Source organism: Gilliamella sp. B2969, assembly GCF_026536195.1.
Taxonomy (GTDB): domain Bacteria; phylum Pseudomonadota; class Gammaproteobacteria; order Enterobacterales; family Orbaceae; genus Gilliamella.
Window position 1 is genome coordinate 173,014 of the sequence record NZ_JAFNOP010000003.1, and the last position, 89,958, is coordinate 262,971.

Annotated in this window: 79 protein-coding genes and 5 tRNA genes (1 of these 84 only partly in view); 48 read left to right on the plus strand and 36 right to left on the minus strand. The window is 34.3% G+C overall.

Annotated elements, in window-relative coordinates:
- The 5 genes from J3U66_RS03785 to J3U66_RS03805 form a co-directional block, all read right to left on the minus strand.
- On the minus strand, positions 1–1,771 hold the 5' portion of the coding sequence (locus tag J3U66_RS03785; RefSeq protein WP_267348033.1) for an autotransporter outer membrane beta-barrel domain-containing protein. The gene continues 2,996 nt to the left of window position 1, outside the view; 1,771 of the gene's 4,767 nt are visible here — the first part of the coding sequence; the start codon lies at positions 1,769–1,771; the stop codon falls past the left edge of the window.
- 596 nt (positions 1,772–2,367) lie between these two features.
- On the minus strand, positions 2,368–4,116 hold the full coding sequence (locus J3U66_RS03790) for an acetyl/propionyl/methylcrotonyl-CoA carboxylase subunit alpha (protein WP_267348035.1): 1,749 nt from the start codon (positions 4,114–4,116) through the stop codon (positions 2,368–2,370).
- Positions 4,109–5,707 (minus strand): urea amidolyase family protein, encoded by a 1,599-nt coding sequence (locus J3U66_RS03795; RefSeq protein WP_267348036.1) that lies wholly within the window; start codon positions 5,705–5,707, stop codon positions 4,109–4,111. The genes J3U66_RS03790 and J3U66_RS03795 overlap by 8 nt, the downstream gene beginning before the upstream one ends.
- A 78-nt stretch (positions 5,708–5,785) precedes the next feature.
- Entirely contained in the window at positions 5,786–6,562 is a 777-nt protein-coding gene (locus tag J3U66_RS03800) for a LamB/YcsF family protein (RefSeq protein ID WP_416379718.1), read from the minus strand.
- Positions 6,563–6,577: 15 nt separating this feature from the next.
- Entirely contained in the window at positions 6,578–7,813 is a 1,236-nt protein-coding gene (locus J3U66_RS03805) for an NRAMP family divalent metal transporter (protein WP_267348039.1), read from the minus strand.
- A gap of 744 nt (positions 7,814–8,557) precedes the next feature.
- Between J3U66_RS03805 and J3U66_RS03810 the strand changes: the two genes are divergently transcribed.
- From J3U66_RS03810 to J3U66_RS03830, 5 genes are all read left to right on the plus strand, one after another.
- Positions 8,558–9,229, plus strand: coding sequence for a JAB domain-containing protein (locus J3U66_RS03810; protein WP_267333195.1), 672 nt, complete (start codon positions 8,558–8,560; stop codon positions 9,227–9,229).
- Between the two features lie 396 nt (positions 9,230–9,625).
- The gene (locus J3U66_RS03815; RefSeq protein WP_267348040.1) at positions 9,626–10,777 is read left to right on the plus strand and encodes a hypothetical protein; all 1,152 of its coding nucleotides are present in this window, start codon (positions 9,626–9,628) and stop codon (positions 10,775–10,777) included.
- Complete coding sequence (locus J3U66_RS03820) at positions 10,777–12,147, plus strand: DUF6384 family protein (RefSeq protein ID WP_267348041.1); 1,371 nt, start codon at positions 10,777–10,779, stop codon at positions 12,145–12,147. The genes J3U66_RS03815 and J3U66_RS03820 overlap by 1 nt, the downstream gene beginning before the upstream one ends.
- Before the next feature lie 3 nt (positions 12,148–12,150).
- Positions 12,151–13,581 carry a hypothetical protein gene (locus J3U66_RS03825; RefSeq protein ID WP_267333198.1) on the plus strand — a complete coding sequence of 477 codons (1,431 nt, stop codon included), beginning with the start codon at positions 12,151–12,153 and terminating at the stop codon, positions 13,579–13,581.
- A gap of 318 nt (positions 13,582–13,899) precedes the next feature.
- A complete protein-coding gene (locus tag J3U66_RS03830; RefSeq protein ID WP_267348043.1) occupies positions 13,900–14,412 on the plus strand; it encodes a DUF2867 domain-containing protein in 513 nt (170 codons plus the stop codon).
- Positions 14,413–14,649: 237 nt separating this feature from the next.
- On the opposite strand, the gene J3U66_RS03835 is transcribed toward J3U66_RS03830, so the two are convergent.
- The 4 genes from J3U66_RS03835 to J3U66_RS03850 form a co-directional block, all read right to left on the minus strand.
- Positions 14,650–14,725: transfer RNA gene (locus J3U66_RS03835), tRNA-Gly, on the minus strand.
- Positions 14,726–14,796: 71 nt separating this feature from the next.
- Positions 14,797–15,054: a DUF1145 domain-containing protein gene (locus J3U66_RS03840; protein WP_267333200.1), complete on the minus strand. Its 258-nt coding sequence runs from the start codon at positions 15,052–15,054 to the stop codon at positions 14,797–14,799.
- On the minus strand, positions 15,054–15,617 hold the full coding sequence (gene rsmD / locus J3U66_RS03845) for a 16S rRNA (guanine(966)-N(2))-methyltransferase RsmD (protein ID WP_267333201.1): 564 nt from the start codon (positions 15,615–15,617) through the stop codon (positions 15,054–15,056). The genes J3U66_RS03840 and rsmD overlap by 1 nt, the downstream gene beginning before the upstream one ends.
- A 14-nt stretch (positions 15,618–15,631) precedes the next feature.
- The gene (locus tag J3U66_RS03850; protein ID WP_416379648.1) at positions 15,632–18,163 is read right to left on the minus strand and encodes a PBP1A family penicillin-binding protein; all 2,532 of its coding nucleotides are present in this window, start codon (positions 18,161–18,163) and stop codon (positions 15,632–15,634) included.
- Positions 18,164–18,425: 262 nt separating this feature from the next.
- On the opposite strand from J3U66_RS03850, the gene J3U66_RS03855 reads away from it, so the two are divergent.
- The gene (locus J3U66_RS03855; RefSeq protein WP_267348045.1) at positions 18,426–18,833 is read left to right on the plus strand and encodes a protein YgfX; all 408 of its coding nucleotides are present in this window, start codon (positions 18,426–18,428) and stop codon (positions 18,831–18,833) included.
- Positions 18,834–18,866: 33 nt separating this feature from the next.
- On the opposite strand, the gene tusA is transcribed toward J3U66_RS03855, so the two are convergent.
- The 6 genes from tusA to J3U66_RS03885 all read right to left on the minus strand — a co-directional run bounded on the left by tusA (position 18,867) and on the right by J3U66_RS03885 (position 23,154).
- The gene (gene tusA / locus J3U66_RS03860; protein WP_267348046.1) at positions 18,867–19,103 is read right to left on the minus strand and encodes a sulfurtransferase TusA; all 237 of its coding nucleotides are present in this window, start codon (positions 19,101–19,103) and stop codon (positions 18,867–18,869) included.
- Between the two features lie 17 nt (positions 19,104–19,120).
- Positions 19,121–19,927: a Cof-type HAD-IIB family hydrolase gene (locus J3U66_RS03865; RefSeq protein ID WP_267348048.1), complete on the minus strand. Its 807-nt coding sequence runs from the start codon at positions 19,925–19,927 to the stop codon at positions 19,121–19,123.
- Positions 19,928–20,054: 127 nt separating this feature from the next.
- Entirely contained in the window at positions 20,055–21,383 is a 1,329-nt protein-coding gene (locus J3U66_RS03870) for a secretin N-terminal domain-containing protein (RefSeq protein WP_267348050.1), read from the minus strand.
- Positions 21,376–21,744: a hypothetical protein gene (locus tag J3U66_RS03875; protein ID WP_267333206.1), complete on the minus strand. Its 369-nt coding sequence runs from the start codon at positions 21,742–21,744 to the stop codon at positions 21,376–21,378. The genes J3U66_RS03870 and J3U66_RS03875 overlap by 8 nt, the downstream gene beginning before the upstream one ends.
- A complete protein-coding gene (locus J3U66_RS03880) occupies positions 21,741–22,214 on the minus strand; it encodes a hypothetical protein (protein WP_267348051.1) in 474 nt (157 codons plus the stop codon). Before J3U66_RS03880 ends, J3U66_RS03875 begins: the two co-directional genes overlap by 4 nt.
- Positions 22,207–23,154: a PilN domain-containing protein gene (locus tag J3U66_RS03885; protein WP_267333208.1), complete on the minus strand. Its 948-nt coding sequence runs from the start codon at positions 23,152–23,154 to the stop codon at positions 22,207–22,209. The genes J3U66_RS03880 and J3U66_RS03885 overlap by 8 nt, the downstream gene beginning before the upstream one ends.
- A 201-nt stretch (positions 23,155–23,355) precedes the next feature.
- On the opposite strand from J3U66_RS03885, the gene J3U66_RS03890 reads away from it, so the two are divergent.
- The 3 genes from J3U66_RS03890 (at position 23,356) to J3U66_RS03900 (ending at position 23,638) form a co-directional block, all read left to right on the plus strand.
- Positions 23,356–23,431: transfer RNA gene (locus J3U66_RS03890), tRNA-Val, on the plus strand.
- A 35-nt stretch (positions 23,432–23,466) separates the two neighbouring features.
- Positions 23,467–23,542: transfer RNA gene (locus J3U66_RS03895), tRNA-Val, on the plus strand.
- A gap of 20 nt (positions 23,543–23,562) precedes the next feature.
- Positions 23,563–23,638 (plus strand) — tRNA-Lys (locus J3U66_RS03900).
- A gap of 216 nt (positions 23,639–23,854) precedes the next feature.
- Here J3U66_RS03900 and J3U66_RS03905 read toward each other — a convergent pair.
- The 3 genes from J3U66_RS03905 to J3U66_RS03915 form a co-directional block, all read right to left on the minus strand.
- The gene (locus tag J3U66_RS03905; RefSeq protein ID WP_267333209.1) at positions 23,855–24,481 is read right to left on the minus strand and encodes a LysE/ArgO family amino acid transporter; all 627 of its coding nucleotides are present in this window, start codon (positions 24,479–24,481) and stop codon (positions 23,855–23,857) included.
- A gap of 85 nt (positions 24,482–24,566) precedes the next feature.
- The gene (locus J3U66_RS03910) at positions 24,567–25,922 is read right to left on the minus strand and encodes an APC family permease (protein WP_267348052.1); all 1,356 of its coding nucleotides are present in this window, start codon (positions 25,920–25,922) and stop codon (positions 24,567–24,569) included.
- A 111-nt stretch (positions 25,923–26,033) separates the two neighbouring features.
- Positions 26,034–26,453 (minus strand): OsmC family protein, encoded by a 420-nt coding sequence (locus J3U66_RS03915; protein WP_065633299.1) that lies wholly within the window; start codon positions 26,451–26,453, stop codon positions 26,034–26,036.
- Positions 26,454–26,759: 306 nt separating this feature from the next.
- Here J3U66_RS03915 and J3U66_RS03920 point away from each other — a divergent pair, with 306 nt between their 5' ends.
- Positions 26,760–27,572, plus strand: a complete 813-nt coding sequence (locus J3U66_RS03920; RefSeq protein WP_267348054.1) for a sulfite exporter TauE/SafE family protein — start codon at positions 26,760–26,762, stop codon at positions 27,570–27,572.
- A 117-nt stretch (positions 27,573–27,689) separates the two neighbouring features.
- On the opposite strand, the gene mltB is transcribed toward J3U66_RS03920, so the two are convergent.
- Positions 27,690–28,769: a lytic murein transglycosylase B gene (gene mltB / locus J3U66_RS03925; protein WP_267333212.1), complete on the minus strand. Its 1,080-nt coding sequence runs from the start codon at positions 28,767–28,769 to the stop codon at positions 27,690–27,692.
- A gap of 56 nt (positions 28,770–28,825) precedes the next feature.
- Positions 28,826–29,815, minus strand: coding sequence for a 2-hydroxyacid dehydrogenase (locus J3U66_RS03930; RefSeq protein ID WP_267333258.1), 990 nt, complete (start codon positions 29,813–29,815; stop codon positions 28,826–28,828).
- Positions 29,816–30,081: 266 nt separating this feature from the next.
- Here J3U66_RS03930 and J3U66_RS03935 point away from each other — a divergent pair, with 266 nt between their 5' ends.
- Together J3U66_RS03935 and J3U66_RS03940 are read left to right on the plus strand one after the other, a co-directional pair.
- On the plus strand, positions 30,082–31,344 hold the full coding sequence (locus J3U66_RS03935) for an AmpG family muropeptide MFS transporter (RefSeq protein WP_267348056.1): 1,263 nt from the start codon (positions 30,082–30,084) through the stop codon (positions 31,342–31,344).
- 8 nt (positions 31,345–31,352) lie between these two features.
- Positions 31,353–32,018, plus strand: coding sequence for an NAD(P)H-dependent oxidoreductase (locus tag J3U66_RS03940; protein ID WP_267333214.1), 666 nt, complete (start codon positions 31,353–31,355; stop codon positions 32,016–32,018).
- A gap of 67 nt (positions 32,019–32,085) precedes the next feature.
- Here J3U66_RS03940 and J3U66_RS03945 read toward each other — a convergent pair whose 3' ends face one another.
- Positions 32,086–32,271: a hypothetical protein gene (locus J3U66_RS03945; RefSeq protein ID WP_065633294.1), complete on the minus strand. Its 186-nt coding sequence runs from the start codon at positions 32,269–32,271 to the stop codon at positions 32,086–32,088.
- Between the two features lie 320 nt (positions 32,272–32,591).
- Here J3U66_RS03945 and trxB point away from each other — a divergent pair, with 320 nt between their 5' ends.
- The 12 genes from trxB (at position 32,592) to J3U66_RS04005 (ending at position 44,214) form a co-directional block, all read left to right on the plus strand.
- Positions 32,592–33,545, plus strand: a complete 954-nt coding sequence (gene trxB, locus J3U66_RS03950; protein ID WP_267333215.1) for a thioredoxin-disulfide reductase — start codon at positions 32,592–32,594, stop codon at positions 33,543–33,545.
- Positions 33,546–33,557: 12 nt separating this feature from the next.
- Positions 33,558–35,276 carry a heme ABC transporter permease/ATP-binding protein CydD gene (gene cydD / locus J3U66_RS03955; protein ID WP_267333216.1) on the plus strand — a complete coding sequence of 573 codons (1,719 nt, stop codon included), beginning with the start codon at positions 33,558–33,560 and terminating at the stop codon, positions 35,274–35,276.
- Complete coding sequence (cydC, locus tag J3U66_RS03960; RefSeq protein WP_267348058.1) at positions 35,270–36,901, plus strand: heme ABC transporter ATP-binding protein/permease CydC; 1,632 nt, start codon at positions 35,270–35,272, stop codon at positions 36,899–36,901. The genes cydD and cydC overlap by 7 nt, the downstream gene beginning before the upstream one ends.
- Positions 36,902–37,079: 178 nt before the next feature.
- Positions 37,080–37,397 (plus strand): ribosome silencing factor, encoded by a 318-nt coding sequence (gene rsfS / locus J3U66_RS03965; protein ID WP_065634195.1) that lies wholly within the window; start codon positions 37,080–37,082, stop codon positions 37,395–37,397.
- A 4-nt stretch (positions 37,398–37,401) separates the two neighbouring features.
- On the plus strand, positions 37,402–37,872 hold the full coding sequence (rlmH, locus tag J3U66_RS03970; protein WP_267333218.1) for a 23S rRNA (pseudouridine(1915)-N(3))-methyltransferase RlmH: 471 nt from the start codon (positions 37,402–37,404) through the stop codon (positions 37,870–37,872).
- A gap of 19 nt (positions 37,873–37,891) precedes the next feature.
- Positions 37,892–38,356, plus strand: coding sequence for an rRNA maturation RNase YbeY (gene ybeY / locus J3U66_RS03975; RefSeq protein WP_267348059.1), 465 nt, complete (start codon positions 37,892–37,894; stop codon positions 38,354–38,356).
- A 73-nt stretch (positions 38,357–38,429) separates the two neighbouring features.
- Positions 38,430–39,302 (plus strand): CNNM family magnesium/cobalt transport protein CorC, encoded by an 873-nt coding sequence (corC, locus tag J3U66_RS03980; RefSeq protein WP_267333220.1) that lies wholly within the window; start codon positions 38,430–38,432, stop codon positions 39,300–39,302.
- Positions 39,295–40,836 (plus strand): apolipoprotein N-acyltransferase, encoded by a 1,542-nt coding sequence (gene lnt / locus J3U66_RS03985; protein WP_267343742.1) that lies wholly within the window; start codon positions 39,295–39,297, stop codon positions 40,834–40,836. The genes corC and lnt overlap by 8 nt, the downstream gene beginning before the upstream one ends.
- Before the next feature lie 229 nt (positions 40,837–41,065).
- Positions 41,066–41,974: a glutamate/aspartate ABC transporter substrate-binding protein gene (locus J3U66_RS03990; RefSeq protein WP_267333222.1), complete on the plus strand. Its 909-nt coding sequence runs from the start codon at positions 41,066–41,068 to the stop codon at positions 41,972–41,974.
- Between the two features lie 80 nt (positions 41,975–42,054).
- A complete protein-coding gene (locus tag J3U66_RS03995) occupies positions 42,055–42,789 on the plus strand; it encodes an amino acid ABC transporter permease (protein ID WP_065799040.1) in 735 nt (244 codons plus the stop codon).
- 1 nt (position 42,790) lies between these two features.
- Positions 42,791–43,492 (plus strand): ABC transporter permease subunit, encoded by a 702-nt coding sequence (locus tag J3U66_RS04000; protein WP_065634202.1) that lies wholly within the window; start codon positions 42,791–42,793, stop codon positions 43,490–43,492.
- Positions 43,489–44,214 carry an amino acid ABC transporter ATP-binding protein gene (locus J3U66_RS04005; RefSeq protein ID WP_065634203.1) on the plus strand — a complete coding sequence of 242 codons (726 nt, stop codon included), beginning with the start codon at positions 43,489–43,491 and terminating at the stop codon, positions 44,212–44,214. Before J3U66_RS04000 ends, J3U66_RS04005 begins: the two co-directional genes overlap by 4 nt.
- A 439-nt stretch (positions 44,215–44,653) precedes the next feature.
- On the opposite strand, the gene recD is transcribed toward J3U66_RS04005, so the two are convergent.
- Both recD and J3U66_RS04015 read right to left on the minus strand, forming a co-directional pair.
- The gene (gene recD / locus J3U66_RS04010; RefSeq protein ID WP_267348061.1) at positions 44,654–46,510 is read right to left on the minus strand and encodes an exodeoxyribonuclease V subunit alpha; all 1,857 of its coding nucleotides are present in this window, start codon (positions 46,508–46,510) and stop codon (positions 44,654–44,656) included.
- Positions 46,511–46,536: 26 nt separating this feature from the next.
- Positions 46,537–48,138, minus strand: coding sequence for a mucoidy inhibitor MuiA family protein (locus tag J3U66_RS04015; protein ID WP_267348062.1), 1,602 nt, complete (start codon positions 48,136–48,138; stop codon positions 46,537–46,539).
- Between the two features lie 241 nt (positions 48,139–48,379).
- Between J3U66_RS04015 and nadR the strand changes: the two genes are divergently transcribed.
- A complete protein-coding gene (nadR, locus tag J3U66_RS04020; protein ID WP_267333225.1) occupies positions 48,380–49,615 on the plus strand; it encodes a multifunctional transcriptional regulator/nicotinamide-nucleotide adenylyltransferase/ribosylnicotinamide kinase NadR in 1,236 nt (411 codons plus the stop codon).
- 2 nt (positions 49,616–49,617) lie between these two features.
- The gene (pnuC, locus tag J3U66_RS04025) at positions 49,618–50,307 is read left to right on the plus strand and encodes a nicotinamide riboside transporter PnuC (RefSeq protein WP_267333226.1); all 690 of its coding nucleotides are present in this window, start codon (positions 49,618–49,620) and stop codon (positions 50,305–50,307) included.
- A 233-nt stretch (positions 50,308–50,540) separates the two neighbouring features.
- Here the strand turns inward: pnuC and J3U66_RS04030 are convergent, their stop codons facing one another.
- Genes J3U66_RS04030 through J3U66_RS04055 form a run of 6 tightly spaced genes read right to left on the minus strand, consistent with a single transcriptional unit; the run spans position 50,541 to position 54,064 of the window.
- On the minus strand, positions 50,541–51,170 hold the full coding sequence (locus J3U66_RS04030) for a protein-L-isoaspartate(D-aspartate) O-methyltransferase (RefSeq protein ID WP_267333227.1): 630 nt from the start codon (positions 51,168–51,170) through the stop codon (positions 50,541–50,543).
- A 4-nt stretch (positions 51,171–51,174) separates the two neighbouring features.
- Positions 51,175–52,197, minus strand: a complete 1,023-nt coding sequence (gene truD, locus J3U66_RS04035) for a tRNA pseudouridine(13) synthase TruD (RefSeq protein WP_267343739.1) — start codon at positions 52,195–52,197, stop codon at positions 51,175–51,177.
- 23 nt (positions 52,198–52,220) lie between these two features.
- The gene (ispF, locus tag J3U66_RS04040) at positions 52,221–52,706 is read right to left on the minus strand and encodes a 2-C-methyl-D-erythritol 2,4-cyclodiphosphate synthase (RefSeq protein ID WP_267333229.1); all 486 of its coding nucleotides are present in this window, start codon (positions 52,704–52,706) and stop codon (positions 52,221–52,223) included.
- 8 nt (positions 52,707–52,714) lie between these two features.
- A complete protein-coding gene (gene ispD / locus J3U66_RS04045) occupies positions 52,715–53,416 on the minus strand; it encodes a 2-C-methyl-D-erythritol 4-phosphate cytidylyltransferase (RefSeq protein WP_267348063.1) in 702 nt (233 codons plus the stop codon).
- A gap of 11 nt (positions 53,417–53,427) precedes the next feature.
- On the minus strand, positions 53,428–53,724 hold the full coding sequence (ftsB, locus tag J3U66_RS04050) for a cell division protein FtsB (RefSeq protein ID WP_065632994.1): 297 nt from the start codon (positions 53,722–53,724) through the stop codon (positions 53,428–53,430).
- A gap of 22 nt (positions 53,725–53,746) precedes the next feature.
- Complete coding sequence (locus tag J3U66_RS04055) at positions 53,747–54,064, minus strand: TusE/DsrC/DsvC family sulfur relay protein (RefSeq protein ID WP_267333231.1); 318 nt, start codon at positions 54,062–54,064, stop codon at positions 53,747–53,749.
- Positions 54,065–54,255: 191 nt separating this feature from the next.
- On the opposite strand from J3U66_RS04055, the gene J3U66_RS04060 reads away from it, so the two are divergent.
- The 22 genes from J3U66_RS04060 to J3U66_RS04175 all read left to right on the plus strand — a co-directional run bounded on the left by J3U66_RS04060 (position 54,256) and on the right by J3U66_RS04175 (position 82,320).
- Positions 54,256–54,343, plus strand: a tRNA-Ser gene (locus tag J3U66_RS04060).
- 432 nt (positions 54,344–54,775) lie between these two features.
- A complete protein-coding gene (locus J3U66_RS04065) occupies positions 54,776–55,369 on the plus strand; it encodes a glutathione S-transferase family protein (protein ID WP_267333232.1) in 594 nt (197 codons plus the stop codon).
- Positions 55,370–56,748: 1,379 nt separating this feature from the next.
- Positions 56,749–57,603, plus strand: coding sequence for a methylated-DNA--[protein]-cysteine S-methyltransferase (locus tag J3U66_RS12815; protein ID WP_416379715.1), 855 nt, complete (start codon positions 56,749–56,751; stop codon positions 57,601–57,603).
- Positions 57,604–58,101: 498 nt separating this feature from the next.
- Positions 58,102–59,313, plus strand: a complete 1,212-nt coding sequence (locus J3U66_RS04085; protein ID WP_267348065.1) for an MFS transporter — start codon at positions 58,102–58,104, stop codon at positions 59,311–59,313.
- A gap of 159 nt (positions 59,314–59,472) precedes the next feature.
- Positions 59,473–60,108: a hypothetical protein gene (locus J3U66_RS04090; RefSeq protein ID WP_267348067.1), complete on the plus strand. Its 636-nt coding sequence runs from the start codon at positions 59,473–59,475 to the stop codon at positions 60,106–60,108.
- A gap of 107 nt (positions 60,109–60,215) precedes the next feature.
- Positions 60,216–60,413 carry a hypothetical protein gene (locus J3U66_RS04095; protein WP_267348068.1) on the plus strand — a complete coding sequence of 66 codons (198 nt, stop codon included), beginning with the start codon at positions 60,216–60,218 and terminating at the stop codon, positions 60,411–60,413.
- A 364-nt stretch (positions 60,414–60,777) separates the two neighbouring features.
- Positions 60,778–61,278, plus strand: coding sequence for a type VI secretion system contractile sheath small subunit (tssB, locus tag J3U66_RS04100; RefSeq protein WP_065632986.1), 501 nt, complete (start codon positions 60,778–60,780; stop codon positions 61,276–61,278).
- A 77-nt stretch (positions 61,279–61,355) separates the two neighbouring features.
- Positions 61,356–62,888, plus strand: coding sequence for a type VI secretion system contractile sheath large subunit (gene tssC, locus J3U66_RS04105; protein ID WP_065632985.1), 1,533 nt, complete (start codon positions 61,356–61,358; stop codon positions 62,886–62,888).
- A gap of 35 nt (positions 62,889–62,923) precedes the next feature.
- Positions 62,924–64,276 (plus strand): type VI secretion system baseplate subunit TssK, encoded by a 1,353-nt coding sequence (gene tssK, locus J3U66_RS04110; protein ID WP_267348069.1) that lies wholly within the window; start codon positions 62,924–62,926, stop codon positions 64,274–64,276.
- 9 nt (positions 64,277–64,285) lie between these two features.
- Positions 64,286–64,951 (plus strand): type VI secretion system protein TssL, short form, encoded by a 666-nt coding sequence (tssL, locus tag J3U66_RS04115; RefSeq protein WP_065632983.1) that lies wholly within the window; start codon positions 64,286–64,288, stop codon positions 64,949–64,951.
- Positions 64,952–64,962: 11 nt separating this feature from the next.
- A complete protein-coding gene (locus J3U66_RS04120) occupies positions 64,963–66,720 on the plus strand; it encodes an OmpA family protein (RefSeq protein WP_267348071.1) in 1,758 nt (585 codons plus the stop codon).
- 35 nt (positions 66,721–66,755) lie between these two features.
- Positions 66,756–67,244: an Hcp family type VI secretion system effector gene (locus J3U66_RS04125; RefSeq protein ID WP_065632981.1), complete on the plus strand. Its 489-nt coding sequence runs from the start codon at positions 66,756–66,758 to the stop codon at positions 67,242–67,244.
- A gap of 75 nt (positions 67,245–67,319) precedes the next feature.
- Positions 67,320–70,076, plus strand: a complete 2,757-nt coding sequence (gene tssH / locus J3U66_RS04130; RefSeq protein WP_267348073.1) for a type VI secretion system ATPase TssH — start codon at positions 67,320–67,322, stop codon at positions 70,074–70,076.
- Between the two features lie 314 nt (positions 70,077–70,390).
- Positions 70,391–70,657, plus strand: coding sequence for a PAAR domain-containing protein (locus J3U66_RS04135; protein WP_065632979.1), 267 nt, complete (start codon positions 70,391–70,393; stop codon positions 70,655–70,657).
- A gap of 4 nt (positions 70,658–70,661) precedes the next feature.
- The gene (locus tag J3U66_RS04140) at positions 70,662–71,807 is read left to right on the plus strand and encodes a hypothetical protein (protein ID WP_267333239.1); all 1,146 of its coding nucleotides are present in this window, start codon (positions 70,662–70,664) and stop codon (positions 71,805–71,807) included.
- Positions 71,797–75,126, plus strand: coding sequence for an ImcF-related family protein (locus J3U66_RS04145; protein WP_267333240.1), 3,330 nt, complete (start codon positions 71,797–71,799; stop codon positions 75,124–75,126). Before J3U66_RS04140 ends, J3U66_RS04145 begins: the two co-directional genes overlap by 11 nt.
- A gap of 28 nt (positions 75,127–75,154) precedes the next feature.
- Entirely contained in the window at positions 75,155–76,765 is a 1,611-nt protein-coding gene (gene tssA / locus J3U66_RS04150; RefSeq protein ID WP_267333241.1) for a type VI secretion system protein TssA, read from the plus strand.
- A gap of 54 nt (positions 76,766–76,819) precedes the next feature.
- Complete coding sequence (tssF, locus tag J3U66_RS04155; protein ID WP_267333242.1) at positions 76,820–78,583, plus strand: type VI secretion system baseplate subunit TssF; 1,764 nt, start codon at positions 76,820–76,822, stop codon at positions 78,581–78,583.
- Complete coding sequence (gene tssG, locus J3U66_RS04160; RefSeq protein WP_267348075.1) at positions 78,547–79,587, plus strand: type VI secretion system baseplate subunit TssG; 1,041 nt, start codon at positions 78,547–78,549, stop codon at positions 79,585–79,587. Before tssF ends, tssG begins: the two co-directional genes overlap by 37 nt.
- Positions 79,588–79,603: 16 nt before the next feature.
- Positions 79,604–80,122, plus strand: coding sequence for a type VI secretion system lipoprotein TssJ (gene tssJ / locus J3U66_RS04165; RefSeq protein ID WP_267333244.1), 519 nt, complete (start codon positions 79,604–79,606; stop codon positions 80,120–80,122).
- Positions 80,119–80,553 (plus strand): type VI secretion system baseplate subunit TssE, encoded by a 435-nt coding sequence (tssE, locus tag J3U66_RS04170; RefSeq protein ID WP_267348077.1) that lies wholly within the window; start codon positions 80,119–80,121, stop codon positions 80,551–80,553. Before tssJ ends, tssE begins: the two co-directional genes overlap by 4 nt.
- Before the next feature lie 1,125 nt (positions 80,554–81,678).
- Positions 81,679–82,320 (plus strand): cysteine hydrolase, encoded by a 642-nt coding sequence (locus J3U66_RS04175; RefSeq protein ID WP_267344932.1) that lies wholly within the window; start codon positions 81,679–81,681, stop codon positions 82,318–82,320.
- Between the two features lie 584 nt (positions 82,321–82,904).
- Here J3U66_RS04175 and J3U66_RS04180 read toward each other — a convergent pair.
- From J3U66_RS04180 to J3U66_RS04210, 7 genes are all read right to left on the minus strand, one after another.
- On the minus strand, positions 82,905–83,750 hold the full coding sequence (locus J3U66_RS04180) for a hypothetical protein (RefSeq protein ID WP_267344933.1): 846 nt from the start codon (positions 83,748–83,750) through the stop codon (positions 82,905–82,907).
- Between the two features lie 80 nt (positions 83,751–83,830).
- Positions 83,831–85,210, minus strand: a complete 1,380-nt coding sequence (locus J3U66_RS04185) for a sialate O-acetylesterase (RefSeq protein ID WP_267348079.1) — start codon at positions 85,208–85,210, stop codon at positions 83,831–83,833.
- Between the two features lie 215 nt (positions 85,211–85,425).
- A complete protein-coding gene (locus J3U66_RS04190; protein WP_267348081.1) occupies positions 85,426–85,743 on the minus strand; it encodes a hypothetical protein in 318 nt (105 codons plus the stop codon).
- 697 nt (positions 85,744–86,440) lie between these two features.
- Positions 86,441–87,277 (minus strand): hypothetical protein, encoded by an 837-nt coding sequence (locus J3U66_RS04195; RefSeq protein ID WP_267344935.1) that lies wholly within the window; start codon positions 87,275–87,277, stop codon positions 86,441–86,443.
- Positions 87,278–87,840: 563 nt separating this feature from the next.
- Positions 87,841–88,188, minus strand: a complete 348-nt coding sequence (locus J3U66_RS04200; RefSeq protein WP_267348083.1) for a hypothetical protein — start codon at positions 88,186–88,188, stop codon at positions 87,841–87,843.
- 22 nt (positions 88,189–88,210) lie between these two features.
- On the minus strand, positions 88,211–88,651 hold the full coding sequence (locus J3U66_RS04205) for a lysozyme (RefSeq protein ID WP_267348085.1): 441 nt from the start codon (positions 88,649–88,651) through the stop codon (positions 88,211–88,213).
- A 201-nt stretch (positions 88,652–88,852) separates the two neighbouring features.
- Positions 88,853–89,161, minus strand: a complete 309-nt coding sequence (locus J3U66_RS04210) for a phage holin family protein (protein WP_267333252.1) — start codon at positions 89,159–89,161, stop codon at positions 88,853–88,855.
- Positions 89,162–89,958 lie beyond the last annotated feature (797 nt).

Genomic DNA, 89,958 nt, shown 5'->3' on the forward strand with positions numbered 1-89,958 from the left:
CTTCATTAGTATTAGATGACACAGTACCGGATAAACCGATATTGGTTGTTCCTTTACCATTATTATTGAGATTAATACCCTTTCCGTTACCAGTAATAGTACCATTATATTGATTTATCGTAAGAGAATTGGCTGTATTACCATTAGTGATTGAAACACCATCATTTTGATAACTCAAAATATAACTGCTCAAATCTATCTGAGTAGAACCTCGACCATTATTTATGACATTTATACCGTTATTGTGACCACGGATATATCCTATAGACTGTGTAAGATTGATATTTGTAGCACTTTCTTCTTGATTGATAGCCTTAATGCCATCTTCTTGTTGACCAGTAACATCACCCGATATGTTCATAATAATAGAACTGTTACCTTTGTTGACAAAATTTAGCCCATTATTATGTCCCTTAATTGAACCTGATGTTTGATCTAATTTTAAAAGATCCGATCCCGTTTCATTTATCGCAATAATGCCATCTTTCTGTTGTCCTTGCACATCATTTCTGGTTGTAATGGTTGTTGCTCCTTTACCTTTATTCAATAAATTTAAACCATTAACATTTCCCCAAATACTTCCTCCACCCTGTGTTATGGATAATTTAGTTGAGTCTAGATTTAAATTTTGAACCACAATCCCATCTTGTTGTTCACCAATTATTTTACCAGAAAGGTTAAAAGTACTTTCTCCTCTACCCTTATTAATAACGGTAATCCCATTATTATGACCGGTAATTTCACTTTGTTCGAACTGAGTGATAAATACATCTGATCCTGTTTCAGCTGTTTCAGAGTAAATTGCATCACTATTACTTCCTATTACTTTTCCCTTTGTCAAAATACTGGTTTTCTCTGACCCAGAATTATAAACAGAAATACCATAAGTATTACCAGAAATTATACTTTTTTCTTCTAATTGGTTTATGGTAATTATTTTGCTTTGATTACTATTTTTAACAAAAATACCTTCGCCATTGACCCCTTTTACCGAACCTGAAACCAGAATTTCGGTATTACCTATACCTTGATTATCGACATTTATACCACGATTACCACCCGTAATAACCCCTTCAGGTTTAGCATTATTTATTGAAATGTCGGTTGCCTGATTACCATTAATCACCGATATCCCATCTTCTTGGTTACCATTAACAGCACCTGAAGTATTAACATTCGTTGTACTTTTCCCATTATTAACAACTAAAATCCCTGTTTTTCCACCTGTAATACTGCCATTGGTTAATTGTGTGATAATAATATCTGTCGAGTTTTCAGCATTTTCAGCCACAATTCCATAATCTGTACCGCCCAGTATGGTTCCAGCAGTATTTATTGATAAAATATTTGTACCTTGATGTATTAAGTTTAGGCCGCTAGTGCTTCCTGTAATTTTACCTGCTGTTTGTCCAAAGATTAAACTGTCTGTATCAGTCGCAGAAGTATATTCATATCCATTGCCACTATTATTTGTAACATCGCTATTTTGGCTCAAATGGATTGAACGCCCACGCGTGCTAATGCTTGAAAAGCTCTGAATATAATTAGCAGTATCAGTGTTAAATAAAGTTGAAGAATGAGTGGTAGAACAAGACTGATTAATTTGATCATTCTTACTACAGTTCGCATAACTAGGCGAAATCATAGCCGCAGTTATACCCGTTGTAATGATATTAATCAAAAATGTTTTACGTTTAGATTGTGCCTTCCTTAAGCTGTCAATATCATGTTGACGCGATGTGTTCCAAATTAACTTAGATACTTTGTTCATATTTCCTCTCACAAAAGCAATTATTGGCTTTCATCCAATTTTTTATAGAAAAACATGAAAAACTTAATTAATTGGTTATTTTTATAGTGTTGCACTTAAATTTTAAAAACTGGTTTATTTATTAACTAAGTAATTTGAATAACACAATAATTCTCTAAAACTAGAATGACTTGTTGAATAAATAACGCTAAAAACTATTTTTAAAAATTTAAGATGGAAAAAAGAAAAGCTTTTGGTAACTCGATACTTGTTACATTCAATTGTATACATACCGAATTATCAATTCATATTTCACCACATGGAGAATAAAACAGCAATCAAATTATAAAAATTTACATAATATTGAGTAAAATCAATTTTAAGACAAAATAATCAAAATCAAGTATATTAATGATTAATATTGGCTTTTAATATTTTGATATATTTGATTCAAATTTACCTATTACAGTAATCATCAAATCAATACAGTTAGAAATGATTTTAAAATTACATATAAACATATTGGCAAGTATTTCACATTAATATACTCACCAATATATGTTATGTGTTAATAAAATTATTAATTTGGAGAAGCTTATTAATAACTTCACCTTGGTTTAACTTATTTCAGCAATTTTAGTCCCTGCATTAATGTATTCACCTTCTTTAAGTTTATGTGTTAAAACGCCCGACCGATGTGCTGTGATAGGAACCTCCATTTTCATAGCTTCCATAACTGCTATCACTTCACCTTGATTGACATTTTGATGATCATCAATCAACCATTTAAATAAACTTCCCGATACAGGTGACTCAACACTAAAAGTGGAATTGGGCTCTAGTGTCGAAGAGGGTTCTGCCAAAGAAAGTTTAGTTGATGTTGATAATCCAGCAAAAAGATTTGTAGGCAAACCAAGTTTGCAGCGTTTACCATCTATTTCAATAAAAGTATGAGTGATACTTGGTTCTAAATGTGGTATTTGTCTTTTGGCAGGTTGTAACATTGTAGAGAATTCGGTTTCAATCCAACGAGTATGTACTTTGAAATCTGTTGTAAAATCAGGACTTTCAAGCATTTCTCGATGAAATGGTAGAACGGATGCAACGCCATCAATGACAAACTCAGCTAATGCTCTTTTAGCCCTAGCAATTGCTTGTTCTCGATTTTCACCGACAATAATTAATTTAGCCATCAAGGAATCAAATGTTGCAGGGATAGTCGATCCTGTTTTTACTCCACTATCTAAGCGTACACCGGGTCCAGACGGGGCATCAAATCGAGTAATCGTCCCTGCAGCAGGTAAAAAACCATTAGCCACATCCTCTGCATTGATACGAAATTCAATAGCATGGGCACGAGGAATCGGCATTTGCTCAATGCTAAGTGGTAAACCTTGTGCAATGCGTAGTTGTTCAATGACCAGATCAATGCCGGTTGTTTCTTCGGTAACAGGATGCTCAACCTGTAGGCGAGTATTAACCTCAAGAAAAGATAATTTGCCATCTTGGCTTAATAAAAACTCAACTGTACCCACACCAACATAGTTTGCCTTAGCACAAATATCAATTGAAGCTTTTATTATTTGTTGCTCTAACTGTTTACTAATAAAAGGCGCTGGCGATTCTTCAATTAACTTTTGGTTGCGGCGTTGTAATGAACAATCCCGAGTCCCTACCACCACAATATTACCCAAGCTATCAGCAATAATTTGCGCTTCAACATGACGTGGATTATGTAAAAATTGTTCTAAAAAACACTCGCCCCGCCCAAATGCGGCGGCTGCTTCACGCACAGCAGAATGATAAAGTTCTTCAACTTCATCCATTTGCCACGCAACTTTTAAACCTCGGCCACCGCCACCAAAAGCTGCTTTTATCGCAATCGGCAGGCCATGCATATGTGCAAACTTAACCACTTCTTTGGCGTTTTTAACGGGCTCTTTAGTACCCATCACCAAAGGTGCCCCAACTTCAATAGCAAGTTTTCTGGCTTTGACTTTATCACCTAATATTTCGATAGTTTCTGGATTCGGCCCAATCCAAATTAAACCCGCATCTTGTACTGCTTTAGCAAATTCTACTCGTTCAGACAAAAAACCATAACCTGGATGAACCATAGTTGCACCAGATTTTTTTGCGATGGTAATAATTTTATCAATATCTAAGTAAGTTTCGCTTGGTTTATTACCAAATAAACCATATGCCTCATCAGCCATTTGGGTATGAAGCGACTCAAGATCGTCATCAGCATATATCGCAACCGACAAAAATCCGATATCACGACAAGCACGTATTATACGCACAGCAATTTCGCCACGGTTAGCGATCAATACTTTATGCACTATTTTTTTATTATGTTCAGACATGATCAACATGACTCCCTTCGAATTCTTTAAACATCCCAATAGGATTAAATTTTATTTTAGCGTTGACAGGAATTTGACCTGCTAAATCTAAATGATAGTTACAAACAGCACCAATGACTGGATAACCGCCCGTTAAAGGGTGATCATTTAAAAACAGCACGGGTTGTCCATTTGCTGGAATCTGTATAGCGCCAATAACGGTTCCTTCACTAGGTAGTTCTTGATGCTTTTCACGTGCTAATGGTGTATCGCCTAATAAGCGCAGTCCTATCCGATTAGAAGCTGGTGTAACTTGCCATAATTGTGAAGTAAGTAGCGATATTGCTTGCTTTGTAAACCAATCCGTACGCGGTCCTAGTACAATATCTAACTCAACCACATCATTAGAAGACGGATAATGTAAAGCCGGTGTTTGAGTTAAAGAAACAGGATTTAATTTTTGCTGATGTTTAATTGCTAACGTATCACCAACTTTAAGCGGTGCAGGCCCGACTTGTGCAAGAGTATCAAAAGAACAACTAGTTAAAATCGGTAATACTTCAAACCCACCTCTCACCGCAAAATAACTTCGTACACCACTTTTAACGTGGCCTAAATAAATCGTATCACCATGCTCTAACTGAATAGGTTGATACATTGAGGCTTGATATCTTTCACCTGTTGAGGTTGATATCGTGATATCACAGACCGCACCTGTTACCGCAACTAGCATAGGGCTATTTATTTGAGCACTAAACCCACCTTGAGTAATTTCTAATGCGGCCTCATTAATTGGATTGCCTAAAACACGATTAGCACTATGTAGCGCCGTTTTATCCATTGCTCCTGATTCTGAAATACCTAAAGCTGCTTGCCCCATTCGACCATTGTCTTGCAAAAGCGTTTGTAAACCGGTCGATAATATTTTGATATCGGATGTTGGTTCAATAACACTATTTTGCCTTTTAGTCATAGGTAAATGATATTGTACTGCCGTTTTACTCGCATCTACAAAATTAACACGAGTGCCCGGCTTAAATAGAGCTGGTTGCTCACGATAAATATCCCATACAGCGACGTCTGTGATACCTATTAATTGCCAACCACCGGGACTTGCTTGTGGATAAATACTACTAAACTCGCCAGCTAAAGCAACAGAACCTGCTGGAATACGAACCCGAGGTGACTGTCGACGTGGTACATCCAGTTGAGCTGTTTTCGATACCATATAAGCAAAGCCTGGAGCAAATCCACAAAACGCAACTTGGTATTCATTACTGGTATGACGCGTAATAACTTCATCAACCGTTATACCCAAATATTGAGCAACTTGATCTAAATCTTCACCATTATAACGAACAGGAATGGTTATTTGTTCACCTGATTTTATTACATCCGATGTTATATCGAGTTTTACAATGTGGTTAGCAAGAGTATTCGCATCAATTGTTATTGGATTATAACGAATCAAAATGGTGCGCGCTGCGGGAATAATCTCTTTTATATTTCCTTGTGCTAACAAGCTTTGCAGCGAATTCGTCAGAGCCATTGTTTGCTCAAGGGAAGCGAGCTCAACAATCAGTGCATCAATATTAACAGGTAAAAAACGCATTAAACACCTCGGTAAATGGCAAATACTTCAAGACTAAATAGAGATATTTTGTCTAAATGTACAACGTTGTGGGCAAGTTTACACATCTTTCACCTTTGCAAATGAGGTTATTGTAATGCCATTTTGTTGTAATCTTTCTTTCACTTTTTGCGCCATAGCTAAAGCCCCAGAACTGTCACCATGCACACAAATTGAGCCAGCATCAATACGAACAAATTGACCATCAATCGAGGTAACACCGCCTTCATTGACCAATTGTAACATTCGCTGAGCAACTAAATCAGGATCATGCAATACTGCACCTTCTTGTTTTCGAGAAACTAATGTCCCATCAGCATGATAAGCACGATCAGCAAAAGCTTCAGCTACAACATTTAAGCCTTTATCTTTTGCCCAATTAATTAACTGCGAACCTGCAAGTGCTACCAATGTCAATGCTGGGTCAATAAGACAAATTGCTTCAATAACTGCCATTGCTTGACGTTTATCATGTGCAATAGTGTTATATAACGCACCGTGAGGTTTAACATAACTCACTTTACTACCAATTGACGTTGCTAACCCTTTTAAAGCGCCAATCTGGTAAATGACATCGGCAATTAATTCTTCGGTCGCAATGTCCATATTTCGACGACCAAAACCCACTAAGTCTGGATAACCAACATGCGCACCAATGGCCACATTATTTAATTTGGCAGCGTTTAATGTTTTTAAGATTCCCTCAGGGGAACCAGCATGAAAACCACAGGCAATATTTGCACTACTTACGATTTTTAGAATTGCTTCGTCATTACCCATTTTCCATTGACCAAAACTTTCGCCAAGGTCACTATTTAAATCAATCAATTTGTCGATGATCATATTGCCCTTCTATTTTAAATAATTGAAGATAGTCGCTACTGACATGGCTCCCATATACCAAGTAATAGCACAGACTACGACACCGGACCATAATAACCATCGAGGAAAATGATAACCAGACATCAGATCAGATCGTCGCCATCCAATATAAACAAAAATAGTTAAGCCCAGTGGTAATACTAAACCATTAAAGCCTCCAGCAAAGACTAACAATGACACTGGGGCTGTTCCCATAATTAAATAAACAGCAAGCGAAGTAACAATAAATATAATGGTGGCAATTTTTCGTTGTCTTTCTGTAATATTACGTTTGAACGGCGTTATAAATGTCATAGAAGTATAAGCAGCGCCAATAATACTTGTTATTGCAGCTGCCCATAAAATTAAGCCGAAAATGCGTAGTCCTAATTCCCCTAACGCCGCTTGAAACGCCTGTGATGCAGGGTTAGCCGCATAACTTGAAATATCAATAGTCACACCACTTGCAACAACACCTAAAATAGCTAAAAACAAAATATAACGCATTAAGCCAACGACCATTATGCCTTTAGTTGCTGCACCTGAAACATAGTCAATATGTTCAACACCCACCATTCCTTTGTCTAGTAATCGATGAGCACCAGCATAAGAAATATAACCACCCACCGTACCTCCTACAATTGTGGTAATCGAAGCAAAATCAATGCTACTAGGGAAAACCGTTTCTTTTAACGCTTCACCTACTGGTGGATGTGAAGCAAACACCACAAATAATGTCAGAATAATCATTAATAAACCAAAACCGATCATTAAGCGATCAATAAAGTGACTGGCTTGTCGGGATGAAAATATATAAACTGACATTAACGCACTGGTTGCCCCTCCCCATTTAGGATCGAGTCCAACCAATGCGTTTAAACCTAATCCAGCTCCAGCAATATTACCAATATTAAAAACTAATCCACCAAATATAATAAGCATAGCTAAAACATAGCCACTAAAAGGAATAGTTGCATTAGCAATATCTGAAGAGTTCATTTTAGTTAAAGCAACGACGCGCCAAATATTTTGTTGCACCACAAAATCGATAATAATAGAAGCTAAAATACCAAAAGCAAAAGCGGTACCTAAAGTAACAGTAAAAGTGGCTGTTTGAGTAATAAATCCCGGACCTATTGCCGAAGTGGCCATTAGAAAAATGGCACTTATTAACGAAGAGCGCCGCTTTTTTACAAAAGCAACTGTACTACTGCTATGATTTTCCATATGCATATTTCCTCTAAACTTATTTCTATAATTATTGACTTAATTATATTCAATATTATTACAAGCAATTACTATGCCAGTAGTTCTTAACATCTTTATAAAAGTGGATAAATATAATTACTGTTTTTAAAGTAAAAAACTAATAAAAAATAATTATAATGTTTTAGTAACGGATAATAATTGAGTTATAGTGTTCAAAAAGATGACTAGTTTTGCACCAAAATGAGAAAAAATCATGCCATCAAATGGTGCAAACAACGTAAAGTAACCTTACTAAAAATAACATTTTATGTAAAGATGTTTAAGGTAATATAGATATTTAAGTATAAAAAGTAACATAAATTTGTCTATTTTATATCAATATGGCAACACAAACACGATGCCATTTGTCGATCTTTACTCGATCGTACGATATAAAAAAGTGCCTATTTTACCTCATTCTATTGTTTGAAGCGGTTTAAAAAGTCGATTTACGCGAACATGTCTATAATTTGGCATTGAACAATCAATGATCTCGTGAGCATTAATCATGTCTAAATGTAAAGTTTTTCTCAACACGTTCAAATATTTTTACTGTCGAAAAGCACATTCAATGTCGTTTACTTATCCCGTTTATTATTATCCTAAAATCACTACGAAATAAGCAATAAATCTTGATAAATAAGGGACGCAAAAGCCATTGCTTACAATACCATCTGATTTATGTTATATTTCGTACATTTTTTATCTAAATACGAATTGCGAATGGATATTAAGCTGGGCAAAAATGATAAACGTTATATTGAAGGAACTGATGATGTTTATAACATCATGAAAAACGTATTACTACGTGATAACAAAATAGATCAAGAAAAAGAACATTTCTGGATTATCGGTTTAAACGCTGCTGGCTATATTGTACATATTGAACTTATCGCTTTAGGCGCCTACAAATCAGTCAATATCGAAACAATGAATGTATTTCGAGTGGCTGTAATGAAAAATGCATCACGTGTGATTGCGGTACACAATCACCCTTCAGGACGCTTAGCCCCCTCTGTGTGTAATAAAGATATGACCGATCGCCTAATTCAAGTTGGACGAATTCTTAACATCGAACTGGTTGATCACCTAATTATTTCAACCAAAACTTATGTTAGTTTCAAAGCTATTGGATTAATGGACGAACTGGAAAAAAGCTTGAAATATGTCCCTGCTTATCAAATTATGGAACAAATCCGCAAAGAAGAAAAAGCCATAGCAAAAGAGAAACTAGCATGTGAAAAACATAAAACAAAATCAGAAAAAGTTAGACGGGAAAAATTAGAGATCATCATGGTTACAACCTTATTAGAAAAAGGCATGGATAAGCAAGCTATCGCCAAAATAATGGGAATTACACTTAAACAAATAGAAAAATTATTAAATAAAAAATAATAAACATCATTTACAATCTATCTTTTTGACGTTTACACACAGATTAAATAACATAACTAAAAAATTAAAAACAATTTATCTAAGTCAGGTAAATAAGCTAGCTAATATAGATGAATTTAATAATTCATCATCAAAAAATTCGCAGTAACCATGATTTATGCCATCAAATCAGTTTTAACTATAACTTTATCTATAACATTATTTATCTCCCCCAAGTTTATAAAAACTATTATATTGTCAATCATTAAAACATCAGCTAAATTTTGGTGAAAAATCTATCATCTCAACCCATGCAACGCTAAACAGATAATTCAATGGTGATCATAAAGTTATTACGTTATAATTCGGGCTAGATTTGATATATATTTGATTAAAAATACTTTTAAGGATAGGGATATGTCTAATGATATCGTGTCTTATGTAGATAGAGCAATACAATTACTTAATAAAATCGGTATAACAATTAAACCTCAAGCCGATGTACCTATTTTAAAATTATTAGACAATGTAGCTGAAGTTGATAAAAATCGTATTCTTGCTATTGCGCGAACATTGCAACAACAAAGTGCATTTAATGAAGTGGTAAGGAAGCAAATAGATGCCATGGACGTTTCACAACGTTACACTAAAATTGTTAATCACTTTGATAGTATCCGCACTGATATGGAAAAGATGCTGGATTGGTTGGATGATGGCAAATTAGATCTACTTGAAAGAATCAAAATGGGATGGATGAGCTTTAAACGCGGGTCAATTCCCGATCGCTTTGATCTAATAAGAAAAACTTATTTGGAAGTATCAAAAGAAACCGGCAACCAAGTAGAACGAGAACATGTTATTTTAAATGCTTACCAAGATTTTCGTTTTGGTCTAAAACAAACACAAATTATTGCCGAAGAAGTTTTAGTCACTGCAACTTCACGCCTAAATGAATGTAAAGAAAAATTATCTAACGCTATGGCGGAAGTTGATAACTATCAATCAGATAATCACCTTGAGCTAGCACGATTAGAACTCGTTAGAGACGAAGCGTTACGCAATGTGCAACAGGAAGACAGGCGTTACCAAATTATTTTAGATATTACCAATAACTTAACCGTCTCATATAACGCAGCCGAAGCAGTATATGCTCGATTACAACAAACTAACTCGGTCAAAGAACGTGTTTATCAACAAAGTGTTAGTTTTTTTTCAACCAATGAAATTGTATTCACCGCATTAAGTGCATCAATCACTTCATTAACTGGCTTAAGTGAAAGTACTAAAACTCTAGAATCAATGAAAGATGGTATCAATAAGGGTATTGAAAGTATTGCCAAACAAAGTGGTAAACAGTTAAAAGAAGGTTTAAAAGCAGGCTATGGCTCAACAATCAAGGCCGAGTCATTACGATCGTTGATTGAATCTATTGTTAATTATCAAGAATCAAGCCATCAGTTAATTAATGAACTTAGAAATGAATCGATTAATAATGCTAAAGAGATTGATCGCATTGTTGAAGATGGTAAACAGCGTTTTAATAATATCATCTTAAGGGTTAATGCTTAATGCGAGAAGTCAAGCTTAGTGATCAACTAGGGGCAATGGCAATTATTGATGAGCTTTACCAAAATCAACAATTATTGCTCGAGCACCTAGATCGTGAAACATTACACAACAATTTAAAACAAAGTATCGAGGATTACTATCAAACGCAAAACCTAGCAATTGATGATAAAACCATTGAAAAAGGGATTAATCTTTGGTTTGATAAGCGATTACGATTCAATGCACCCAAGCGATCATGGTTGCAACGTTTTCTTGTTGCTTGTTACCTCAAACGCACTCGCTTATTTACCATTGTAGGTATAATCATCCTCTTATTAATATTAATTATTTCCTCTCGTTTAGTTCAAACAGAAAAACTAAAAAATAATATTTTTATTACCTATAATCATATTTTAGCTTCACAACAATCATTAAATGATCTAAATAATCAGTTTGATGAACTTAATAAATATCAGATTATTTTTGCACAAACGCCTGCTAAACATTTAAAAGATTCGATTGCTAACTTGCTCAATAAACAAATCGGACTATCTATTGATAAACCTGAAATTGAAAAATCTTTTTTCTTCCAAAAAGAGGAAGATACATTAGAAAAATTACAACAAACTAATGACCAAATCAGTCAGAAATTATCCGAAATTTCAACACAGATAACACAGTTAACTATACTACTTGAACAAGACAAAAAATTAGCAAAATTAATTCATAACAAAGCGTTTATAAAAGCAACTAAACAATATCCCGTTCTACAAATCGCAGCTGATAAGGTTATTGACGCGCTTAATCAGGGGCAAAAAGACATCGATATCAATCATATCGAAACATTATACAACTCAGTTGATCGAGCAGAGGCTTTAAAAATTAAAATTGATGCTGACAATAAACAACTGCAAGCGCTAAACGTACCGATCAAAGATATGGCACCGGTTACTACACTACAAAATGAAATAAAAGCAAATTTAACAAATCTTAATTTTGAACATGTAGAGTTATATCACCAAATGATGAGTTACTTCATTAAACTAGCACAAACACCATTGACTCTGACAATTATCGATAATCCAGATTCCAAATCAGGCATTGAGCGTACTCATAAAAATACCAATGGTAAGTCTTGGTATTTAATTGTCAAACCTATGACACCAACTGGCAAAAATATACCAATATGGGTACAAAGTATCGAAACTGGTGATATACAATTAGCCAGTATTTTTGGTCAACAAGTTACTCAACAAGCATTTAACAGCGTTAAAGCAGATAAATCAGCAGATGGACATATTGATAATAACAAGCTTTGTGATAAACCAGTAGGCCGATTATCTTTTAATTGTCCAACTAGCGTTAAATCGGGCAGAATTTTGGAGTGGTAAAACATGTTGGGGAAAGCAGTAAAAAACCGAATTGAAGAAAAAACACAAGGTGCAAAATCATCATTAGATGATGCTTATAAAAAGCTTCATGATGCACAACAAAAAATCTTAAGTTTACAGAATAATAAAGTAAAGTTGTATCAACAAATAGCCCGTATTTTCTTATTAGAATCACCCAAGACAACCAACAAACAAATACAAGTATTGGTTGATGAACTACAAGAGGTATTTTGTCATTTAAACAAACGCACAGACGAATTAGAACAAATCAGTGTTAATTATCAACAAAAAGTAAATAGCTTACAGGAACAAGTTGATGAAAAAATGGCAAAAAAGATTTTTCAGTTGGAAAATAATCCTGATTATGTATCGCTTTTTACTATTTTCAAAAAAACGGAAGAAAGTTTAAATAAAGAAAGTAAAAACTATCAGTTATCACTCGAAGAGTTTACTCAAAAAATTGAAGAATACAAACAAAACCGCTGTTACAACTACCTAATTGAAAGAAATTTTGGAAAAGATAGCTATAAAGGTTTTTGGATCTTTCGTCATTTGGATGCATGGGTAGCGAGATTTATTAACTTTACGGAAAATCTTAAGAATCAAAAAACGCTTGAAGCATTAATCAAAGAGTCTGAGCAACGTTATGAAACAATAAAGACAGCTCATCGGCTAGCATCAGAAAAAAAAGAAAAAATAGAACATGATATCGAAGAAAGCTTAGGCTTACCTCAATTGAGAAATGATCTTAACCAAACTAACTTAATTTTGGAAAACTACAAAAAACAAAAATCGCTAACAGATAAAACCTTAAATGATAGTCTATCCGGACATAGTAAACAATTTAACGAAATATCCAGCAAGCTAGCTAAGTTATTACAGCAACAATCAATAAACGAGGTGGTACAATTAACTTTGCAAAGCAATAGTTTAGAAGATGATAAACTAATACAACAAATTCCGATTTTAGATAGAAAAATACAACAAGTAGAGCAAAGTTTACCCACACTAAAACACACTGTTGAAGCACTAGAATATACTTATATGCGTTTTGAACAAACGCTATCTATTTTTATACAAAATAACATCCCTAGTTCTTATTATGAATATAATATCTCATCATCTAAACTTGATGAGTTACTTAACAATCTACTAAACAAAGATATTTTTCCTGAAACAATAGTCCATGTACTTATTTCATGTCGAACCCAAGCTAATAGTAATAAAACCATTAATTGGTCTTCATCCAAAAGCACCAGCATGTTCTCTACAACAAGTTCATCAAAACAAACTTCATGGAATTCTTCATCGAGGTCATCATCTACTAGCAGCAATAGTTCTTCAGGCGCTTCCAGTTCATCTTCCGGCGGTAGTGGGTTTTCATCTAGTTCATCAACAGGTGGTGGCGGTTTTAAAACAACAGATAGTTTTTAATCTTTTTAACCGGAATTCACGCTATGTGGAAAAATATTATTATCTCTTTTTGCATAAGCGCTATTCCATTTTTAACATGATGCCAAACGTGACTAAAAGGTTTAGTATTATGCTGGAGCTTTCGTCAATAATGCATCATGGTGATAATTTTCCATTCATACCTTTTAAATTATCAATTTGATCTATAGTATAAGTTGAAAAAAACTAAACAATATAGAAGATGAACCATTTCATTTATCTAATTTATAGAGTGTCATCTTTTAATTCCCATTTTATTGGTATTATTTCCATACAATATTAACAATATTAATTTCATTAATGAAAAAAAAGCAAAAAGCTACGATTAAAATACTCAAAGGCTTATTAAATAACATAGCATTAATAGACGAAAAATGTGATTATTTAAGTTATCAGTGCCTGAATGTTTGTAAAAATGTTACTGCTTACGAAGTTTATAAAATGATGACGTCCTACCAGCCAAAATGGTTGGGCAGACTATTTAGAATTAGGGATTTTTTAGGGAAAAGAGTTGGAATCAGATCTATAAATGGATTTGATACTCTGGAAGAAGGGGAACCTGATATAGGCAGTAAAGTTCATTTTTTCACAATTATCGAGAAAAAAAGAGATACACTAATATTAGTTGTAAGGGATTTTCATCTCGATGTTTGTGTATCTATTCGTATTATTGAAACTAATGATTTTAAGAAAGAATTGTTTATCATTACTTCAGTTAAGAATCATAATTTTTGGGGAAAACTGTATATGTTACCCGTTTCTATTATCCACCCCTATATTGTTAATAAATTGCTCAAAAATTTAAATTCTTAAAAAAGATACTAAACATGTAGAGGATTATAAGCGCTAAAAATGCAAGCTTCTTATTGGATAGGTAAACCAGTAATAAGTATGTTAACTTAAGTTACACTATAAAATGTGTGCGATTGATCATGATGGTGCTCATTAAAGCCATACCAACACTGTAGCTTCAGGACCTATACTAGGTATAATGATAAATGATACTGTTGATATTTATGAGTTTGTACATTTTAGTACTACATTATGAATTGGAGCGGGAAACGAGGTTCGAACTCGCGACCTCAACCTTGGCAAGGTTGCGCTCTACCAACTGAGCTATTCCCGCATATTTGGAGACTTCTAAAGAAGTGGTGAGCATTATACAAAAATTTTTGTATCTGACAACCACTTTTTTCTCTATTTTTTTTGTTTCCAGCTAAGTGATTCAAAAACACCAAAAATAAAAAGACGAAGTGCTTTATATTTGTCCTGCTCTTTTTCTTGGTTTGTCATCGTTGATTGTAACATCCATGCTTGTAAACCATGGGTTATAGCAAAAGCGATTAATCCAACATAGGCTACAATGTTTGCCGGTCTTGGATAAGGGTAGATAAGATTAAATAAAAAAAACAACCAAATTAAGGAATATAAAACTTTACCAATAAATATAAACATTAAACGTCTTCTCGTATAAAAAGGTAGCTGTGCACCTGCCCTGCGGTTTTTTCGCGATGTAAATACCAATTACATGGAATATCATTCATGACATTATAATTTATTTCAGTTTCAATGTAGATATAAGCAGAAGGTTTAAACCAACCATTCTCTTCAAGCTGGCTAATGGTTTTTGCCACTAAAGCTTGATGAAAAGGCGGATCGATAAATACTATATCAAATTGTTTATAAGCTGAACGATTAAGCCACTGTAAAGTATCAGTATGACAAACATCAATAGCTGTGCTTGCTAAAAGTTGTGTATTTTTGATTAATAGTTGAGCGGTTTGTTTATCTTTCTCAAGTAAAGTAACACTCTGCGCACCACGCGATGCAGCTTCAAAACCTAATGATCCGCTTCCCGAAAAACAATCTAAACACTCGCTGCTATGTATAACTGGCATTAACCAGTTATACAATGTTTCTTTTACTCTATCAGTGGTTGGGCGCAAGCCTTGTTTATTTAGAACTGGCAATTTACGCCCACGCCATTTGCCACCAATAATTCTTATCGAACCATTCATTTAAAATCCTTAAGTTAGAATAGCTCTGAAGTATTACCTTGTGAATCAGTCACACTGGTACCGACTTCTTGTGTCGCATATGTTGTAGGTTCAGTTCCCTTAATAAAATACTCTGACATGGTTTTCGCACCAGGGTTAGGGAGTAATCCTGTTTTCTGATCGATCGTGACAGAGATAACATTTTCAGGTTGTACATCTTCCTGTACTGGCACATCTTTTAATGCTACTTTCATATAATCAACCCACACCGGATTTGCTGTCACAGCGCCCGCTTCGGCTCGGAAAGTGCGTCCTAATTCCCTGCGATGATCATCAAATCCCATCCAAACAGTTGTAACAATATTCCCACCAAATCCTGAGAACCAAACATCTTTGGACTGATTGGTCGTACCTGTTTTTCCTCCCACATCTTTTCGACCTAGAGCTTTAACACGCCAAGCCGTACCTTGCCAATCTGAGCCGCCAAAGACGATAGAGCGTAGGCCATCTTTCATAATAAATGCAATACCACTATTTATAGTATGAGGCGCATATTTAGGTGTATTATCATTTGTTTTATTAGCATCATTAATGTCTGGTAATATCAATTTATCATCAGATTTAAGATTGGCTTGTTCGGGCTCTTCATTACCTGACTCATTAGCGACATCTTCAACATTATTAAGGGATAGATGTTTTGAGTCATTAGAGACTTCATCATCCTGACAATTGTGACAAGCAATTAAAGGTTGATGCTGATATATCACGCTGTCACCATTATTTTCTTCAATTTTTTCAATTAAATAAGGTGAAATCAAATAACCACCATTAACAATAACCGAATAAGCTCTTGCCACTTGTAACGGCGTAAATGATGCTGATCCAAGTGCTAAAGATTCATTATGTGAAATGTTTTCTTTCGGAAAACCAAAACGCTCCAAATAACTTGCTGCGTAATCAATACCAATGGCCCTTAATGCTCTAACCATCATCACGTTTTTAGACATTCCTAAACCAATTCTTAAACGAAGTGGTCCTGCGTAATTTGGAGGGGAATTCTTAGGTTGCCATATTTGACTACCGCTGGTACGCACAATAGGTGCATCATTAAGCAAGGTAGCCATAGTCAAACCTTGTTCTAACGTGGCTGTATAAATAAAGGGTTTGATGTTTGAACCTAATTGACGTAGCGCTTGTGTTGCCCGATTAAATTTACTTAAATTATAATCATAACCACCGACAATTGCTTTTATAGCACCATTATCAGAATCTAAAGAGACTAGTGCCGCATTTACCGCAGGAATTTGTGCTAAATCCCAATTGTCACCTGATTTTTTCACCCAAATTAATTGACCTGGTTTTAGTGTATCCGATACTTTTTTGGGAAACGCACCTTGCTGGTTATCACTAATAAATGGACGAGCCCACTTCATACCAGCAAATAATATTTTAATATCACTTTTATCGGATAAAACAACTTTGGCTTCGGTGTCGGAAGATTGCATAACAACCCCTGGACACATTTGGTTGTAACAAATATATTTATCTAACGCTTGCTGAATTTGTTCTGCATTCAATGGGGGTTCGTTACTTTTCCACAATATTTTTTCAGCACCACGATAACCATGTCTTATATCGTAATCAATAATATTTTTTTGGACAGCCTCAGTTGCGGCTATTTGGTCTGTTTTGGAAATAGTTGTATAGACTTTATAACCGTCAGTATAAGCATTTTCACCAAATTTATCATACATAAATTGTCGTGCCATTTCAGCAACATAAGGGGCTGAAAATTCTATCTGTGGTGAATGATAACTCACGCTTAATGGTTTTTTTATCGCTTCATCAAATTGAGCTTGGGTAATATAGGATTGATCAAGCATACGACTTAAAACCCAATTACGCCTTGTCAAAGCGCGATCAGGATGAGATATTGGATTAAAAGCCGAAGGTGCATTAGGTAAACCGGCCAATAATGCAGCTTCATCGATAGTTAACTGATCAGGGGTTTTACCAAAAAAGGTATAGGCAGCAGCAGCAACGCCGTATGCGCGGGAACCAAAGTTAATCATATTAAGATAGAGCGCCATGATCTCTTCTTTTGATAACTCTTTTTCCATACGAATCGCTAAAATCATCTCTTTTACTTTACGTGAGATACTTTTTTCTGGCGTTAAAAAAAAGTTTTTTGCCACTTGTTGAGTGATAGTACTACCACCTTGTGAAAAGCCTTTCTGTTTCACGCCAATATACATTGCTCTGACAATACCAATAGGATCGATACCAAAATGTTCATTAAAACGCGCATCTTCGGTGGCAATCACGGCATTAACCACAATGGGCGGAATTTCATCATACTTCAATGGAGTGCGTCGACGTTCACCAAAAATAGCGATCAATTCACCATCTTTACTTAATACTTGCATTGGTGTTTGTAAGCGCACATCTTTCAATGTCGCTACATCGGGTAAATCCTTTGAATAATAGGCATATCCAGCGATCCCAATAATTAAACCACAAAGAAAGCAGCCGATTAAAAGTTTTAGAATAAATTTCAACACTCTAATTAATATCACAAATTATTCCTAATTTAATTTTTAAATAAAATATGGGCAACAAATGCTATATTTGTTACCCTAAAATGTTTTAATTCATATAGTTGTGAATAAATATATCATTAATTTAGTCATCCAGCGCTTTTGGTAATTACACATCTATATGATAAAAATAACATAATTCTGGATATTATCTCCCATATTAAGCTTAATTTTAAGCAATTTTTAACAATACCATGTAATAATCCTGTTTTATCAAGATCGAGGCATTAATATGTGGAGCACAAAACTGACGAATTCTTATCAACAAATTGCTATTTTTTCAATTTTTTATTTGATGTTAGTCATATTGTGTTTATTCCAATTTGCTCATACCACATTAAATAGTTATACCTTTATTGTGACATTAATCTTGGTTATCGAATGGTTTCGAGCGCTACGCTATTGCAAAACAATAAAAGGAGAATTTGCTTTATTTCACCATATCAACCAGATATATTGGCATAAGCAACGTTGGTATTTATTACGCAAACCTTTATTGCTTCGCTATATGATAATTCTTAATTTACAATCACGTCATAATGGTAAACGATGTACATTATTATTGATGACAGATCATCTAATACCTAACGATTGGCGAACGCTACGTTATTATTTGTTTCAAATTGAATTGATTGATTAATATGAATCGTATTCATTAAATTGTTAACAAATATTAATGCGATTTTCTTATCCAATATTGATAAGGTTCCGATTCTATTTGAGATGCTAATAGCTCATGATCCATATGCCTACAAAAACTTGGCACATCACGCGTTGTGGCAAAATCATCAGCTACAATATGAAGAACTTGACCTATCTCAAGTTCTCTAATCGTTTTTCGAATTAACATAATAGGCTCAGGACATCGTAATCCTAACGTATTAAGCTCTTTATCAAAATTAAGATCCATAAAATTATTCAGATTTTTTAAAGAAATAAATGACTCAAATAATGAGGAACAGCGTCATCAACATTTGATCCAATGACTTCTAAGTTAGGTAATCGTTGCTTTAAATCAGCACTAGCATTTTCCATGATACAACCTTTACCTGCCAAAGATAACATCTCAACATCATTCATGCCATCACCAAAAGCGATACTATCTTTTAATTCGAGTCCCAACTTTTCAACGACTTTTTTAAGTGCACTACCTTTTGATACATTTTCCGCCATAACTTCAAGGCAATTCAATGACGAAAATGTGATACTTACTTTATCGCCATATTTTGCATCAAGTCTTTCTTTGATTTTTACTAAGTGTGGGTGGAGTTCATCGCCACTTGTTGTGTAGTAGATCTTAGCAATATCATCAGTTGCAAAATCAAGTGGATTAAAAAACTGATAAGTAAAATCAGTATCACGAAAAAAGCTAAGAGAATAAGTATCTTCTTTATTGATAAGCCAATTATCCCCTCGATAAACATGGGTATAAACTAGTGGATCATCAATACATTCTTTAGCGAGTTCGCTGGCTAAACTTGGTTTAATGCTTTGACTAAAAACTAAATTACCTGCACTGTCATGTACCCGAGCACCATTAGATGTAATCATAAAAGCATCAATTTCCATATTTTCACGCATTTGCGCGACATCTATGTGATGACGCCCAGTTGCAAAAACAAAATGAATATCTTTTTGACGTAAAGCTTGAAGCACTTTTTTTGTATAAGGTGACAAGCTATGCTCAGGCGTTAATAAAGTACCATCCAGATCAGAAGCAACAACACGAAACATAATATTCTCTATAGTAATAATAAGTTGTAATTATGATGAATAAAAACCTTATAATTTGAATATAATAAATTATAAGAAAAGTAAACCATCAAAAATAAGACCTTGTATAATACAACGCTGTTGGCATTTACTCAACTAATTGTGGGGTTATAAAAATAACTAATTCTCTTTTTTGTTGTTTTTTACCTTTATATTTAAATAAGTTACCGACCAAAGGAATTTCACTAACACCGGGCACATCACGTTTAGTTTTATCATTTAACTGTTGAAAAATCCCCCCTAGTACAACAGTCTCACCACTTTTCACCATAACTTGTGTTTTAATTTCTTGCGTATCAATCGCTAATGCTTCCCCACCATCACGGCGTTTAATAGAACGACCAGTAGTGTTTTGTGTAATATACAAGTCCAAAATCATTTTTTTATCATCAAGTATTTTAGGTGTGACTTCTAAACCTAAAACAGCTTGTTTAAATTCTATTGTCGTTGCACCATTATTACCACTTGATACTTCGTAAGGCACATCTGTTCCTTGTTTAATAGACGCCGTATTTTGATTGGCAGTTAATAAATTAGGGCTAGCAATAATTTCAAGTTGATTTTCCGATTCTAATGCTGACAGTTCTAAATTAAGTAAACTCCCAGAACGTTTTGCTAAGTTAAATCCTAACGTTGAAGTTGAATTAATCACACCAAGCCCAACATCAAACTTATCTAGTAATTGTGAGGATCCCCCCGCATATCCCCATTTAATACCAAGTTCATCCATACTTTCATCACTCATTGTGACAATATGTGCTGATATGTGGACTTGTGGCATAGGTTTATCAATAACTTCAACCAGTTTTTTAATCAGATCCAATTGCTTTGAAATGTCGGTGATGACTAATGAGTTTGTCCGTTTATCCATCACAACACTACCTCGTTCCGATAATAAGCCCTGCTGCTTAATGGCATCGATTAACGTAGTCAAATCGGCATGGTTAACGGCAATAGAAAGTGCTTTTAGTGCTTGTGTTTGCTCTTGTTGCTTCATCTCAGCTTGCCGTTTTTGTCTTAACTGTTCAGGATCGTCAGCTTTGGAAATGAATAAAATATTCTCCTCTATTTTTGCCTGTAAATTTGCTGATCGAAGAGTGATATCTAAAGCTTTTTGCCATTCCACATCACGTAATTTAATAGTTTGCTTCACAGACAAATCATCAGCCATAACTAAATTTAATGCTTTACAGTCAGCCAAAGCCTGTAAAATGATAGCAATATCAGTTTGATAAAAATTAATTGAAACCTTGTTTGAGATGCTCAAATCAGATGATCGATCAGCCGTGATTTGATTGGCATCAATCTTGGTAGTCACGACTATCATTATCAACAGACCCAAACCGACAACCTTTAATTTTAATTTCACTTCATTTAAAATTTGATGAAAAAAACACATCATTTGTGTACTATTCATTTAATTGCATCATCCATTGCACTGTGTCATGACAATAGTTCGTAAGATTTGCCTGCCATATCATTTGATTATTTTGCAAAGATTGGATAAACCAAGGAAATAACACATGTGGCACAATATCATCGGTGATTGATAACCACTGATTTTCAGAATAAAGCCAAATTTGATGATAAGAATTATTCACCTGAGCTACTATCCCTTTAAATTGCCAGACTTTGATCTGCTTTAGTAAACTCTCTTGTTGTTCACTACACGTCACTTGTTGAGAAGGTAAAAAAGGATCACGATTTACTTCATTATCAGCGCGAGAAAAAGCACTAATCAATAATAAACATTGGGCTATAAAAAAGTTGATTTTCACTCGTTCTCCTTTTTGAACAATAACGTAAAAATAATTTGAAGATACGTTTCTTGATTGGTGATAGTTAAACTTTCAAAATCCAAATAAAAATATTCATTATTGAGTTCGGATAGAAAACGAATAAAATGACTAAAATTACCTTTAAGTCCAACTTCCCACCTAACACCCGTATCCGTTTGATGATATTTAAACATGTTTAATACCAATTGATTTTTCTCGATAAAATATGCGAGTTGATTTTGATTAATCACTCTCAATGCATGTTGTTTTCCTGCCTGATAACGCGCAATTTTTAGTTTCGATAATGCAATTTGCTGCAACTGTTCTTGGTATAACGCACGCTGTTTTATTGACTCATTTTGTATATCCTCAATTAAAACTAAATAGCCTATTAAAAACGCAATAATAGGAAATAAAATGCAAATTAAATATTGTTGCCAAAATGGTCTATAAAAAAAATCATTATTCATGTAGCTTTAAATCCATATCAAACAATAAACTTTGATTATCATTACTGATCGTTTTAACGTGTCCTTGTTCAATAAGGTCTTGCTGTAATAAATTTAAATTAAAGTCTGTAATATCTTTATAGTTGAAGCTATGTCCTAATAAACTCACTTTATTGGGGGTATAAGTAAACGAGGTCAACCAAATATTTTGTGGTAAAAGCTGTGAAATCAATAATAATGTCCATTTGATTTGCTGTTGACTCGGTGAAGGATCGGGCTTATATGTTGAAAGCTGATGAGCTAAGTTTTGTTTAATTATTTGTTGCTTAGAACATTGTGTTAAATAATAATTTAATTCGCTGCTAACTTGCAGCCACCAATAACAAAATAGGCAACTCAAAATTCCAATTAAACTTAATGTAGTCATTGCTAAATAAAGTTTTTGTGATTTATGTTTTGACTGTCTCCAAGGTAAAAAATTGAATTTATACTGTTTAAAAACACAACCGATAAAACTCAACCGACAATGATGTTTTTTAAATAGCTCAACCCATTGATTCACATATTTACGATCACAAATCGCAACCATTAATTGTTTTTGTGATTTAGCCAAATAAACAAAATCAAAAAACGCGTGACTGGCTGGCATTTCAAACAGTTTATAGATAGAGGCTTCAACATATAGAAGTATTTCATTTAAATTTAATTTAACTTGGGGAAGTTCAAGTTTAGTGGATTGAATATAATCTTCATGCAAATTTAATTCAAAAGAAGCAAGTGTAGGTAACTTTTCTTGTAATGCACTGAGCAATAGGTCAATATCAACAAAATTCTGATAAGGATATTCCATTAAATCTTCAGACAATGAAGCTGTTAATCGATCCCGGTTGTTTATTACTTTATATCGTATGATTGATGGCTCAACAAACATAACCACTCGATATTTATTTATAATCTTCATCAATTAGCAGCTCATGTAATTTAATTTTCATGACTCAATCATAAGCATCATTGCCAAAATAAAAATCGCAAATATGTGTTTTTGTGAAGTATCATCCAAAAAATGTTTAAATTTAAACCGAACAAGGCTATTTTTGCAGAAATATAAAAAAAAAGGTTGACTGAAATAAGACGTGCCTTATAATGCACATCCACACGGTAAGGGTGATTAGCTCAGTTGGGAGAGCACCTCCCTTACAAGGAGGGGGTCACTGGTTCGAACCCGGTATCACCCACCAATCTTTACCGTGACGTTTTAGAAATAAAACATTTGGGGTGATTAGCTCAGTTGGGAGAGCACCTCCCTTACAAGGAGGGGGTCACTGGTTCGAACCCGGTATCACCCACCACTTTTAGCAGTTTTCTATATGGGTTGTTAGCTCAGTCGGTAGAGCAGCGGACTTTTAATCCGTTTGTCGAGCGTTCGAATCGCTCACGACCCACCATCTTTTTTCATTGCGATTCAAGTTTATTTTAATAACTATAGAGTGACCATGAATACACTCGCATTCGACAAATCTGTTTGGAATCAATTTTTCAACACTACGTGCTAATCTTGAAAGATTAAATGCACGACTTAGCAAATTTATTTTAAATAATTCAAATAAATGTTATCAACAAATAAACGATGAATTATCAATCATCAATCGAATTTGGTTGGTCTAATTTGCAAAAAACACGTACGTAACTAATCGATAAGCAATATAAAACATCACAGCACCGACAATACAGTCCAAAATTACCCACATTCTTTTTTGTTTAAATAAAGGGGTAAGTAATCTTGCCCCATAGCCAATGCTGAAAAACCAGATAAAAGAAACACAAACAGCACCAATCAAAAAAGCCAATTTTTGTTGACTGTTTAACGTGCCCGCAATACCGCCAACAATGACAACGGTATCCAAGTATACATGTGGATTAAGTAAAGTGACGGCCAAGGTTGCCATTACAACTTTTACCCGGCTAGTATTATCGGTACTTTGCGATTCTATTTGCATGCTACTCGTACCATTAATCGCACTTTTAAATGCACCAAAACCATACCAAATAAGAAAAAGCGCACCCAATATTGCCAATATATTGGTAATTAACGGATTACGACTAATAAACGTACCAAGACCTAAGATACCAATAGACATTAAGGCAAAATCACAGACAAAACAAATGGCTGATACATAAAAGATATGGTTTTTTAATAATCCTTGTTTTAAAACAAACAAATTTTGAGCGCCAATAGCAATAATTAAGCTGGCTGAAATTAACGCACCGTTTACTATTTCTGAAAGCATGGTTATAACACTTAATTAAAAATGAAGGTATTATTATATAATCATGTGCTACAATCAAGTTGTTATATCCGTTAAAGAAAATCGATTAACTGTCTTGGTTATTTTGTTCTAACCAAAGCGGTTGATTGCGATTTTTATTCAAGTAGAGCATGACAGTGCCAATAGCTAACCAAACTGCGCCAACAATTTTTGCATCGTTATCAATATGCATTAATACCGGTAATAATACTACAATACCAGCAATAGGCACTAAGATATCAAAAACCCAAGAAAGCCATCCTTTAGAAGCTTTTTTGAATTTGAAATAACCAATTACTGCAACATGTAACATTATAAAGGCAGTTAATGCACCGACATCAACAAATGAGACTAAAGTAGGCAGCCCCTTATCATTATTTGCCGCAATAACAACTAAAACTAAATTAAAGATCGCCGCAAATAAAATTGCAACAGTTGGCACACCACTTTTTTGACCAACTTTGGCTAAAAATGAAGGTAAACGTTTATCTCGTCCCATACTATATAATAAACGACTTGCCGCAGCCTGCCCAACCATTGCCGCAAATGATGCACCGATCGCTTTCATTAAACTTAACGACCATCCTAGCCATACATTAATTTCGTGATTAACAATGTCATAATAAGCTTTACCTTTTAGTTCAGGATGACTATTTAAATAATCTGCACTATATGGATTAAGTAAAGCACCAACATAAATTTGTACTACAAATAAAGCACCCGCTAAAACTAGACAGCAGATAATCGCTCTACTCACTATGTTACGTTGGCCACTATTTTCTTCAGAAAAAGTAGCAATTGCATCAAACCCTAAATAAGATAAAACTGCGATAGACACTGCATTAAATAATTTGCCCCAAGTAAATAGCTCACCACCAATAAGAGGGTATAACCAATTGCGGCTAATATCACTATTTACGATAATCCAAATACCCACCAATAACACAGCAAATAGGATAATAATTTCAAGAATTAAGATAATTAATGTGATTTTTGCTGATTTTTTAACCCCAATTAAATTTAATGTTGTGGTAATCACGACGGCTAAACAAGTCCAGATCCATACAGGCACTTCGGGAATCAATGCATTGAGTGATATACCACTAAATAGATAAGCAACAGCAGGAATAAACATATAATCAAGTAGCAATAACCAGCCAACTAAAAAACCAGCATTGGGATGAATACCAACAGAACAATAGGCATAAACTGCGCCGGCATGTGGTAAAGCACGAGCCATTCTAGCATAAGAATATGCGGTAAAAGCCATAACGAAAGTAGCGACAATATACACTAAAGCAATGGCACCATCACTGATCGCGTATAACACACCAAATAATCCTACTGGTGCTGCTGGACCAATAAAAAGCAATCCCAAAATCACTAAATCTCGGAATCGCATATTTTTCTTTAATTGCTGCATAATCATACTCTTATTACATTTCATTCAACAAAATAGAATGTTATACGATTAATGCAAAACAGACTAAGATCAGCTAGTTATTAGATTATAATTATAAGTTATATAAAATAGTTAACGTTGCTCTCTAATCTCATAGGTATAAGACATTTTGGCTGTTTTACCTAACATAATTGAAGCACTGCAATATTTTTCTGACGCAAGCTTTACCGCTTTTTCAACGCTTTCATTGTCAATATTTACACCGGTAATCACAATATGGAAATTAATTGAGGTGTAAACCTTGGGTGAAGATTCTGCCTGCGTTTTATCAATATCAATCCAAAGATCACGCACATCTTTTTTATTATTTTTTAAGATAGCGATAATATCATAAGCCATACAGCCAGCAGCACCGTGCAGTAAAAGTTCCATTGGACGAGCGCCACGATTACGACCTCCGTGCTCAATGCCACCATCCATGACCAATGAGTGGCCACTTGCGGTTTCACCTAAAAAACCAAAATCATCAATCCACTTTAAACGATCTTTCATTATTTCACTCCTTTCAATATAAAATTGTCATAATATTTTGTGACTTCTTTTGAATTACTCAATAACATAAGCTTTTTTGATCATTATGTCATCTTTTAGCGTATTAGATTGTGATTAAACTCATTGCTAATATTTGATTATTTACTCTTTGATAGATTGCTACCATTCAAATATGTCAGGTAAAATAACCAGCCAATGAGAAAAATAATCGACACTGTTGTTAAAATAATTAACCCAGTGATCAATTTATCTAATTAACAAATGGAAAAGTGATTAGTTTTACGTTAATCACTATAAGGACTTAAAATGCTTGTTGAATTTGTTATTTTCATCTGTATTGGTGCAATTGCCGGTTTGCTGGCTGGCATGTTTGGTATTGGCGGTGGTGCATTAATCGTTCCAGCTTTGATTTTTACACTTGACCATTTCAATTTTGGTAACAATTGGATCAACCATATTGCAGTTGCTTCATCATTAGCAACAATCATTGGTACGAGTTTATCATCGAGTTGGTTGCAAAATAAAAACCATAATATTCAATGGTCTGTGTTAAAGAAAATGGTATTGGGTTGCATTGTCGGTACAATAATTGGATCGTATATGACCCCTTATATTCCCGGTGTCTATCTTAGGTGGATCTTTATAGCTTTTCTGTTCTACATTGGCGGAAAATTTATTTTTAAGACCAGTAAAGTTAATCACAATCAAACCACTCAAACAATGAGTACAGGGAATAGTGTTTTTGTGCTTGTTGGTGCATTTATTGGTGTTTTTGCGGCATTAGTCGGCGTAGGTGGTGGTGTATTAGTGGTACCATTCTTGAAAAAATGTGGTATCGATATGCGTAAAGCCATTGGCACATCAGCGGCATTTACTCTGCCAGTTGCAATAGGTGGAACTATTGGGTATATCATTGCTGGCTGGAACATTCCAGAGCTTCCTCAATACAGTCTTGGATTTGTGTATCTACCAGCTGTATTTTCAATTATGCTAGCCAGTATACCCATGGCTAAAGTTGGTGTTCAAATAGCACAAAAATTATCAATTAATAAATTAATCAAGTATTTCGGCATTTTTTTATTACTGTTAGCATTAAAATTATTGGTATCTTCTCTGTAATGAAAATATAGCACTTATTAATAGTAACGAATAACGAGGATGGATAAAGATAAGATTAATTCCTTCTTAAAAATAAGGTCGCTAAAGCGACCTTTTTAATAAATTATCTATTTAACGCTATCTTGCCTCTTTAACAGCTAATCCTAATTGCCATACTGCCATCGCATAATGGGTACTGTGATTATAACGTGTTATGGCATAAAAGTTAGGTAAACCATACCAAAATTGATAACGATCCCCCATATCCAAGCGTAGTAAACTTGCTTCTTTGTAACCCTCTAAAGAACTTTGTGGTTTCAAACCAGCATTAGCTAAGGTTTCAATCGAATATTTAGTACTAAACCCAGTATCAAGTGATAAAGGCGCTTGACCATTCGCCATAACTGCCACTTTTTTGTCACGTTTCCAGCCATGAGCTTTAAAATAGTTAGCCACACTACCAATCGCATCGACAGGATTCCAAAGATCGGTATGTCCGTCACGATCAAAATCTACAGCATAATTTCGGAAAGCTGATGGCATAAATTGACCATATCCCATCGCGCCTGCAAACGATCCTTTCAAGTCAAAGGGATCGACACCTTCATCACGACACATTAACAAGAAATCTTCCAGCTCTTCAGAAAAATATTGTGCGCGTCTTGGATAATAAAAGGCGAGTGTAGATAAAGCGTCAATAATAGTTGTTTTACCCATTACTCGCCCCCAACCAGTCTCAACACCAATAATCCCAACAATAATTTCGGGTGGCACACCATATTCTTGGTAAGCGCGTTTCAAATCGGGTTCATACTTATTCCAAAAATCAACACCTTTAGGTATATTGCTATCAGTGATGAATTTATTTTTATACCGAATCCAGGCGCCATTTGGTATCGTTGATACACCTGTTTTTGGTGCTTGTTTATCCATCAAGTTAATCACCCAATCAAGTTTATTTGTTTGAGCAAGTACATTTCGCAATTGTTGGCGATCAAAACGATATTTATTGACCATTCGGTCGATAAATTTTTCTTTAGTAATTTCTAACGGACCGCTATTGGTTAGCGGTTGATTATGTTTTTGTTCTAGGTAAACACCGCCTTTAACATTCGCATGTCCTCGATGTTCTTGCATCGGTGTGGGTGAAGATTGCTTGTTACTTGTGCAAGCAGCAAGCAATAAAAGCATAGAAGCTACGATAACAATACGTTGCATAATTCATCCATATTTTGTTATTTAAAACAATAAGCAATATCCCAAAATTATTGGCGTTACTCAACAATATTAGGATTTGCTTTTCCTTCTGATATCTGTTGTATGTTATTTAAAGTTGTGTCAGATATATTTAATAATGCTTCTTGAGTTAAAAAAGCTTGATGCCCTGTAAAAATCACATTATGGCATGATGATAAACGTCGAAATACGTCATCTAAAATGACATCATTAGATTTATCTTCAAAAAAGAGATCTCGTTCGTTTTCGTAAACATCCATACCTAGCGCACCGATTTTGGTCTGCTTTAACGCTTCGATTGCAGCAGTAGCATCCAATAAGCCACCACGGCTGGTGTTGATAATCATTACGCCGTTTTTCATTTTGTTAAATGAATCTTTATTTAATAAATGATAATTTTCCGGTGACATTGGACAATGCAACGTGATGACATCTGATTTTGCATAAAGTTCGTCTAATTGAACATACTGAGCACCTAATTCGACAACGATATCATTTGGATAGGGATCATAAGCAAGAATATTCATGCCAAACCCTTTTAAGATGCGGATAACTGCTTGACCAATTTTACCTGTACCTATCACCCCTGCGGTGCGGTTGTGCATGTTAAAACCAGTTAAACCTTCCAGTGAAAAATTAGCATCACGGGTACGCTGATAAGCTTTATGAGTTCGACGATTGAGTGTCATCATTAACGCAACAGCATGCTCAGCAACTGCTTCAGGTGAATAAGCCGGTACTCGCACGACGGTAATACCCAATTTTTTAGCTTCAGCTAAATCCACATTATCAAACCCAGCACAGCGTAATGCGAGTATTTTAATACCATAATGGGCTAATTTTTGTAAAACTTGCTTATCAACTTCATCATTAACAAATACACATACGGCATCATAACCTTGGGCTGTAACTGCTGTTTTATGACTAAGTTTATGTTCATAGTATTCAATCTCAAAGCCATATTTTTTATTAGCAATCTCTAAATGTTCTTTATCATAATGTTTACTACTAAAAACCGCTATTTTGATTTTACCTTTCATACTAATTAACCTCTTTCAAATTTATGCAATGAATATCGTGATTATTTGTTTTGAATGTTTTTACTTTAAGTCTGTCCAAAAAGAGTTTAACTACCTAGATTAAGATTGTTATTAAAATAAGTCAAAACGAGTTAAAATTTTTACGTTTAGTCAATCTAGTCAGAGTAAAACGCTTTTTATTGGCTTTAACAATTATTTGTTATTAATGTGCTATGATAACACTTTGCAAAAAAACTAACCATTAATGTTAAATAATGAATAATACGCAAAACACCATCTTTAAAACCATTTTTACAACTAAAATGCTCATCTGTATTTTTACAGGTTTTGCATCTGGTTTGCCATTTTATTTATTACTACAACTTTTACCTGCGTGGTTAGAAAGCGAAGGAATAAATATTAAAACAATTGGTGCATTTTCTTTAACGCAAATGCCTTATATTTTTAAATTTGTTTGGGCCCCCTTTATGGATAATACCTCATTATTCCATTTAGGCAGACGCCGAGGATGGATGCTAATATCGCAAATCATATTAGTTTTATCCATTAGTTTATTAGGTTTTTTATCGCCTTCACTCAATATTTGGCTCATTGCCACACTTTGTTTTATTATCGCGCTATTCTCGGCGACGCAAGACATTGCTTTAGATGCATTTAGAAGAGAGCTTTTACTTGATAATGAACTGGGTCTAGGAAATAGTATTCACACCAATGCCTATCGGGTTGCAGGACTCGTACCTGGATCACTATCGCTTATATTGTCTAGTTATTTAGCTTGGCATAGTGTTTTTATTATTACTGCGCTATTTATGATTCCAGCTATCATTATGACGTTATGGGTCAAAGAACCACTTAACCAACCAGTCAAAAATCATAATCTTGAAGCGATCATCATAAAACCATTTAGTGAGTTCATCACTCGTCAAGGTGTTAAAAATGCAATCATTATTTTAGCCTTCATATTTCTTTATAAATTGGGCGATAGTATGGCAACCTCTTTAGCTACACCTTTTTATTTACAAATGGGTTATAGTCGATTAGATATTGGTTGGATTGCTAAAAATGCATCTTTATGGCCGAGTGTTTTTGGTGCATTAATTGGTGGAATATTGATGATCAAAATTGGGATTAATCGAGCGCTTTGGGCTTTTGGCTTTGTACAGGTTATTTCTATTTTAGGCTTTGCTTGGTTATCGATTGAAGGGCCATTTATAACCATTACCGGTTATCAACAAATTATGTTAGCCATTGTTATAGGATTTGAAGCATTAGGGGTGGGATTAGGTTCTGCCGCATTTGTCGCGTTTATCGCGAAAACTACTAATCCACTTTATACAGCAACACAGTTTGCTTTATTTACAAGTATCGCATCAATTCCCAGAACATTGATAAATGCAACGACTGGCGTGATGGTCGAACATCTAGGTTGGACAACCTTTTTTACTTTATGTACGATTTTAGCCTTACCAGGTATGCTATTATTAATTAAAGTTGCACCATGGAATACACAACATTAGGAGAGAAAATGGATCAATTAAATCAGGCCTTTGAATTTAGACATGCATGTAAAAAATTCGACATCAATAAAAAAATCAATGATATCGATATGGAATATATTCTAGAAGCAGCACGTCAATCTCCATCATCATTTGGCATGGAGCCTTGGCATTTTGTTGTGGTGAGCAATGATAAAATTAAAAAGCAATTACGTGCAATTTGTTATGATCAAGAACAAGTAACTAGCTGCTCGCATTACGTTGTTGCCCTTTATCGTAAGGCTAATAATTTTACATTACAAAGTGATTATTTACGTCGAACCATTGCTCGAACCTTACCGAATCCAGAGGATAAAACCGCTATCGACATTGCATGTCAATCTTTTATCAATTTTTGTAAACATGGACTCGCTGACGGTTTAACCCTCAATCACTGGTCAGAAATGCAAATCTATATAGCAAGCGCAAATATGATGACGGCTGCTGCTTTCAAAGGCATCGATTCCTGTGCAATAGGTGGGTTTGAGAGTGATAAAGTCATCAAAATTTTTGAAAATACAATTCCTCAATTCAGCGGCCAAGTATTTGGTGTTGGACTTTGTATCGCCTTTGGATATCGGGCTGATGAACCTAGTTCACCACATATTCGCTGGCCACTTACCGATATGACAACTTATTTACCTAATGACAAATAAGGCAGTAATTGCCTTCACTCGTCACTCGGCGAGATGAAGGGTAAGCCAACTAACATCACACTACCCTTTATTTCACTAAATTATATAGCGCTTCTGCATCAGAAGAAGCGCAATCTATTATAAACTCAATGCCTGATAAAATATTACCAAGTTGAGGATCATTAACCTGTTGTTGCACCGAATTTAACATTTGTTGTGCCCAACTAATTTTTGAAAGCACTGACTCGACTTTTTCTATAGTAGTATTATTCATCTTATATCCTTTTAGTTTATACGGGTAATCTAAACAGATAACCGGAATAAAGTTATAAAAAATTTAAAAGATTAATTTTAATGACTTAAAAAAAGAAATTAAACAAAATATAGTTTTAAAAATAAGAAAATAGTTTAAAAAAAATGAAAATATAAAGATAAACTTTGAAAATTACAACAATAAAAAATTATTGCGATAACCTATTACTGCAATAATCATTTTTTTTCATGACATGGATTGATAATGTTAAACTTATCAGTTATAAATTGCACAGCTTTGGTTGCTAATAGCCAGAATATTTAAATAATAAGGATAGTAATATGAAAACTAAACATGCTCGTTTATTAATACTTGGTTCTGGCCCTGCCGGTTACACGGCAGCCGTTTATGCTGCAAGAGCAAATTTATCACCAGTATTGATTACTGGCACACAAGAAGGTGGACAACTAACAACCACTACCGAAATTGAAAATTGGCCAGCTGGGGCACCCGAACTAACCGGTCCTGAATTAATGGTCAAAATGAAAGAACATGCAGAAAGATTTAATACAGAAATTATTATCGACCAAATTGATCGTGTTGATTTTAGCAAGAAACCTTACAAACTTTACGGTAGTGAAACTGAATATAGCTGTGATGCATTAATTGTTGCTACCGGAGCATCAGCACAATACTTAGGATTACCATCAGAACAAGCTTTCAAAAGTAAAGGCGTTTCGGCTTGCGCCACTTGTGATGGATTCTTCTATCGAAATCAAAAAGTTGCAGTCGTAGGGGGTGGTAACACTGCTGTAGAAGAAACACTTTATCTTGCCAATATTGCGAGTGAGGTACACTTAATACACCGACGCGATAGTTTTCGAGCAGAAAAAATATTAATGGATCGACTAAATGAAAAAGTAAAAGAAGGTAAAGTAATATTGCATACTCATCAAGTCGTGGATGAAATACTGGGTGACAATATGGGGGTAACAGGTGTTAGGATGCGTAGCACACAAGATAGCAATCTCACCGAGCAACTTTCTGTGATGGGCGTATTTATCGCTATTGGTCACAAACCCAATACCGCAATATTCGAAGGACAGCTTGAACTTAATGGTGGTTATATCAAAGTACAATCGGGCACTCAAGGTAATGCAACGCAAACGAGTGTTGAAGGTATTTTTGCCGCAGGTGATGTGATGGATCATGTTTATCGACAAGCGATTACTTCCGCGGGAACAGGTTGTATGGCGGCGTTAGATGCCGAGCATTATTTGGATAATTTAAAATAAAAATAAAATTTCATGTCTTTAGATAAACAACGTCAAACCTATCTACTTAGTTGGTTAAAACAGCACGCAAAACTACATAAAGCTGATTTGCGTGCTTCACTATTAACTGGCCTTTTACTCACTATTTTGATCATTGTTCAAGCAGCGCTATTGGCTATTATTTTGCAAAAATTAATTATTGAACAACGTAATTTAAATAAAGTACTGCCCTATTTTTTAGCGCTCGTCATTACCTTTCTAGCGCGTGCTGCATTGATTTATTTTCGTGAAAAAATCAACTTTTCATTGGCTACAAAAATTCGCAAAAACATTCGACACCAGCTTATCAATCAACTTGAATTACTAGGCCCGGCTTATTTGAATCAGAGCACTACAGGTGCTTGGAGCACTTTACTCATTGAACAAGTTGACAAGCTGCACGATTTTTTTGCTCGTTATCTGCCTCAAATGCGGCTAGCGAGTATGGTTCCTATATTAATTTTCTTTGCTATTTTACCGTTCAACTGGGCTGCGGCAGGTATATTACTATGTACAGCCCCACTTATTCCTATCTTCATGATTTTAGTTGGAATGGGGGCTGCCGATATTAATCGTCGCCATTTTAAAGCACTCGCTTACCTTAGTGGGCATTTTTTAGATCGCCTAAAAGGATTAGCAACCATTCGGTTATTCAATCAAGGTGATAAACAAGCCAAACAAATAACCCAAGCATCTGAAGATTTTCGCATCAAAACCATGCAAGTATTAAAAGTAGCATTCTTATCCTCTGCGGTATTAGAATTTTTCACTTCAATATCAATTGCAATTGTTGCAGTCTATTTTGGTTTTTCTTATCTAGGTGAATTTAATTTTGGTTCATACAATAGCACAGTGACGTTATTTGCAGGCTTTTTTGCGCTTATCTTAGCGCCTGAATATTTTCAACCACTACGCGATCTTGGCACATATTATCATGCCAAAGCAGAAGCGATTGCAGCGGCCGATAATATCGAAACATTTTTAAGCCAACAGCAACCAAAACAAGCAAGTCATAACTTACAAACCAATATTGAATTTAAGCAAACATTACAGACGATTAAAGCAACTAATTTAATCGTCATGTCTAGCGAAGGCTTGCCTATTGTAGGGCCTTTAACTTTCACGCTAAAGGCACCGTTCAATCTAGCTTTGATAGGAACCAGTGGTGAAGGCAAAACGTCATTAATGAATGTATTATTGGGCTTTTTACCCTACCAAGGATCGCTAACCATTAATGATATTGAATTTAGCCAAATAGAGATCAAAACATGGCAACAACAAATTAGTTGGATTGGTCAAAATCCTTACTTAATTAATGGCACTGTGCGCGAAAACATTTTACTGGGTAAACAAAATGCATCAGACCAAGAACTCGAAACCGTCATAAAAAAAGCGCAATTACTAGATGTTATAGCCAAATTGCCCTCTGGTATAGATACACAAGTAGGGGAAGATGCAGTGAGACTATCAGTTGGGCAAGCCCAACGTATAGCGTTAGCTAGAGCAATGTTAAAACCGTGTCAATTATTGATTCTTGACGAACCCACAGCCAGCTTAGATAAGCAAACGGTACAGCAAATTGATCAACAACATATTGCGATCAACACGATTACCATTACTCACCAAAATGAAGATATGCAACAGTATGATCAAATATGGCAATTGTCACAGGGAAAACTACAGAGTATTAACGGCAAGGAGCATGCATGTTAGCCATTTTACGCCCCTATATTGCACTGTATAAACACTATTTTTGGCAAATTATTTTGGGATTATCACTGTCTATACTGACGTTATTTGCCAGTGTTTTTTTATTATCTTTATCCGGTTGGTTTTTAGCCTCAACAGCGGTAGTGGGTGTTGCAGGTTTGTATACGTTTAATTATATGTTACCGGCGGCAGGTGTACGTGCGGCAGCAATTACACGAACAGCTTCACGCTATATGCAACGCTTAGTGGATCATAACACGACCTTTAAAATTTTAGCGTATTTAAGAACGTTAGCCTTTAAAAAAATATTGCCGCTAAGTGCTAATCAATTAGCGCATTATCAAAAAGCTGACTTACTTAATCGTTTTATTGTTGATATTGATGCACTAGATCATCTTTATTTAAAATTATTTTCACCAATTGTAACGGCATTAGTCATGATTGTGCTGCTATTTATTGGATTAAGTACCATTAATCTACCCATTGCATTAATCATTTGTATTATACTTACGGTGACCCTACTTGCTGTGCCCATTATTTTTTATTATGCTGGTAAGCAATTGGGTGAACAGCTAGCTCAGCAACAAAGTGAGTATCGATCGCTGTTAATCAATTATTTACAAGGGCAAGCTGAGCTCATTTTATTTAACGCACAGTGCCGTTACCGAGTTAAACTAGATGAACTTGAATCTAACTGGCTTTACAATCAACAACGCCAATCAACCTTAGTGGCATTATCAACCGCTCTGGTTATACTAATTGCAGGCTTTTTAACATTACTGGTGCTTTGGCTTATAACCCAATATACCTTATCACCGCTTGTTGCATTATTTGTATTTGTTTGCCTTGCCAGTAACGAAATTTTAATGCCAATTCCAGGGGCATTTATCTTTTTAGGTCAAGTCATTGCCTCGGCAAAACGTACAACAAATATTTTCAACCAAACACCCGATATACAGTTTGTTGAACATGGCAAAACAATTGATTTAAATTCAGCAAAATTACAATTTGATAACATAAATTTTTGTTATCCAAATCAACCTTTTGCGATATTAACCCATTTTTCATTAACGGTTGAAGCTGGTGCACATATAGCATTAGTGGGTAAAACCGGTTGCGGCAAATCAACATTACTAAGTTTAGTCACGCGTAGCTGGCAACCCAATTCTGGTACTATTTTTATTAATAACACGCCTATCGAACAACTCGATGAGCCAACTTTGCGCAAAGTTATTGCCGTTGTACCCCAAGTTATCACTATTTTTAGTGATAGCCTTCGTCAAAATCTACTCATTGGTAATAACCAAGCATCAGATAAGCAATTAATAGAGGTATTACATCAAGTCGAATTGGACAAACTACTTGCAGCCGAACAAGGATTAGATTTACCGCTTGGACAAGGTGGACGAACATTATCGGGAGGCGAAATTCGACGAATAGGTATCGCAAGAGCTTTACTCCACAACTCGCCTTTGATCTTGATGGATGAACCAACTGAAAGTCTCGATCAACAAACTGAACAGCAGATAATTCAATTAATTAAACAGACATGTGCTGGAAAAACGTTACTTATGGTTACTCATCGTTTAACCAATAATCCATTATTTGATCGGGTTATTACACTTTAAGTTATAATTACATTTCCCTACTCCCCAATGATCACAACGTTTATTGGGGATAGCTAGTGATTGTTAAGTGAGTAAACGGCTAAATTAATTTTGCTACCAAAAGTTCGGCGTATTATCACCACCATTCTATTTAAAAAATATGCTATAATGACGCTTTATATTTAACAGTAGAGAGATTATTTTGCAACAATCGTTACAAGATTTTATTATTGATAAAATTGATGATCTAAAAGGCAAAGACATTGTTACCCTAGATGTGCGAGGCAAATCAAGTATTACAGATTATATGATTATCTGTACTGGTACGTCTAATCGTCACGTTGCCTCAATAGCTGGACATTTACTCGATGAAGCAAAAAAACAAGGATATTTGGTCTTAGGTAGTGAAGGTCAAAATGATGCAGATTGGGTAGTGGTTGATATGGATTCAGTTATCGTACATATTATGCAGGAACAAAGCCGACAACTATACGAACTGGAAAAACTGTGGAGTTAATCTAGTGAAGATTCAACTTATTGCTGTTGGCAACAAAATGCCTCATTGGGTTACAACAGCTTTTGATGATTATTGTTCCCGCTTTCCTAAAGATATGCCTTTAGAACTAATTGAAATTCCTGCCGGTAAGCGCACCAAAAATGCGGATATTGTCCGCATTTTAGATAAAGAGGGTGAAATGATGTTAAATGCTTGCGGTAAAGGTAATCGCATTGTCACACTCGATATTCCTGGTAAAGCATATACAACACACAATTTAGCTCAACAATTAGAGCGCTGGAAAACCGATGGTCGCGATGTGAGCTTACTGATTGGTGGTCCTGAAGGTCTTTCTCCTGCATGTAAAATTGCAGCTGAACAGAGTTGGTCACTTTCTCCACTTACTTTGCCCCATCCACTGGTACGGGTAATTGTTGCCGAAAGTTTATATCGCGCTTGGAGCTTGACCACCAATCACCCTTATCATCGTGAATAATCGTCATTAGGAAAATAAAATGAGCGAAATTATTTTAGATTTGCAAATCGCAAGTGAAGAAACTGACAACCTACCAAGCGAAACACAAATAATGCAGTGGTTAGATGTGATTTTACCACAATTTATGGATCAAGCAGAAATTACCATCCGCATTGTTGACCAAGCTGAAAGCCAACAGCTAAACAATACTTATCGCCATAAAGATAAACCGACTAATGTATTATCTTTTCCATTTGAATCACCGATTGAAATTGATGTGCCACTATTAGGCGATTTAATCATATGTAAGCAGGTGGTAGAAGCTGAAGCGCAAGAGCAACATAAATCACTAACTTCACACTGGGCACATATGATCGTTCATGGTTGCTTACACCTATTAGGTTATGATCATATCCTTGACGAAGAAGCCGAAGAAATGGAAAATATTGAAATAGACATTATGCGGCAATTAGGCTTTGATAATCCTTATCAACCAATTGACTAATGTAAGCATTTAGTTAATATAACTATCTACCACAACCAATTAATTAATAAATCAAAACAAAGGAAGAGAGCAAATGAGTGATGATAATCACCGGAGAACCAAAAAAGGGTTTACACTATGGTTAAGTCAGTTATTTAATTCAGAACCAAAAGATAAAGAAGAACTGATCGAAGTTATCCGCGAAGCAGAAGAAAACGAACTCATCGATCCTGATACGCTTGATATGATTGAAGGTGTGATGGATATTGCAGAACAACGCGTTCGTGACATTATGATTCCCCGCTCTCAAATAATCACAATCAAAGACAATTACACGCTTGATCAATGTTTAGATATCATTTCTGAACATGGGCATTCCCGTTATCCTGTGATCAGTGAAGATAGAGATCACATCGAAGGTGTGCTACTTGCCAAAGATTTACTGATTTTTATTCGCCAAGGTGTTGCTGATTTTGATTTAAAAAAAATCCTACGACCAACGGTCATTGTGCCCGAAAGTAAACGTGTTGACCATATGTTGAAAGAGTTTCGTATGCAGCGTTACCATATGGCAATGGCCATTGATGAATTTGGTGGTATATCAGGACTGGTTACTATCGAAGATATTCTAGAGCTGATTGTTGGTGATATCGAAGATGAATACGATGAAGTCGAAGATCGTAATATTCGTCGTTTATCTCAATCCGTTTATACCGTCCGAGCGCTTACACCTGTTGAGGACTTCAATGAAATTTTTGCTACTTCATTTAGTGATGATGAAATGGATACCATTGGTGGACTGGTTATGCAACACTTCGGTCGTTTACCGTTACGCGGCGAAAGTATCTTGATTGATGGCTATCAATTTAAAGTGACGATAGTCGATCGCCGGCGTATCATTCAATTACATGTAACAATTCCTGAAGGTGCAACTATACCTAATTTAGAGCTACCAGAAAATGCTTAAACACCTTTTCCTAAGTTTAATTTTGGGGGGCATAGCTGTTTTTAGTTATGCGCCTTTTCATATTTGGCCGTTAGCTTTTATCTCATTTATTGGTCTATTATGGTTGATTGCTGATAAATCCAAGAAACAGGCCTTATTGATAGGATTAACTTGGGGAATAGGTTATTTTGTTGGTGGTGTGCATTGGATTTATATCAGTATCAAACAATATGGTGAATTACCCACCGCAATGGCTATTGTCATATTGGGACTATTAATTGCCTATTTATCGCTTTATCCAATGCTCTTTGCACTGTTATTAAGAACGCTGGATCGCTATGCTCCTGCCTTTTCTTTTAAACAACTTGTTATTACTGCACCTGTAATTTGGCAATTTAGCGAATTTCTACGTGGCTATATTTTAACAGGATTTGCTTGGCTAGAGCTTGGATATAGCCAACTAGATAGCCCTTTGCGTGCATATTTTCCTATTATTGGTATAGAAGGGGTTAACTTAATTACTAGTATTATCTGTGGATTAATACTTTATATTTTACACCAATTGCGCTCCAAGGTTCATAAAAAGCACGTGCTTGGTGCGATAATTGCACTAATAGCGATCTTTATTGCACCAATTTCACTCAAAGATATTAATTGGACAACTGTAGATCAGAATCGTATAGCCAACTTTTCGTTAATCCAAGGCAATATTCCACAATCATTACGTTGGAATAGTGAACAATTGGAAAGCACGTTAAAAACTTATTATCAACTCACACAACAATCATTAGGCAAAGATAAAATCATTATCTGGTCAGAAGCGAGCATTACTGACTTCGAGATAAATCAACAACCATTTTTATATTATTTAGATAACCAAGCGAGAGCTAAAGGTTCCGAAATAGCGGTGGGTATTATTGATTACCGTTTAAAAAACGCTGAAGACCAAGCTAACGGTGATATTTACAATACGCTCTTAGTGTTAGGAGGTAAAGAAGCTTATCAGTATCCAACAACCAATCGTTATCAAAAACATCATTTAGTCCCTTTTGGTGAATTTATTCCGTTAGAATCTGTACTTGAACCGATTGCCGCATTGCTAGACATTCCTATGTCATCAATGAAACAAGGCGATAAAAAGCAACCCCAATTAACAATGCAAGGATTTAAATTTACAACGGCAATCTGCTACGAAGTGATTTTATCTAATTACATATGGCATAACTTTCAACAGGATACTGATTTTTTACTGACTGTATCAAATGATGCTTGGTTTGGTGATAGTATTGGGCCAAAACAACATCTACAAATGGCACAAGCAAGAGCATTAGAGTTTGGCAGACCCTTAATCCGTAGTACCAATAATGGCATAACTGCAATTATTGATAAAAAAGGCTATATTATTCAGCAAATACCTGCATTTACTGAAGGTGTGTTAAATGCAACATTATCCCCAACCACTGGTTTAACCCCTTATGCAAGATGGGGAAATCTACCTTATTATGTTCTTATCCTATTCATGTGTATTATCACTTTTATAAAAAAACGTTCATAATTTAAGATACTGGCATAATTATTGCTTAAATTAAATTGAGTTCCAACTAAAACCTGAGGCTTCATTAATTGCTAAAAATGCAAAATATCAATTAATGTATCTAGCTCCAATAATCTATAAATAAACAGTAAAAAGTACTTTTATGCTAAAAAATAAGTTATAATATACGCCCTTTGTAAAAATATTAAATAAATTTAATATGATACAAAATAAACAGTAGGAGATGACTATGAACAAAAAAACAAAATTAACCAAATTAGTTTTATCATTTGCAATGTTAGGTCTAATGGCTGGAACTGCAGTTGCAGAAGAACTCAGTGGTACATTAGCTAAAATCAAAGAAAGTGGTGTGATTGTTGTTGGTCATCGCGAATCGTCAATTCCGTTTTCCTACTACGGTGATAATCAAGAAGTTATTGGTTATTCGCAAGATTATTCTAATTTAATTGTCGATGCAGTTAAAAAAGAACTTAATTTACCAAATCTTAAAGTAAAATATTTACCAGTTACGTCTAAAACACGTATTCAACTACTAAATAACTACACTTATGATTTTGAATGCGGTTCGACAACGAATAATCTTGAACGTCAAAAAACTGTCGATTTTTCAGATAGTATTTTTATTGTTGGTACGCGCTTTTTAGTAAAAGCGGACAGTAATATTAAAAGTATTGAAGATCTTAAAGGCAAAAATGTGGTTACCACTGCCGGCACTACGTCTGAAATTCGTTTAAATCAAATCAATGCTAAAGAAAACCTAGGTATTCGTATTATTACTCCTAAAGATCATGGTGATGCATTTAATGCGCTTGAAACAGGACGTGCTGAAGCATTTTTAATGGATGATGCGTTACTTGCTGGGGAACGTTCGCGTGCAATAAAACCAAATGATTGGAAAATTGTTGGCGAGCCATTATCTTATGAATCTTATGGCTGTATGTTAAGAAAAGGTGATGTTCAATTTAAACAATTAATGGACAAAACTATTTCTGACGCACAAAAATCAGGAAAAGCACTTGAATCTTACAACAAATGGTTCACTCAACCTGTTCCACCAAAAGGCGCCAACATGGCACTTGAAATTTCACCAAAAATGGTTGAGCTGTTTGCAAATCCTAATGATAAAGCATTAGATTAATACTATTCTTATCTTTCTAATCCATGTACTAAATGTATTAACATTTAGTACATAACCTAAATTAGTGAATTAAATATATTATGAGTTTTAATTGGACACTATTTTTTGAACCCACCCCTTATGGTGATGGGATTTACTTAAACTGGCTATTAGATGGCATCTTTGTGACAGTGTCGTTAGCTGTGACCGCTTGGATCATTGCCTTTGTGTTAGGATCTTTGGTCGGGATATGCCGAACACTTGACAATAAGTTTCTTAATAACTTTGCGGCAAGTTATATTCAGCTGTTTCGTAATATTCCATTACTTGTACAGATGTTTTTATGGTATATGTTATTTCCAGAAATTTTAACAGGTAGCTTAAAAACATGGTTTATATCTGGCTTATCGCCAAATGTCAGCTCTTTTATCACAGCAGCAATTGCTTTAGGATTATTTACTTCAGCACGTATCGCAGAACAAGTAAGAACAGGTATTCAGACTTTACCTAAAGGTCAACGTTATGCGGCTATCGCACTTGGATTAACGAATCGTCAAGCATACATATACATTCTATTACCTAATGCTTATAGACGTATAATTCCACCATTAACCTCAGAAATGACGAATATCATTAAAAATTCATCTGTGGCGTCAACTATTGGGCTAATCGATCTCATTGGTCAAATTGATCGCATTAATGAATCGACTAATAGTATTGTGGAGATACTTTGTGGCGTCACTATTGCATTTATGTTAATCAATTATGCAGTACTGACTATTATGCGAATTGTTGAAAAACATACGCGCTTACCTAACATGAATCATGGAGGATAAAATGCAGTTATTCGATTGGATTGCTAATATACCTTCATTAGTATCAGACAACTATCATCTTTTATTAAGTGGTTTATGGTTGACCACAAGAATTACACTCAATGCGGTCGTTTTTGGCATTGTTTGGGGAACAGTGCTTGCATTAATGCGTTTATCAAATAACAAAATACTTAACATATTTGCTAAATGCTATGTGAATTTATTTCGTTCCATCCCACTACTTTTAGTACTGTTATGGTTCTATTTAGCGCTTCCGCAAGTTATTAAATATGTATTTAACTTACCACCTTATGCCGATGTTCGCGTTGTATCAGCAATGATTGCCTTTGCTTTATTTGAAGCAGCTTACTATTCTGAAATTATTCGCGCAGGTATTAACGCTGTCGCTAAAGGCCAATATCACGCTGCTTACGCACTCGGTATGACCAAAGCGCAAGCGATGCGATTAATCATTTTACCGCAAGCATTTAGATCAATGGTACCGCTATTACTCACTCAAGGTATTATCTTATTCCAAGATACATCTTTAGTTTATGTCATGAGCTTGATTGATTTATTTGGCGCAAGTGTGACACAAATCGGCAACGTGCAAGGTGGCACGGTAAAATATTCTATGATTATTTTTGCAGCAGCAAGTTATTTTATAATTTGTTTTACTGCTTCACGTTTAGTTAATTATTTCAAAAAAGGGATAAATCGATGATCTCCTTAGAAAATGTATCAAAATGGTATGGACAATTTCAAGTATTAAAGAACTGCTCAACAAAAGTGGGAAAAGGCGAAGTAGTCGTTGTTTGTGGCCCATCTGGCTCAGGAAAATCAACACTAATTAAAACTGTAAATGGTTTAGAACCTGTACAAAAGGGTAAAATTATTATAGATGGCACAGAAATCACGGATAAATCGACCAACCTAGCTAAACTTCGATCTAAAGTAGGCATGGTGTTTCAGCATTTTGAATTATTTCCCCATTTAACAATATTAAAAAACTTAACCCTTGCTCAAATCAAAGTATTGGGAAGAGCAGATGAAGAGGCGCGTGAAAAAGCTTTAAATCTATTAGAACGTGTAGGTTTACTGGCGCATGCAGATAAATACCCTGCTCAGCTTTCTGGTGGACAACAGCAACGAGTAGCAATTGCCCGTGCACTTTGTATGGATCCTATTGTTATGTTATTTGATGAACCAACATCTGCACTCGATCCTGAAATGGTTAATGAAGTGTTGGACGTTATGGTAGAGTTAGCTTATGAAGGTATGACTATGATGGTAGTGACGCATGAAATGGGCTTTGCTCGTAAAGTTGCACATCGTGTTATCTTTATGGATGCAGGTGAGATCATCGAAGACACATCAAAAGAGCAATTCTTTACTAATCCACAATCAGATCGTGCTAAAGACTTTTTAGCAAAGATTATTCATTAATTATCATCATAAAAATAAACAGCACTTGGTTAATATAGCAAGTGCTGTTTACCTAGATTACTGCTTATCATCTACATAAAAAAAATTATGTAGATAAATCATTCCTCATTATACATTAACAACGTTTATTTTTATCTAGTTAGTTTGACAAAAAACCTTCACTAAAATTGATGAGTTATCTTTGCAAGTCAAATATTGCCAGTAATGAGATATATCTAAATAGCTTAACAATAAATAAGGATTGATTTAAGAAAATAATAAACTATGCACCATCAATTTGGTATTTTAAAAATGCATAACAAATTATTCCAGAAGCTATGTCTAGACTACCTAAATTATCCTACCCGCTAATTATATTTACGAACTTAAACAGCTTAGCGCTATTATTGACTAAAACAATTAGCAAACTTTTTAGACTAAAAACGTTACCATCACTATGTTATGGGCAAGTATTTTCTATTTGTTGAGCTAACCCACTTTCACGATGTATTTGACTTTTGACGGAAAGCGCTAAAATTTGAGTATCGGCATAAATCGATACAGTTTTTTTAGCTCGCGTAATTGCAGTATAAAGTAAAGAGCGATTGAGTAATGGTGAATAATCAGTTGGCAATATAATATTTACATCATCAAATTCTGAACCCTGTGATTTATGAATAGTCATTGCATAAGCCGTTTCATGCTCAGGTAACCTGAAGGGTGAAAACCCTTTGATAGAACCATCAGCAAAAGGAAAATAAACACGTAATTTACTACTATCATGCTCAGCAGGTAGGGCTATGCCAATATCACCATTATATAACCCTAATGCGGCACTATTACGTAAAATCATAATAGGACGGCCGATATACCATGCTTCTTTATTTTTTATGTGAATTAACTTATGGTTAGCTAATAGAGATTCAATTTGTGAGTTTAAGCCGCTAACACCGAACATTCCTGATCGCAAAGCACAAAGCAGGCGATAGTTGGCAAACTTAGCTAAAATGGACATAATATCATTATCACCACTAGACTTGATTGCCTTTAAATAATCTGAATAATGTTTAACACTTTCATTTAAAATAGACTGATAGGTCTGTTTTGATGTTAAATTATAGAAATGAATGTCATTAAATTCAGCATTCCTGAGCAGTGCTTTTACCTTGCTAACACTGCCCTCTTTTACCGCATTAGCCAATACACCAATACCTGAGGTTTGATCAAATCGGTAACTTTTTTGTAATAAGCATATACTATCGGTAATTGTTGCAACTTTCTGCTCACTCGGCACAACATAACCGGTTAATTGCGTTAGCTCCTTGGCGCGTGAAGGGCTATAGCCTTTACCAATAAAAGCGCAAAGATCACCAAATACCGCGCCAGCCTCAACCGATGAAAGTTGGTCTTTGTCTCCTAATAGAATTAAACGTGCCGCAACGGGTAATGCATCAATCACTCGCGACATCATATTAAGATCAACCATTGATGCTTCATCAATCACCAATACATCAACGTGAAGAGGATTTTGTTTATTATAATGAAATGAACGATTATCTGCTTTAGCGCCCAATAAACGATGTAAAGTAATGGCTTCTGCCTTAATATTAATTTTTTGATTAACAGGCAATTGTGCTATGGCTTGGCTAAGTGATTCTGTTAACCTTGATGCAGCTTTCCCCGTTGGAGCAGTTGCAACAATGCGAGAATTAGGATTGGTTAACAAAATGCCAGCTAATATTTTAGCCACTGTTGTGGTTTTACCGGTACCAGGTCCACCCGAAATAATAGCCACTTTACGCGTTAACGCCACTGCCACAGCGATTTTTTGCCAATCAATGGACGCCGATCGTTGAGTAAATAATTGATCTAAAATCGTAATTAAATCAGCCTGTGATGCTAATTGTTGTTCAGATGAGGGTTGATTAAAATAAGATGCAACTTGCTTTTCATCTAGGTACATACGTTGAAAATAGAGTCTATTATCAATAAATACAAGCGGTGAAAGCAACGTGCCGTCGCTGATTATCTGATTATTTTGTGCTTGCAAAATAGTGGTTAACCAATCTTGCAAAGTGGGGGAAGCTAAATCACGCCAAAGCTGCGGATCATAGTTTTGCTCGTTTATTTGGGAAATATCCAAACAAACATGCCCCGCTCTTACCTCAAAACTGAGCAATAAAACCAAAAAAGCCAAACGTTTAACGACAATATCATCAGTTAGCTGTGATTTTTTTGATAAAAACAGCGCTAAATGAATATCAAGTAAATTAATTTGACTATTTTGTTTAAACTGATTTAACCACTGTGTTAGCATACGTTATTCGTTTTATCTGATCGTGTTTATAACCCTGAAATTTCACTCACTTTATCCTTTGGATAAGTTAGCTTAAAGCTCAAATTAAGATTTTTAGTTTCTTTAGGGTTTAATTTTAATTGCCAAGACAATAAACCACTTTCTTTATCATAAATTGCGTCGTCATATTTTGCATCTTCAAGCTTGACTATTTTATTTAAAATTACAGGCAATTGATCGTAAATAACAATATCTATTGGTAACGATTTATTATTTTTAACATCAATGGTGTAAGCATATTTTTGCGATATATCATCACCAAAGAAGGAAGGCTTTGATGTTTCATTTAAATTTCGATCGCGTGAAATAAAAATATTTTTATCATGTCCAAGGGACAGATCCAGTGTATCTTTCACGCCTTTGGTTGTAATAAAACTTTCACCTAGATAATCGCCATTAAAAAATACTGTCGATTTTCCAGGTAAAAGATTCAATTTATCCCAATCAGAAATTTGCGCTTCTAAATATACATTGCTACTTAATTTTGGCGAAGCAATATAATGATATTGAGCCAGAACTTCTTTATTTTGTAAAGTAAGTATATTACCGTAACTGTTAGATTTTATCGTATAAGGTAATTTTACATTAAAATGAGTATTAATACCCAAATTGTCAATCAACACATTATCTGAAGCGCTTTCAAAAGCCAGACGATCTAAGGTTTTTACAGCAGTGGTACTAATATCATTATATCTTTTTTCACTGCTAGCTAAAAAAGGGCCATTTTTTTCAGAAAATACATCAATTTGCCAAGGCATTAACTTAGGTGCAGTTATGCCTTCTTTAGGGTTTGATGTAGATAAACTAAAATCGACATTTTGCCAATCTAAACCACTATTTTGATAAATATCCGCTTTATAAGTTAATTGCAAGTTAGAATTAATATCGGCAACACGAATATCATATACAGGAGACCAACCAGCATCATTAATGACATAAGATAATGTCACTGGTAAAGTGATTGCTTTATCTGAGTAGACTTTTACATTAATGACATTTGTTAAACCATTGGTTGACTCATTTTTAAGGTTATCGATTTTTTCTTGAATATCGGCGATTTGTGTATTTGTCTGAGCAAGTTCTTTTTGTAATTTATTTTGTTCATTGAGAAAGGTTACCAAATTGGTTTTAACAAAATCTAACACATTTTTCATGTTGTTAAGATCATCATGATCACTTTTAACTAATTGATCAAGTCGATTATTTTTTAGTAGTGCAATTTGCTGGTCAACTGCACTTAATTCAATTGCTGTTCTATCATGGGTATTTTGTAATTGTTGTAATTTGTCTAATAAAGATTTCATTTCTGCACTATCTTCATTATTATCGGGATCTTGATTATTAACGCCGATTGACAATATTTTAATATTTGCATCATTACTAAACCCAACATTAATGGAATGAGGATTAACACTATTAGCAATGTTGGTTAGTAAAATCTCATTTTCACCTTTTATTAAAGTTACATTTGACTGACCTTGTAATTCAGCACCTTGTAAAAAAACTGTCACTTTATTCAACGAAACATTATTGGCAAAAACATTGCTTGAAGCTAACGCAATAAAAAAAGTAAGCTTGTATATGTTCATTTTTTCTCCTTTTATTCAATATTTTTATCTTCTAAACAAGAGAATAAAGCCGGTTAACCATACCAACAAAATTGTCTAATGAATGAATTTGACTAACTAGTATTTACTATTTTTGATTGAATTTCTATCAAATTAAAATCAATTCATTAAATCAAGAAAAATTTTTGTTTAATATATTGAACATTTAATTATAATATTGTAAATTTTGTTTCAGATAAAAAACAAAAGATAAGGGGGCGATATGAATGGTTTTAGTTATTTAAAAACAGCCATAAAACGCAAAAATTTATCGTTACAAACAGTTGCTGATGCCTGCCAAATGACCAAAGGTTATTTGAGCCAACTAATTAATGATAAAATCAAAAATCCTAGTGCTCAAAAGTTACAATCACTCCATCACTATTTGCAAATTGATCCCAATTGTAAACATAAAAAAGTAGGCGTTATTTTTGGCAAGTTTTATCCACTACATACTGGCCATATTTATCTTATTCAACGAGCTATTAGCCAAGTTGACGAACTTTATGTGATTCTTTGTTCCGATACGATGCGAGATATGGCGCTATTTAAACAAAGTGCAATGTCACGCCAACCAACAATTAACGATCGGATTCGTTGGTTATTACAAACGTTTAAATATCAAAAAAATATCCATATTGAGCTTTTAGAAGAAGATGGTATTCCTTCATATCCAAATGGTTGGAATGAGTGGAGTGATCGCGTTAAAAAGTTATTTAAGGAAAAAGGCATTAATCCTAGTTGTGTCTATTCCAGTGAACCACAAGATGTAGCGATGTATAAAGATTTATTCGATTTAGATACCGTACTTATTGATCCTACACGCCGATTTATGCAAGTAAGTGGCACTCAAATTCGCCAAGCCCCTTTAAAAAATTGGCAATATATTCCAACTGAAGTTAGACCGTTTTTTGTACGAACTATTGCTATTCTTGGTGGTGAATCAAGTGGTAAATCGACATTAGTCAATAAGTTAGCCAATATGTTTAATACCACTAGCGCTTGGGAATATGGTCGTGATTATGTATTTTCTCAACTTGGTGGGGATGAACGAGCATTGCAATATGCAGATTACGATAAAATTGCTTTAGGACATGCACAATATATCGATTTTGCAATCAAACATGCCAATAAAGTGTCGTTCATTGATACTGATTTTATTACCACACAAGCATTTTGCAAAAAATATGAAGGTAAAGAGCATCCATTTTTACAAGCCATGATCAACAACTATCGATTTGATCTGGTCATTTTGTTAGGTAATAACACCCCTTGGGTTGCTGATGGATTACGTAGTTTAGGCAGCCCAAAACAGCGAAAGGACTTTCAGCAACTACTTATCTCATTATTAGAAAAAAACCATATTAGTTATGTTCAAATCGATTCACCTGACTATGATGAACGATATTTACGCTGTATTGAACTAGTCAATCAACTTATTAACGATGAAGAGTCTTAATCATGAATAAATTAGCCAATTTTATTATCACTATAGGACGTAATCGATTTTATCCTTACTTCTGTGTACTTTGTGTCACCTTAGCTTTTTTATATACAGATCCATTTAATAATTTCAATTTACGTTATGCCGTGTCGTATGCTGGTGCATTTTGTGGATTGTTATGTGTAATCTTATTAGCTAAACGCAAAAACTTAGGGAATGTGCTAGGAATGCTAGCTGTAGTCGCTGAGTGTTGCGCTAACTTTCTTGGTGGCAATATTGGTGCAGGCTTGCCTACTTTTTACTATTTTGGCTCACATGTTTATGGATTAATCACTTGGCAAAAAAACCTGGATAGTCATCAACATGTCAAAGTTCGATCACTTAGTGAGCAAGCTTTTTTATATACCCTTATTTTTCTGATTATAGCTGTCTTTTTTAATGTCTATTTAACTAATGCTATTGGCGTAGATAATACAATATATCAACTGATTACAAACTGTTTTATTTTTGGATTAGGTGTGGTTGCTCAACTTTTACTGATGATGAGATATTCATTCAATTGGTATTTGTGGGTGATTTTGAATGTCTTGGTTATTGGTTTAAATATTTATACCAATAATATTATCATTGCAACTCAATACCTGATTTATTTGTTCAATGCTATTTATGGAATTTGTGAATGGAAACATTCTGAACAAAAACAGTAAATTGTTACGCTTGAGTCAGGTATAGAAGTTCAATTTCACGTTTTAGAATAAAAGGATACTAAAGGAAAGTAAAACGCCCAAATAAGAATCTATAAAATATAGATTATATAGTTAGTATAAAACGTAATACGTAACAATTACCAAACTCACTTGAGATCGCCACAAATAAGAAAGGCCTAGAATACAATCCAAATGTATTAAATAAAAGCCATCAATCAATTTGATGGCTTTGGTTATTCAATATCACCTTTTACTAACGGAACAAACTTAACATCACCAACATTATTGACAATAAAATTATCACCGTTTCGTTCAATAACCTGCAAAATTTGTTTATGTTCATTACCTACCGGTATAACCAATCGACCTTTATCGGCTAATTGTTCGAGTAATTTACTAGGCACTTCAGATGCAGCAGCCGTAACAATAATACCATCAAAAGGACCTCGTTCAGGCCAACCTAACCAGCCATTTCCATGACGCGTTGAAATATTGTGAAGATCTAACTGTTTTAAACGCCGTTTAGTATTCCATTGCAAACTTTTAATCCTTTCTACAGAACAAACATGATCGACTAACTTAGCTAATATCGCCGTTTGATAACCCGAGCCTGTTCCAATTTCAAGTACTTTTGAATGGGGTTCTAGTTTCAATAATTCTGTCATTTTGGCGACAATGTAAGGTTGTGAAATAGTTTGCCCACTACCAATAGGTAAAGACCGATTATCATAAGCCTGATGAGAAAGTGCCTCATCAACAAAATGCTCCCTAGGAATAGCAGCAAACGCTGTTAAGACACGCTCATCTTTGATTCCTTGCTGACGCAACAATTTAATTAAAGATTGCATTTTTAAACTTTGCATGTATTTACTCACTTCCTATTATCAATTCACGTATCACGCTTGTTGCATAACAACCTGATGGTAAATAGAATTTCAAATTAACATTATTATCATCTAACCATTGCCAACTCAATTGTGATGGATAAACGACTATCGAACGTCTTGCTGTTTCAACGCGCTCTTTGGCAAATAATGAGTTAAAATTAGACCAACTTTGTAGACAAGATTGCTCAAATTCAAAAGCGACAGATGTTGTCCCTAATGGCGAATCACCAACCATAGGTGCTGTTATATTGATTTCACCTTGATGTACACGTTGTTGTAAAGAGGGTAACTCTTCAGCTTGGGCAACAAACCAACTGCCACGACCAGCAAGCTGTAATATATCACCATCAAGCACTGTTTGATGCAAATTCTGTGCAATTCGTTGGCTGACAATATTATTAAAAATTGCACTTCGAGCAGCGGAAAGATAAAAGCTACGCTTTTTACGATCAGTAACAGATATTTCACCATTGGCCCATTTTATTGCTTGAACAACATTATTTTGCTCACGACCAAAACGTTGTTCACCAAAATAATTTGGTACACCAAATTGTATAATCAAAGCTAATTTTGATTCAATTTCGGATTTATTGCTTAATGATGTTAGGTTGATATTAAAATAGTTGCCTTTTAATGCACCTATTTTTAATTTCTTATTATGGCGAGTTACTTTTAGTATTTTACATCCATCTAAATTAAAATTCGAAAAATCAGGCGTAGCTTGACCTGGCATATGTAAACTAAACCACTGTTGAGTGACAGCTTGACGATCTTTTAACCCTGCATAACTCACAAATTTAGCCGAAATACCGACATATTTTGCCAACTGCTCGGCAACAAAAATGGTATTACAATCACGTTTTTGTAAAAAAACAAAAACATGTTCACCATCGTTGGTCAACTCAAAACCAAGATCTTCTGTAACAACAAAATCTTCAAATTTTTGTTTATACTGGCCAATTGTGGTGGGTTTTCCATAAAAATAATTTAGTTCAGCTAACACAGATACTACCTATTTTTTTCAATTTAATTGTCTTTAACTATTTTAGTTAATAACACTACTGCTTCACAAGCAATGCCTTCTTTACGCCCAGTAAAGCCCAATTGTTCAGTGGTTGTTGCTTTAACACTAATTTGATCAAAATGAACATTCAGATCTTCGGCAATATTAATCCGCATTTGATCAATATGGGGGCGCATTTTTGGTTCCTGTGCAATTATTGTGGTATCTAAATTAACCAGTTGATACCCTTTAGCTTGTATTGTGCTATAAACTTTTTTTAATAATATGCGACTGTCTATACCTAAGTATTGCGGATCGTTATCAGGAAAAAACTTTCCAATATCACCTAACGCTAATGCACCGATTAAAGCATCGGTAATAGCATGTAATACCACATCGCCATCGGAATGCGCTATCAGACCATATTGATAAGGAATTTTCACGCCGGCGAGAGTAATTGGTCCATCACCACCAAATTTATGAACATCAAATCCATGCCCTATTCTCATACTGGTACCTACTTTAAAGTTGAATGAGTTAAATAAAAAGTAGCTAATGCTAAATCCTCAGGTTGAGTAATTTTTATATTGTCTCGGCGACATTCAACTAATATAGGATGCCCTCCACAATACTCAATAGCAGAAGCTTCATCGGTGATAGTTATATGATTATTCAACGCATTAAGTAAACATGATTTGAGTACTTTAGCTGTAAATAATTGAGGGGTTGCAGCTGCCCATAAATGCGTTCTATCTTCTGAACGTTCAATTATTTTATCATTGTCTTGATAGGCACGCTTTATCGTATCACTGACGCGAGTGGCTAAAATGCCGCCTTGCTGTGAATTTAACACAATATCAATTAAACGCGTAATATCGTCATAATGAACACAAGGCCTAGCTGCATCGTGCACTAAAGCCCAATCATCATCTTGCAACAAATGTAAACCAGCTAATACAGATTCGGCACGAGTTTTACCACCTATCGTAACGTTTATTTTATCATGCGCAGCAATAGCTAGTGTGTTAAACATCACATCTTCAGGGCTAATAACAACGATAATTTGTGCTATTTTAGGATGTGATAATAACTTATTTAAGGTATGCTCGATAACCGTCATTGAGCCAATTTTTAAATATTGTTTTGGTAATTGGCTACGCATTCGACAACCTATTCCTGCCGCTGGAACAATAGCCGTAATATTACAATTCCTATTCACTGCATTATGCCTTAACGATGTTGTGTTTTTGAATCAACAATAATTCGATAAAAATATTCATTGGGCTTGACCATACCTAAATGACTACGCGCTCGCTCTTCTATCGCTTCCGAACCACGCTGCAAATCATTAATTTCAGCAAACATCTGTTCATTACGGTCTTTCAATTGCGCATTTTGTTCATGAAGATCTGCTAATATTTGAACATTATCTTGATAATCATAAACATTATTTTTGCCATACCACAGTGAGTATTGCAAATAGCTAAGTACAGCTAATAAAATTAATGGGACTTTCCATCTAATCATGAGTTTTATCTATTCACTAAATTTAGATACATTTAACTGGTTTCGGTAAACCTGCAAGTTTAGTTGCCTGTTTTGCCGGGCCATCAGGAAATAACTTATACAAATAGCGACTATTACCTTTTTCTGTGCCAAATTTTTTTTCCATAGCTTTAACTAATGCTCGAATAGCTGGTGAAGTTTTATATTCTAAATAAAAATCACGAACAAATAATATCACTTCCCAATGCGCATCGGTTAATTCTATCGACTCTTTAGCGGCCAACAGTGGGACTAAATCAACGCTCCAATCCTGCCAATTTTTTAGGTAACCTTTATCATCGGTTGGTATTTGACTTAACATTTTTATAAACACGCTGTTTTATTTAAATCATATTATACTCATTTAAAGAAATGATGGCACTATTTTGATGGTAAAAGCATCATGACACGAATATTCACCTCAAATTTGATGAAATTTAAAGCAAACGATGAAAAAATTGAAAATAGCTATTTACAAATTCATAAGTCTCCTTTAATATTCACAGCCATTGCGGAAGTGTGGCTGAGCGGTTGAAAGCACCGGTCTTGAAAACCGGCGAGGGGCGACCCTCCCAGAGTTCGAATCTCTGCGCTTCCGCCATCTTTCCTAAAGGTTGATCAATTAGTCGCAATTCAAGTTTTAATAAACAGCTTTTCTTCAAAAATATCCCTCAGGATATATTGTAACCCTTAAATTTATTACTCCGTCAAAATATTAGATTATTATAAATAAAAACGAATATAAATCATAATCCAGCTAAATAGAAATTAACCACATTCCATTCTTTTTTGAGCATAAACCAAAAAACTATAGACGATAAAGACAAAATTTATTCAGTTTTACATCTGTCTTTGGATAACTAGTAAATAAAGTAACAGTAAAGATTTTGTTTTATCCAGCAACAACTATACAATCTATTTTTTAAATAAAGTGATCATCTAGAGTTCCGATAAGCAATGATCACTTAAACCAAAAATGAATGCTTACTTTTACGCAATACCGATTATTTAATTTATTAATAGGAGACGAAGCTTGAAAATATACACTGCACCTGGATCACGATCTTTAACTGTTATCTGGGCTTTGGAAGAAATAGGCCTTCCTTATGAAGCAATACGGGTTAAAATACACACAGATGATGCGGCCGTCAAATCACCTCATCCTTTTGGTAAAGTACCATTTTTAATGGAAGGGAGTTTTTCATTAAGTGAAACGTTGGCCATATGCCTTTATATTTGTGAAAAAAAACAAAATACGTTATACCCTGCGAATTTACAAGAAAAGGCTATTATCAATTCTTTAATTAGTTTTTCGATTACTGACTTAGAAACGCCACTTTCTTGCCTTGCTAAACAGATACTGTTTACTCCTGAAGATCAGCAATCGCCAGAATTTATCAATTACTTTAAAAAACAAACCATTGATGTTTTGTCTAGAATAGAACTAAAAGACACAAATGCATGGCTCATTGGTGATACCTTTACGTTAGCAGATATCTTTTTATCTCATCGATTAATGTTTGCAAAAGCATTTGGCATTACGTTGGACAAAAAACTTGAAAACTATCTTCAAAAAGCGATGAGTAGACCGGCGTTTTTAAAAGCTCATAAAATAAATGATGATTAATTGTCATTTATTTTACATTTTGATTAACCGCTTTATGGCGGTTTTTTAACAGTCCCCTTACTGAATTGAGTTTGTTAAGCCGTGAGCAAGTGAGTAATGAACCACTACTTTACCATTACCAATTGACTGATTTGGGGCAAAATTATCAAGATGAAAACGAGTAAAATCTATCAACGACATCGTTATCGATAAACTTAAAAACCATATTAAACCAATCAAAACGTTACTTTCAACCGCACCCCATATTCCACATCAATATGCAAATAATCGAGCTGAAAATTCACGTCAACCAACAAGGCTTAGGGAAAGGAAAATGCATAAATTTAAATCGTTAATGCAAGCACAATTATTCTTATCGTGATTTGCTAATATTTACAATCATGTCAATTGCGCAAGGCATTTATGTTCAGCTAAAACCTTCGTATTTTAACTGAGCGAAGATTTAAATATTGGAATATTATTACCTAAGTTACGTCTAACATTCAAAATTAGAGGTTAACTGCAAAATTAAAATGCGTTTCAATAATAAACAGAAGGAGTGATTAAAATACCTCTAATTGAGCTAAGGAATTACTTATCAACTTGCAATATAGATATTATGGATCTCGTATTGATAAAGGACACCTAGAAAAGATAACCGAGCGCTTATAATTGGTTGAGCAAGATGATAAGTAACGATCAACTTGCCAATGTATACAATCTATTGATATTGACACATATGACACCTGCTCTTTTGGATCTGTATACTGTTATGCAATAACATCAAAGGGAAGAATACTCGCTAATAAACGCCAACATAATAAATTCTCACCCCAATTGGTAGGCTATCCGATTGAAAAAGACACGATTAAAGGTTTGCCCCACAATTGCTACTTATTTTATAAAATGAATTATTTTAATAGCAAGATTCGGGTTTTTAATCGTTCTGATTTTGTTTATTATCAATACGTATTATAGAGAAAAACACAAATAAACTATCAACAAGTAAATATACTGTATTGATTAATAAAACTGATCAACGGTCAAATACTAAAAAAAATTCAAACAACATGTATAAAAGATAACTTAGGAATGGTAATTGCAGTTAGAGCAAATAAAGATTTATACGTCTATCTTTACTAAACATCGCTCGTTATTACCAGAGCCAAGACAAATTCGATAATTTTCAAATAGGCAATGAGTAGAAAGATATAACGTTTATCTCTCTTCATTGGAGACTCGACCGAGAAAATACTTTTGTCTGGAAATTGATCAAGTTTGATATTTCTTTAGTATTTATTAAAACTGTGTCTCAGAAAAATATGGCACAATTTATTAATGATACTGTAGGGTACCTATCACTCATAACTTCATTGGTTTGCTGAAAAGGAGTATTCAAAGTGAATAAACAAAAACAGAGAGATTTTGATCGAATAAAAAAAGCCATTGGATATTTGAGTGAAAATTATCAATCTCAACCGACGCTCGAACAGGCCGCAGAACATGTACATTTAAGTCCTTATCATTTCCAGCGTATGTTTTCTAATTGGGCTGGAGTAAGTCCTAAACAATTTCTAAGATATATCAGTATCACTCACGCTAAAAACCTTCTAAAAGAAGAAAGCGCCTCATTATTGGATGCCACCTATGAATTAGGCTTGTCGAGTACCAGCAGGTTGCATGATCTATTTATTGATATTGAAGGTATGACGCCGGGAGAATATAAAAATAACGGAGAAAACTTATCAATTAATTATAGTTTTATAGATAGCCCTTTTGGTGAAACCATCATTGCATCAACAACAAAAGGAATTTGTTATCTCGCTTTTGTTGAGGATGAACAGTCATCACTTCAATCATTGAAAGCGCTATATCCTAATGCGCAATATCGACAATGTACTGACCAGATTCAACAAAATGTAATCTTCGTATTTACGCAAGACTGGTCAAAACTAGCTAAAATAAAGCTACATATTAAAGGTACGGATTTTCAACTTAAGGTGTGGCAGGCTTTGTTATCCATTCCTATGGGAAAACTATCAACTTATAGCAACATAGCAAACAAGATACATAATCCCAAAGCGAATCGTGCGGTTGGCTCTGCTATTGGTGATAACCCAGTGGCCTTCTTAATTCCTTGTCATAGAGTTATAAAATCGACAGGATTATTAGGGCAATACCATTGGGGTAGTGACCGTAAAGCAGCCATGATCGGTTGGGAAGGTGTTAAAATAGATCCTAAACGGAGGGAATAACCAAAAAGAGCATCGTTGAGAATTAGCAAAAAAATAAATGCAGGCAAATAATGTTCAATGGTTATATAAAAAAATCCACGGAAAGCTAAATTGCAAGACTGAAAAGTACAATAGATATGAGACGTGTTCTCAATAAAAACCAAAAACTTTATGGCGACACTATACTCATGAAAAAAATAATTTTTTATAAAATTATTAACAATTAAATGATAATCATCTTGTCACTGTTGCGTAAAACATCTAATTCACGAGCAATGTAACATATATATTGTCCTAATCTAAATCGAACATAAATATCCATATAACTATCTTTGGTTAAGATTTCCTATTATTCATAAAAAAAATAGCGACTATAGAATCTTTTTTCAAAAAGTGTCAAAGAACTAAATTTATCACATATAAAACAATAGGTTAATATTTTAGCAAGATTCGGATTGTTAGTAAGATTGAGAAAATGCAAATATAAACATAAAGTGTCAGTATGAGGAAAATAACAACATGGACAAATTACTAATTCATAAGATTTCTTATTCCAATTTATTTGCGCAATTCTCTGAACAAATAATAATAGCTGTGCTGCCGATTATAGCAGTGCTATCTATACATGCTTCAGCGTCTGAAACAGCATTTATACAAATGATAAATACGTTACCTTTTCTATTATTATCGATTCCAATGGGAGTACTTGCAGATAGAGTATCTAGAAAGAAATTGATGATCATAATGGAAATTATTCGTGCAGCAGCCATATTTATATTGTTTTATTTGACATTTTTAGAGAGCCTGACAATAAATAAAATTGCATTATTCGGTTTTTTTATAGCAATTGGTACTGTTATTTACAGTGTAGCAAGTCCCGCTTTAGTCGCATCTTTTGTCATAAAAGATCAGTTAATTAATGCCAATAGATCAATAGAGATTGCCAAAAGTGTGGCTTTTACTGCCGGTCCAGCATTAGGTGGTATTCTTGCTGGCATTTATTCTGGAGGATTAGCATTCATATTGGCTTTTTTACTTTCGATCATCAGTGCCTTTTTTCTAATATGTTTACCCAAGGAGCCTGTACAAAAAAAATCAGGAAGAAACATAATTCAAGAACTATGTGATGGTTTTATTTTTTTACTTAAAAATAAATATTTAAGACCTATAACGATAACGGCTTTTGTCTTTAATTTATCATTTAATTTGCTATTATCAATATTTGCTTACTATACTATCAACAATCTCTCCTTTACTTCATTTGAAGTCGGAATGTTATTAAGCCTAATCGGTTTAGGAATGTTTTTGGGATCCGTTCTATACAAGTTTATATCTACAAGAATAAATTTTGGATTCCAACTGACTTTAGGGCCTGTATCAGCTTTTGTAGCTTCAATATTAATGCTTTTAACTACCATATATCCTGTCAAAGAATTGGTTTTTATATCTTTTTTCTGTTTTGGATTTGGCCCCATCATATGGACCATATCTACAGTCTCGCTAAGGCAGTTAGTTACGCCTAATAATATGATAGCGAAAATATCTTCAGTGATCATGACGGTTACTTTTGGTGCCCGGCCTTTAGGCGCTGCTTTAGGTATATACATAAGTGCAAATTTTGGTGTAACTAATTGCATTTTCGCTGTTTTTATTGGTTTTTTTATTCAGTTAGCAATTATTCTTTTCTCAAAACCAGCTAACTTAAAAAAGTTATCAGATGCAGAGAAATAATATTAAAAAAAGGTTAAAAATATGTTGTTATATGAAATATTGTTAAAAATTGCCAAGTGATGATGCTCTAACTGTATATCTACTAACAATGATGTTTAAATCGGTGAGAGTTATTACCCGTTTCGACAATTTCACAATGATGTACCAATCAATCTAATCTTGCAAATACATTTTAATAAAACACAGGAATCAACAATTATATTTAACAGCACACGCTACACACCAAAAATTTATGGTTGGACAAGAGATTTAGAAAAATCGATTAACCGTTATGATTCAGGGGTTCGCTTAAAAAAAGATAAACAAGGAAGACCTTATTTAAAACAGATGCGTTATGCTGATGATACCTATTGTGAACTGGGGCGATTTAGCGAAGAGCCTACCGGTGAAGATGATGGCAAACCTATTTATCGTTACAGTTTAACCCCTTTTGGGCAACAGCATTTTCACCGTCAATCATCTACTGATGGTTTTTGTTTTGGTCGAATTGTTGTGCAGAGCCTTAAAAATTCATATGAGGATATGCCTACTGATGACGATGAAATAACTTATATTTCTGGAAGAAAAATAAAACCAGTCTATTTTGAATTTACCATCGAAAATTTGCCTGAAGATTGGTTAAAAGCCAATATGCCTTTTATCAAAGAATTATATGGAAAAAAAATGGAAGAGCTTTTAAGCGAAAAAGAAGGACGTTATAAAGCGTATTTTGCCAAGGAAGCCCGCGCCAAAGAGTGGCATATTGTAAACGGAATTATAATTCATAATGGATTTTTTTTACATCAAAGGGAGTAACGTGATTTAAAAAATTGGCGGTATTAGGTATTTTTTATACAGTATTAAAGATTAATGTTGCTTGCGAATACAAATATTATTAATTATAAAATAATAGGAAATAAACAATGGGTAAATTGCGTGGCGTTATTCGCTTAGGCGATTCGACAGGTCATGGTGTCAATCCCATCATTGAGGGAGAGCCAAACTTTCTTGATCAGGGTAAGGCCGTGGCGTTAAATGGTCACCCTGGCGCTTGTAACAAACGATCATTTATTGCATCATCAACACAAAATGAAAACCAATTTAGCTTATTGTTACAATAATTCGACTAATATTGAGATCCTCCCCTATTTATCTGGATTAATTTAAACCAAATATGCAAATAAGTAACTAAAAATCTGTCTAAATTTCACATATCATCACATTTTATAAAATACATAGTTTAGATAATCAAAATAGCTTGGCAAATTATTAAACATTGTTTAAGATGTTGGTTATAAAAAATATAAATTTGTGAAAGTTATTATAGATTTAGTGTTGAATCAACTAAACAAACCACTCATTCGAGCAGGATGCTTCATTAAAAGAATAAATTATAGCCAATGGAAGAAAATAACTTTTACATAGAAATTATCTATTTTGCTTTAGTAAATACACAAATCAAATAAGGAAGAAAAAGGAAAACATATGTCAAATAGTTATCAAAATGAAGTCCCTCCTGCTCGCGTAAATATTCATTTAGATCTCCACACTGGTGGTGCTAAAAAGAAAGTTGAATTACCGCTAAAAGTATTATCTATTGGCGATTATGGTCGGGGTAAAGACAAACGTCCATTATCTGAAAAAGAAAAAGTCTCAATTAATAAAAATAATTTTGACGCGGTGTTGAAAGATTTCCGACCTGAAGCCACAATTAGTGTCCCTAATACACTTGCTGACGATGGAAGTGATATCAGCATTAATCTCGCATTTGAATCTATGAATGATTTCTCGCCTGAACAAATTGCCAAAAAAATCCCACAATTACGCTCGTTATTGGCGATGCGCAATTTGTTAAGAGATTTGAAATCCAATTTGTTAGATAACGCTACATTTCGTTATGAGCTAGAAAAAATCGTGAAAGATGAACAGTTATCCGATGAGCTTCGCGCTGAATTAGAGGCCATTGTAGCTGAAAGTACTAAATAGATATGTTCTTTAATAACTCTATTTAGAAACTTTCTAAAAAGGAATACTGTGTTTGATACGAATGTAAGGAAAAAATGATGACTGTACAAAAAGAACAAAACAATGCAAATAAAGTAGCATTAGAAGATAACGGTAGTGTTTATCAATCTTTATTCAACAAAATTAATTTAAATCCAATTGAAAAAGCGAGCGAAATTGATAAATATGAAGATAATGACGTGTTGTCAGAATCTTCACAAGATGAACGAGTTACTATAGCTGTTAATATCCTTCTTAAACTGATTCAAAATTCTTCTCAAAAAATTGAAAAACTCGATAAACATTTATTGGATTATCATATTAGCCAAATAGATCAAAAATTGAGCCGCCAACTTGATGCTATTATGCATAATGAGACATTTCAAGAAATTGAAGCAACTTGGCGTGGATTAAAATTTCTAGTAAACCGTACCGATTTTCGTCGTAATGTGAAAATTGAATTATTAGATGTATCCAAAGAAGAACTACGTCAAGATTTTGAAGATGCTCCTGAAATTATCCAAACCGGTTTTTATCGACATACCTATATTCAGGAATATGATACACCAGGTGGTGAACCAATTGGTGTGACAATTTCAAATTATGAATTTGATCGTAATCCACAAGATATTGCTTTATTACGTAACATTTCAAAAGTTTCAGCAGCAGCACATATGCCATTTATCGGTTCAGTAGGACCTAAATTCTTTGGTAAAGAAACGATGGAAGAAGTCGCAGCGATAAAAGACATCGCCAACTATTTTGATCGTGCAGAGTACACCAAATGGAATAGTTTCCGTGATACTGATGATTCTCGTTATGTAGGGTTAACATTACCAAGAGTACTTGCGCGCCTACCTTACGGACCTGATACTGTGCCAGTGCGTAGTTTCAACTATATTGAAGACGTTAAAGGTCTTGAACATAACCGTTACTTATGGGCTAATGCTTCGTATGCTTTTGCAGCTAATATGGTACAAAGTTTTATACGCAATGGCTGGTGTGTTCAGATTCGTGGCCCTCAAGCTGGTGGACTAGTTGAAGACCTACCTATCCATCTTTATGATTTAGGAACAGGTAATCAAGTTAAAATTCCAACAGAAGTTCTTATTCCTGAAACACGTGAGTTTGAATTTGCAAACTTAGGTTTTATTCCTCTATCTTTCTATAAAAATAGAGATTATGCATGCTTCTTCTCGGCTAATTCAACACAAAAACCTGCTCTTTATGACACAAAAGAAGCCACCGCAAATAGCCGTATCAATGCGCGCTTGCCTTATATTTTCTTATTATCACGCATTGCACACTATTTGAAAGTCATTCAACGTGAAAATATTGGTGCAACAAAAGATCGTCGTGTGTTAGAGCTCGAATTAAATAAATGGATTAGCAATCTTGTTACCGAAATGACCGATCCAAGCGATGAAGTTCAAGCAGCACATCCATTACGAGAAGCGAAAGTAATGGTTGAGGATATTGAAGATAACCCAGGATTTTTCCGTGTTAAAACATTTTTAATTCCTCATTTCCAGATTGAAGGAATGGATATTAATTTGTCAATGGTATCACAAATGCCTAAAGCCAAAGCGTAATATCATTCATATAAATACTGGGAGTGTTACGATACATGAAAATTTTTCGTCCTTTATGGAATGAAGGTGTCTTTTTGACGCCTCAACAATTCCAACAACAGGCATTATGGAATCAATTTTCATCACAAAAGTTAGCCGCCATGTCGGTGGCTAATCCGTGGGGAATTGAAAAGCTGACTATAGATACGCAAGCGCTAACAGCTGATCGCCTCATGGCTGAATCTATTAGTATCCGTTTTCCTGATGGCGTGATCATTAATACCGATATTGCAGATAAATTACCGGAAATAAGATCACTCAATACAGAAATCCCTGTCGAGCTTGAAGAGGTTACTGTTTTGGTAGGTATTGCTTTACTACAAGCGAACGGAGGCAACTGTTTACAAGATAATCAGCGCCTTGAGCGACCTTTACGTTATCGACAAGAATGGATTGAAGTAACTGACTTATTTGGTCAAAATGCTGAAACCATTGCTGTAGAGCGTTATGCCTTAACGTTTTTATTCGACTTTGAAGATCATAGTGATTACCTAACCTGCCCAATTGCTAAATTAAAGCGTGATTTAAATGGTCGATTTGTTCTAGACTTTGACTATATTCCACCACTTATGAATCTCTTCACTCAAAGTGGCGCACTATTAAAAGAATTAGAACTGCTCTGTGTTCAAATACAAGCAAAACGCCAGCGCTTAATGGGTATGCGTCATGAGCGTAATCAGCAAATGGCGGAATTTGCAATTGCTGATGTCTCTTTATTTTGGCTCTTAAATGCATTAAACACTTTTGAACCACAACTTAAGTTCTTACGGGATAATCCAACTATTCATCCGGAAAATCTTTATCAAACGCTAACTGCACTAACAGGGGCTTTACTAACATTTTCATTGGCGAATGACGTTGATGATATACCTGCTTACCAACATGAAAAACTCAATGAAGTGTTTCCTCCGCTATTTGGATTAGTCCGTAACCTGTTAGAAGAAAGTCTACCATCTCGCGTGATCAAAATTGACCTAGTTCATGACAAAGATACACTGTGGACTGGTCGGTTAAATGATTCTCGCCTTGTTGAAGATGCAGATTTTTATCTTTCAGTTCGTTCAAGTATGCCTGGTCATCAATTGCAATCGCAATTTCCTATTTTATGTAAAGCAGGGGCACCTGATGATGTAAGACAAATTATACATTCAGCGCTGTCGGGCATACCTATAAAAGCACTAAGTCATGTACCTGCGGCAATACCGATGCGTTTGGAAAATCAATATTTTGCATTGGATCTTTCAAATCAAGCAGCTAAAAATATGTTACTAACCCGATGTTGCGAATTTTATGTCCCAAGGGCAATGCCTGATATTTCAATGGAACTGTTCGCGGTTTTGCGATCTTAGGAAAACAATATGAGTATAGAACCTCAAAAAGTGGTTATTGATGAATTGCTAAGAGATTCAATCTTAGTGGTGGTACAACTTAAAGCTAAAGCAGATATCCCTTCTGGTCACAAATTATATGAACTTTGTAAACAACAAGTAATGGCCGTTAGGGAAAAATTGTTTAACGCTCAATACAGTAAAGACGTGATTGATGATATCAGCTATGCATTGTGTGCATTATTAGATGAAACAGTCTTGCTTTGTGATCGCGATAATCCTAAAAATCAAGATTACGATGAATGGTTAGGTGCACCATTACAAGTTATCTTTTTTAATACTCATAATGCCGGCAATGACTTATTTGACAAAGTTCGTGCAAGATTAAAAGCAGATAAAAAAGACTTTTTAGTGTTGAGTTGTTTTGATCGTGTATTAGGATTAGGCTTTCAAGGTCGTTATCTTGATAAACCACAAATGGAACGAGAGCATCTCATTTTAGCCTTGCGCGAAGCTTTGCGTGAATATGAACCAGAGCAATCACATCCAATAATTGAACAAACACAAACTCATCGTTATTGGGGGCGAAAGACGGTCTTATTATCTTGCACTGGATTATCGATAGTTGCCGTCGTAGCGCTATATTTTGTATTAAATTATCGACTCGATACATTGATTCAACAAATTGTCGGTTAAAAGGGAGTTTTATGAGCGATTACCCTAAGCGTATCCAGATTATTTACGCAGTCATATTGAGCCTATTGTTACTATTTGTTTTTTTACCCATAACCATTGGTTGGAAGATAATTGGAACTATTGTAATTATAGTGATTGCGGGTGGACTTTTATGGCGACTAAAGCGATACCGACAAATACTTGCTTCCTCAACCGCCAATATTCAATTCTTAACTCAAAAACTGGATTTATTACCAGCAAGACAACGCTATCGTTTACCGATTTTATTGGTAACAGGTAGTGCCGCGAAAGATTTTTTCCCTAATGATTTATCATTAGCTGAATCAAATGTTTTAGTCTCATCTGAAGCGGTTTGGATTTATGTTGAAGAGTTTTCACACCTACCAATTGTCTATGATTCATTAATCTCAAAATGGCCTGACATGTTAGGTCGAGTTGGTATATTTTTAGCTATTGCACCTGAATTAGAAGACAAACAAGGATTATTGATTGCAAAGTTACAAGCTTTTCGTCAATCTTGGGTTGACACATGCCGAATTGCAAAATATCAATTACCTGTCTATATATCTACACATATTGGTTTTAATGATTTAATTTATGATGAACAAAATCCATTACCCATTTACTGGTTTCAATTAGTTAATGAGCGCTTATACTTGCTTGATCGTTATTTATCACCAATTGATAACTGGGTAAATGACATCAAAATTTCGTCTGACGAACGAGAACGTCGATTACGACTTAGACCTTTCTTGATCGAAACACAGTCTTGGATTGAACATGTCGTATTAAGTACGCTAACAGATTCAAAACAGCCTATTACCAAATGTGTACCAACAGCGATGGCTATTTATCCTACTAATCAATCTATTATTAGCAATAACGTTATCCAAAAATTGTGGGAAAGTTTGACCACCTTACCACTTCCTAATACACATAAAATACAAGAAATCATCAGTCCACCCGATGCATTAGTTAAGTTTATGCCAATTGCATACCCATTTTCGCCAATTTGTACCATGATTTGCGGTTTAGTCATTATCACATCCCTTTTTGGAATGGGCTGTTTGGGTGCATCGTTTTGGAATAACCTTAAACTTGCCGAGCAAGTTCAAAATGATATTCATCATTATCAGTTAATTCCTATGGACTCTTATGAAGAAAAACGCCAAGCACTTGAACAATTAAAAAATGATAGAGCAATCTTAAATCAATACCTTGCACAAGGTGAGCCTGTTCGTTTAGGTATGGGGCTTTATCAAGGTTTACGACTTATCGAACCATTAAATATCACAATGAGTGATTATGTGGCAAAACCACCTGAGCCAGAAAAAATTATTGTCAAAGAAACTGAAGTGGTAGTCAAAGAACCACCAGTGATTCGTCTGGATAGTTTATCGCTCTTCGAAGTGGGCCAGTCAAACCTAAAACCAGACTCAAGTAAAATATTGATTAACGCTTTAATGGAAATGAAAAACCAGATTAATGCTAATCAAGGAACAGGCTGGCTTATTTTAATTACCGGTCATACCGATTCGACAGGTGATGAAAATAAAAACTTAACGCTATCGCTTGAACGAGCTGTTGCGGTAAGAAACTGGATCATCAAAACCAGTGATATTCCAGAAACGTGTTTTGCAATACAAGGATATGGGGCTAAAAAACCGTTAGTGGATAATGATACCCCTGAACATCGTGCCAAAAACAGGCGTGTAGAAATTAGTTTAATTCCTCAAATGTCAAATTGCATTTTGACGAACCATAAATAAAAATTAGTAACAAAAAAACAAAAGGAGTAAATACAATGGCAGTCCCAGCATATATGTTTCTTAAAGATGACGGTGGTGCAGAAATAAAAGGTTCTGTAACGGTAGTCGGACGTGAAGGTAGTGTAGAAGTGGTTGAATTTGATCATAAAGTTTACATACCTACTGATGGTAATACTGGAAAATTAACCGGAACCCGCGTGCACAAACCACTTGAATTTGTGAAAGAAGTCGATGCTTCATCACCTTACCTTTATAAAGCAGTGACCACTGGTCAAAATTTAAAATCTGTTGAAATCAAATGGTACAAAATTAATGATGCAGGACAAGAAGTCGAATACTTTAATACATTGATGGATGGTGTAAAAGTGGTATCGATTAAACCTGAAATGCATAACATTAAAGATCCAACTAAAGAGCAATACAATCACTTAGAACGTGTTGAACTACGTTATGAAAAAATAACTTGGACTTACAAAGATGGCAATATAATCCATTCAGACAGTTGGGTTGAAAGCCGAGGCTAATGTCGCATCGGTTGATCCTGTTATTAATAGGATCAACCATTATTGGTTACTATTAAAAGAATAAAAGGAATATTCATGATTGCTGATCCTTCTGTGTTATTAAGACGACTAAATCCCTATTGTGCAAAGGCTCTTGAAGCAGCTGCGGGATTATGCCAAACACGAGCACATACTGAAATTACTTTGGAACATTGGTTATTAAAATTATTAGAACAAGGTTCAGGAGATATTACGGTTATTGCAAGGCATTATCAACTCGACATGGATAGCATTTGGCAAGGTTTACTCAGTTATCTAGATGCATTACCCCATACAATTAATGAAAAACCCAGTTTATCATCATCGTTGATTGCCATATTACAATCAGCATGGCTACAAGCTTCATTAGAAGATAACGAAGACATGATTCGTTCCGTGCATATTTTACAGGCACTACAAAAAAACCCTCATTGTTTAAAAGCACAAAATGCATGGCAATTATTGAGTTTATCAGCTATTTCATTACAAAAAATGCGTGCAATGTTAGATGAAATGTCTGATGAAAATCCAAGTAATCAATATCGCTATTCTGCTGAAGAGCTCACTCATACAGAAGATCAATTAGATAGAGCCTCGCAAACCAATACCAGCGAAAACATGACAGAAACTAAAACATCGCAATCATCTGTTTTAAACACAAAAACTAAACAAAATCATCAACAAGCAGCCCTTACCCGTTTTACTGAAAATGTCACCGAAAAAGCCAAAACAGGCAAAATTGATCCCGTATTTGGTCGTGATGACGAGATTCGTCAGATGGTGGATATTTTATCTCGACGCCGTAAAAATAACCCAATTTTAGTAGGTGAACCTGGTGTTGGGAAAACTGCATTAGTCGAAGGATTAGCATTACGTATTGCAGAAGGTAATGTACCCAATAATCTAAAAGATGTCAGTATACTTACGCTAGACCTCGGATTATTACAAGCAGGTGCTGGTGTTAAAGGTGAATTTGAACAACGACTGAAAAATGTGATTGACGCTGTTCAGCAATCGCCAACTCCAATATTGCTGTTTATTGACGAAGCGCATACGATTATCGGGGCTGGTAATTCTGCTGGTGGTGCAGATGCGGCTAACTTATTAAAACCTGCGTTAGCCAGAGGTGAACTCAGGACTATTGCTGCCACAACATGGTCAGAATACAAACAATACTTTGAAAAAGATGCTGCACTTGAACGCCGATTCCAAATGGTTAAAGTCGATGAACCGAATGATGAAAAAGCAAACCTTATGTTACGCGGACTAAAATCCCGTTATGCAAAACATCATGGCGTTCACATTCTTGATGAAGCAGTTAAAACAGCAGTGTTACTATCTCGACGCTATATTAGTGGTCGACAATTGCCTGATAAAGCTGTCGATCTATTAGATACTGCCTCGGCGCGAGTTAGAATGGGACTTGACACCATTCCTGAATCAATAACAAAAATTGAAGCTAAAATTGATGCACTCACTATTGAAAAACAAGCGATTGAAGCGGATGCCTTGCTTGGTGAAATAACATCAACAGAACATATAACCGAAATCGATAACCAATTAAAACAATTAACTCAACAATTAACTGACGAGCAAGCCCAGTTTCAAAAAGAAAAAGAATTAGTTGAAAAATTAATTGAATTACGCAAACAATTAACACCTCAAGCCGATAAAAAATTACGTAAACAACTACTAGATACTCAAAAAGAGTTAACAAAGCTACAAGGTACCACACCATTATTATCACTCGATGTTGATAGTCGCACCGTATCTTCTGTTATTGCCGATTGGACCGGCGTGCCTTTAGAAAGTTTATTAAAAGATGAACAAAGCCATTTACTAACTCTTGAAGACGATCTGCGTTCACGTGTAGTTGGTCAAGATAATGCCCTGCATGAAATTGCCAAGCGAATTCGCGCAGCTAAAACCGGACTCACGTCAGAAGAAGCACCAATGGGCGTATTTTTACTGGTTGGACCATCAGGAGTTGGTAAAACCGAAACGGCTTTAGCATTAGCTGATACATTATTTGGTGGTGAACAATCGCTAATTACTATCAATATGTCTGAGTATCAAGAATCTCATACAGTATCACAGCTAAAAGGATCACCGCCGGGTTATGTTGGGTATGGTCAAGGAGGCATATTAACAGAAGCCGTCAGAAAGCGTCCTTATAGTGTTGTTTTATTGGATGAAGTGGAAAAAGCACACCGTGATGTACTTAACCTATTCTATCAAGTTTTTGATCGTGGTTTTATGAGCGATGGTGAAGGTCGCGAAATTGATTTCCGCAACACACTAATTTTAATGACATCGAATTTAGGCAGTGATGAACTGATGACACTTTTTGAACAAATGCCTCAAGCAGATGTTGCCACCCAACATGAATTATTGCGCCCAATTATTCGAGAACACTTTCAACCGGCACTACTTGCCCGTTTCCAGACCGTTATTTACACCCCGCTAAGCGACAATGCCTTACGACATATTGTGGAAATGAAGTTGAACAAAGTCGCGTCTCGATTACAAAAACATTACAAAATTGATTTTAATGTTGGCAAACAGCTCTACGACCAATTAGTTGCCGCGTGTTTACTCCCAGATACCGGAGCGAGAAATATCGACAGTATTTTGAATCAACAAATTTTACCCGTAGTTTCAAGCTTACTGTTACAGAATATTAACCATAAAGAAACAACGCAAACACTAATTCTCGATTTTGATGAAAATGACGGCATTATACTCGAGTGGGCTAAACAGCCAAATCAAAAACGAAAACCGAGAAAAGTACGAAACACTAAACTTGAAAAGTGACATCTCAATACAGCGTATTAGCCATTTATAAAGGGCATTAAGGAATAAACTTAATTAAAAAAAGTATCTAAATTTTTTGTTGCAGTTTAAAAAAATTATGGTGGGTTTGGATTATTAGAGATAGCGCGATCAAATTCGATAAAAATGAACCGCGCCCTTTACTAATAATTGATCTACTACTGTTGAGCAGTAGTTTATTTATCAAGTCATTATGTTACATCTAAAAGTATTAAGACAATAGCAAACGTAATATAAAAAATAATGATACATAAACTCGGTTATCTTATCGTCAAATTAGGTTATAGGAATATAAAATGGGTGAAAATATTGTTCGATTAGGAGACCCAACAACACATGGTGGTTCTGTCATTTCGGCTTCATCAACAATGACTATTGAAGGCAAACCAGCTGCGTTGATAGGTGATCTTGTTAGTTGCCCCAAAAAGGACCATGGAGTGAATAAAATAATTGAAGGTGCCAAAACCGTTTTTTCAGATGGCAAAGCTGTGGTGATAAACCAGTGCTCATGTGAATGTGGGTGTAAGGTTCTTTCCACAATTAACACGGCTGAAATGGAGTAACATCATGTCTTGGCCTCAGCCTAAAGTGATTGACACATTAAATCCGCCGGGAAAATTGCATCGTGGTAGATGGTTAGTATTTTTTATTATATTAATGGTGATTACTGGTATTACATTTGCTTTGATGTGGCCAAATAATAATTACCTAAAACAATGGACTTTTTGGTTTGGTCTAATATCTATTCCTACCATTGTTAGCGGTGTTGCTCTTAGTATCCGTTTTTATCTTTACGGCCTAGCACAAGAAGAATATGAAATATGGCAACAAGAACAGAAGATTATTCAGCAAAATTGGCAAATGTGGGCAATGAAATCTTTAATTGTTCTTGATAGTTACTATAGTTTACCAAACCAAATAACAGCAAAACAGATATTAGTAGATAACTCAAATTTAGCTGTTCAAATAAATAACTCGTTAAAATTTGATGAAAAATTAGGAGTCAATCAACATATTGAAGATCTGTTTTTTTCTTTGCGCCCTTTTTTTTCAAAACTTCCGTTAACAGAGCCAATTAACATTACGATGTATTCATCGGATCAATCTTACAGTTACGTCGATGACGATATTTATAATGCTTGTCGCGCGGCACAAATAGCTCAACCTTATACGTTTTCACATAAAATGGTGATTCATGCTGATATAGAAAAATTAGTAGAATGGATCGACATTGATCAAAAAGCATTACAGTTAGTTATTATTAATAATACTAAATCGTCAAATTCTGCTTTCTTATGTGCCTTTTTATTAATGGATAAACAGCAATATAGAAATTTATCTGTTGATATTGCAAAAGCAGAAATTTTAAGACCCATGACAACCGATAATTTACAAGTTGCAATCAATCAAATGGTTGAGTTACAACCGGCTATTTGTCAAGTAAATCAACTGTGGTTTGCAAATTTAGATAATAAGCAAGAAGTCAATATTACAAAACAGTTAGCTGATTTGAACATTTCACCAGAGCAAATGTATAAACTTGGCAGTTTAGTAGGTAATCAAAATGAGCTTTCTTATTGGCTTTCATTGGCACTAGCATGTGAGATGGTTACAGAAACAAAACAAACTAATTTAATTACAGCAATGAGTCAAAATCAATGGTTATTTTCCGTTGTAACAGCTGTCAATCTAGGAGTTATGAATGAAGAATAAATGGAAACGGATAGGGCTTCTTTTCATTATTTTATTAGGCGCTCTATTTTTTGCTACTATTCTCTTTATTTGGGGAGATGCGCTTGGTTATAACTCATTGGGACAAAAAATTGCGATTTGGTTACAAGGAATGCTTTTATTATTAGCTTTATTATTAACACCGGTAATCATTTCTAATAGTCGCAGAATTTGGGCAAAAGATAAAGCAAAGCACGAATCATTGAATCCTATAGAACATAAAAAAACAGAAAAACCGATTCCTTTTTCCGAATTTATAGATATTAAAAAACAATTTCGATATCGCTACGGCATCTTTTGGCGCTATAAAATTCGTAAATGTTTAGTATTAGGCTCAGCTTCTGATGTTCAAGCTTTATTACCGAATTTAACAGCTGAAGGCTGGCAATTATGTGATGAGACGTTAATGATTTATGGTGGGGATATACAAGATGAGATCAACACTCCTTGGTTGCAAGCCTTAAAAAAACAGTTTTCTCGTTGTGTACCTTTTTGGGGAAAACCAATTAATGCCTTAATTTGGGCTTTACCTGAGCATTATTTAGATAATACACGGCAACATCAATTAGCTCTCGAAAAAGCAGTTGTCCAGTTACATAAACGAAATAAAATATTAAATTGGTCGGCGCCACTTTATTTAGTTGCAAGGCAAAAAGAAGAGTGGTCACAAGCTGGACGCATTGAACAAAGTGTTGGCGTTTTCTTTTCAACGTTAAAAAAAGAGTCAATGGAGTCTGTTGATTTATCACTTAATCAATTAGCCAAAGATTGTAGTAAACGTGGAATACAACAAATTAAAAACAATATTTGTCACGCCTTTTTATTGCAAATTAGTCAAAATTTAGTTAAAGGTGATATCACTAATATTAAGCGTTACTTGACCTTGCTGACTTCCTTCCCTTTCTCTCCTTGCGTTCGTGGTCTGTTTTTTATGTCTAACCAGCAAAATTCAAATCACGATTCCTCTTTTTTTGAACATTCATTGTTAATGACACCAACATGGCAGTCAATTAGTGATGATGCAAATTTACAATTTGGACGAAGAATGGGGATTCAATGGGGGTTATTATCTTGTTACGCTTTAATTGCTGTAATGACAGTGACAAGTGTTGCATTACTGACTTCATTTTTCCGTAATGCATCACTAATCAATGATAGCGTCGAATTGGTTAAACAAGCTGATAATTCAGTAACGCAAAACTATACGGTTCAATTGCAAACTCAATACCAGTTACAACAACGTTTAGAACAGTTACTTTTTCGGCAACAACACGGTGCACCATTATCGTATCGATTTGGCTTAAATCATAATAATGAGCTATTAAATAAATTGTGGCTTACCTATCGTGCAACCAATTCACGCAATATTGCAACGCCATTTTATGACAATATAACTCAGTACTTAACATTACTGACTGAATTACCACCAAATGATCCTAGACGAAATAAACTGGTAGAATCGGCATACGATGCATTGAAAGCTTATTTAATGATGAATCATCCGGATAAAAGTGATGGAGATTATTTAAGCAAATTTGCTAGTGAAATATGGCGTGCACCTCAAGGAGTAAATGATGGTGATTGGTTACGTTTAATGCCGGATTTGGTTCGTTTTTGGGGACAAGTACTCAATATGCATCCTGATTGGGCACTATCTAGCAATCCGCGTTTGATTAAAGACGTCCGCCAAATTTTGATTAATAATATTGGTGTACAAAATGCGGTAAATACCCTTTACCAAGAGATGATTCAGCGAGCAAGCCAGCACTATGCAAATCAAAACTTAAATCAATTGCTTGAAGGTTTAGATAGCCGATTACTCTTTTCGAATGATATGGATGTACCTGGTGTCTATACCCGAAAAGCTTGGGATGATACCATCAAAGATGAAATTGATAATATTGCTAAGTCACGTAAAGAACAAATCGATTGGGTATTAAGTGATGGGGTAAATGCATCAACATCATCTATTTCGCCCGAAACGTTAAAACAACAACTTACTGAACGTTATTTTAGTGAGTATAGTGCCGCTTGGTTACAATTTTTAAATACAATTGAGTGGCATAAAGCCGATAATGTATCGGATGTCATTGAGCAACTCACTTTACTGGCTGATACCAGACAATCACCATTAATTGCGCTTATGAATGTGGTGAAATACCAATCAGAAGTGGCATATACCGGGGATGGATTGTCCGACAGTTTGATTCGTTCAGCACAAGAACTTATGGGGAGTAAATCTCAAACAGGATTACCTAAAAATAATGAAGCATCAGGTCCATTAACAGCAACTTTTTCACCTGTGAACAACTTGTTAAAAAATGACAATACTAATGGACTTTCTTTGCAAACTTATTTACTGAGAGTGACACAAGTTCGCCTCAAGTTACAAAATGTTACAAACAGCGCAGATCCTCAAGCAAGAATGCAAGAATTAGCAAAAAGCGTTTTTAAAGGGACTTCTGTCGATTTAACTGAAACACGCGATTATGGCAACTTAATCGCGGCAAATCTTGGTGAGGAGTGGTCTGGGTTTGGTTACAATTTATTTAAACAGCCTTTAGAACAAGCATGGCAAGTCGTTTTAGAGCCTGCCGCCACAAGCTTTAACGATCTATGGAATAATTATGTTGCAAGTCAATGGGAAAAATCGTTTTCTGGCCGTTATCCATTTAAAGACAGAGAAAATGATGCATCGTTAGCGGAATTAGCGCGCTTTTTACGACCTGACACTGGAATTATCGATCGTTTTATTATCAGTGAATTAAGTGGTGTATTAGAGAAGAAAGGTGGAAGCTGGGTTGTGAATACAGCTAACGCGCAGGGCTTAAATTTTTCACCTAAATTCCTTGAAGCTTTAACACTATTTAATCAAATTGCAACAGAAATATTATCAAGTGGTGATGTTGCTTTGTCGTTTGATATCATGCCTCGCAGTGGAAATAACATCGCGCGTTCTGAATTGGTAATTAATAAACAAAAATTAGAGTATTTTAATCAAATTCCAACATGGCAACGCTTTAACTGGCCAGGCGATGGCTATTCACTTTCTTCACAATTGAGTTGGAGTAGTGATGCATCTGGAATGCGTCTTTATAAGTACTATAGTGGTGATTGGGCATGGATACGTCTACTTGAATCAGCATCTGTGAAACCATTAGATTCAAGTCGTTATGAATTGATTTGGAATGCACCCGATGATCGTAAACTACGCTTTATTTTACGCACTCAATTAGGTGGTGGTCCGTTGACATTGTTAAAATTGCGGAATTTTTCATTGCCGCAAAATGTATTTGAATAATGATGTATTATAAAAATGGAATATTTTTATGTTTAGTCAACTATTGAACCGTTTTTTTGGACAGCAAGATCCAAAAGAATCCATAGCACAACAATTAAATCAACATTGGGCGGATTGGTTACAGCCAATTAGTTTAGATAAACCAGCGGGTGAAGATTTAACATATTCTGATTCTTTTCAAGAGATTAAAGAAGAAATAACTAAACTTTCAGGTATTAATTACACGCTGATTGCAACAGAAAGCGAAACTATCTTGAAACAAAATAGTAAAGATATTCGTGTCGCCACTTATTATTGCTTGGCTCGTTTACATATTGATGGTGCAGAAGGGTTTGCTGATGGGGTTGAGCTACTAGCAGGATTATTGGACAAATTTGGTGAATCGATTTACCCTTCCCGTCACAATATTCGTAAAAATGCCATAGAGTGGTTAGCTAGTAGTAAATTTATTGATGAACTGACCCCATTACAGCCGATACCAGAAGCGTGTTTAACACGTATTATTGTAGCATTAAACATGATTGATACCTGTTGTAATACGTTATTTGTAAATGAAGATCTTAATCACCCAATTAGCGCCCCTGATTTAACAGCTTTAGTTCATTTTTTTACAAATGGAATCAAGCAAGCGCCCAACCTAAATAAGACGGAAGAAAACACCGAGGAGCCACCACCTTCCCCACCATTATCTACACCAATTCGTGGCGAAGGTGAAGTCAAAATCAGCTCCCAACGAGACTTACTCGAACAAGCTAGAAAAATGGCTTCTTTTTTACGCGAAAAACCTGAAGGCTACCTAGCAGCAGGGCGTTTTTTACGAGTTATTCGTTGGGATACCATAAATGATTTACCACCAGCGGATCATCGTGGGAAAACACGATTGCCAGCACCAAGAACAGAACTCAAACAACATATTAGTCGTTTAATTATTCAACAACAATGGCATGATCTTTTTGAACGAGCCGAGGCTGCATTCACCGAAAGTGCCAATCACTTTTGGTTAGATTTACAACGTGCAACCATAATAGCATTACAAAAAATGGGAGAACCTTATCAATCTTGGGCTGATATTTATCTAACTGATATTGGTTTGATGCTAGAACGGTTAAACGGCGTTGAACATCTTTGTTTTGAAAATGGGATGCCATTTGCCGATGATGAAACACTAAGTTGGATAAGTAACAATGCCCGTATTCACCATTTAGATGAAGGTGAAAGTATGGTACAAATTGCTGTATCGGGCGAAAACGATTGGAATGAGATTGAAAAACAAGCATTAGAACTCGCACACACTGAAAATTTAGAGAAATCGTTTCAATGGTTACAAAATTTACCGTCATTACGCTCTCCTAAGCAACGATATTTTCTACAATACACCCAAGCACGTGTAGCTGAACAATTTGGTCAACAAGATGTGGCACTAAAACTGTTAATTGGACTTAATGAACAACAACAAGGTATCACGTTATTACAATGGGAACCGGAATTGTTATTTGATGTAAAACGATGTTTACTACGATTAATGAAACAAAAAAATCATCTCAAAGATGGTATAAAACCAAATCTTTCTGCTCAAATTGAGCAGTTACATCATGAATTAATGCAACTCGATCCCGCAAGAGCATTAAGTGTAATGTAAAATGATTCATGGTATTTGGATAGGAATAATAAATAATAATCAAAGAGACAAACAATGGATGATCTAATTCTACGCTATTACGAATCAGAAATGCGCTATTTGCGTGAAGCAGGAAAAGAATTTGCGAAAATTCATCCTGATAGGGCAAGTGAACTAAATTTAGATCGAGTAGGTGATCGCGATCCTTATGTAGAGCGTTTATTTGAGGGCTTCGCTTTCTTGACCGGCCGCTTACGCCAAAAAATTGATGATGATTTGCCTGAACTCACTGAAAGCCTGGTTAGCCTACTTTGGCCACATTATTTACGTTTAATCCCCTCATTATCGATTATCGAGTTAACGCCCAATTATGCAACACTATCGCGCCAAGAGCTCATTCCTGAAGGATTAAAAGTACAAAGTGAGCCTCTTGGACAAGCTGGCACTAAATGCCCTTACCGAACAACCCAAGATGTCATATTACAACCAATTAAAATTAGTCAAGCTAACTTAGGATTTCATCATGATGGTCGGAGTATGATTACTTTGCGTTTAAGTTTTGGTGAGTTAGCAGATTTTGAACAACTTGATCTATCTAAATTACGACTTTATTTGAATGCTGATGGCCCCATTGCGTCGACATTGCATTTTGCTTTAACGCAGCAAGTTGCCTCCATGCATTTACGGTATTCAACAAACCCGGAAAATCGGGTAACAATTCAAGGCAAAATAACCCCAGTTGGTTTTTCTGATGATGATCGGTTATGGTTAAAACCAGATAATGCTTTTGCCGGCTATCAGCTTTTATTGGAATATTTCGCTTTTCGTGAAAAATTTATGTTTGTGGATCTTCATGGACTCAATATTGATGATGTACCAGAACATTGCCGTTATATCGATATTGAGCTCATTTTAAATCAAAATTGGCCAACCGATATGCCGTTTAATCACGACAATATCCGTTTACATTGTGTTCCTGTTATCAATTTATTTGAATTAGAGGCAGATCCGATCGTTGTTAACCAATTGGAGAGCGAGTATTTACTTAGGCCGTTACTTCGTCAAGATGGACATGTCGAGGTTTATTCTGTTGAACATGTGGAGGCCATCACCCGTAATGGTCGTTATCACTATGTGCCTTTTACCAGCTTCAAACATCGAGGAGGAATGTTAAGGCATGATGCACCTGAAAGATATTATCATACACGCGTTCGCAAAGGCGCATCAGGATTACATGAAACTTGGTTAATTCTGGGCGGTAAGATCTGGGATAAAGATGAAATGTTAGAAACCGAAACATTATCATTACAAATTACCGGTACAAATGGTATGTTGCCGCGTAAAGTATTACGCAATGCCCGTATTGATGAACTTTGTCATGCTCAAAACAGCATAAGCCGCGTACATAATTTATGTTCGCCAACATTACCATGTTATCCGCCAACGGAAGATCGCTTTTATTGGCGCGTTTTATCGCATTTAGCACCGAATTATCTCTCCTTGATGAATGCAGAAGTGTTACGAGGAACGCTAGCTTTATATGATTGGACCGATAACGAACTCAATCGTCGACGATTGGAGGGCATTGTTAATGTCTCTCATCGAATGATTAAGCGTATCGAAAAAGGAATGCTACAGCGAGGTATAGAAATAGAGGTTACGCTCAATAGTTATCAGTTTGCCGGTGAAGGCGATGTCATGCTTTTTGGTGAGTTGTTACATCAATTTTTTGCCCTGTATGCCGATGTAAATTTATTCACTAAATTAGTTATTATTCCTTTACCAACAGGAAATAAAATTATATGGAATCACAGCAAAATATCGAAAACAGCCTTTTAATGCAAACACTTGAAAGTGTTTTGCCAAAAATGAATTTTTATCGTTTTTGTCAATTACTTGAGCAAATGTATGCAAATGAACCTATACTTGGCAAATACGAAACACCCGCAGCCGATCCTTTGCGTTTTGCACCATCGATCGATATGTCTTTTCCTGCTAGTGAACTAAAATATATCGAAAGAGCACCTTATGTTAATCGACCCGCGACAGTAAGAACGCGATTTTTAGGATTATATGGGGTTGACTCGGTACTACCACTGGGCTTACTTGATAATATCATTCGTCGTGAAGAAAACTATCAAGTGATGACTGATTTCTTGGATATGTTTAATCATCGTACCATCACTCAGTTTTATCGTATTTGGTTAAAATATCATTATCCTGCGAGTTTTTTAAGTGGAGGAAAAGATCCATTATCAAAATGTTTGCTTGGATTAACTGGACTGGGTATCAAAGGCACGGTAGAACAAATTGGTACGCCAGCATCACGTTTTTTGGCATTATTAGGTTTAATCACACAAAAAACACGTACAGCTGACGGTATTGTTGGCTTGGTACGTGTTTTAGTACATGATGCAAAAGTAGTAGTAAGTGAATTCTACCCTATTTGGCAGTCAATTGATAACCCAGCACAATTAGGCGATAAAGTACAACCGGTTAGTTTAAATGGAGGGGCGGTATTAGGTTCTCGTTTTAGAGAGTGTAATCAAACCGTTCATATTGCGATTACGCCTCAGTATGAACAGCAAGTGATTGATTTACTACCTGGAGGGCAGTTACATCGTGATTTGATGGCTTTATTACGCGCTTATTTAGGTTATCAGGTTGATGCCAAAATGACACTTTGTATTCAACGTCGATTTTTACCGCGAAGTCAATTAAAGCCTAACAATAGTCGTCTAGGTCAAACAGCATCATTAATAAAAAACACGACTAACGAAAAGATTGATGATGAAGTTGCTGTGAACATAGGTCACTACTCTGGAATAGATTATGCTGCATAATAGAAAAGGATTAAGTATGAGATTAATTAGTGTCTTGATAATAAGTATATTAACCATAGGATTAACGGGTTGTGGAATTGCCCAAAGCGTATCAGAAGGTGCAGTTGGCTTAAGTAATTCTGTTTTTTCATGGGATATTAGGACAATACATCTGGATTTTATTGCGAGAGCAGAATTAAATATGGATGATGACAGCCGCTCTTCACCTGTTGTTATTCGTATTTATCAATTAAAGGATGACAAAACATTTAATTCCGTTCCTTATCAGGATCTGGTCAACCAAGATAGTGATGCACTAAAGGAATCATTAATTGAGAGTAAAGAATTGATTTTGAAACCTAACACATCAGTTTCTGTTGATGTTCCTTTTGATAAAAAAGCTGAGGTTGTGGGAATTGCCGCACTTTATAAAGACCCTAATTTAAAGGAAAATAGTTGGCGAATGGTATTAACCCGTAGTGATTTAAATATCACTAAACCACGGCAAATTATTGCAAGCCAATATACTATAAAACTAGTGGATGAAAGTAAATGAGTGCTTCATTATACGATATTCTTTATGGCTATTTTCAATCAGGCATCCCCATTGACGATGTGGCGGAAAATGAGCAAACCATTATTAGTGTCATGGATAATATTGAACGTATCTTAAATAGTCGGGCTGGTGCAGTAAAACATATGCCCGATTATGGCTTACCTGATATGTCAACCATCTTTCAAGCCCTACCCTCATCAGCTTATATTTTGATGAGAGCAATAGAACAAACACTATTAAAGTATGAACCTAGGTTATCTTCTATTGATATCCATATCGACGATAAAAACCATGATACCATGGTCCTTGCTTATGAACTAACCTGCCATTTAAAAGAAGGTGGACTTGTCAAATATGGAACTTATTTTATGCCCGATGGTAAAGCTTGTTTGAAATACACCCGTAATGGTGTCACTGTTAACAAAAATTGACCAATTAAATAATAAATTTTAAGTTAGTTATTTTCACATTAAATTTATAAAATCGTTTAGCAATCAAAATAAATAAATTGGCGCCAAAGCATGTTATGGCATATGATTTGGCGATTGGTTTGGTTAAAGGAATTTGTTCCACTAATTTAACACTATTACAAAACTGGCGACATTATGCCGATTGGCATAGTGCTGCAAATGACGATAGCAATACAGTGAAAAATATAACAACTAGCATGCTACGAAAAATTCAAAACATACAATCAATTATCTTAAAAAAGGTATGATAATCAAGGGTGCTAAATCAAGTGGCTTTGGTAAACGATATTAGTAAAGTAACCGTAATGAAAACGAGAGAACTAAGCAAAAATAAGTATCGTTTACGTTTTAATTTTTAATTTTTAATTTTTAATTTTTAATTTTTAATTTTTAATTTTACAGTAAACAATAATGCAGCGGTATGATTCTATTATAGTAAAAAATATCTAGCATAATCATTTTGCTTGGTGGGTTGATGATAGTATTTTTTTGATTTTTTCAACTGGATGAGAGCACTTTTTATTGTAAAGCACCTAAAAAACAGAGTTATAAAGTTGAAAACCACCGTATATTTTAGTCAATATTACTACCTGATTTTGTTATATCAAAAAGTGTAGATACTTTAATTAATACGCTCTGTTTTTTTAACTTTTTTAATGTGGATTTCACCATTTCGGTACTTTTGACTTCTTTTAGTTTGGTTGTTTTTAAAATGGATCCTTCATCTGTAACCTATTTAATGAAAAGCTTTTTTTAATGTTGAAATAGTTATCCTATCTATTTTTGCGCTTCTCCTTTAGTAAGACTTTTTACAACACCTTTGCCTTCCCTATAAGGAATTTATCGTGTTGGTATTGCTGTTATCTGAGATACCTTCCCAACACCAATAATTAATATTTTTAAAAATTGATAATCAAATATCATACCAAATCACCAATATTGTAATTTAACTACAATTATTGTAAATAAATTGCAAAATATATTTATATCAGTAAAATAGCATACCTATATAAAAATAAACACCAAATATCAATAATGATGAGGTGTTTAAATTAACCATAACCAAATATTTTATAAGGATATTTTATGACAACAAAATCACTTACGTTAAAATCAAAAACAGAAGATATTAAAAAGTCTGCATTAATTCTTATCGAATGCCAAAACGAATGGATTCATCCTGCTGGGCATTTATACCAAAGCTTTAAAGATAAAGATCTATTTGAAAAATCAATCAAAAATATTGAATCAAGCTTATTTTATGCAAGGCAAATTCACATGCCAATTATCCATTGTGGTTTGAGATTTCAAAAAGGTTATCCAGAGTTAGCTAATGGAAAAACAGGCCTAAGGCATGCAATTAGTCACTTTGGTACATTTCCTATCGATAGTTTTAATTCGCAATTTTATGAAACATTAACACCAAAAAATGAAGAATTTATTGTAATGGGTAGAACCGGATCAAGTGGCTTTGCTGGTTCTAATTTAGACATTTACCTTAGAAACAATAGTATTGAAACACTTTATTTAGTAGGATACGCGACCAATGTTTGTGTAGAATCGACTTTTCGTGAAGCTCAAGACAAAGGCTATTTTCCAGTCATCATTAGTGATGCTACAGGTACATTCGATAAAATTCAGCAAGAACACATGTTGAAATACACAGTTCCTCATTACGGCGAATCGATAACGACTAAAGAATTTGAACGATTGTACGATGATCGCTAACTTCTTAAACAATATTAATATTTTCAATAGATTCAATTTAATATAAAAAATAAGTTAGGCTGTCCCAACATTGGGATAGCTATATCATACTCATCAAATTTAAGCTAAATATCAACTAACAGTATTAAAGCAATCAATAACAATCTGTTTAAATTGAAATATAACGAATCATTAGTAAGTACTTTTTGCTCTTATCTAAAAATATGTCAATGATTGTGAGTTAATTGTTTTGATAGGATTAAAAAATTAATAAGATACCAATTAAATATAGATTTTAATATAAAAGAGATTAAGGGGCACTGAAAACTTTTTATCTAATATGAGTAAAACAAGTGAAATCTTAGTAATATAGCAAAAAGCTAAACACTAAATTTGTGTGAAGAGATTATGAAAAGAATAACATCATGATTATTAATAACAATTAGAATGTTAACCTAGTTGAGAGGAGTAGAAAATTGTGAAGTGCAAGAGCTTGGATAACGATATAAAATTATCCCTTTAATAATGACAATAGATGGTGAACTTATAGAGAAGAAAAGCCCATACCAAGGTATGGACTTTGAATGTAAATACATACTTATAGTTTAAAGTAAATGTTCATATTTTGTGAAGATTTCATGGATTTTATTGATATCAGATGCAGTTAAATCTTCTCGGCTAAATGTAGCATATAACTTCATAACACCCTCTGAAGGAGAATCATCAATTGTACTGTAAGCCATTAAACGTGGACAAAATTTAGCCATTGATTGTGCTGATAGTTGTTTATTAATGGTCACATTTTTATGTTTATATACTAATGATTTCTTATTAACATGAATAACATAAACACCATCATTTTCTTGTTTATCTTCATCTCGTGAAATAGAATCATTGTCCCACCTAAGAAGGCTACCTTCCATGTACTTTCCAAGACCAGAAGAAATAAAAGCATGTGGATGGCTTATTGCCTCCTCTCCTCCCCAGTCAATACCACTACTTGAAGCTTCAGACATCACAAAAACAAGACAAAGATTAGAATCAACCGTACCTAAGTTATACTTATTATGATCAAAGATAACTACACTTTTCACATTAGAGCGTATACCATTAATAAGTATTTGAGGTTGATCATAAGTCAAATCTAATCGATTACTACCTATAATGCTATACTTAATATGATTAGTATTTTGATGTTTTGATGCAAGATAAAATAATCCCTTACATTTTTGATCTAATCCTTCCTTTACTAAGTCATTAATAAGTAATAATAAACACTGACTATCTGGTCTTTCTGACTTGGTAATATAATCTTCATAAATTGCATAAGCCTTTTCACTCACTGTAGTAATTCTATTAATATTATTACCATTATCACTACCGTAATTAACAGAACCTAAATTATTTTTATTCCAATCGACATTTGAAACTTTAATTGCTAAACCTGACATAAAAACTCTCCACTTATTTTTGTTGTTTAAAAAATTTGATTAAAATCGATATTTTAGTTTTAGGATTTAATCAAAATAAATTAATTTTGTTGCTCGCTTAAATGGTAACTAAAAATAACGCACCAGTTATATAAATGGTAATCTTTATCACCTATACGATAGACAATGTTATTATTATCATGCAACTCACCAGCATTCCGATTCGCTATATCGAAAAAACCATAAGTAATTATTAGATTTTTTGGGCTCTCTTTGCACTCTATACGAAGCGTATCACAATTATTATCATCACTAAGTCGTTCAACTTTAGTTATAATTTCTTGCTTCAATGAATTTTTTATTGAAAACCCTCTATTTGGGATAGTTAAATTTTTCTCTTTGAAATATTCAGGTTTATCAAATGTTAAACCAGATTTATTAAATTTCAGGTTTAAAAATTTACCGTTAATAGTGTGAGAAATTGGATGTAATGGTTGCCAATCTTCACCCGATATAACTTTACTCAAAACATAACCGTAATAGGCACCTAATAACTTAGAGCTTGGCCCTAATAAATGCCATTCATCATGATATCTCAACTGATATATAGGTGTAGCCAGATAGAATCCACTACCTTTTTCAAGCGCTAATTCTAATTTTGCTAATGCAACATCTGGATAACCTTCTGAATTTTTAGTAGAATAAGAGGAAGACACTTGATACATAATAAATGGTAAATCTGAATAATCATCACCTGTAATCGCCTCTATATCTTGGATAAGATCAGTGCGTAATTGTTTCAAGGCTTTTTTATATTTATTAATACCTGTACCATAATTGTACTCACCTTGAGTCCAAGTAATTGCCATCACCCTATATGATTTTCGTTGTTCAACTGCTAAACGCATACCATTTCTAACATCTTCAAGGATATAATTATAGTACTCAGTACCTTTAGATAACGCTGATATAGACATGCCACCTCTTGCACAGCAAGAAGAAAGTATCCATTTATTTTTTAATGATTTTTTATCAAACTCACGAAGAAACATATCTGCAGTGCCTGCAGCAGGTGTTTCACCATTCTCCCCATTCTGCCACTCACGATGATTGTCTAAGAACTGGTATTTATTTTGCGAAGCGTATCGTGTTTTGATACCATGATTAAACATTTTTGCTGACGATGAAAAACTAGTTGGTGTCTGAATTGGTAGTGAATTTGAACCTTCTGCTAGTGATTGACCATAAGTAATAATATGATTAATATCAGCAAGTCCTGAATCAGGTGGATAGATTAATGTTTTTAATTTAGCAGCAAATTGATTATCAATATTAAATTTTGTATTACCCTCTTCATCAATTTTGAAAGAGATATTGCCTTGCTCATCAGCAATAGTAAAACCATTTTCTTGAGTATTATTGAATGAAAAATTTTCTGGTATTGACTTTTCAGGATCCAATAAATCGTTTAAATTTACCATAATTGCTATTTGTCCTTAGTTATATATAAAAAGCAAAATACAGTTATCAAATTAAACAAGGTTTGTTATAACAAACAAGTAACGAAATAAACCTGTTTTACTTTTATTTGATTCTAGTTTTAGAAAACCTAAAATGAATAGCAGATACAACCATATGATTTGCTTTTAACATTTTTAAGTTATTTTTTAGACATCGATGTTGATGATCTATGTTGTTATAATTGATTTAAAAACTTTCTCAATTCGAGAGCAAATTTGCGATTGATTTTAAATTCTGAAAATCCGTTTTCATCAATTCTAAAAACAACATTACCTAACCTATCAATAATCGAAAAACCATTATTCGGGGTATTAGTAAATGCTGAAGGTTCTTTATTGATAAAGTGAAAGTTACCGTCTTTATCGATTTTTAAAACATATTCACCATTTCTATTACAAATATAATAGCCATCCTCTTTTACATCATAAAAATTTTGTGGAAGCGTGTTTGTTTGATACGGTATATCATTTAATGTTTCATTTGAATTTGTCATATTATTTTTACCTTTGTTATTCATATAAAAAATATAGCTAAATAATTAAATTAGATCTGATATTACTTTTCATAAATAAGAAGATATCATCCTCCACCATACAAATTTGTATTGTTCTATCTTTTTGAAAATATGAGTTTTATAGTTTTTGATATATAAATTATTTTTAAGACAATATAATTACGTCTAATTGAAAAAAAGCTTGGATTTTTTGATTAGCCTAATTTAATTTGCTAAAACGCGAAAAAATGATTATAAACTTCGATTTTTATTGAGGATAACTTATCGATAAAGCATACCTAGTTTGAAACAAGTAATACTTTAATTCATTTAATGTTTAGCTATTAAATAGTGATGTAAGCATACTTTTTTTAAATTTTTACACTTGAGGGTTGAATTGTACTTTTAAAAACATCGTAATTACTGCCTAAAATATTTAACAATCATTACTAGAATTAATCATTTAAATTTATGGTAGATAGGTGGTTATACCCTATTTGTAGCTGCACTTAAAAGCTTCTATACCACGTTTTAAAACATGCACTTTTTCACTTTATTAGTTAGCATTAAGCCATAAACGAAAAGTTATTTGATAATTTAAATTATAATCATAAAGTTAAAATCTTTTTCTAGCCATTTATTAGCAAGAAAAAACCCACAATAATTGTGGGTTTTTAATTTAAAAATGAATTAATGATTATAGATATGCTTCGAATTCAGTAAAAATTTGTTGAATCTTAGTAATTTCAGATGGAGTTAAACCTTTTCCTTCAATTCCACTACTAAATGTAGCATACATCTTCATTGTACCGTTACCTGGATTTTTAATAGTGTTATAATTTAATAAAGATGGGCAGAATTTAGCACATGAACGCGGAACATATTTTGTTAAATTAACAGCACGATGACGGTAATCTAATGAAGTTCCATCAACATGAATAACATAAACACCGACAGGATCTTGTGGATCTTCAGATTTTGATACAGCAGCATTTTTACCATTATTCCATTTAAAGATAGCTTGGTCGAAGAAATCTGCATTACCAGCAGAAGAAAATGCATGTACGTGGTTTACTTCGTCTTCTCCGCCCCAATCAAATCCATAAGTAGAAGGTTTAGACATCATAAATACCAAACATAAATCCTTGCCTAATGAACCATCAATGATTTGATGATCATAAAGGTCTGCACGACTTTCGATTTTTGTTCCATCATATCGAACTGTTGGGTAATCGCTATATCGATCTATAACATTGTCACCGATTATACTATACTTAATATGCTCAAAGTTATTGTTAGGGGATGCTAAATAAAACAAACCAGTACATTTATTATGCAATCCTTCTTGAACTAACTTATTAATAAACAGTGCTAAAGCGAAATTGTTTGGACGAGCTTCTCGCTGATTACTAAAATCGCCGGTTTTTTCAATGTATTTCTTATAAATGGTAACTGCTTCTAAACTAATCATTTTTTCAATGTCAGCCATTGAAATTAAGTTACTGTTCTGAATTAGATCTTGTAAATTTGACATAAAATTCTCCATTATTTGTTATTTAAATTAAAAAGAAATTTGCGTTCAACTTTGAATAAAAGTTTATTTCGCAAGGTTTTACTAATGTTATTACACAAGGTAATAATCGAAAATGACTCACTATTTAGTAAAATAATAGCCAGTCATATCGATAGGTAGATAGCGAAGTTGTTATTAAACAACTTACTATTCATTTTTTTTGATTAAAAGAATGGGTTATTGCATTGACTGCCAACCAAAATGGGGGATAGCATTAATATAACGAGTTAATTTAGTATAAATTTAAGTCAATTAACCCGTTAAAACCACGCTATGAAAGGGTGTTAAAATATGTATTAAAAACTGGGTATTTTTATTTGATACCTTACGCCGCTATAGAAAACAGAAATTAGATTAATAACCTATTGATATATCATTCTAATTTTTATCAACCACCTTATTGGTTTAAAGCTCGGATTGCCCTTTTATCTTGATTACACTTTTCAATAACATTGAGCAAATGTTCGTTATATTTAAGACTACTCGCAAAGGTTAATGGTTTAGGTGGTAAAGCAGGTAAGCAATCAGTTAATAAGCTTTCGGATATTGGTCGATTGATGTAAACTTTTTGCTCTTTCGTACAAGCTGTTAGTAATATCACTAGGAACATACTCATTAGCACATTGGTTATTTTTAAGTAAGTCATCAATTTTTTCCTGCAATTCTAAGGATTGATTTTCAAGGTTTCGTTTTGTAATTTCGTTATTAGCAATAATTTGATTATCTTTTATCGTTTTCTGTTCAAGCTGAGAAAGCTTATTAGTCAGTTCTTGAACTTGTTCTAACCTTTGTTTAGATACCTGGATTTGTTTTATATACAAACAAATTAATATCAAACATAGAAACATAAAAACACCTGCAATTTTTGCCATTTTTATTTCCCTAAAAGATTAGTTAGGAATGATTAAATAAATCTTCTTCAGCTTGTCTACGATTAGCTAAGCCAATGCATGATTGTTTAACACCATTGACAGTTATTTTGTTCCAACGACAAAACTCTTTCGATGCACCAAGGTAGTCACCAATATTTAATTTTGCTAATAAAGTCGATTGGTTAAATGCTGATACACCGACATTAAATACAAATGAGCATAACGCATCATATTGGTTTTGATTTAACTTAACTTTCACCAATTTATTAATCGACTGCTCAACTGGATATAAGTCTTGCATTAAAAAACATTCAGCTTGTGCCTGACTTATTCTGTCATTCTCTTTCACATTTTTAGTGTGACCATAACCAATGGTCCAGATTCCAGCTGGACATTTATAGGCTTTGACCGCTAAACTTTCAAAACTTTTGATAAGTTCTAACCCTTTTTCACTAATAATCATTACATTGTCCTAATATTGTTTAGTGTTATAAATCTGTATATTGCATTGAAATTTTTTAGATAATTGATGGGAATCAGAAGAAATAAAAAAAAACATTATTAACTATCAATAAATAGTAAAAAAATAATCAATAATTTTTAGAATAATTTATTACATTGATTATGTGATTAATTTATTTCAATAATCTATAAAAATAACTTATTAATCATTATCTTTCATTTTTTTAAGTAACTTTTCTTCTAATATTTTAATTAAATTAGCGCCTGACCAGCCTGCCAAACCTGCAACTCCTCCAGCCATTTCAAAAGCCCAATTGAAATAACTAGCAATAAGGATGACCAAAGCACCCGCAAAAATCGATATAAATATTTGAGCAATTAACGTCCACAAAAAGAACTTATGACCATTAAGTAAGTGATAGCAATAACTGGCTAATGAGCCAAGTAACGTAACAAAAAATAAATATACAACAACTATCCAATGGATATTATCGGGATCTTTAATTGGCATATGTTTAACCTTATAAGTGTTTTTGAATTAGATAATTAAAATGAATGATGTTCGAATAGGTATAATGTGATTTTTTTTAAACATAAACTAAAACACCAATGTTAAATTGGTTTAATTAATACTCAATTGTTTGATGCTAAAAAATAACTTATTTATCGATAATTAATATTAAGCAGAAAAATCTTATTTATCCTAACCATAACCTAGTAATGATTTTTTATAATCAATCTACGCGATCTGATTGAGATAATAAGAACAATAATTTGCACTAATAGAAAGGTATGAACATTTTTAATTTTGATGGAATTGGTTAAATGTTACTTTATGATTTTATTGTAAGATTTATTAAATAAAATGAATAATTATAAATCAAACAATATCGTTTAAAACAATTCAAAGGATAGGATCATTATTACAATATTAAAGTGTAATAAAATGACGATTTTAAATACTAACCAATAACAAATATATTAACATTATATTTTTATTGTTTTTTATTCAATTTTTCGTATTAAAAAGGTGGTGCAATAAAACAGAAAGTAGTCATTAAAGATAACGAATAATTAAACAAGGCATGCCATTAAACTAATAAATGATTAACAAGCATATTTTCTTTTATTAAAAAATTAAAGACAGCCCGAATACATAATGAAAATATTTTAAATTAAACAACTTCATGTTAAAGCAATTATATAGGTAATATCAATTTTAATCACATAACAAAAAAGCCCGTCTATTGCTAGCGGGCTTTTTTATGCGTTTAAATTTTGATTATGGACTAATTATATATGCTTATT

What these genes read in the sequence shown, in the direction of transcription:
- J3U66_RS03790 (WP_267348035.1), bottom strand. Translation starts at nt 4,116, where the DNA reads ATGTCTGAACATAATAAAAAAATAGTGCATAAAGTATTGATCGCTAAC.
- J3U66_RS03795 (WP_267348036.1), bottom strand. Translation starts at nt 5,707, where the DNA reads ATGCGTTTTTTACCTGTTAATATTGATGCACTGATTGTTGAGCTCGCT.
- J3U66_RS03805 (WP_267348039.1), bottom strand. Translation starts at nt 7,813, where the DNA reads ATGGAAAATCATAGCAGTAGTACAGTTGCTTTTGTAAAAAAGCGGCGC.
- J3U66_RS03810 (WP_267333195.1), top strand. Translation starts at nt 8,558, where the DNA reads ATGGATATTAAGCTGGGCAAAAATGATAAACGTTATATTGAAGGAACT.
- J3U66_RS03815 (WP_267348040.1), top strand. Translation starts at nt 9,626, where the DNA reads ATGTCTAATGATATCGTGTCTTATGTAGATAGAGCAATACAATTACTT.
- J3U66_RS03820 (WP_267348041.1), top strand. Translation starts at nt 10,777, where the DNA reads ATGCGAGAAGTCAAGCTTAGTGATCAACTAGGGGCAATGGCAATTATT.
- J3U66_RS03825 (WP_267333198.1), top strand. Translation starts at nt 12,151, where the DNA reads ATGTTGGGGAAAGCAGTAAAAAACCGAATTGAAGAAAAAACACAAGGT.
- J3U66_RS03830 (WP_267348043.1), top strand. Translation starts at nt 13,900, where the DNA reads ATGAAAAAAAAGCAAAAAGCTACGATTAAAATACTCAAAGGCTTATTA.
- J3U66_RS03840 (WP_267333200.1), bottom strand. Translation starts at nt 15,054, where the DNA reads ATGTTTATATTTATTGGTAAAGTTTTATATTCCTTAATTTGGTTGTTT.
- rsmD (WP_267333201.1), bottom strand. Translation starts at nt 15,617, where the DNA reads ATGAATGGTTCGATAAGAATTATTGGTGGCAAATGGCGTGGGCGTAAA.
- J3U66_RS03855 (WP_267348045.1), top strand. Translation starts at nt 18,426, where the DNA reads ATGTGGAGCACAAAACTGACGAATTCTTATCAACAAATTGCTATTTTT.
- tusA (WP_267348046.1), bottom strand. Translation starts at nt 19,103, where the DNA reads ATGGATCTTAATTTTGATAAAGAGCTTAATACGTTAGGATTACGATGT.
- J3U66_RS03865 (WP_267348048.1), bottom strand. Translation starts at nt 19,927, where the DNA reads ATGTTTCGTGTTGTTGCTTCTGATCTGGATGGTACTTTATTAACGCCT.
- J3U66_RS03870 (WP_267348050.1), bottom strand. Translation starts at nt 21,383, where the DNA reads ATGAATAGTACACAAATGATGTGTTTTTTTCATCAAATTTTAAATGAA.
- J3U66_RS03880 (WP_267348051.1), bottom strand. Translation starts at nt 22,214, where the DNA reads ATGAATAATGATTTTTTTTATAGACCATTTTGGCAACAATATTTAATT.
- J3U66_RS03885 (WP_267333208.1), bottom strand. Translation starts at nt 23,154, where the DNA reads ATGAAGATTATAAATAAATATCGAGTGGTTATGTTTGTTGAGCCATCA.
- J3U66_RS03905 (WP_267333209.1), bottom strand. Translation starts at nt 24,481, where the DNA reads ATGCTTTCAGAAATAGTAAACGGTGCGTTAATTTCAGCCAGCTTAATT.
- J3U66_RS03910 (WP_267348052.1), bottom strand. Translation starts at nt 25,922, where the DNA reads ATGCAGCAATTAAAGAAAAATATGCGATTCCGAGATTTAGTGATTTTG.
- J3U66_RS03915 (WP_065633299.1), bottom strand. Translation starts at nt 26,453, where the DNA reads ATGAAAGATCGTTTAAAGTGGATTGATGATTTTGGTTTTTTAGGTGAA.
- J3U66_RS03920 (WP_267348054.1), top strand. Translation starts at nt 26,760, where the DNA reads ATGCTTGTTGAATTTGTTATTTTCATCTGTATTGGTGCAATTGCCGGT.
- mltB (WP_267333212.1), bottom strand. Translation starts at nt 28,769, where the DNA reads ATGCAACGTATTGTTATCGTAGCTTCTATGCTTTTATTGCTTGCTGCT.
- J3U66_RS03935 (WP_267348056.1), top strand. Translation starts at nt 30,082, where the DNA reads ATGAATAATACGCAAAACACCATCTTTAAAACCATTTTTACAACTAAA.
- J3U66_RS03940 (WP_267333214.1), top strand. Translation starts at nt 31,353, where the DNA reads ATGGATCAATTAAATCAGGCCTTTGAATTTAGACATGCATGTAAAAAA.
- J3U66_RS03945 (WP_065633294.1), bottom strand. Translation starts at nt 32,271, where the DNA reads ATGAATAATACTACTATAGAAAAAGTCGAGTCAGTGCTTTCAAAAATT.
- trxB (WP_267333215.1), top strand. Translation starts at nt 32,592, where the DNA reads ATGAAAACTAAACATGCTCGTTTATTAATACTTGGTTCTGGCCCTGCC.
- cydD (WP_267333216.1), top strand. Translation starts at nt 33,558, where the DNA reads ATGTCTTTAGATAAACAACGTCAAACCTATCTACTTAGTTGGTTAAAA.
- cydC (WP_267348058.1), top strand. Translation starts at nt 35,270, where the DNA reads ATGTTAGCCATTTTACGCCCCTATATTGCACTGTATAAACACTATTTT.
- ybeY (WP_267348059.1), top strand. Translation starts at nt 37,892, where the DNA reads ATGAGCGAAATTATTTTAGATTTGCAAATCGCAAGTGAAGAAACTGAC.
- corC (WP_267333220.1), top strand. Translation starts at nt 38,430, where the DNA reads ATGAGTGATGATAATCACCGGAGAACCAAAAAAGGGTTTACACTATGG.
- lnt (WP_267343742.1), top strand. Translation starts at nt 39,295, where the DNA reads ATGCTTAAACACCTTTTCCTAAGTTTAATTTTGGGGGGCATAGCTGTT.
- J3U66_RS03990 (WP_267333222.1), top strand. Translation starts at nt 41,066, where the DNA reads ATGAACAAAAAAACAAAATTAACCAAATTAGTTTTATCATTTGCAATG.
- J3U66_RS03995 (WP_065799040.1), top strand. Translation starts at nt 42,055, where the DNA reads ATGAGTTTTAATTGGACACTATTTTTTGAACCCACCCCTTATGGTGAT.
- J3U66_RS04000 (WP_065634202.1), top strand. Translation starts at nt 42,791, where the DNA reads ATGCAGTTATTCGATTGGATTGCTAATATACCTTCATTAGTATCAGAC.
- J3U66_RS04005 (WP_065634203.1), top strand. Translation starts at nt 43,489, where the DNA reads ATGATCTCCTTAGAAAATGTATCAAAATGGTATGGACAATTTCAAGTA.
- recD (WP_267348061.1), bottom strand. Translation starts at nt 46,510, where the DNA reads ATGCTAACACAGTGGTTAAATCAGTTTAAACAAAATAGTCAAATTAAT.
- J3U66_RS04015 (WP_267348062.1), bottom strand. Translation starts at nt 48,138, where the DNA reads ATGAACATATACAAGCTTACTTTTTTTATTGCGTTAGCTTCAAGCAAT.
- nadR (WP_267333225.1), top strand. Translation starts at nt 48,380, where the DNA reads ATGAATGGTTTTAGTTATTTAAAAACAGCCATAAAACGCAAAAATTTA.
- pnuC (WP_267333226.1), top strand. Translation starts at nt 49,618, where the DNA reads ATGAATAAATTAGCCAATTTTATTATCACTATAGGACGTAATCGATTT.
- J3U66_RS04030 (WP_267333227.1), bottom strand. Translation starts at nt 51,170, where the DNA reads ATGCAAAGTTTAAAAATGCAATCTTTAATTAAATTGTTGCGTCAGCAA.
- ispF (WP_267333229.1), bottom strand. Translation starts at nt 52,706, where the DNA reads ATGAGAATAGGGCATGGATTTGATGTTCATAAATTTGGTGGTGATGGA.
- ftsB (WP_065632994.1), bottom strand. Translation starts at nt 53,724, where the DNA reads ATGATTAGATGGAAAGTCCCATTAATTTTATTAGCTGTACTTAGCTAT.
- J3U66_RS04055 (WP_267333231.1), bottom strand. Translation starts at nt 54,064, where the DNA reads ATGTTAAGTCAAATACCAACCGATGATAAAGGTTACCTAAAAAATTGG.
- J3U66_RS04085 (WP_267348065.1), top strand. Translation starts at nt 58,102, where the DNA reads ATGGACAAATTACTAATTCATAAGATTTCTTATTCCAATTTATTTGCG.
- J3U66_RS04095 (WP_267348068.1), top strand. Translation starts at nt 60,216, where the DNA reads ATGGGTAAATTGCGTGGCGTTATTCGCTTAGGCGATTCGACAGGTCAT.
- tssB (WP_065632986.1), top strand. Translation starts at nt 60,778, where the DNA reads ATGTCAAATAGTTATCAAAATGAAGTCCCTCCTGCTCGCGTAAATATT.
- tssC (WP_065632985.1), top strand. Translation starts at nt 61,356, where the DNA reads ATGACTGTACAAAAAGAACAAAACAATGCAAATAAAGTAGCATTAGAA.
- tssK (WP_267348069.1), top strand. Translation starts at nt 62,924, where the DNA reads ATGAAAATTTTTCGTCCTTTATGGAATGAAGGTGTCTTTTTGACGCCT.
- tssL (WP_065632983.1), top strand. Translation starts at nt 64,286, where the DNA reads ATGAGTATAGAACCTCAAAAAGTGGTTATTGATGAATTGCTAAGAGAT.
- J3U66_RS04120 (WP_267348071.1), top strand. Translation starts at nt 64,963, where the DNA reads ATGAGCGATTACCCTAAGCGTATCCAGATTATTTACGCAGTCATATTG.
- J3U66_RS04125 (WP_065632981.1), top strand. Translation starts at nt 66,756, where the DNA reads ATGGCAGTCCCAGCATATATGTTTCTTAAAGATGACGGTGGTGCAGAA.
- tssH (WP_267348073.1), top strand. Translation starts at nt 67,320, where the DNA reads ATGATTGCTGATCCTTCTGTGTTATTAAGACGACTAAATCCCTATTGT.
- J3U66_RS04135 (WP_065632979.1), top strand. Translation starts at nt 70,391, where the DNA reads ATGGGTGAAAATATTGTTCGATTAGGAGACCCAACAACACATGGTGGT.
- J3U66_RS04140 (WP_267333239.1), top strand. Translation starts at nt 70,662, where the DNA reads ATGTCTTGGCCTCAGCCTAAAGTGATTGACACATTAAATCCGCCGGGA.
- J3U66_RS04145 (WP_267333240.1), top strand. Translation starts at nt 71,797, where the DNA reads ATGAAGAATAAATGGAAACGGATAGGGCTTCTTTTCATTATTTTATTA.
- tssA (WP_267333241.1), top strand. Translation starts at nt 75,155, where the DNA reads ATGTTTAGTCAACTATTGAACCGTTTTTTTGGACAGCAAGATCCAAAA.
- tssF (WP_267333242.1), top strand. Translation starts at nt 76,820, where the DNA reads ATGGATGATCTAATTCTACGCTATTACGAATCAGAAATGCGCTATTTG.
- tssG (WP_267348075.1), top strand. Translation starts at nt 78,547, where the DNA reads ATGGAATCACAGCAAAATATCGAAAACAGCCTTTTAATGCAAACACTT.
- tssJ (WP_267333244.1), top strand. Translation starts at nt 79,604, where the DNA reads ATGAGATTAATTAGTGTCTTGATAATAAGTATATTAACCATAGGATTA.
- tssE (WP_267348077.1), top strand. Translation starts at nt 80,119, where the DNA reads ATGAGTGCTTCATTATACGATATTCTTTATGGCTATTTTCAATCAGGC.
- J3U66_RS04175 (WP_267344932.1), top strand. Translation starts at nt 81,679, where the DNA reads ATGACAACAAAATCACTTACGTTAAAATCAAAAACAGAAGATATTAAA.
- J3U66_RS04180 (WP_267344933.1), bottom strand. Translation starts at nt 83,750, where the DNA reads ATGTCAGGTTTAGCAATTAAAGTTTCAAATGTCGATTGGAATAAAAAT.
- J3U66_RS04185 (WP_267348079.1), bottom strand. Translation starts at nt 85,210, where the DNA reads ATGGTAAATTTAAACGATTTATTGGATCCTGAAAAGTCAATACCAGAA.
- J3U66_RS04190 (WP_267348081.1), bottom strand. Translation starts at nt 85,743, where the DNA reads ATGACAAATTCAAATGAAACATTAAATGATATACCGTATCAAACAAAC.
- J3U66_RS04195 (WP_267344935.1), bottom strand. Translation starts at nt 87,277, where the DNA reads ATGTCAAATTTACAAGATCTAATTCAGAACAGTAACTTAATTTCAATG.
- J3U66_RS04200 (WP_267348083.1), bottom strand. Translation starts at nt 88,188, where the DNA reads ATGGCAAAAATTGCAGGTGTTTTTATGTTTCTATGTTTGATATTAATT.
- J3U66_RS04205 (WP_267348085.1), bottom strand. Translation starts at nt 88,651, where the DNA reads ATGATTATTAGTGAAAAAGGGTTAGAACTTATCAAAAGTTTTGAAAGT.
- J3U66_RS04210 (WP_267333252.1), bottom strand. Translation starts at nt 89,161, where the DNA reads ATGCCAATTAAAGATCCCGATAATATCCATTGGATAGTTGTTGTATAT.